The sequence below is a fragment of the Pantoea sp. RG18 genome, from assembly GCF_025910075.1.
GTDB classification, from domain to species: domain Bacteria; phylum Pseudomonadota; class Gammaproteobacteria; order Enterobacterales; family Enterobacteriaceae; genus Pantoea; species Pantoea agglomerans.
Genome location: NZ_JAPCIL010000017.1, coordinates 114,529 through 202,034, shown reverse-complemented (window position 1 = coordinate 202,034; position 87,506 = coordinate 114,529). Strand labels below are relative to the sequence as shown.

Annotated in this window: 80 protein-coding genes (1 of these 80 running past the window's edge); 32 read left to right on the top strand and 48 right to left on the bottom strand. The window is 54.2% G+C overall.

What is annotated here, in order from left to right; genetic code table 11:
* Window positions 1–30: 30 nt before the first annotated feature.
* Window positions 31–1,887, bottom strand: coding sequence for a PAAR domain-containing protein (locus OK409_RS19860; RefSeq protein WP_060679120.1), 1,857 nt, complete (start codon window positions 1,885–1,887; stop codon window positions 31–33).
* A 4-nt stretch (window positions 1,888–1,891) separates the two neighbouring features.
* Complete coding sequence (locus tag OK409_RS19855) at window positions 1,892–2,374, bottom strand: PAAR domain-containing protein (protein ID WP_250489007.1); 483 nt, start codon at window positions 2,372–2,374, stop codon at window positions 1,892–1,894.
* A gap of 203 nt (window positions 2,375–2,577) precedes the next feature.
* Here OK409_RS19855 and OK409_RS19850 point away from each other — a divergent pair, with 203 nt between their 5' ends.
* The 3 genes from OK409_RS19850 (at window position 2,578) to OK409_RS19840 (ending at window position 6,390) form a co-directional block, all read left to right on the top strand.
* Window positions 2,578–3,051, top strand: a complete 474-nt coding sequence (locus OK409_RS19850) for a TetR family transcriptional regulator C-terminal domain-containing protein (RefSeq protein ID WP_250489006.1) — start codon at window positions 2,578–2,580, stop codon at window positions 3,049–3,051.
* A gap of 472 nt (window positions 3,052–3,523) precedes the next feature.
* Window positions 3,524–4,909, top strand: a complete 1,386-nt coding sequence (locus OK409_RS19845; protein WP_022624771.1) for a diaminobutyrate--2-oxoglutarate transaminase — start codon at window positions 3,524–3,526, stop codon at window positions 4,907–4,909.
* A 14-nt stretch (window positions 4,910–4,923) separates the two neighbouring features.
* Window positions 4,924–6,390 carry a pyridoxal phosphate-dependent decarboxylase family protein gene (locus OK409_RS19840; RefSeq protein ID WP_010670318.1) on the top strand — a complete coding sequence of 489 codons (1,467 nt, stop codon included), beginning with the start codon at window positions 4,924–4,926 and terminating at the stop codon, window positions 6,388–6,390.
* A gap of 143 nt (window positions 6,391–6,533) precedes the next feature.
* Here OK409_RS19840 and OK409_RS19835 read toward each other — a convergent pair whose 3' ends face one another.
* Window positions 6,534–7,409: a LysR family transcriptional regulator gene (locus OK409_RS19835; protein ID WP_264367380.1), complete on the bottom strand. Its 876-nt coding sequence runs from the start codon at window positions 7,407–7,409 to the stop codon at window positions 6,534–6,536.
* A gap of 169 nt (window positions 7,410–7,578) precedes the next feature.
* Between OK409_RS19835 and OK409_RS19830 the strand changes: the two genes are divergently transcribed.
* Both OK409_RS19830 and OK409_RS19825 read left to right on the top strand, forming a co-directional pair.
* Entirely contained in the window at window positions 7,579–8,583 is a 1,005-nt protein-coding gene (locus tag OK409_RS19830) for an NAD(P)H-dependent flavin oxidoreductase (protein ID WP_264367379.1), read from the top strand.
* 387 nt (window positions 8,584–8,970) lie between these two features.
* Window positions 8,971–9,105, top strand: a complete 135-nt coding sequence (locus tag OK409_RS19825) for a hypothetical protein (RefSeq protein ID WP_254920067.1) — start codon at window positions 8,971–8,973, stop codon at window positions 9,103–9,105.
* A 279-nt stretch (window positions 9,106–9,384) separates the two neighbouring features.
* Here OK409_RS19825 and OK409_RS19820 read toward each other — a convergent pair whose 3' ends face one another.
* Window positions 9,385–10,698, bottom strand: coding sequence for an MFS transporter (locus OK409_RS19820; RefSeq protein WP_264367378.1), 1,314 nt, complete (start codon window positions 10,696–10,698; stop codon window positions 9,385–9,387).
* A gap of 207 nt (window positions 10,699–10,905) precedes the next feature.
* Between OK409_RS19820 and OK409_RS19815 the strand changes: the two genes are divergently transcribed.
* Window positions 10,906–11,217 (top strand): VF530 family DNA-binding protein, encoded by a 312-nt coding sequence (locus OK409_RS19815; protein ID WP_033761066.1) that lies wholly within the window; start codon window positions 10,906–10,908, stop codon window positions 11,215–11,217.
* A gap of 73 nt (window positions 11,218–11,290) precedes the next feature.
* Here the strand turns inward: OK409_RS19815 and mqo are convergent, their stop codons facing one another.
* Complete coding sequence (mqo, locus tag OK409_RS19810) at window positions 11,291–12,940, bottom strand: malate dehydrogenase (quinone) (RefSeq protein WP_264367377.1); 1,650 nt, start codon at window positions 12,938–12,940, stop codon at window positions 11,291–11,293.
* 351 nt (window positions 12,941–13,291) lie between these two features.
* Between mqo and dcuS the strand changes: the two genes are divergently transcribed.
* Window positions 13,292–14,881 carry a DcuS/MalK family sensor histidine kinase gene (dcuS, locus tag OK409_RS19805; protein ID WP_052271588.1) on the top strand — a complete coding sequence of 530 codons (1,590 nt, stop codon included), beginning with the start codon at window positions 13,292–13,294 and terminating at the stop codon, window positions 14,879–14,881.
* The gene (gene dcuR, locus OK409_RS19800) at window positions 14,878–15,597 is read left to right on the top strand and encodes a two-component system response regulator DcuR (RefSeq protein WP_009093030.1); all 720 of its coding nucleotides are present in this window, start codon (window positions 14,878–14,880) and stop codon (window positions 15,595–15,597) included. Before dcuS ends, dcuR begins: the two co-directional genes overlap by 4 nt.
* Here the strand turns inward: dcuR and OK409_RS19795 are convergent.
* Together OK409_RS19795 and OK409_RS19790 are read right to left on the bottom strand one after the other, a co-directional pair.
* Window positions 15,591–16,553, bottom strand: coding sequence for an FAD:protein FMN transferase (locus tag OK409_RS19795; protein ID WP_033786960.1), 963 nt, complete (start codon window positions 16,551–16,553; stop codon window positions 15,591–15,593). The two genes, dcuR and OK409_RS19795, sit on opposite strands and share 7 nt — an antisense overlap.
* Before the next feature lie 63 nt (window positions 16,554–16,616).
* Complete coding sequence (locus tag OK409_RS19790) at window positions 16,617–19,397, bottom strand: flavocytochrome c (protein WP_031592419.1); 2,781 nt, start codon at window positions 19,395–19,397, stop codon at window positions 16,617–16,619.
* A 588-nt stretch (window positions 19,398–19,985) separates the two neighbouring features.
* Here OK409_RS19790 and OK409_RS19785 point away from each other — a divergent pair.
* Together OK409_RS19785 and fumA are read left to right on the top strand one after the other, a co-directional pair.
* Window positions 19,986–21,494: an anion permease gene (locus OK409_RS19785; RefSeq protein WP_010247273.1), complete on the top strand. Its 1,509-nt coding sequence runs from the start codon at window positions 19,986–19,988 to the stop codon at window positions 21,492–21,494.
* 156 nt (window positions 21,495–21,650) lie between these two features.
* Window positions 21,651–23,297, top strand: a complete 1,647-nt coding sequence (gene fumA, locus OK409_RS19780; protein ID WP_022624760.1) for a class I fumarate hydratase FumA — start codon at window positions 21,651–21,653, stop codon at window positions 23,295–23,297.
* A 154-nt stretch (window positions 23,298–23,451) separates the two neighbouring features.
* Here fumA and OK409_RS19775 read toward each other — a convergent pair whose 3' ends face one another.
* From OK409_RS19775 to OK409_RS19755, 5 genes are all read right to left on the bottom strand, one after another.
* Window positions 23,452–23,883 (bottom strand): Shiga toxin A subunit, encoded by a 432-nt coding sequence (locus tag OK409_RS19775; protein WP_223564379.1) that lies wholly within the window; start codon window positions 23,881–23,883, stop codon window positions 23,452–23,454.
* Complete coding sequence (locus tag OK409_RS19770) at window positions 23,880–24,248, bottom strand: DUF2778 domain-containing protein (protein WP_033768483.1); 369 nt, start codon at window positions 24,246–24,248, stop codon at window positions 23,880–23,882. The genes OK409_RS19775 and OK409_RS19770 overlap by 4 nt, the downstream gene beginning before the upstream one ends.
* Window positions 24,249–24,258: 10 nt before the next feature.
* The gene (gene tssD, locus OK409_RS19765) at window positions 24,259–24,750 is read right to left on the bottom strand and encodes a type VI secretion system tube protein TssD (protein ID WP_264367376.1); all 492 of its coding nucleotides are present in this window, start codon (window positions 24,748–24,750) and stop codon (window positions 24,259–24,261) included.
* A 997-nt stretch (window positions 24,751–25,747) separates the two neighbouring features.
* On the bottom strand, window positions 25,748–26,404 hold the full coding sequence (locus tag OK409_RS19760; protein ID WP_033780189.1) for an SDR family oxidoreductase: 657 nt from the start codon (window positions 26,402–26,404) through the stop codon (window positions 25,748–25,750).
* A gap of 88 nt (window positions 26,405–26,492) precedes the next feature.
* The gene (locus OK409_RS19755) at window positions 26,493–27,560 is read right to left on the bottom strand and encodes an SDR family oxidoreductase (protein ID WP_033780187.1); all 1,068 of its coding nucleotides are present in this window, start codon (window positions 27,558–27,560) and stop codon (window positions 26,493–26,495) included.
* A gap of 100 nt (window positions 27,561–27,660) precedes the next feature.
* On the opposite strand from OK409_RS19755, the gene OK409_RS19750 reads away from it, so the two are divergent.
* The 4 genes from OK409_RS19750 to OK409_RS19735 all read left to right on the top strand — a co-directional run bounded on the left by OK409_RS19750 (window position 27,661) and on the right by OK409_RS19735 (window position 32,279).
* Entirely contained in the window at window positions 27,661–28,563 is a 903-nt protein-coding gene (locus OK409_RS19750; protein ID WP_010247278.1) for a LysR family transcriptional regulator, read from the top strand.
* 321 nt (window positions 28,564–28,884) lie between these two features.
* Window positions 28,885–30,333 carry a sugar porter family MFS transporter gene (locus tag OK409_RS19745; RefSeq protein ID WP_022624758.1) on the top strand — a complete coding sequence of 483 codons (1,449 nt, stop codon included), beginning with the start codon at window positions 28,885–28,887 and terminating at the stop codon, window positions 30,331–30,333.
* 98 nt (window positions 30,334–30,431) lie between these two features.
* Entirely contained in the window at window positions 30,432–31,259 is an 828-nt protein-coding gene (locus OK409_RS19740) for a TIM barrel protein (protein WP_319633922.1), read from the top strand.
* Between the two features lie 9 nt (window positions 31,260–31,268).
* A complete protein-coding gene (locus OK409_RS19735; protein WP_031592426.1) occupies window positions 31,269–32,279 on the top strand; it encodes a Gfo/Idh/MocA family protein in 1,011 nt (336 codons plus the stop codon).
* A gap of 147 nt (window positions 32,280–32,426) precedes the next feature.
* On the opposite strand, the gene OK409_RS19730 is transcribed toward OK409_RS19735, so the two are convergent.
* The 4 genes from OK409_RS19730 to OK409_RS19715 form a co-directional block, all read right to left on the bottom strand.
* On the bottom strand, window positions 32,427–32,900 hold the full coding sequence (locus OK409_RS19730; protein ID WP_033786942.1) for an OmpA family protein: 474 nt from the start codon (window positions 32,898–32,900) through the stop codon (window positions 32,427–32,429).
* 2 nt (window positions 32,901–32,902) lie between these two features.
* Window positions 32,903–34,111 carry a diguanylate cyclase domain-containing protein gene (locus OK409_RS19725; protein WP_010670302.1) on the bottom strand — a complete coding sequence of 403 codons (1,209 nt, stop codon included), beginning with the start codon at window positions 34,109–34,111 and terminating at the stop codon, window positions 32,903–32,905.
* A 1-nt stretch (window position 34,112) separates the two neighbouring features.
* Complete coding sequence (locus OK409_RS19720) at window positions 34,113–34,673, bottom strand: YfiR family protein (protein ID WP_010670301.1); 561 nt, start codon at window positions 34,671–34,673, stop codon at window positions 34,113–34,115.
* A 147-nt stretch (window positions 34,674–34,820) separates the two neighbouring features.
* The gene (locus OK409_RS19715) at window positions 34,821–35,726 is read right to left on the bottom strand and encodes a LysR family transcriptional regulator (RefSeq protein WP_264367375.1); all 906 of its coding nucleotides are present in this window, start codon (window positions 35,724–35,726) and stop codon (window positions 34,821–34,823) included.
* A gap of 384 nt (window positions 35,727–36,110) precedes the next feature.
* On the opposite strand from OK409_RS19715, the gene OK409_RS19710 reads away from it, so the two are divergent.
* Window positions 36,111–36,404 (top strand): DUF1330 domain-containing protein, encoded by a 294-nt coding sequence (locus OK409_RS19710; protein WP_010670299.1) that lies wholly within the window; start codon window positions 36,111–36,113, stop codon window positions 36,402–36,404.
* Window positions 36,405–36,655: 251 nt separating this feature from the next.
* Here the strand turns inward: OK409_RS19710 and OK409_RS19705 are convergent, their stop codons facing one another.
* Window positions 36,656–38,014, bottom strand: a complete 1,359-nt coding sequence (locus tag OK409_RS19705) for a heavy metal sensor histidine kinase (RefSeq protein ID WP_182500447.1) — start codon at window positions 38,012–38,014, stop codon at window positions 36,656–36,658.
* Window positions 38,007–38,687, bottom strand: coding sequence for a response regulator transcription factor HprR (gene hprR, locus OK409_RS19700; RefSeq protein ID WP_022624753.1), 681 nt, complete (start codon window positions 38,685–38,687; stop codon window positions 38,007–38,009). Before hprR ends, OK409_RS19705 begins: the two co-directional genes overlap by 8 nt.
* Window positions 38,688–38,823: 136 nt before the next feature.
* Here hprR and uraH point away from each other — a divergent pair, with 136 nt between their 5' ends.
* The 3 genes from uraH to OK409_RS19685 all read left to right on the top strand — a co-directional run bounded on the left by uraH (window position 38,824) and on the right by OK409_RS19685 (window position 40,687).
* Window positions 38,824–39,234: a hydroxyisourate hydrolase gene (gene uraH, locus OK409_RS19695; protein WP_010670296.1), complete on the top strand. Its 411-nt coding sequence runs from the start codon at window positions 38,824–38,826 to the stop codon at window positions 39,232–39,234.
* A gap of 5 nt (window positions 39,235–39,239) precedes the next feature.
* Window positions 39,240–39,731 carry a GlcG/HbpS family heme-binding protein gene (locus OK409_RS19690; protein WP_010247306.1) on the top strand — a complete coding sequence of 164 codons (492 nt, stop codon included), beginning with the start codon at window positions 39,240–39,242 and terminating at the stop codon, window positions 39,729–39,731.
* 215 nt (window positions 39,732–39,946) lie between these two features.
* A complete protein-coding gene (locus tag OK409_RS19685) occupies window positions 39,947–40,687 on the top strand; it encodes an SDR family oxidoreductase (RefSeq protein ID WP_264367374.1) in 741 nt (246 codons plus the stop codon).
* Window positions 40,688–40,807: 120 nt separating this feature from the next.
* On the opposite strand, the gene OK409_RS19680 is transcribed toward OK409_RS19685, so the two are convergent.
* Window positions 40,808–41,449: a GntR family transcriptional regulator gene (locus tag OK409_RS19680; RefSeq protein ID WP_264367373.1), complete on the bottom strand. Its 642-nt coding sequence runs from the start codon at window positions 41,447–41,449 to the stop codon at window positions 40,808–40,810.
* Window positions 41,450–41,616: 167 nt separating this feature from the next.
* Between OK409_RS19680 and OK409_RS19675 the strand changes: the two genes are divergently transcribed.
* Complete coding sequence (locus OK409_RS19675; RefSeq protein WP_264367372.1) at window positions 41,617–42,096, top strand: OsmC family protein; 480 nt, start codon at window positions 41,617–41,619, stop codon at window positions 42,094–42,096.
* A 245-nt stretch (window positions 42,097–42,341) separates the two neighbouring features.
* Here OK409_RS19675 and OK409_RS19670 read toward each other — a convergent pair whose 3' ends face one another.
* Window positions 42,342–43,232 (bottom strand): LysR family transcriptional regulator, encoded by an 891-nt coding sequence (locus tag OK409_RS19670; RefSeq protein ID WP_031592438.1) that lies wholly within the window; start codon window positions 43,230–43,232, stop codon window positions 42,342–42,344.
* 121 nt (window positions 43,233–43,353) lie between these two features.
* On the opposite strand from OK409_RS19670, the gene OK409_RS19665 reads away from it, so the two are divergent.
* Entirely contained in the window at window positions 43,354–44,895 is a 1,542-nt protein-coding gene (locus tag OK409_RS19665; protein WP_264367371.1) for an MFS transporter, read from the top strand.
* 146 nt (window positions 44,896–45,041) lie between these two features.
* Here OK409_RS19665 and arsH read toward each other — a convergent pair whose 3' ends face one another.
* Window positions 45,042–45,740, bottom strand: coding sequence for an arsenical resistance protein ArsH (gene arsH / locus OK409_RS19660; protein WP_033760278.1), 699 nt, complete (start codon window positions 45,738–45,740; stop codon window positions 45,042–45,044).
* 86 nt (window positions 45,741–45,826) lie between these two features.
* On the opposite strand from arsH, the gene OK409_RS19655 reads away from it, so the two are divergent.
* The 3 genes from OK409_RS19655 to arsC are packed head-to-tail and all read left to right on the top strand — an operon-like array spanning window position 45,827 to window position 47,920.
* Window positions 45,827–46,147 carry a transcriptional regulator gene (locus OK409_RS19655; RefSeq protein WP_022624488.1) on the top strand — a complete coding sequence of 107 codons (321 nt, stop codon included), beginning with the start codon at window positions 45,827–45,829 and terminating at the stop codon, window positions 46,145–46,147.
* Window positions 46,148–46,192: 45 nt separating this feature from the next.
* Window positions 46,193–47,482, top strand: coding sequence for an arsenic transporter (locus OK409_RS19650; protein WP_115758187.1), 1,290 nt, complete (start codon window positions 46,193–46,195; stop codon window positions 47,480–47,482).
* A 12-nt stretch (window positions 47,483–47,494) separates the two neighbouring features.
* Window positions 47,495–47,920 (top strand): glutaredoxin-dependent arsenate reductase, encoded by a 426-nt coding sequence (arsC, locus tag OK409_RS19645; protein ID WP_022624490.1) that lies wholly within the window; start codon window positions 47,495–47,497, stop codon window positions 47,918–47,920.
* A gap of 113 nt (window positions 47,921–48,033) precedes the next feature.
* Here the strand turns inward: arsC and OK409_RS19640 are convergent, their stop codons facing one another.
* Both OK409_RS19640 and OK409_RS19635 read right to left on the bottom strand, forming a co-directional pair.
* Window positions 48,034–48,474, bottom strand: a complete 441-nt coding sequence (locus OK409_RS19640; RefSeq protein WP_033780183.1) for a GNAT family N-acetyltransferase — start codon at window positions 48,472–48,474, stop codon at window positions 48,034–48,036.
* A 262-nt stretch (window positions 48,475–48,736) separates the two neighbouring features.
* Window positions 48,737–49,954, bottom strand: a complete 1,218-nt coding sequence (locus tag OK409_RS19635) for an MFS transporter (protein WP_264367370.1) — start codon at window positions 49,952–49,954, stop codon at window positions 48,737–48,739.
* 108 nt (window positions 49,955–50,062) lie between these two features.
* Between OK409_RS19635 and OK409_RS19630 the strand changes: the two genes are divergently transcribed.
* A complete protein-coding gene (locus tag OK409_RS19630) occupies window positions 50,063–51,013 on the top strand; it encodes an AraC family transcriptional regulator (protein WP_264367369.1) in 951 nt (316 codons plus the stop codon).
* A gap of 184 nt (window positions 51,014–51,197) precedes the next feature.
* On the opposite strand, the gene OK409_RS19625 is transcribed toward OK409_RS19630, so the two are convergent.
* The 7 genes from OK409_RS19625 to malT all read right to left on the bottom strand — a co-directional run bounded on the left by OK409_RS19625 (window position 51,198) and on the right by malT (window position 58,068).
* On the bottom strand, window positions 51,198–51,683 hold the full coding sequence (locus OK409_RS19625) for a GNAT family N-acetyltransferase (RefSeq protein WP_264367368.1): 486 nt from the start codon (window positions 51,681–51,683) through the stop codon (window positions 51,198–51,200).
* Between the two features lie 384 nt (window positions 51,684–52,067).
* Complete coding sequence (locus tag OK409_RS19620; RefSeq protein ID WP_264367367.1) at window positions 52,068–52,424, bottom strand: hypothetical protein; 357 nt, start codon at window positions 52,422–52,424, stop codon at window positions 52,068–52,070.
* Window positions 52,425–53,066: 642 nt separating this feature from the next.
* Window positions 53,067–53,312, bottom strand: coding sequence for a hypothetical protein (locus OK409_RS19615; protein ID WP_022624743.1), 246 nt, complete (start codon window positions 53,310–53,312; stop codon window positions 53,067–53,069).
* A gap of 152 nt (window positions 53,313–53,464) precedes the next feature.
* Entirely contained in the window at window positions 53,465–53,704 is a 240-nt protein-coding gene (locus OK409_RS19610; RefSeq protein ID WP_192073112.1) for a hypothetical protein, read from the bottom strand.
* A 116-nt stretch (window positions 53,705–53,820) separates the two neighbouring features.
* On the bottom strand, window positions 53,821–54,243 hold the full coding sequence (locus tag OK409_RS19605; protein ID WP_010247334.1) for a hypothetical protein: 423 nt from the start codon (window positions 54,241–54,243) through the stop codon (window positions 53,821–53,823).
* 48 nt (window positions 54,244–54,291) lie between these two features.
* On the bottom strand, window positions 54,292–54,444 hold the full coding sequence (locus OK409_RS19600) for a hypothetical protein (protein WP_223564369.1): 153 nt from the start codon (window positions 54,442–54,444) through the stop codon (window positions 54,292–54,294).
* A 921-nt stretch (window positions 54,445–55,365) separates the two neighbouring features.
* Complete coding sequence (malT, locus tag OK409_RS19595; RefSeq protein ID WP_033760251.1) at window positions 55,366–58,068, bottom strand: HTH-type transcriptional regulator MalT; 2,703 nt, start codon at window positions 58,066–58,068, stop codon at window positions 55,366–55,368.
* A 282-nt stretch (window positions 58,069–58,350) separates the two neighbouring features.
* Between malT and malP the strand changes: the two genes are divergently transcribed.
* Together malP and malQ are read left to right on the top strand one after the other, a co-directional pair.
* A complete protein-coding gene (malP, locus tag OK409_RS19590; RefSeq protein WP_264367366.1) occupies window positions 58,351–60,753 on the top strand; it encodes a maltodextrin phosphorylase in 2,403 nt (800 codons plus the stop codon).
* 8 nt (window positions 60,754–60,761) lie between these two features.
* The gene (gene malQ / locus OK409_RS19585) at window positions 60,762–62,837 is read left to right on the top strand and encodes a 4-alpha-glucanotransferase (RefSeq protein ID WP_264367365.1); all 2,076 of its coding nucleotides are present in this window, start codon (window positions 60,762–60,764) and stop codon (window positions 62,835–62,837) included.
* A gap of 187 nt (window positions 62,838–63,024) precedes the next feature.
* On the opposite strand, the gene OK409_RS19580 is transcribed toward malQ, so the two are convergent.
* The 6 genes from OK409_RS19580 to malK form a co-directional block, all read right to left on the bottom strand.
* Window positions 63,025–63,495: a type II toxin-antitoxin system YhaV family toxin gene (locus OK409_RS19580; RefSeq protein WP_264367364.1), complete on the bottom strand. Its 471-nt coding sequence runs from the start codon at window positions 63,493–63,495 to the stop codon at window positions 63,025–63,027.
* A gap of 6 nt (window positions 63,496–63,501) precedes the next feature.
* Complete coding sequence (locus OK409_RS19575; RefSeq protein ID WP_163638796.1) at window positions 63,502–63,846, bottom strand: type II toxin-antitoxin system PrlF family antitoxin; 345 nt, start codon at window positions 63,844–63,846, stop codon at window positions 63,502–63,504.
* Window positions 63,847–63,945: 99 nt separating this feature from the next.
* Window positions 63,946–64,161, bottom strand: a complete 216-nt coding sequence (locus OK409_RS19570) for a type II toxin-antitoxin system Phd/YefM family antitoxin (RefSeq protein WP_264367363.1) — start codon at window positions 64,159–64,161, stop codon at window positions 63,946–63,948.
* Window positions 64,162–64,349: 188 nt separating this feature from the next.
* The gene (gene malM, locus OK409_RS19565; RefSeq protein ID WP_264367362.1) at window positions 64,350–65,288 is read right to left on the bottom strand and encodes a maltose operon protein MalM; all 939 of its coding nucleotides are present in this window, start codon (window positions 65,286–65,288) and stop codon (window positions 64,350–64,352) included.
* Window positions 65,289–65,390: 102 nt separating this feature from the next.
* Window positions 65,391–66,692 carry a maltoporin gene (locus OK409_RS19560; RefSeq protein ID WP_264367361.1) on the bottom strand — a complete coding sequence of 434 codons (1,302 nt, stop codon included), beginning with the start codon at window positions 66,690–66,692 and terminating at the stop codon, window positions 65,391–65,393.
* Window positions 66,693–66,735: 43 nt separating this feature from the next.
* Complete coding sequence (gene malK, locus OK409_RS19555; RefSeq protein WP_010247360.1) at window positions 66,736–67,845, bottom strand: maltose/maltodextrin ABC transporter ATP-binding protein MalK; 1,110 nt, start codon at window positions 67,843–67,845, stop codon at window positions 66,736–66,738.
* A gap of 362 nt (window positions 67,846–68,207) precedes the next feature.
* Between malK and malE the strand changes: the two genes are divergently transcribed.
* The 3 genes from malE to malG all read left to right on the top strand — a co-directional run bounded on the left by malE (window position 68,208) and on the right by malG (window position 72,020).
* Window positions 68,208–69,398, top strand: coding sequence for a maltose/maltodextrin ABC transporter substrate-binding protein MalE (gene malE, locus OK409_RS19550; protein WP_199252833.1), 1,191 nt, complete (start codon window positions 68,208–68,210; stop codon window positions 69,396–69,398).
* Window positions 69,399–69,455: 57 nt separating this feature from the next.
* Entirely contained in the window at window positions 69,456–70,979 is a 1,524-nt protein-coding gene (gene malF / locus OK409_RS19545) for a maltose ABC transporter permease MalF (protein WP_264367360.1), read from the top strand.
* Between the two features lie 150 nt (window positions 70,980–71,129).
* Window positions 71,130–72,020, top strand: a complete 891-nt coding sequence (malG, locus tag OK409_RS19540; protein ID WP_010247369.1) for a maltose ABC transporter permease MalG — start codon at window positions 71,130–71,132, stop codon at window positions 72,018–72,020.
* Between the two features lie 86 nt (window positions 72,021–72,106).
* On the opposite strand, the gene OK409_RS19535 is transcribed toward malG, so the two are convergent.
* The 11 genes from OK409_RS19535 to OK409_RS19485 all read right to left on the bottom strand — a co-directional run bounded on the left by OK409_RS19535 (window position 72,107) and on the right by OK409_RS19485 (window position 82,713).
* Window positions 72,107–72,715, bottom strand: coding sequence for a TetR/AcrR family transcriptional regulator (locus tag OK409_RS19535; RefSeq protein WP_062759185.1), 609 nt, complete (start codon window positions 72,713–72,715; stop codon window positions 72,107–72,109).
* Complete coding sequence (locus OK409_RS19530; protein WP_250328236.1) at window positions 72,705–73,307, bottom strand: NAD(P)H-dependent oxidoreductase; 603 nt, start codon at window positions 73,305–73,307, stop codon at window positions 72,705–72,707. The genes OK409_RS19535 and OK409_RS19530 overlap by 11 nt, the downstream gene beginning before the upstream one ends.
* 97 nt (window positions 73,308–73,404) lie before the next feature.
* On the bottom strand, window positions 73,405–74,475 hold the full coding sequence (locus tag OK409_RS19525; RefSeq protein ID WP_182500458.1) for an iron-containing alcohol dehydrogenase family protein: 1,071 nt from the start codon (window positions 74,473–74,475) through the stop codon (window positions 73,405–73,407).
* 9 nt (window positions 74,476–74,484) lie between these two features.
* Window positions 74,485–75,153: a methionine ABC transporter permease gene (locus tag OK409_RS19520; RefSeq protein WP_022624728.1), complete on the bottom strand. Its 669-nt coding sequence runs from the start codon at window positions 75,151–75,153 to the stop codon at window positions 74,485–74,487.
* Window positions 75,141–75,929, bottom strand: coding sequence for a methionine ABC transporter ATP-binding protein (locus OK409_RS19515; protein ID WP_010670747.1), 789 nt, complete (start codon window positions 75,927–75,929; stop codon window positions 75,141–75,143). Before OK409_RS19515 ends, OK409_RS19520 begins: the two co-directional genes overlap by 13 nt.
* A complete protein-coding gene (locus OK409_RS19510) occupies window positions 75,922–76,725 on the bottom strand; it encodes a MetQ/NlpA family ABC transporter substrate-binding protein (protein WP_010670746.1) in 804 nt (267 codons plus the stop codon). Before OK409_RS19510 ends, OK409_RS19515 begins: the two co-directional genes overlap by 8 nt.
* A gap of 22 nt (window positions 76,726–76,747) precedes the next feature.
* Window positions 76,748–77,767, bottom strand: a complete 1,020-nt coding sequence (locus OK409_RS19505) for an isopenicillin N synthase family dioxygenase (RefSeq protein WP_033760224.1) — start codon at window positions 77,765–77,767, stop codon at window positions 76,748–76,750.
* A 131-nt stretch (window positions 77,768–77,898) separates the two neighbouring features.
* Window positions 77,899–80,214: a molybdopterin-dependent oxidoreductase gene (locus OK409_RS19500; protein WP_264367359.1), complete on the bottom strand. Its 2,316-nt coding sequence runs from the start codon at window positions 80,212–80,214 to the stop codon at window positions 77,899–77,901.
* Window positions 80,215–80,217: 3 nt separating this feature from the next.
* Window positions 80,218–80,886: a methionine ABC transporter permease gene (locus OK409_RS19495; RefSeq protein ID WP_010670743.1), complete on the bottom strand. Its 669-nt coding sequence runs from the start codon at window positions 80,884–80,886 to the stop codon at window positions 80,218–80,220.
* Window positions 80,870–81,904: a methionine ABC transporter ATP-binding protein gene (locus tag OK409_RS19490; protein ID WP_010670742.1), complete on the bottom strand. Its 1,035-nt coding sequence runs from the start codon at window positions 81,902–81,904 to the stop codon at window positions 80,870–80,872. The genes OK409_RS19495 and OK409_RS19490 overlap by 17 nt, the downstream gene beginning before the upstream one ends.
* Window positions 81,901–82,713 (bottom strand): MetQ/NlpA family ABC transporter substrate-binding protein, encoded by an 813-nt coding sequence (locus OK409_RS19485; RefSeq protein WP_264367358.1) that lies wholly within the window; start codon window positions 82,711–82,713, stop codon window positions 81,901–81,903. The genes OK409_RS19490 and OK409_RS19485 overlap by 4 nt, the downstream gene beginning before the upstream one ends.
* Before the next feature lie 219 nt (window positions 82,714–82,932).
* Between OK409_RS19485 and OK409_RS19480 the strand changes: the two genes are divergently transcribed.
* Window positions 82,933–84,111: an aminotransferase class I/II-fold pyridoxal phosphate-dependent enzyme gene (locus tag OK409_RS19480; RefSeq protein WP_264367357.1), complete on the top strand. Its 1,179-nt coding sequence runs from the start codon at window positions 82,933–82,935 to the stop codon at window positions 84,109–84,111.
* A 309-nt stretch (window positions 84,112–84,420) separates the two neighbouring features.
* Complete coding sequence (proP, locus tag OK409_RS19475; protein WP_154210290.1) at window positions 84,421–85,887, top strand: glycine betaine/L-proline transporter ProP; 1,467 nt, start codon at window positions 84,421–84,423, stop codon at window positions 85,885–85,887.
* Window positions 85,888–85,940: 53 nt separating this feature from the next.
* On the opposite strand, the gene OK409_RS19470 is transcribed toward proP, so the two are convergent.
* Complete coding sequence (locus OK409_RS19470) at window positions 85,941–86,528, bottom strand: CGNR zinc finger domain-containing protein (RefSeq protein WP_264367356.1); 588 nt, start codon at window positions 86,526–86,528, stop codon at window positions 85,941–85,943.
* A 176-nt stretch (window positions 86,529–86,704) separates the two neighbouring features.
* Here OK409_RS19470 and OK409_RS19465 point away from each other — a divergent pair, with 176 nt between their 5' ends.
* A protein-coding gene (locus OK409_RS19465; protein WP_010247407.1) for an alpha/beta fold hydrolase crosses the window boundary here: on the top strand, window positions 86,705–87,506 show its 5' portion. The gene runs 65 nt beyond the window's last position; only the first 802 of its 867 coding nucleotides appear in the window; it begins with the start codon at window positions 86,705–86,707; its stop codon lies off the right edge, out of view.

Here is an 87,506-nt window from a genome sequence, read left to right as displayed (position 1 = left end):
TTATCAGCAAGGGGAAAAATGTTTTCAGCTTCATACCTTCTTTCCGTCCATGCTGTAGACGGAACGTTTCCACTGCTCATCCGGCCGGTTGATAAAGCCAATCAGCTCTGAGGGGGAGGCGCCACCGTGAATCAGACCGTCCGTATTGACCACGATGGCATTCCAGTTGGCCGAACAGTGAATATACTTCTCCGCAATCACGTCCAGCTCATCCTGACTGAACGCCTGTGGCGTCTGACCGCTGCGTGCTGCCTTACCCATCACCAGCGCTTTGTCACACAGGGGAGACAGTTCATCAGAAAGAGTCATGTTCGGATTAGCCGGGTCGACAGAGTCAAACACCACCCCGGCTTCCCGTGCGGCCTCAAGCATCACCCGCAACGCCACGCGTGACCAGTCGTTTCTGACGGTCCTTCCGCGCATGGTCAGCGCCGCAAAGCTGCGCTTCTGCATCTGGCCGTACCGGTCCGGGGGGAGCCGGGCGTCATGCCAGGTTTCTGCCGATATTTCATTTGTCCGCAGCAGCGGGGCCAGACAGGGCGATTTATCCAGGGTCTGCAACTGTGCTACTGCCTGCCGGTAAGCCTGCGTCTTCTCACCGGGCTGGCTGTACGGCACCGTCTCCGTTGCCGGGCGGGTCAGGAAAAGGTCTTCTCGTGTGACCGGCAGATAACCGCCGCCGATATCGGAATGCACGCCGGGCAGCGCCAATTCCGGCCAGGCCGGTTTGACGCTGTTCAGCGCAAAGTTAAAGCGGCACTCGTTCGCGGCGGTGATGTGAAAGACCTTCTCCGCCACACCGGGACGCAGGGTGAGTTTCACGTTCCCGGTATCCGCACTGTGCGGGTTCAGGCCATTAACCGGCGTACCTATCGCAGCAACGGTATCAAAGATGCCGATGAAGCGGGTCTTTCCTGAAGGAGAACCATTGAAAGTGATGCCCGTCATGGCCTGGCGGATGGCGCTGATAATGGCCGGGTCTTCTGACTGGATGCGGTTGGCAAAATGACGGGCTGCGGCTGCTCCGCGACTAAAGCCAAAGATGTCAAACTGAAGACAATTTATAACAATCTCACAGCCTGATTTGCTTCGTATATCCTCTGCAGCGTCTGAAATAGCTTTCACTAACTGAGATACGGCGTGGTTGGTTTTAGCAGCAACCCCTGTGTCGGATATACCAAATCCCTGGCCCAGCTTGTTGTCGGGTTTACCGGCTTCGGTACCAATACCATCAATGTAGATGCCTACCTGAACATCTGAATCTTTACCGGATATGGTTTGTTTATACAGTGTGCTCAGCCAGTGAATATTGGTGTAGTACCCGGTATAGCTGGTTGCGCCTGTACCCGACACGCCAAAATTTTCACGGGCGCATTTTGCCAGAATGGACTCGGCTTCCGGATCGTTCAGGTTGTAATGACCTGCGGTATAGGCCTTCAGCATGTTCTGCGTGTTAACGGCATTGTTGCCGGTACCGTCGAAGAACACGCCTATCGTCAGCGTGATCTCCCGTTTCTTTTTCTTTGCCGCCTGAGCATGTTGTTCCGGCTCCGGAGCGACTACCGGTGCCATCCGGGCTTTTGCCGCCGAAAGCTGCGGTATCGTACCAGGGGCAATCAGAAAATTGGTTCCCTGCGGGCATCCGCAACGGATCTCTGAGCCATCCACCGCCACAGCGGCGCTGTTTGAGTGCCGGTGATCGCCACTCACAATGATCCCTACTTCCCCGCACTTTGGGCAGGGGGTGGTTTTGTCACCGATATAGAGTTTCAGCAACCCCATGACTGACATACCGGGGCGGGTCGCGATACACTGCGCCCCTGTGGAAGTCTTATCCCCGTGCAGACCGACGTTTTTACCGTGAATGATACAGCCTCTTCGGGTCATCGGCTCAGCCCTCTGCCGGTAAAAAATCAGCATCCATCGGCAGACCTTTCAGCTCATTCAGCGTACATCCCGCCTGCGGGGTGCTGATAATCACATCACCGTTACTCAGCCGGCTGCCGACCAGCGCGATACTTTTACCGCCTTTCTGGAATTTCGCACCGCTGCCGGTGACAATCCGGGCGGTGGTGCCGTCAGGATAAACCACCTCATCACCTTCCAGCGCAACGCTGACCTTCTGTCCGTCCTCAGGCGCTATTTCAGAGCCGTTCCAGGCTGCACATACCACCCCGCCGCGGTGTGTCAGCGCCCCGTCAACCGCGATCCGGTAAATCGCCACCACCGGATGTTCAAGCAGAAATGCCTCCTGCTCTTCAACTGTCTGACGGGCACCTTCAGGCATCCCGGCCTTTTTCTCCGTCGAAAATGGCGGACGCGCCAGTAAGGCAGCTAATTCCGGGGTCAGTACGTTGGTATATTGCTGTTCCATGTCAAATCCCTTTTTTTCCTGTGATAAACGCGTCAGCAAAAGCTATGCGACGGCAGGCATCTCCCATGATGAGATACTGCAGGTTTACACAGGAATGATGGATATAAATTGAGCACAATCAATACAGCACGAGACATTAGTCATTTAAAGAATATAAGCCGGGCTATGTCCCGTCTGATAAAGCTTTAGGGCATTTTCGCTATGTGAACTGGATTATTAACCCGCCCCTGACGCAGCGATGGCTTCTAGTCCGGCAATGGCTGTGTATTCCTCCCATTTGTTGCCGCCGTCCCGTCCGGCGGCTGCTTCGGCTCTCTACAGAGGCAGCATCCTTAACAAAGCAGTGGCTGTTTAATCTGTTCGAAAGTCATTTGCCGAGCGCACCGGATGCAACCTGGCAACTTTATGCTTCATTCTGGCAGATGGCTGCGCATCACGAAGCCTATGCCGCGCTGGCAGAACAGATGACGGCAGCATGGCAGGCGCTGGAGGAAAAGATAATTCGTGACGGTGTCACAGATGGAACGCTGCGTTGTGCCGATATTCCACGCACCGCCCGGCAAATCAGTGCGATGCTTAACGGCTATGCCGATTTGCTGACCATCAATCCGTCGGAGAAAAAGGCAAGTGAGGGGATGGCTGACTTAGCGCAGTTTATTGATCATCTCCTGTCGTAACGTGGATCTGACGCGTTATAAAGGCTTTAACAACGGCAGATTTTAATTAAATGTTAATAAAAGGTTTATTATTTTAATTGGTCTGCGCTTTTAACCCGCTATAAATGCAGCTTCTTCAGTCAAATTGACTTATGCTTTTTCCATCTGAAAAGGCCCCTTTTTGATAGCGTTTTGCCCCGGAAACAGCTATTTACACAGATTATTATCATTGACTTAGTACGCTCCGCGCCGGGTAAGCTGGTGTTTTTACGCCACTTATTAACAACGGACTAGCGAAGCGGCAATAATGTATACGTTCACAAACTCACCAAATGATTGATTCCTATAGCAAAGAATCTGTTATCTGCCGATAAAATTAAACATTGAGTCGGACCTTAAAAACACCTATATTGGCCGCGTTTAAAACACATACCCCCATTTAAATACATTTATTCAACTGCGACGCTACGCCCGTCCCGGTTGTAGGAGAGATATGATGACGGATAAAGTCCGTATTGATAGTTTGAATGCACAGAACTTAAACGCAACCAATGAAACCTATTTAGCCCGTCAGGCTGAATTTGAATCAAACGTTCGAAGTTATCCTCGCAAATTGCCGTTCGCGATTGCGAAAGCACAGGGTGTCTGGATCACAGACGTCGAGAATAATCAGTATCTCGACTGTCTTGCAGGTGCCGGAACGCTGGCATTGGGTCATAACCATCCAGACGTTTTGCAGAGCATTCAAAATGTCATTACCAGCGGCTTGCCGTTACATACTCTTGATTTAACCACGCCGTTAAAAGATGCGTTCTCTGAGTATCTGCTCTCGTTATTACCGGGTCAGGGCAAAGAGTACTGCCTGCAGTTTACCGGCCCGTCGGGCGCGGATGCCGTTGAAGCGGCGCTGAAACTGGCGAAAAAACACACCGGTCGTTCCGGCATCATCAGCTTCTCTGGTGCGTATCACGGCATGACCCACGGCGCGCTGTCTGTTACCGGCAACCTGTCACCGAAAGAAGCCGTCGACGGCTTGATGCCGGAAGTGCAGTTTATGCCTTATCCGCACCTCTACCGCTGCCCGCTCGGCATTGGCGGTGAAGCGGGCGTGAAAGCGCTGACCTACTACTTCGAAAACCTGATCAACGACGTTGAGAGCGGCGTTCGCAAACCGGCAGCCGTCATTCTGGAAGCGGTTCAGGGCGAAGGCGGTGTAAACCCGGCTCCGGCTGAGTGGCTGCAGCGCATTCGTAAAGTGACCAAAGAGCATGGCATTCTGCTGATCATCGACGAAGTGCAGGCGGGTATTGCCCGTACCGGTAAATTCTTCGCCTTTGAGCACGCCGGTATTGAGCCAGACATCATCGTGATGTCAAAAGCGGTCGGCGGCGGTCTGCCACTGGCGGTACTGGGCATTAAGAAAGAGTTCGACGCCTGGTCTCCTGGCCACCACACCGGCACCTTCCGTGGCAACCAGCTCGCAATGGCGACCGGCCTGACTACGCTGAAACTGCTGAAAGATAACAACATCGCTGACAAAGTCGCTGCACAGGGCGAATGGCTGAAAGGCAAACTGGGCGAGCTGCAGCAGCGCTACCCGGTGATCGGCAACGTGCGTGGTCTGGGTCTGATGATCGGCATTGAGCTGGTGAAACCTGACGAAGCCGCTGATCACATGGGCAGCTTCCCGGCAGACGGCGAGCTCTCCGCGCTGGTACAGAAAAAATGTTTTGAGAACGGCCTGATTCTGGAGCGTGGCGGACGTCACGGCAGCGTATTACGTCTGCTGCCGTCCCTGCTGATCACAGATGCAGAACTGGACGTGTTTATGGATAAATTTGAAAACGCCCTGCTGTCAGCTGGCGTGAAACCAGTTTGAGTGGAGTGAATGCAATGTCCCGGTTAAACCCGATTCTGGCGGCCTCAGCACAGAGTACCGAGGCCTACCAGCAGGCGATTGCCCAGAGTAGCGCGGCCGTCGTGAAGTGGCTGGAACAACCTGAGATGTATCAGGGAAAAACCGTCGCAGAGCTGCGCGAGCGCATTAAGCTGGACTTCAATCCTCAGGGCCTGGGTAATCAGGCCGCGATTGAACGCGCCATTGAGTACTTCCTCAAAGACAGCCTGTCGGTTCATCACCCGCAGTGTGTGGCGCATCTGCACTGCCCGAGCCTGGTTATCAGCCAGGCGGCGGAAGTCCTGATTAATGCCACCAACCAGAGTATGGATTCGTGGGACCAGGCACCTTCAGCCACCCTGATTGAGATGAAGCTGATTGAGTGGCTGCGTTCCCAGGTCGGTTATCAGCCCGGCGACGCGGGTGTCTTCACCAGCGGCGGCACCCAGAGCAACCTGATGGGTCTGATGCTGGCGCGTGATGCCTGGTTTGCCCGCCAGGGTCATTCTGTTCAGCAGGATGGTTTAACCGGCGATCTGAAGAAGATTAAAGTCTTCTGTTCAGAGAATGCGCACTTCTCGGTTCAGAAGAACATGGCGCTGCTGGGTCTGGGCTATCAATCCGTGACGCAGGTGAAATGCGATCGCTTTGCCCGCATGGATATGGATGACCTGCGCCACAAACTGGCAGCCTCCAAAGCCAACGGTGAAAACATCCTGGCGATTGTTGCCACGGCGGGTACTACCGATGCCGGTGCGATCGACCCCCTGCGCGAAATCGCGGCGCTGGCGGCCGAAGAGAACATCTGGGTGCACGTCGATGCGGCCTGGGGCGGCGCGCTGCTGCTCTCAGAAAAGTATCGTGACTATCTGGATGGCATTGAGCTGGTCGATTCCATTACCCTGGACTTCCACAAGCAGTTCTTCCAGACCATCAGCTGTGGTGCTTTCCTGCTGAAGGAAGCGCGCCACTATGAGCTGATGCGCTACCAGGCGGCCTATCTGAACTCTGAGTTTGATGAAGCGCAGGGTGTGCCGAATCTGGTATCCAAATCCCTTCAGACCACCCGCCGTTTCGATGCACTGAAACTGTGGATGGGCTTGGAAGCGCTGGGTCAGAAACAGTATGCCGAAATCATCGATCACGGTGTGACGCTGGCACAGCAGGTTGCACAGTACGTTGATGAGCAGCCTGCGCTGGAGCTGGTGATGAAACCGCAGCTGGCCAGCGTGCTGTTCCGCTATCGTCCGGCGCATCTGGCGCACTTCAGCAGTGCGGATATTGCGTTGCTGAATCAGCGTATCGGTGATGCCCTGCTGGAATCGGGCCGCGCCAACGTTGGTGTGACCGAGTTCGATGGCGTGACCTGCCTGAAGATGACCCTGCTGAATCCGACAGTGACGCTGGAAGATATCAAAGTGTTGCTGACATTGGTGGAAACTACGGCACAGCAGCTGGTGTAAATAGTGGCGTCAGGGTCACTATCAGAGGCGCCTCAGGGCGCCTTTTCTTTTTCTGTGTTTATCCCTTTCATTCATCGGTGAGGCCACAGCGCCTGTGCGCTGGTTTGCCGGACACCTCTGCCTCTGACCCTTTTGTGTAGCCCCTATCCGATCTTGTATTGACTCACCCATTCGGCACAAAACTCCAGATACGCGAGTGTGATGGCTGAAGGATGTTTGTGCCGGACATAGACCAGATGTAAGGGCATCGAGTGAGTCGGATAATCAGACAGCAGTCGCACCAGCAGCCCGCTCTCCACATCAGGTTTCACTAAAAAATCAAACAACAGCGATACTCCGGCACCGCTCAGTGCATAGTGGCGCAGGCCCTGCGTGTTGTTGGAGGAAAAAAACGGCTCAAACTTTACCTTCTCGTCTCCGGATACCCACTCAAAGGAACCGCTGTTAAGCCCTTCCCAGCTGGCTATCGGACACGTCGCCAGCGCCGCCAGCGTCTGCGGATGTCCAAAGCGTTCAGCCAGTTCAGGCGTGGCAACAAACCATGCCTCGACATTCATAACCGGTTTCGCAATCACATCCTCGGTATGCAACTCGCCCAGCCTGAGTGCCACGTCAATGCCATCTTCAAACAGATCCACCACTCTTTCTCCTGAGTGGCAAAACACTTTGATATCAGGATAGCGTTGCTGAAACGCATGCAGTAACTCCCACCAGATAGTGAAGTCAGGCGGCACCGATATTCGCAGTTTGCCCGCCAGTTTGTGCGCAGACCTGACCGTTTTGGTGGCCTCTTCCAGCAATTCAAGGCCAGGTCGCGATTGCTCAAAGAACTGTTGTCCTTTATAGGTCGGCCTGACCCCTTTCTTTGATCGCTCCAGCAACTGTACACCCAGTGCCTGCTCCAGCTCGTTCACTTTCCGCACCAGCGTAGAGATGGGGATAGTTGTTCTCTCACTTGCCGCTGAAAAGCTGCCTGCCTGAACGACTGCAATAAAGAGTTTTGTCGCGTTGAGATCCATTATCTTTCCATATCTGGCAAACATGTACCCAATTCTGACCGTTTACTTCTTATTTTCAACTATTAAACTCCCTGTTTTGGCTAAGAGAATAAAAATAAAACGGCCTGTAAAAAAACTCTTATTTTAACGAATAAGTCTGGCTACACCGTATCCGGATAAGGAAAAAGCGATGAAAAACCGTGTGACAGAAATTCTGAATATTCGCTATCCCATTATTCAGGCACCCATGTACTTTCTGACCAATGCAACGTTTGTTGCCGCAGTATCAAACGCAGGCGGATTAGGCATAATTGGCCCCAACGCCGGGCAGGATACATTGCCAGACTCTCGTTTCATGGCGCTGGAGCGCATGCGTGAGCAAATCAGAAAAACCAAACAGCTGACCGATAAACCTTTTGGGGCAACCCTGATCAATGGGCCGGATATGAGTTTCTGGCGGCCCACCGCTGAAATGTTTGTTGAAGAGAAGGTAGAGGTCGTTTTAGTTAATGAAGTGCTTGATGCCGAAATATTCGATTTTCTGAAACAACATCGCATCAAAATCCTTTATCGTGCGCTGACGCCTGACGTAGCGAATTCTCAGCAGGCTGAAAAGCTTGGCGCCGATATCATTGTCGCCACCGGATTTGATGAAGGCGGCACCGTGCCATCACGCATTATCGGAACGTTCAGCATCGTGCCTATGATCGCTGACAGTGTGAAAATTCCGGTGCTGGCGGCAGGCGGCATTGGGGATGTGCGGGGCGTGCGTGCAGCCATGGCGTTAGGTGCAGAAGGCGTCTGGATAGGCAGCCTGTTTTTAACCGCGCAGGAGAACCCGGCGGATGAGAAGGTCAAGCAGCTGATTGTTTCATCGAGCGCAGAAGATCTGCTACTTTTCCGCACCCTGCCCGCTTATTACCGGACATTGCCAACGCCGCTCAGTCCCAGGCTGGCAGAACTTGATGCGCAGGGCGCTGACCGTGAAACGCTGTTCACTGCAATGAATGGCTACCACTCTTTATGGCAGGCGATGCGACTGGGCAATTTTGACAAAGGCGTCGTTTCGACAGGCACCGGCATCTCAATGATCAAATCGGTGCGAACCGTCGCAGCCATCGTCGCCGATCTGGCACAGGATTTCATCACTCAGCCGGAGAAACAGAAATCTGACGACACCGTTCTCAGTCTGTAATCTGTTTAAAATTAGTGATGACTGCCGCCACCCTCGGGATCCGGTAGTCGGATGAGTCCCGACCGGGTCCAGCGCGCTGCCCGCAGTATTCAACTGTGGGCCGTTATTCAGCTTTTCCTCTTCGCAGCCTGAAGCCATACAGGTTCAACCCTTTTCAGTCAAACAGACACAAGATAAATTAACAGCTTTTATTCCCTCATTTAGATTTCGTTTATTTAAGAATTTGCATGACGCCTTTATTTCAGCAGAGTCTGTAAAACCGCATCGCGATCAATAAATAAAGATTTTACTTCAGCCATAATTAATCAACACTTAAGTTAAGTCACTGATAACAGTGAATAACATATTACAGATAAGAATAGTTTAATTTCACAGGAATTAACGCTTATGCTCCTGCGTAAAATAGTTATCATTCTTCTCGGTATGATTATGGCTGCTGTCATCATTATTGCCGACAACCATGCTCATAAAGTTAATTGCCGCGATCAGGTTTTCAGTTTGCCATCATCGCAAAGTGAATGACCTTGTCTGAATCCTTCTCCCCAGCATCCGCTATGGCTTCAGACCTGTTGGCGGTGTTGATGAAGCGTGAAGGCCAGAGACTTTGACCCGGCTGAATCGCTTGCGGGATAAAACCCTGTTACATCGGCCTGAACAGAGCGGCACGTTACGCCAGTGATATTACAGCTGCATTTCTGATAAGCAGGCTTGTTTGTTGCCCTTCCCGGCAGACCTGTCAGTAAAAAAGGCTGCATAACACTTATGCAGCCTGAATTTCCCGCTCAGCTTGCTTGCCGACACTTAGCGCGACGGTGGCTCATCCAGTAGCCGCAGATGATCATCTTTGTTCAGGGTCATCAACGCAACAATACTGACCAGCGCAGTCGCCATCACATACCAGGCGGGGATATCGGGATTACCGGTCTGTTTAATCAACCCGGTGATGATCAATCCGGCACAGCCAGAAAACACCGCGTTAGAAAGCGAATAGGCCAGACCCAGTCCGGTATAACGCACCCGCGTCGGGAACATCTCTGCCAGCATTGCAGGCCCCGGTCCGGCCAGCAACCCGACTACTCCGCCCGCGATAAACACCACCAGCGCTTTCAGCAGCAGCCCGGTGCTCTCTGCCTGAAGTATGTTAAGCAGCGGCAGAGAGAGCACCAGCAGCAATACCGCCGCCGTCACCATCACCGCACGGCGGCCAATCCTGTCACTCAGCATCCCGGCCGGGATGATGGTGGCAGCAAAGCCCAGGTTCGATATCACCGCAATCAGCAACGCCTGGTTAAAGCCGGTGTGCAGCGATGCCTGCAGGTACGTCGGCATAATCACCAGCCAGGTGTAACCGGCAGCGGACCAGACCATCAGCCGACAGATACCGAGCAGGATCGTTTTCAGCGTATCGCCAAGGCTGGCGTCAACTTTTGCAACGGGTTTTGCCTGCTGCTGAATAAATGCCGGGGTCTCCTCCATCTGAACCCGCAGCCAGAGCGCGATAATACCCAGCGGCAGGGCAAGGAAGAACGGGATGCGCCAGCCCCAGTTCAGCATCTGCTCCGGCGACAGCAGCAGCGAGAGCAGCGCTACGATGCCCGCGCCTGCCAGCAATCCCAGCGCCACAGTAAAAGATTGCCACGCCCCGTAAAGGCCCCGCTTACCGCGCGGTGCAAACTCGGTCATCAACGATACCGCCCCGCCATACTCACCCCCCGCGAACAGGCCCTGCAGAATACGCAGACCGGTCACGATCAGCGGCGCCAGGATGCCCAGATGGGCATAGGTGGGTACCAGGCCGATAGCCGCCGTCGCCAGCGTCATCATGATTAACACAAAAATCAGCGTGGGTTTGCGCCCGATGCGATCACCCATCCGGCCGAAAATGATTGCACCGAGTGGACGGAAGAAAAAGGCGATGGCGAATGATGCATAGGTCAGCAGAAGCCCGGTCAGCGCTGACTCCCCTTCCAGCCGGAAAAAGTTCTGCGCTATCACGGTGGCAAGAAAGCCATAGACGGCAAACTCATACCATTCAATGAAATTACCTACCGAACCGGCTATCAGAGCACGTTTACGGCTGGCGGAGCTGAGCAGAGTATCGACGGGCACAGACATGGCAGGAGATCCTTTTTGAGCATCATCAGTCGCTTATGATTAGCACAATCGCCGCACGCCTGCGCACTCTTCTGCCTGTCACGTTAACTCAGACACATAAATCTGCGCTTAACGCGCCACGGCATGCCCTTTTTCACCTTCACGCCTTGCACAACGGCTTTACGATTGTCAGGATGTGCGGCATTGAATGAATCAGGCGGATAGATGATGAACGCACAAACCTCAAAAGATCCTCTGCATGGCGTAACGCTGGAGATGCAGATAAACAGTTTAGTCGCGCAGTATGGCTGGGCGGAGCTGGGAAAACGGATCAACATTAACTGCTTTAAAAGCGATCCGAGTGTTAAATCAAGCCTGAAGTTTTTGCGGCGCACGCCCTGGGCGCGGGCTGAAGTCGAAGCGCTTTATCTCGCCTCGTTAAAAGAGAAACCGGCCTCCCGCGAAGCACCGTCTGAAGAGGCGGATCAAGCACCCGCAGAAGATCCCTGGGGCAACTGGCGCGGTAACCAGCCGGAGTAACGGGCAGACAACGCGGCAATAAAAAAGCCCGCGCAGGATAACCTGTGCGGGCTTTTTTTACGTCAGGTCGCTGTTACAGCGCCATGTCGTGCTTCGCTGAAGGCGCTGCCTGCTCAGGCTGTGCTGCTGGCGCCTCGGCTGCTTTGCCATCCATGTTGATAACCGGCGGTGTGGTCAGCTGCAGAGTCGCAGCGGTGTCATTCCATACCTGCTGGAGCATCGGCACGTTGTCATTCAGTTTCTGACCGTAGCCTGGGATCATCTTGTGGATTTTTACCTGCCATTCCGCTGACTTAAACTCTTCCGGGAACAGTTTCTGCATCACGCTTAACGCGATAGGCGCAGCGGTCGATGCACCAGGAGAAGCACCCAGCAGTGCCGCCACGGTTTTCTGCTGATCGGTCACAATTTCTGTACCCAGTTTCAGCACGCCACCTTTGTCAGCATCTTTCTTGATGATCTGTACGCGCTGACCGGCCTGAATCAGTTTCCAGTCCTCTTTCTTCGCGTCCGGGTAGTACTCTTTCAGCGCTTCGAAGCGATCTTCTTCTGTCAGCATCACCTGGCCAACCAGGTATTTCACCAGGTCGAAGTTATCCATACCCACGTCGGTCATTGGCACGATGTTATGAGTAGTGGTGGTGCTCAGCAGGTCAAACAGTGAACCATTTTTCAGGAACTTGGTTGAGAAGGTCGCGAACGGTCCAAACAGCACGACGCGTTTGCCATCCAGATAACGGGTATCCAGATGCGGAACGGACATCGGTGGTGCACCGGTAGACGCCTGACCGTAGACTTTCGCCAGGTGACGATCGGCAATCGCCTTGTTTTCGGTTACCAGGAATGAACCGCCGACCGGGAAGCCTGCATAGTTTTCCGCTTCCGGAATGCCGGTTTTCTGCAGTAATTTCAGCGCGCCGCCGCCAGCACCAATAAAGACATATTTCGCGTCAACTGCACGCTCGTTGCCGTTTTTGGCATCTTTAATGGTGACGTGCCATGAGTTATCACCGTTACGTTTGAAATCGGTGACTTCAGACGAGGTTTCCAGACGGAAGTTGTCATTCTTCTTCAGGCTGCCGATTAGCTGACGGGTAATTTCACCGTAGTTTACGTCGGTGCCAACTGGCGTCCAGGTTGCGGCCACTTTCTGCTGTGGATCACGACCTTCCATCACCAGCGGTGCCCACTGCTCGATCTGCTTGTGATCGGTAGAGAACTTCATGCCCTGGAACAGCGCGGTTTTCTGTAACGCCGCATAGCGTTTAGTCAGGAAGTCGACGTTGTCGCCCCAGACGAAGCTCATGTGTGGCGTTGAGTTGATGAAAGAGCGCGGATCGTGCATCACGCCCTCTTTGATCTGCGAACTCCAGAACTGGCGTGAAACCATGAAGGCTTCGTTGATTTCCAGCGCTTTCGTCACGTCGATAGAGCCGTCTTTACGCTCAGGCGTATAGTTCAGCTCCATATTGGCAGAGTGACCGGTACCGGCGTTGTTCCAGCCGTTAGAGGATTCCAGTGCCACACCATCCAGCTTCTCAACCATGATCTGTTTCCACCCAGGCTGCAGCTCTTCCAGCATGGTGCCCATTGAGGCGCTCATGATGCCACCACCAATTAACAGGACGTCGGTTTTTTCTGGTGAAGTTTCAGCATGCAGTGCTGAAGAAACTAACAAGGCCGCGAGGGAAAGAGTGGGGATAACTTTCTTTGAATTCATCATTTTAATCTACAGCTCAGACGGTACTGGTTAAAAAAAGTCCTTAAAGTTTAAAATAATGTTATTTGTGAGTTAATGTGAAAATAGTTATAAAATTAAAAATAGCAATTTAGCCTTAATTTAATTACAAAAGGCTTACCGAATTGCTCACATATTTTAACCACACATTAAGGGTGTCCTTTGAATTATACAATCCCCTAACACAAATATTGTTCTCCGGCGATTGCCCGCGCGCAGACCGCTAAAACTGTACTGATGCGGTCAGTTAGCGTATGTTTCCGGGCGATCTCCCACCCGTGCTGAACGCCAATGACAAGCCAACCACAGAACCGACATGCCGTGACTAAACGACCCATGAAACTCAGTACCCTGACCACCCTGATGATGACCGCGGTTATCGTCACCGTGCTGCTCGCTGTCCATCTGCTCTATTTTGTGCAGATCGATAACTTTGCTCAGTCGCATCTTAAAGATAAGGCGATGGCGGTGGCACGCACTCTGGCAGACAGCCCTGAAGTCCAGCGTGGGTTACTGTTACCGGACGGCAGCAGCCAGATTCAGCCACTGGCTGAAGCCGCGCGCAAACGCAACGGCCTGCTGTTTGTGGTGGTGACGGATATGCGTGGCATTCGCTTTTCACACCCGAACGCGGCGGTGATTGGCAAACATTTTGTCGGCAACGATATCTATCCGGCCCTCAGCGGGCGGGAAAATGTGGCGGTAAATCACGGCGTGCTGGTAGAGGCACTGCGGGTATTTACCCCGGTCTATAACGCAGAGCATCAGCAGATTGGTGTGGTGGCGATCGGCATTGCGCTGAATGATGTGGCGGCGCAGATTGCCAAAAGCCGCTGGAACATTGTCTGGACTGTCTTATTTGGCGGCCTGGTGGGTCTGCTGGGGATTCTTATTCTGGTCAGGCGCCTGAAGAGCATATTGCTCGGGCTGGAGCCGCACGAAATTTCCAGCCTGTTCGAGCAGCGTCAGGCGATCCTCAATTCTATTAAAGAGGGTGTGATTGCGGTAGATGATGAGTCACGCGTCAGCCTGATTAACCACGCGGCGCAGCAGCTGCTGCATGAGACCACCCGCAAGATGCCATTAAGCGGCGATCTGATTGCTGAAGAGAGCGTAATGCACCGCCATCAGCAGGATGCGCTGCATGCGGGCAAAGCCTGGCACGATCAGGAGCTGACGCTGGGTAATCGCATCCTGATCAGCAATACCGTGCCGGTTCGCAGTCGTGACCGCATTATCGGCGCGGTGACCACCTTCAGGGACAAGACCGAGATCAGCCAGCTGATGCAGCGTCTGGACGGCATGGTAAACTATGTAGACGCGTTACGTGAACGTTCCCATGAGTTCATGAACAAGCTGCATGTCATTCTGGGCCTGCTGCATATGAAAAACTATGCGCAGATGGAAGAGTACATCCTGAAAACCGCCAACGCCTATCAGACGGAGATTGGTTCGCTGCTGCAAAAGATCAAATCGCCCATCATTGCGGGTTTCCTGCTCAGCAAAATCAACCGGGTGACCGATGAAGGCCATCAGCTGATTATCGATGAGGCGAGTTTTCTGCCCGACTGCGGCAGCGAGGAGCAGAGCGCGGTACTGATTACGGTGCTGGGCAATTTAATTGAAAATGCGCTTGAGGCGCTGGATCCGGAAACCGAAGGGGAAATCCACCTCATGCTGCATTATCAGAATGGCTGGTTAGCCTGTGAAGTGAGTGATGACGGACCCGGGATCGGCGGTACGCAGCTCAGCGCCATTTTTGAGCGTGGCGTCTCGTCAAAAGGCGAAGATCGCGGTGTCGGATTGTTTCTGGTTAAGCAGCAGACCGAAAGCCTGGGCGGCAGTGTCAGTGTCGAGTCGGAACCGGGTGTATTCACCCAATTCTTAGTACAACTTCCGTGGGAGAGAGGAATGATTACCCAATGATCAATGTGTTAGTTGTCGATGATGACGCCATGGTAGCCGAGCTGAATCGCTGTTATATCGGGCAGATCCCAGGCTTTACCTGCTGCGGCACCGCCTCAACCTTACAGCAGGCCAAAGAGCGGCTGGCGCAGGCCGAACCTCAGGTTGATCTGATCCTGCTGGATATCTATATGCAGCAGGAGAACGGTCTCGACCTGTTGCCGGAACTGCGCAGCGCAGGACGTCCGGTTGACGTGATTATTATCTCGTCAGCAGCAGATGCCGCCACCATCAAAACCTCACTCAACTACGGTGTGGTGGATTATCTGATCAAGCCTTTCCAGTTTGCCCGCTTTGAAGAGGCGCTGACTGGCTGGCGACAGAAAAAATCGCTGATGGATAATCATCAGTTCTATCAGCAGTCGGACGTTGATCAGTTGTTGCATGGCAATCCGCCGGGGGCCAGCGAGCAGAAGCGACTGCCGAAAGGATTAACACCGCAGACGCTGCGCACGCTGTGTCTGTGGATCGACGCCCATCCGGGTACCGAGTTCTCCACCGACGAACTGGCAACCGAGGTGAATATCTCTCGCGTCTCCTGCCGCAAGTATCTGATCTGGCTGGCGCAGATTAATATTCTGTTCACCAGCATTCATTATGGGGTCACGGGCCGTCCGGTTTATCGCTATCGCCTGCAGCCGGAGTATCACACTTTACTCAAACAATATTGTCAGTGAACCAGCCGGTAATCGGTGTCCAGTAACTGAAAAGAAAAGTGACGTTGTGACGAGCAGATCACCTGCCTGTCACGGGTCACAAATATCGCTTCAATGCCCGGTTGCTCCGCCAGGCAGGCAATGCCCTGTTCAACGCCGAGGCCGTAAAGCAGCGTGGTGTAGATGTCGCCATCCAGTGAACGGTCAGAGATCACGGTGACGCTCAGCAGGTCGTTATCCAGCGGATAACCGCTACGCGGGTCGAGGATATGGTGATAACAGACGCCATCCAGCTCGAAATAACGCTCATAGATACCGGATGTCACCACCGAGCGATTATTCACCCCGATTACCCCGATCAGCTCATCGGCCTCACCAAAGGGTTTTTTCAGGCCGATTGCCCAGCCCGCCTCTTCTGGCGGCGCACCCACTGTCTGCACATTTCCCCCCAGATTAATCAGCGCACTGCTGACCTGCTGCTGGCGCAAAAAAGCCTGCACAACATCGGCGATATAGCCTTTGGCGATGGCGCCCAGGTCGATCTCCATCCCCGGCCGGGCCAGCATGACACTGCGGCTTGCGTCATCAAGAATAACGTCATGCGGATTCGTCAGCGCCATGCGCGCCTGAAGTTCTGTCTCTGATGGAACACGGTGACCCTGAAAGCCGATTTTCCAGCACTTCACCAGCGGGCCAATAGCCAGATTAAACAGGCTGTCGGGCAGCAGGCTCACCGCATGCGCGCAGGCGATCAGGTCAAACACCGGCTGACTCACGACCACCGGATGCTGCCCTGCCGCGTGATTAATCGCCATCACCTCAGACGCCGCGCGGTTAACCGTGAAGAGATTCTCCTGCTGTTTAATCAGGCGGAAGACCTGTCCGGCCAGGGTCTGATTATCGTCGAAGAGTTTGAGCAGGATGGGTGAACCCATTAAGACAGCGGAGTAAGCATAGACACGCGCATCAGTTAACATAGGCGACTCTGCTTTAAAAAGAAAAGAGCGGCATCCGCAGAGCGCGGATGCCGGAGACGACCCTTAACGTCGGGCGTAAGCGGCGGCGTTACCACCGGCCAGAATGCCGAAGATAATGATATCGGCGACTGCGTTACCACCGATGCGGTTCGCGCCGTGAATGCCGCCAACCACTTCGCCACAGGCCCAGGCGCCGTTAATCACCTGTTTCTGGCTGTCCAGCACCGCGGTGGTAGTGTCAATGGTGACGCCGCCCATGGTGTGGTGTACGCCCGGTGCAACACGAATCGCGTAGAACGGCGCTTCACTCAGAGGATGACGCAGCGCGGTCTGGCGACCGAAGTCTTCATCTTTCTGCATGATAACGAAGTTGTTGTAACGGGCCAGCGTGGCTTCCAGCGTATGATGCTCACTCATGTTGAGTTTCACCGCCAGTTCCGCCACGGTTGGCGCGCTGACCACAAAGCCTTTGGCGATATATTCGTCAGCCGCTTTGTTATTCATCCGCACCTGCTCGTCAAACACAATCCAGGCACTCTTCTCTGGCAAGGCGATAATCTGCGCCGAGACTTTATCGCGGGTTTCCATTTCGTTGTAGAAGCGCTCACCCGCCTGACTGACCAGGATAGCACCGCCGCCACGAATGGATTCAGAGACCAGATAAGAGGTGGTCTGTTCAACCGTTGGGTGAATCTGGATTTCGCCCATATCCACGGTACCGGCACCAATTTTTTCCAGCATGGCAATACCGCTGCCGGTGGCGCCTTTGTGGTTGGTGGTGACAAAGCCATCGAGTTCAGGGCGATATTTCACTACCAGTTCACGGTTCGCACTGAATCCGCCGGTCGCCACAATCACGCTTTTCGCGTTCAGGATGCGGCTGTCGTTGTACTCATCGACCACTCTCACACCCGCTACCGCACCGTTCTCATAAAGGATTTCTGAGACTGAGGTTTCAAGCAGGACTTCGATGTTGCGGCTGTTGATGTTTTTAACCAGACCGCTGATCAGGAAGCCACCCACCGCTGAACGATCCGCCGGACGGTGGGTACGATCGATGCTCATCCCGCCGGTAATGGTGATGTCGTTAAGCTCAATGCCGTGATTCGCCAGCCACTCAATCGCCTCCGGCGCCAGCTCTACAAACTCACGCAGCAGCACCGGATTATTTTTGAACTGACCGCCTTTCAGCGTCTCCTCGTAGAACAGCTCTTTGCTGTCTTCGATGCCTTTGAGTTTCTGGAAACGGGTTTCCGCGGCGTTCATGCCCACTGAGGCTTTAATGGTGTTACCGCCAATGGTCGGCATCTTCTCGATGATGACCACGCGCGCCCCTTCATCGTGCGCCTGAATCGCCGCCGCAAGGCCGGCGCCGCCGCTGCCCACAATCACCACATCGTAATTCTGCGGTGCGTTAGGGTTGCCGCCCTCTTCAATCACATGCTCTTTGCTGGAGGTGGTCAGCGCGCGTGAAACCGCTTTTTTCAGCGCCTCACTCTGGGTAGTCGCACCGGTAATCGCATCGACGTGCGGGCTGTTGGCCACCAGGATGCGGCTACGCAGGCTTTCAAAGGTAGTGGTGAAGTCCACATCCAGGGTGTCATCCGGCACCAGCGAGATGTCGGTGATACGGTCAGTATCCAGCGTAACGTTGATTTTCAGTTTCAGCGCTTCGGCTTCGACTTTTTCCTGATAGACGCCCGCTTTGTATTTACGGCCCGATTCACTCATGTCGCGGATCATCGCATCGACCAGGGAGAAGCGCCACAGCGGTTCCGGGATCTGCAGCTCTTCGCGTTTGTTGCTGTCGATGTAGAGATCGAGGTGTTCGTTATTGATGATGCGGTCAGCCCAGTTCGGGTAAGCGATGCAGGCTTTACCAATCGCCACCAGATCGTAGCCTTTCTCCAGCGCCAGCTCGGCATCGGCTTTATTGACGACGCCACCAACGCCAATCACCGGCACTTTTGCCAGCACAGGCGAACGCATCGCGACGAACTTCTCAATCAGCGGCGTCGGATCCTGAGTATCGACAATTGACGGACGCAGCAGCTGACCTACCGAGAAATGGACGTAATCGAGTCCACGCGCCGCCAGTTTTTCCAGCAGATAGAGCGTGTCGTCAAAGCGAATGCCGGGCACTTCGATCTCTTCCGGCGAGAAGCGATAGCCGATGATGAAAGAGTTATGGGCGAAGCGCTCAGCCATCTTGTGGGTGATTTCCAGCACTTCCAGCGGGAAGCGTGCGCGGTTATCGCGGCTGCCGCCCCACTTGTCATCGCGCTGGTTAGAGTTCGGCGAATAGAACTGCTGAATCAGGTAGGTGTTAGCACCATGAATTTCGACGCCATCGAAACCGGCCTTGATAGCGCGGTTCACCGCATCACCAAATTTGGTGATCATGGTTTCGACTTCTTCGGCGCTCAGCGCCAGGGGTTTGGTTGCCCCTTCACGCGGTGCCGCGATGGCGCTTGGCGCAACCGGCGTTTTGCCGCCAATCAGCTCCGGTTCCACCATACGGCCGCCGTGATAGATCTGCAAAATGGCCGTAGAGCCTTCCGATTTAATCGCGTCCGCGATGCGTTTCAGACCAGGGATTTTGTTGTCGCTGTCGATAGCAATGGCACCCGGAAATGCCGGGCCACGGTTGTCAATGAAGCAGCATTCAACGATCACGGTTCCGATGCTGCCTGCACGTGCGCGATAGTACTCGACCAGCTCACTGGTGACCGTACCGTCATAAAAGCCGGTACAGGTGGTCATCGGTGCCATTACCAGTCGGTTTTTCAACACAGCGCCGTTAGGCAGAGTCAATGGATTAAGGATGGGGGTGAGAGATTTCATTGCGATAAACTCCAAGATTTAAAAGTCTGGAAATTTTTTAGCGGACGCAAATTATCGCTTAATTAAGTGGTCCGATGTCATGAGACTAATATACCCTTTTCTTTGCTTTCATAAGCGATAAATTTACTTTTTTAACTTTTAAATGATTTAGAGTTTTTATTTGCCGAATGCATAAAGTGAAGTTATATTAATTGTTAACCATGGGTAACCAAAAATCAACCATTCGTTTACATAAAAAATAAATCGTTTATCATCAAACAGTTAAAGCAAGGCATTCAGTTTGCGTTAGCTGGTGATTTGTCGACCAGCTTCACAGAACTGTCAAAATGTCGATGCCGTAAATATAAATAAAAAATAAATGTTAAAAATGGGGAATAATGAATTAATTTCTTTGATCTGGATCAAAATCTATATTTGCAAAAATCGCATCATATTTACATGGATTTAAAAATGCAGCTCAATAGCTAAGCAGTCGATTAAAAAATCAGTGCATCGCGGTTTATTCACACTATTAAGAATAAGAAAGAAAGTCATCAGTGAAGGTCCGGGGCGCAAATCGCATTCTTCTTAACTTGCAGATAAAATACTATGAAACCACTCTCAGCTGTAACTGAACCCCCAAAAGTCGCACCTGCGGCGCCGGGTAAAAAGAAAGCTATCATGCTTGCTCTGCCGGTGCTCGTTGCCGTGTTGCTGTTGCTGGTGCCCACACCAGCCGGACTCGAACCCTACGCCTGGCACTTCTTCGCCATCTTCGTCGGCGTGATTGTCGGATTGATCTTTGAACCCCTGCCAGGCGCGGTGATCGGCCTGACCGGCGTGGTAGTCATCGCGCTGTTCAGCCAGTTTCTGCTCTTCAGCCCGGCTGAACTGGCTAACCCGAAATTCAAAGTCGCCAGTGAGTCGTTCAAATGGGCGGTAAGTGGGTTCGGCAACTCCACGGTCTGGCTGATCTTCGGTGCCTTTATGTTCGCCGCAGGTTATGACAAAACGCAGTTTGGTCGCCGCCTGGCCCTGATTCTGGTGAAGTATCTGGGTCGCCGCAGTCTGACGCTGGGTTATGCCATTACCTTTGCTGACCTGCTTCTTGCGCCCTTTACGCCGTCAAATACCGCGCGCAGTGGCGGTACCATCTACCCGATTATCGCCAACCTGCCGCCGCTTTACGGCTCTAAACCTAACGACCCGAGCGCCCGTAAAATCGGTTCCTATCTGATGTGGGTAGCGATTACCGCGGCCTGTATTACCAGCTCCATGTTCCTCTCTGCGCTGGCACCCAACCTGCTGGCACTGGCACTGGTAAAAAGCATCGTCGGTTTTGATATCTCATGGGGCATGTGGTTCCTGGCCTTCCTGCCGCTGGGTGTGCTGCTGATTCTGACCATGCCGCTGCTGGCTTACTGGTTCTACCCACCTGAAGTTAAAATCAATGATGAAGTGCCGAAATGGGCCATCGCTGAACTGGAAAAACTGGGCAGACTGACCCGCAATGAAATCCTGCTGCTGGTGTTTGTGGTCTGCGCCCTGCTGATGTGGATTTTCGCCACCTCGTGGATCGAACCTGCCATGGCTGCGCTGCTGGTGGTAGTACTGATGCTGTGGACCGGCGTACTGACCTGGAATGACATCACCAGTAATAAACCGGCCTGGAACACCTTTGCCTGGTTCGCCACCCTGGTGGCACTGGCCGATGGTCTGGCCCGCGTCGGCTTTATCACCTGGTTAGGTAAAGAGGGTGGCATGCTGCTGCAGGGTTATGACCCGCAGGTTTCGGCAGTGGTGCTGTTAATCGCCTTCTTCCTGCTGCACTACCTGTTTGCCAGTACCACCGCACACACCACCGCGCTGTTACCGGCCATGCTGACCATTGCAGCCTCCATTCCGGGCATCAATATGCCGGTCTTCTGCCTGATGTTGTGTACCTCTCTGGGTGTGATGGGCATCATCACACCATACGGTACGGGTCCAAGCCCGATTTACTACGGCAGCGGTTATCTGCCTACCAAAGACTACTGGCGTCTGGGAACCATCTTCGGTGCCATCTTCTTAGGCTCCATGATGCTGATTGCCTATCCGTGGATGGTGTGGTTGTTCTGACGGATACAACATGCAGATCAACGCGTTATAAGATACCATTCCTGCACTTCCCCACCGCACCCGCGGTGGGGAAGCATAATAAACAATTAATTCGCCTATGATGTTGCACCCCGCAGCCTGTCCGCGGAGGTTCAGCCGGTCATTAAGTGAGAAAAAATGTCGAACAAGCCTTTTGTCTATCAGAACCCTTTCCCGCTGTCCCACGAAGATACCGAATACTATCTGCTGAGTCGTGAGCATGTCTCCGTCTCCGAGTTTGAGGGTCAGGAGATCCTTAAAGTCGATCCACAGGCACTGACGTTACTGAGCCAGCAGGCGTTCCACGACGCCTCTTTTATGCTGCGTCCGGCCCACCAGCAGCAGGTCGCCTCCATCCTTGATGACCCGGAAGCCAGCGACAATGATAAATATGTCGCCCTGCAGTTTTTAAGAAACTCTGAAATTGCCGCCAAAGGCGTGCTGCCAACCTGTCAGGATACCGGCACCGCGATCATCATGGGCAAAAAGGGCCAGCGCGTCTGGACCGGCGGCGGTGATGAAGCTGCGCTGTCACAGGGTATCTACAACACTTATATCGAAGATAACCTGCGCTATTCGCAGAATGCCGCCCTGGATATGTATAAAGAGGTGAATACCGGCACTAACCTGCCAGCGCAGATCGACCTCTACAGCGTGGATGGCGATGAGTACAAGTTCCTCTGTATCGCCAAAGGTGGCGGTTCCGCCAATAAAACCTATCTCTATCAGGAAACTAAAGCGCTGCTGAGCCCGGGCAAGCTGAAAAATTACCTGGTGGATAAGATGCGTACCCTCGGCACCGCAGCCTGTCCGCCCTACCATATTGCGTTTGTCATCGGCGGCACCTCGGCAGAAAGCACACTGAAAACCGTGAAGCTCGCCTCAACTCACTATTACGACGGGCTGCCCACTGAAGGCAACGAGCACGGTCAGGCGTTCCGCGACGTTCAGCTGGAGCAGGAACTGCTGGAAGCGGCGCAGCAGCTCGGTCTGGGTGCGCAGTTTGGCGGCAAATATTTTGCACACGATATCCGCGTGGTGCGTCTTCCACGTCACGGCGCCTCCTGCCCGATCGGCATGGGCGTCTCCTGCTCGGCTGACCGTAACATCAAAGCGAAGATTAACCGTGAAGGTATCTGGATTGAGAAACTGGAAGCCAACCCAGGCCGCCTGATCCCGGAAGCACTGCGTCAGCAGGGCGAAGGTGAAGCGTTGCAGGTTGATCTCAACCGCCCAATGGAAGAGATTCTGGCGCAACTGTCCGCTTATCCGGTTTCAACCCGCCTGTCACTGACCGGCACTATTATCGTGGCGCGCGATATTGCACATGCAAAACTCAAAGAGCGCATCGATAACGGCGAAGGATTACCGCAGTACATCAAAGATCATCCGGTCTATTACGCTGGCCCGGCGAAGACGCCTGAAGGTTATGCTTCTGGTTCACTCGGCCCGACCACTGCCGGTCGTATGGATTCTTACGTGGATCTGCTGCAGGCGCACGGCGGAAGTAAGATCATGCTGGCCAAGGGCAATCGCAGCCAGCAGGTGACGGATGCCTGTCATAAACATGGCGGCTTTTATCTCGGCAGCATTGGTGGACCGGCAGCGGTGCTGGCGCAGCAGAGCATTAAAAGTCTGGAATGCGTGGAGTATCCCGAGCTGGGAATGGAAGCGATCTGGAAAATCGAGGTGGAGAACTTCCCTGCCTTTATCCTGGTCGATGACAAAGGTAACGACTTCTTCCAGCACATTGAGCGCGCGCACTGCGCGAAATGCGTTAAGTAACGAAAAAGACCTTTAATCGAACAGCCTCCGAAAGGCAGGACGCAGGAGATTTTAAAAATTTCCCCGGCTAATCAATTTCAGGTTGGCCGGGGAACCCAACATAAATTCGCAACTCTTTTATCTGACAACTTTTCCCGGGATAGCTAACCCCCCTTCAGAACTCACGGGAAAGTGTCAAATATCCGTTGAATCGGACAGAGCACTCATCGTTATTTAGTATACTGGAGACAATATATACATTTTTTGCGCCTTTCACGTTGGTATAGGTGTATTTAACCGTCAGGTTCATTGCGCCGTTATTGTGGTAAATATCGAAGTAATCTTTGAGCAAGAGACCTTTACCTGTTTTAGCGTCTTTCTGCGCAAACTGATGCGCTAACGCATCGGAAACGAGGGAAAGATTTAGCACTTCAACTGTTGTTTTATCTCGCTCAATCCCCTTAACACCTTCTTTGGTTATAGCAGATAAGAGCATCTCCTCGGCATAATGACCCCGAGCGGCGCATTCACTGCCAGGTGTATCTGCTGTGTAACCAGCGAACGGTAACAGGGCCAGGGCCAGACTCAGCACATAATGATTAATCACCGCACCACCTCCAGAATTGCGCCGTAATCTTTACTAACCAGTAAGCGTGTTGATGGTCCCATAATTATGCAGCCAGCAGAGGCAAAACCTCTGATACCGTGGCGTTTGTCTCCGTGCATCCTGAATGTACCCATATCACGATCATAAGCGTTGACGCTGAGCGGAACCAGGGTAATTGTGAGCGGGCCTTTGCTGGTTCCGGCACTGCCGATTCTCCAGGTTCCTCGCGGGATTGGACCCATACCACGAACCTGCTCGCGGTCAGGATTATTTTTGTTTGTAAGAATACCAGAGTAGCCTGTTTCAATTAACTTGCCATCGCGATATAACTCACCCGTACTTTGTTTATAAATCCATTTAGCCATTGTGATTTCCTTATGCTGTTTTCTGCTCTTCCAGGCTATCGGTGTGTTTAATATTGCCGTCTGTATAATGCCAGTCTATTAGTTCATAACGCAGCCCGACATGCTCTACGTGACCGTGCCTTTCAAAATCCGGGTCTTTGGTATCGAACATAACCGTCACGACGTGACAAACCTTCACACACTCGAGTTTCGTTACGAAATACTCCTCTTCCTGACCGTTGTAATTGATGCGGTAGAAGCTGAACACTGCTTTTGCTAGCGTTTCCCCTGTTGTTAGCGCTTTATACAATTGCGGCGATGCGCTATCAATAGTTTTTTCAAAAGTATAAGCCTCATGTTGCCGCGCGCCTGTCACTGCACCTGTTGTGTCGTCCGTTGGAATAAATAAATTATGCTGCATCCCAGTTACCTCAATGCTTCCTTCGCGTTCAGTGACATCGACAGAGCCTTTTATTAACTTCCCTTCTTCATCGTAAAGCCACAGATATACTGGTATAGCCATTTAACACACTCCTTTGTCATATGAAGAGTGATAGTATCCTCCGCCTGCACTCCCATTATGAAATGCTGAATGATATTTAATTAATGGCAATCAATAAAAACGCATATATTTCTCCCTTTTCGGTCTGCTCACGCATCCTATCTTTGCCCTCAGGACACCCTCTTTTACTGTAATCTGAACTTAACCGGGCTGAAGCTATTGAGACGCAGGCTGATGCGTTCAGAGTTATAGTGGGGATCCCAGTGTCTATGACCTTTCTCTGCACAACTAATTCTATCTGACTCCTCCAGAATGAAGTCCTGGGATTGAAGCGTGACGAAAAATCTTTCAGCTATTGCGTTATTAAAGCAGTTTCACTTACCCGAAGGACTCTGCACCACATCTGCTGCCCGAAGCTTTTAATGATAATTTGTGATCTGGATTTGCAACCGCAGATTGATATGAAGCACGGGTGAATCAGCCGCTGATAGCCGCGTAAACGCCTTGACTGACATTTATTAACTCGCGCCGTGACGGGATTTTCTGAACGACATTCGGACATGACTTCAGTACTGAAGGGGTAAATTATCGGAGAGAGTTAACGCTTTTCGCCGCAAACATAAAATACAGCTACCTCATTGCCCTCTTTTGATTAACGCTGCCACCGGTGCAGTCACGCTGTAAAATACTTACGACCGGCCATTTTCATGAGCGATATTTTCAGACGGGATAACTACATGGCGTATCATCGGCGTTCAGCCTTCAATTTGGTATTTGGCTGTTTTTCAGATAAATAATTGATTAGTAACGGCGTGGGATTAACAGGCTAATAATGAGCAGAGATTCGGCGACCAACAACCTTGCGCCAACGCCATAACAGGCAGCAGTTTCACGGTAGCCACCCCTCTTATTCCGGGTAATGTCTGACTACCGTAAACTGTAATTCAGGAAAAGAGCCTGAACTCTTCCCTGAACTGCATCTGAATAAGTTGAGTTTCCAACTTTTTGAGGCAGTTTTTTAGCCCCGCAGCAATCGCTGCAACGCCACATCAATCTGCACATCTCCTTTGGTGAGTTCGATGATCTGATACTTAATCGCCGGATTTTCAATCAGGCCGACCAGTGTCGCCGCCACATCTTCGCGCGGGATCTCACCATACGGTATCGCCAGATCGGCATGAACCCGACCGGTGCCGGCTTCATCGGTCAGCGTACCCGGTCGCAGGATCACCCACTCCAGCTTACTCGCCACCAGTTCCGCATCCGCCAGACGTTTCACTCGCATGTAATTCTCAAATCCCTCTGAGGGAGTTTTACCGCGGCCCGCATCCGGGAAAGCGGAAACCAGCATAAAGCGTGATACTCCCGCCTGCTCTGCTGCGGCAACCGCCAGCTTCAGCCCTTCTCCGTCGATGGCATTGGTCAGCTCGATCCCGGCACCGCCCGCACCCGCCGTGAAGACAGCCACATCGTGACCGGTCATCAGATCTGCCAGTGCCGTCACGCTCAGTTGCTGAATATCGCCAGCCACCGGTTTAGCACCGGCGGCCTGCAGCGTCTCCGCCTGCTCCGGTTTGCGGTGCAGCGCCGTCACTGTATGGCCTTTACTGCTCAGCTGACGAGCCAGCTTTTGGCCCACTTTGCCCGCTGCGCCGATAATGAAACATGTCGCCATAGGATCCAATCCTCCATTTACTGATTGAGTGCCAGAGTATAGCTATCAGTCAGAAACAGAACAGGCGCCTGATGCGGCGCCTGCTGGGTTATTGCGGGATCACTTTTTCCGCTTTCAGCTTATCAAACAGCTGAATAAAGGAGTCGAGCGTGCTGCGATAGCCGGTGAAGCCCGCTTTGCGGCTCTTACTCATATCGGTAAAGGCTTCCATCGGACGCCCCAGGTCGGCATCGGTATGCCACCAGGAAGCCAGTCTGGTGACATCCGATTCACGTAACTGATGCTGCTCTGCAATCGCCTGCCACGCACTGGCGGCTTCCTGCATGCGATCTTCCAGCGGCATCATCTGCGCCGGGTATTCCGCTGCTTCAATGCCGAAATAGTCAGCCAGTTTTGGCCACATCCAGTTCCAGCGGAACACATCGCCGTTTACCGCATTGAAATCCTGATTAGCGGCATTGGGTGAGGTCGCTGCCCAGTGCAGTTGCTCAGCCAGCAAACCTGCATCGGTCATATCAGCCACACCGTTCCACTGCTCGGGTGAGCCAGGGAAGATAAACGGCCAGCCCTTCTCTTTACACAGCGTCGCGTAGACCGCCAGCGTCTGACCCATATTCATCGCATTGCCCACGGCATAACCGATGATGGTGTGCGGGCGATGCACGCTCCAGCGGTAGTCATATTTCTCTGCGCCAGCAAACACTTCATCTTCCTGCGCGTAATAGAAGTTATCGACCGGCTGACGGCCCTGCTCTTCACGGAACGGCGTGACTGGCACAGCGCCTTTACCGTATGCTTCAAACGGACCCAGGTAGTGCTTCAGCCCGGTCACCAGCGCCACGTGCGAACCCTGTAAGCGGTCGCCCAGTGCTTCAATCACATTCCGCACCATGCCGCCGTTAACGCGGATGTTCTCTTTTTCATTTTCCTGACGCGCCCAGACGCTAAAGAACAGCGCATCTGGTTTCACTGTTTTCAGCGCGTCCCGGACGGCATCCGCATCGGTCAGATCGGCCGTCAGGCTGATAACACCTTCAGGTACCGCGCCACGTCCGCGTGACAGACCGCTGACCTGCCAGCCTTCCTGCTGTAATTTATCTGCCAGTGCGCGACCAATAACGCCACTGATGCCCACAATCAAAGCGTGCTTTTTCATTTGATTTCTCCTCGTTTTGCGTAATGCTAAGCCTAATAGAGAATTCAGTTCTTATCTCTGGCATTTATTCACAGCATTCTCAACCTGAGTTCATTAATCGATGCACGATCATCGCCTCAAAGATATTCTGCCGTTTGTTGCCAGCGTAGAGTGTGGCAGTTTTACCGCCGCTGCGGAGCGTCTGCACGTGACCGGATCGGCGATCAGTAAAAGCGTCAGCCGCCTGGAGACACGATTAGGCTCGCGACTGCTGGAGCGCACCACACGGAGCCTGCACCTCACCGACGCGGGCAGCGCCTATTACCAGACCTGCCTGCGCATTCTGGAGGATCTGGCCGAAGCCGAAGCGGTGCTGGCGGCACAGCGAACGATTCCTTCCGGTCGCCTGCGCCTGGCGGTGCCCACCACCTATGGCCGCCTCAATGTGATGCCGCTGCTGATGCCCTTTTGTCAGCAACACCCGGAACTGGCTCTGAGCCTGAGTTTCTCTGACCGCTTTGTTGACCTGTTTGAAGAGGGCGTGGATGTGGCGGTACGGATCGGCGGCGCGCCCGACCTGCCTGCTTCGCTGGGCTGGCGTAATATGGGCCGCGAGCAGATGCAGTTCTGTGCCTCACCCGCTTATCTGGCACGTGAAGGACGACCTGAAGATGAGGCGGCGCTGCTGAACCACCGCGCCATCCTTTATGAGCGTGTAGATGGCAGCACCAAACCCTGGCTGTTCACCACCGAAGATGGTCAGCCGCACTGGCGCGAGGTGCCGTACCGGCTGGCACTGGGCGACGTTGATGCCCAGCTGCAGGCTGTCATCGCCGGGCTGGGTGTGGCACAAATGCCCTCGTGGCTGATTCAGCATGCCGTGAAACAGGGCGACCTGGAGATAATTTTGCCGCAGTTGCAGCCCGAGGGGCTGACGCTGAGCGTGGTGTGGCCACGCCGTAAACAGTTCCTGCCTAAGGTCGATGCGCTGTTATCGGCGCTCACCGCGCTGGAAATCCGCTAACCCGCCCTGCTATCTGTTTATCGCGGTTGGGATGTTTCATCCTGACCGCGATCATTTACTCTTTCTAAACGCTGATTTTCCCGTGTTCAGCCCTGCCTGAACCGCCGGTAACTTATCAACCTTCCCTATAACCCGCTTAAATTTAATGTTTTTATTTTCGCCTTGATGGAATCCCATCAAAATAAAAATGGCGGAAGGGTTGAGCTCACATAATGAAAACTAAGTTTCAAATATAATTTAACCCGAAATAAAAATATCAGTAGGGTGATGTCTTCTTCATGTTCTGACGTTTTGTCTTTGCCGTTATTACCAGGAGTATTCATGGAAAAAGAACTTTATATCTCGTCGAACCCGGCATCCGGTCCAAATAGCACCACCCGCACCGAGCCTTTTGTGAAGATTATTGCGCTGGTCGCCACCCTGGGTGGATTGCTGTTTGGCTATGACACCGGTGTGGTCTCAGGCGCGTTGCTGTTTATGCGCGGCGATTTGCATCTCACCCCATTTACTACCGGGCTGGTCACCAGCTCCCTGCTGTTTGGTGCAGCCTTCGGCGCGCTGGCAGCCGGTCATCTGGCGGATGGCCTCGGCAGACGACGCATTATCATTGCGCTGGCGCTTATCTTCGCTTTTGGCGCTGTCGGCTCGGCGCTGGCGCCTGATGTCACCTGGATGATCGCTTCTCGCCTGTTCCTGGGCTTTGCCGTGGGGGGGGCTGCCGCGACCGTGCCGGTCTACATCGCAGAAATCGCCCCCGCCAATAAACGTGGCCAGCTGGTCACCCTGCAGGAGCTGATGATCGTCAGCGGTCAGCTGCTGGCGTACATCTCCAACGCCACCTTTAACGATATCTGGGGCGGCGAAAATACCTGGCGCTGGATGCTGGCGCTGTCGATTGTCCCCGCTGTTCTGCTCTGGATCGGCATGATTTTTATGCCTGAAACCCCGCGCTGGCACGTAATGAAAGGCCGCAGTCAGGCAGCGCGTGAGGTACTGGAAAAAACCCGCGCCGCCGACGATGTCGAGTGGGAACTGGAAGAGATTGAGGAAACCATCGAAGAGAACCGTCAGCGTGGTAAAGGCCGCCTGCGCGATCTCGCCACACCCTGGCTGATGAAAATCTTCCTGCTGGGCGTGGGTATTGCCGCCATCCAGCAGCTGACCGGGGTGAATACCATTATGTATTACGCCCCCACCATGCTGACCGCCGCCGGACTGAGCAACGATGCCGCGCTGTTTGCCACCATCGCCAATGGCGTGATTTCAGTAGTGATGACGCTGGCGGGCATCTGGTTAATCGGCAAAGTGGGACGCCGTCCGCTGGTCTTAATCGGACAGATGGGCTGCACCTGCTGCTTGTTCTTTATCGGGCTGGTCTGCTGGCTGATGCCGGAATACCTCAACGGCACGGTCAACCTGCTGCGGGCTTATCTGGTGCTGGCGGGCATGCTGATGTTCCTCTGCTTCCAGCAGGGCGCATTGTCTCCTGTTACCTGGCTGCTGCTGTCGGAAATCTTCCCCGCCCGGATGCGTGGCATCTGTATGGGTGGCGCAGTCTTCTCGCTGTGGATCGCCAATTTCGCCATCTCCATGGCCTTCCCGCTGTTATTAGCCGCATTTGGTCTGGCCGGAGCCTTCTTTATATTCGCGGCTATCGGCATCGGCGGTTCTGTTTTTGTTGTGAAGTTTATTCCCGAGACCCGGGGAAGAAGTCTTGAGCAGGTCGAGCACTATTTCTATGCGCTTTATAACGGCAACGGCAAAAAATAGTGCCTGAAACGTCCGTATTGAATAACTCACGGCCCGCGTCATTACGCTGACTACCCGATTGCTATTAACACTGTACCCCTACATTCAAGGAAATTGTTATGAGCCTGAATATTCCCAACGCGCGCTTTTGCATCAACCGTAAAATTGCGCCCAGCCTCACCCTTCCGCAGTTTTTTAAACTGGTCAGCCAGCTCGGTATCCACAATGTCGAACTGCGTAATGATATGCCCAGTGGCCGCGTCACCGACGATCTCAGCGGCGACGAGGTAAAAGCCCTGGCGCGTGAGTCAGGCATCCGGATTGTGACCATCAATGCGCTTTATCCCTTTAATCAGCTGAATGAAGAGGTGCTGCAACGCACCCGCCAGCTGTTAAGTGATGCGCAGGCGGTCGGCGCTGAATCGCTGGTGCTCTGCCCGCTTAATGACGGCACGCCGATTAGCGCTGCAGACACCGTAAGCGCGCTGAAAACCCTGGCCCCGCTGTTCGCTGAGGCAGGTATTCAGGGGCTAGTGGAACCGCTGGGCTTTCCGCAAAGCTCGCTGCGTTCGGCGACTCAGGCTCAGACGCTGATCCATGAAGCGGGTGTGCCATTCAGATTGCTGATCGATACCTTCCATCATCATCTGTTTGAAGATGCGGAACAGACTTTCGAACAGGAGATCGATATTCAGCAGATCGGTCTGGTTCACCTCTCCGGCGTCACCGACCCGCGCCCGGTTAATCAGCTAACCGACGAAAAACGCATCATGCTCAGCGCGGACGACCGGTTGCGCAGCAAGCAGCAGGTCGAGCGACTGGAGAAGATGGGTTACACCGGCCTTTACGCCTTTGAGCCGTTCTCCTCAGTGATGAACAGCTGGCAGGACGCGGACATTGCCCGCGAAATTCGCGACAGCATCCAGCTGTTAAACCACTCAGCTTAAGGAATTATCATGACTATTAATATTGGCGTCATCGGCACCGGCGCAATCGGTCGCGAACACATCCGCCGTTGCAGCACCGTGTTACAGAATGCGCGCGTGGTGGCGCTTAACGATATCAACCGTGACAACTGCCAGCAAATCGTCAACGAACTGACGCCGGAAGCGCGTATTTATGACAATGCTATCGATCTGATTAACGATCCGCAGGTCAATGCCGTGCTGGTCACCTCCTGGGGCCCGACACATGAAGCCTTTGTGCTGGCCTGCATTGAGGCGGGTAAAGCGGTGTTCTGCGAAAAACCGCTGGCGGTCACCGCGCAGGGCTGCATGAACATTGTGGAAGCAGAAATTAAGGCAGGACGTCAGCTGGTGCAGGTCGGATTTATGCGCCCTTATGACAGCGGCTATCGTGCACTAAAAGCGGTGATCGACAGCGGCGAAATTGGCGAGCCTTTGATGCTGCACTGTGCGCACCGTAACCCGGAAGTGGGCGACAGCTACACCACCGACATGGCGATCACCGACACCCTGATCCACGAACTCGATGTGCTGCGCTGGCTGCTGGATGATGACTATGCCAGCGTGCAGGTGATCTTCCCGCGTAAAACCCGTAAGGCGTCGTCACATCTGCGCGATCCGCAAATCGTGCTGCTTGAGACCACCAAAGGGGCGCGCATTGATGTCGAAATCTTCGTGAACTGTGAATATGGTTACGACATTCAGTGTGAAGTGGTGGGTGAAAGCGGCATTGCTCGTCTGCCGGAGCCGGTCTCTGTGCAGCTACGCAGCGCGGCTAAGCTCTCCACCACCATTCTGACTGACTGGAAAAAGCGCTTTATCGATGCGTATGACGTGGAGTTACAGGCATTTATCAACAACGTCATCAGCGGTGAGATGACCGGTCCCTCAGCCTGGGATGGCTACGCCGCCGCGGTGGCCGCTGATGCCTGCGTCGCGGCCCAGACTTCCGGTGAAATTGTGCCGGTCAGTATGCCAGCAAGACCGGCTTTTTATCGCTGATAGCAACGCTGCACGGCGGGTTCCGCCGTGCATTTCCCCCTCCGTTTCATCTTTTCCAGCGGCTCTTCACGCATCATCGGTAACCGGATAAAGCCCCCAGGCAGGATATTGAGTCATACCGGCCTGAGCGTGCAGCACTACTCATTATCACGGCGCAGTAATCACAATTGCCACACGCCGATTTTGCGCGCGTCCCTGTGCACTATTGTTACTGGTAACCGGTGCACTCATGCCTAATCCACGTGTGATAATATTTTCGCGCGGTATAGCAGCCCCTTCCGCCCACTGTGACGCGACTGCGTTAGCTCTTTTTAGCGACAGCTGTTGGTTATAATCCGGTTTGCCGTAATTATCGGTGTGCCCGTCAATTCGCACATGCTTAATACCGGTCGACGCCAGGTTTTTTGCCATCCCCTGAATGTTACTTTTGCTGGAGGGTGTAAGTTCTGACTCGTTTACACCAAACAGGATCTTGTCTGATAAGCCTAATCCCCAGCCTTCCATATTTTGAGTGAATCCCGCACGCTTCATCGCTGCGATCTGCGCCTCAGTAAAACGTTCTTTAGACTGACAACCGACCAGCGCCAAAATAAGCAGCATCAGGGAAATATTTTTTTTCATCTTTAAGCCTTATTTGTTCGCTTATTTTTGTACATATTCATGTCAGCGCGTTCGAGAATAGACTCAACCGTATCGCCGTGTTGTGACCAGGCGTAGCCAATGGTAACCGAGGTATTTATCGGCGTACCTTCTGCAAGGATGATTTTTTCCATGATGAGGTCATGGATGTCCTGCATGAGTTGCTGTAATTGCTCCTCACTGACCTGACTGCTCACCAGCATGGCAAATTCATCCCCACCTAACCGGGCGACTAGATCCTGTTCAGATGCCAGTGATAACAGCCGTGCTGCTATCGCTTTTAATACCTCATCCCCGGCGGCATGGCCCCAGTTATCGTTGATGCTTTTAAAGCGATCGCCATCAAGAAAGAGTAAGGCAAAACGCTCCTCAGCATATTGCTGGTCGAGAAGCCGCGAAAGGTGAGCAGCAAACGCGCTGCGGTTTGCAAGACCGGTTAACGGGTCCTCCAGCGCTTTGGCTGCCAGCGAGCGATTATCACGCATAAGCGAAGCCTTCAGCGATTGCATTTCCCTCAGCAACGAATTCAGATCATCTGAAAATAGCTGAAACTCACTCGTCGTGCTCTCCGGTATACGCAAGGAAAAATCACCGGAATGAATCACATAGTGAATCGAACTGGTAATGTTGCGCAGTGTAGCGAGCATACCCCGATGCAGAAATTCACTCAGCAAAAGGGAGATAATCAGGACACATAGCATACCGCTGGTCAGAATCATGAAGGAGTATCGAATGAAACTCACCGCGCCGGTCACGGTGCCTTCCAGCGTTAATGTACCGACAGCAACGTCAGAGTGAATGATACTAACGTTAAGCGGTTTAAGATAAATCCATTCACGTAATAACCGCGAATACCAGCCCGTCTGCTCCTGCTGAGCATGCCAGTTGACCAGAACAATTTGATCTTTAGTGACCAGTTTCGCAGACGCGTACATCCCTTCATTGCCGAGCCGTGCAATTTTATTGTGCGCATCGTAACTGTCGGAAAAAACGGTCGCAGCGGTTAGCGTGGTGCTGAGGGTTGCGCCGATTAATTCAAGGTTTCGCTTCTCGTAATTTTTAATAAATAGCAGCGACGTCGAGGAGAGCAACAGCCAGCACAACAGTAATATCACCGCAGCGTTGATGGTGCTTATTTTTCGCAGTTTGTTGCGTATCGATGATTTGTCATTTCTTAATTTATCGAATTTCATTTTATTCGCTTCTCTCGCGGGACAGCAAAAGCACGTCCGGACTCACCCTGACACCGCTTCTGGCAAGCGAATCAAGGTTAACGGAAAAAAGCGTGTGGCCCGGATGAAAAATCAGGCAAAACGCGGCGCCCCGCGTGCAATCCGCATTGTTCTCCGCGAGGGTAAGGACGGCTCTGCCCTTAAACTGCTGAATCAGGTCCACCTGCTGTTGTGACGTCTGATCGCCGAAATAGACGGCGTCGCATCTGTGCGACGGCAGGTCGCCTGCGCTGGCAAGATAAACAACGGTGAATGTGGCTGCCGCAGAGGAGGCATTGTCCGGCAAGGAGAGATGCCGGGCTGAAGAAAAAATACATAATTGAGGCGGTTGTTTTAAGCCCGTCCACTGGGTGAAGCTGATAATACCACTGACGATATCATTGGCTTTGCCATCTTTTATTTCGGCACTGGCAATATGAGGAATAAGCAGCAGCAAAATAAGTCCCGTATAAACGAGTTTGCAGATGTGGCGTATGAAAAGCAGCACATCGACGTCATGATGAATTTGATATTTATCGATCATACTGCGTTCCCAAAAATTCTACGCATGGCAGGACGCCTTAATAAGCGCGGAAATATTAGCATAGCGGTGATTAAATTTGTACTTCTGGTTTGGTTTGCCACCTACCCTGTTGTTGTACTTTTATCTGGCGTAAGAATCACTGTGCTATCAGTCAAAATAAGGTTTTAAAATTTCTTCGGTCCAGTGCATAAAGGCTCTGACACGCCGCGACAGATTTCGTCGGTGCGCGACAACAAAAGAGGCACTGAGCGGCTCAGGACACAGATCGGTAAGGACTTCAACCAGCGCACCGCGCTCAATATAGGGCGCCAGCGTGGAGTAACCGCCCTGAATCAAGCCCAGCCCGGCCAGTCCCGCCTCATGATAGGCCGGTACGCTGTTGACCCTTATGGCGCCGGGTAACATCAGCAATTGATAGCCATCATCCGCCGGATACTCCCAGCCATCTGGCTTCGAACCAAAGCTCCGCTGGTAATGAACCATCTGGTGTCCCTGACTGAGAAGGTCATCAATCGTCTGCGGTATCCCAAAGCGCGCCAGATAGCCCGGACTGGCTGCATTGATCATGCGCAGCTGCCCCAGCGGGCGAGCAATAAGCGTGTCATCAACGATTGGCCCCAGACGGATAACACAATCAAACCCTTCATGAACTAAATCAACGCGCCGATCCGTACTTGAAAGCTCGATCTCCAGTTCAGGGTGTGCCTCCAGCAACTGAGGCAGCGCGGGGATCACCACGCATTGTGCCAGCACGGCAGGCATATCAACGCGTATCCTGCCCCGCAGTGACATCCCCTCGTGAGAGAACATGGACTGTAATTCTTCGGCTTCCGATAACAGATCGCGGGCGCGTGAGTAAAAAGCCCGTCCATCTTCCGTTAACTGCACTGTTCGCGTGGTGCGATGCAGAAGCGTCGCGCCTGTCTCCCTTTCGAGTTCGCGCACCACTAGTGAGGCGCGTCCTTTCTGAATACCCAGGCTTTCAGCTGCCTGAGTAAAACTCTTCATTTCCGCCACGCGTGCAAAAATAATCAGCGCCTCAAGGTTTTTCATTCATTGTTCCCCTTCAGAGTAACAGTGCGTTATTTCTTACGTTATTTATCACCATATTAATGGGTAATAGACTGCTTTCACACCGCGGATATTACAGAACGCGATCTGAACGTTATGAAGGTGAACCGTCTTTCTGAAAGGCTCAACGCCGTTGCGAACTGCCATGCAGATTTGTGTACATAAGCACTGTCTCAGAACACTGCCGGTTCCGCGACAAACATGGCTCAGAGTACCGGGAAGCACTCAGTGAAAAGGTTGTTACTCACCACTCAGTCCGTTGACCCGAAGGAAGATTTGAAAACTTAACCCCTATTCCGGATTCGGTGCACGCCAGTCGCGCTGCCTTACGCTGGATTTTACCCCCTGTCAGGAAGGAAAAGAGAAATGAACAAAGGTTATTTAATCGCTCACGTGACCGTATCGGACCCTGTCGCATACGCTGACTATGCCAGAGCTGCAGGCGAAGCCATGCAGGCGTTTAATCCGAAGATCGTTGCCTGGTCAGGGCAGTATGAAAATCTGGAGGGAGAGGCGCATGAACGGCATGTGGTATTTGAGTTCGAATCTTTTGCCGAAGCCAAAGGTTTTTATGAAAGCCCTGCGTATCAGGCTGCCAGGCTGTTGCGTGCAGGGGCTGCGCACGGGACGTTTGTGCTGGTTGAAGGGGCCAGCCTTTAAACACTTCACCGTCATGTGCCGATGCAGACTCCAGCGAACCTGGGGCCCGCAGGATGTCACCAGTATGCAAAGTGGTGCCTGAATTAACCGGAGAACGCGGCGTTTAATGTTCTGTGAATTGACGCTATGCCGGTTAGGTAGCGTGTAACAGGCAAGGGGGTGGCGGTGTCTGACTTAATGACTTCCGCAGATCGCTTCCATCCCCCTCTGCTTTCATTAAAGCAGCACCGATTAGGTTTTCGTACAGGCGCTCACTTTCGGGGCAGGCGCAAGCCAAAGATAGTGCGCCCGTTCTTATGCCGGTAGTAAGCACTTCCGCCATGTAAAGCGGCGATTGCGCGTACCAGCGACAGTCCCAGCCCGCTTCCGGCCGTATGACGGACGTTATCGCCCCGCCAGAAGCGTTCAAATAATTTTTCAGGCTCCTCCAGCGCTTCGCCCGCGTTCAACACCTCAATCTCAACGTAGTCAGCGTGATGACAGGTACTGACCTGAATCATGCCTTTCTCTGGCGAATAACGAATGGCGTTGATCAACAGATTACTCATCGCACGCTGGAACAGCATTTTATCCGCGGTGAGGCTGCCTTCGGCGATCAGCTCAATGACTTTATCCTGCTCTTCCGCAACCGGTTCAAGAAAGTCGATCAGCGCTTCCAGCGCGTCCTGCAGCAGGAAGTCCTGTTTATTGAGTCTGATATTGTGGTGCGTGGCGCGAGCCAGAAAGAGAATGTTTTCAGTGAGACGCGACAGACTCTCAAGCTCTTCAATGTTGCCTTCGAGCAGCGTCTGATATTCAGCGGCTGAGCGTTCATGACCCAGCGCGACCTGATTCTGGCCCAGTAACACATTAATGGGCGTGCGGATTTCGTGCGCCAGATCGTCAGCAAACTGAGTCAGACGGTTAAAGTCCGTGGATAAGCGCTGACGCATAGCGTTAAGCGCATTGCCAATCGGTAGCAGCTCCTGCGGGATAGCCTGTAGCGGCACGGGCTGATTTAACCGGTCACTGGCCGTTTCTGCCACGATCTTACTTAACCGGCCGATCGCCCTTAGCCCTCTGCGAATCAACAGCGGACTGACTGCGGCGCACAGCAAAATGGCCGCAAGTGAAACCAGAATACTTTGCTGGCGATAACGCTCAAGCATCAATGCTCGCTCCCGCGCGACCCGGGCAAGCGTAATAGTTACCGGCCCGAGCGAGGAGTTTGCCTGCAGGCTTAACGCCGACGCTTCCGTCTTATCCGCATTGATCCAGCGGTGCAGCTGTTTCTCACTGGGTGGCGTACTGACCGGCGTGGACGAGATCGCGGGCAACGTTATCCCGGTATGATTAATACTGACGTTTTGCTCATGCTGCGAGCGGATGCTGAGAATGTCCTGATGGATATCGACCATCCGATTGAAGTAGAGCGGCAGCGAGCTGGGATGGGCACCATCTTCAAGCAGTTGTCTTAACTGCGCCGCCCGATTAATCAGCGTTTGATCGTCCCGCCAGACCAGTTCACTGCGTAACGCTTTATACAGAATCAGGCTGATGCCGCCACAGGCCATCGCCATGATCAGCGTAAAAATTGCCGTCAGCCGCAGCGTCAGAGAAGGGCTAGTCACCCTCGCCTCCTTTTTCTGACAGGCAATATCCCATGCCCCTTACCGTAGTGATGAGCTTTTTAGGAAAGGGGTCGTCGACTTTACGGCGCAGGCGGCGGATAGCAACATCGACGATATTGGTTTCACTGTCGAAATTAACGCCCCATATTTCGCTGGCCAGCAGCGTCCGCGGCAGAATCTCACCGTGACGGCTGGCGAGCAGCCATAACAGCATGAACTCTTTGCGCGTCAGTGCAAGAGTGACACCGTCACGCAGAACCTGAAAGCGCGCTGAGTCCAGCACCAGATCGCCCACCCGTAGTACGCTACTGTGCGGCTGCTGCTGCCGGAGCTGATTTCTTACCCGAGCCAGCAACTCCGCAAAAGAGAACGGCTTAACCAGGTAATCATTGGCCCCCAGTTCCAGCCCTTTCACCCGATCATCCACCGAGTCTCTGGCGGTCAGGCAAATCACCGGAATCTGACTGGCGGTACGCAGGGTTTTCAGCACCTGCCACCCATCCATCCCCGGCAGCATAATATCCAGTATCACCAGGCTGTAGGGATGTGACAGCCCCAGATGCAGGCCATCCCGGCCGTCTGCGGCGTAATCCACGATATAGCCCGCTTCTTCCAGCCCCTTACGCACCCAGGCGCTCGCCTTCTGGTTATCTTCAATCAGTAATAGTTTCATCGGCGCAGTTTGCCATGAAATTTATAACCGCCACAGTGTTTCAGCGCCAGATGACAATATGGTCATCTTTCTGACAGACAGAACGAACAACCGTACAGGTATAACAGCGGGGTGATTAACACCGGAGTATCAAAAAATGAAAAAGAGTCTCACTGCCCTGGCCCTCACTACGCTGCTTGCCGTTCCCGCGGTCACCTTCGCGGCCAGTAAAAATCCGCTGAGCGTTCACGTGCTGAACCAGCAGACCGGGCTGCCGGCCTCAGAGGTTGAGGTAATGCTTGAGCAGAAACATGGAGAAAGCTGGAAAGTACTGAATACCGCCAATACTAATCAGCAGGGTCGGATTGATGCCCTTTGGCCAGCAAAGCCCTTTGAGGCGGGAGACTATCGGGTGATTTTTAAAACCGGTCACTATTTTGCGGCACATCAACAGCAGAGTTTCTTCCCCGAAATCCCGGTGGAGTTCCATATCACCAATACCACGACCACCTATCACATTCCGTTGCTGCTGAGCCAGTACGGATATTCCACCTATCGCGGGAGCTGAAATAAATGAAACGTTTACTGCTGGCATTGATGCTGACTACCGGACCTGCCGTGGCGCTCGCTGCTGAGCCAGCCTCCGTCTATGACATGACGCAGGCGCTGAGTAATCAACTGGCAACGGAGGCCTTGTCCGCCTGCCATAATATGAATCGTCAAGGCGTAGTCGCCGTGGTAGATCGGGGTGGAAATCTGGTCACGCTGATGCGGGATGACAACGTGGGGCCGCACAACACTCAGGCGGCATGGCGTAAAGCGTTTACTGCGCTCTCCACCAAAACGCCAACCAGACAACTGACCATAAAGGCGCAATCCTCACCGGAAAGCGTCAACCTGAATACGGTTAATGAGCTATTGCTGCTTGGCGGCGGCGTGCCGGTGCAATATCGCGGCCAGTGGATCGGCGCTATCGGCATGGCGGGCACCGGCGGCGCGGAATCCGACGATCAATGTGGGACCGAAGCGATTAACAAAGTGCTGGGTAACAGCAAGCAACCGTAATCATGATGAACGCGCGGCGGGTATATTCCTGCCATACATGGGGAATAAACTGTTCCCCATGTTGTTTAGATAAGTCGCCGCCAGAACGGCTGGCTTTGTGCCAGGAGCGGACATTCAAGAAGCAATGTCATCGTTGCGTAATGAAACAGATGACGAATAGTGTTTTTTTTACGTAAGGTAAATGCTGATTCCAAAGCCAAATAAAGGGAGTAAGCATGGGCAGGTTTCAGGGTAAACGTATATTGATCACTGGTGGTACGAGTGGAATGGGGCTGGCAGGCGCTCAGCGTATTGTCACGGAAGGTGGTCATGTAGCTATTACGGGGCTAAATGAAGAAAGGCTGGAACGTGCACGCAGCATGCTTCCTGCGACATCGCTTGTTATGAAAAGCGATGCTGCAGGCGAAACTGACATAAATGCGCTGCAGGAAGCGATTAGTGGCTGGGGTTCACTTGATGGATTATGGCTTAATGCTGGCTTCGCAGAGGTAAGCTCTCCGGAATCTGTAACGGCAGATTCTTTTTATCGCATGATGAACGCTAATGTGCGCGGTCCGATGCTACAGCTGGCAGCCCTCTCCAAATCACTTAATTCAGACGCATCCGTTCTGGTTACTTCATCCTCATCTGTATATGAAGGTGCGGCGATGACAAGCCTTTATGCAGCAACGAAAGGCGCCGTTATCGCTATGGTTAAAAGCTGGGCATCTGCACTGGCTGAACGCGGTATCCGCGCCAACACTTTGGTGCCAGGCCCGATTGAAACCAATTTCAGGCACTTTATGCCAGAGGAGTCACGTCGGCAGTTTGAAGATTTTGTGGTAAGCCAGGTTCCTTTGGGTCGCGCAGGAACAGCAGAAGAGGCCGCGGCAGTTGCACTATTTCTCCTGTCCGATGACGCATCCTATGTTACCGGCAGCCAGTATGCGGTAGATGGCGGTCTGGTACATTACTGATCGTTGACCAGGGATGCATGAAAATAACCGTAATTGAGCCAGTAACGTCCGCTTGTGCCAAAAGCGGACGTTACAGCGGTACAATTACGCTAATTTTTAGCTTCAGTATGTCTCAGGTATTTAACGGCCGAGAATATAAGATCGCAGAGTTAGTCCTGCTGAAAGAATGTGTTTAACGGTATGTTCGCGAGCACCTATTGGGTCGTTTTGCTGACAGGCACTTAAAATATGCTCATGTTCTACCTGAAATTTAAGGGTGTCCGATACTAAGTGACGTTGAAAAACCTCATATCTTTCAATTTGTTGTTGCAACTCATTTATCATCTTTAGCAGACGCTGATTTTTACACTTTCGGTACAGCAGTTCATGAAACTCCCGATTATATAAACCTTGCTTTTCGGGGTCCGATGTACTCCCCAGAAGTTTGTGTACAAGCTCTGCTCGTTTAATCGTTTCAGAGTCGATGTACTGCATACTTTGAAAAATAGCCTCACCTTCCATCAAAGCCCGGAGCTGGTAAATTTCATCCACATCGGTGACAGAAAGCGTTTTTACTACCGCTCCACGGTTTCTGTAAACCTCAACTAAACCTTCCCGCTGAAGTTGCTGTATAGCCTCCCTCAACGGAATACGGCTGACAGAAAACTGGCTGGCAAGGTCCCTTTCAACCAGGCGATCTCCATCCTGCAATGAACCGCTGTTAATTAAACGTTTAAGCTCCCGGGCAAGCATGTCAGCGGTTGATAGAGAAACTATGCTCATTGAATCTGCTTTAAATAAAAAATGGTATACCATTATTCCATAAACTCAGCTTTTATGACAATCTTGTAGCTAGATGCCCGTATCGTTCATTACGAATCAGGAAAAGTGACCGATGGTTCGTAATTTTTAATGTATCGCTTCATCATTCAAAGAGGTTCGGCAAATCAATGGAACATGTTTATACGTCACATATCTCGTGGACAGGGAATTTGGGCACGGGCACATCGGGCTATAAGTCATATGCGCGGACATGGGATATCGCCATAACCGGAAAGGAAACCATTCATTGCTCAAATGACCCTCTGCTGGGCGGCGATCCTGGTAAAATGAACCCTGAAGATCTCCTGATATCCTCTCTTTCCGCCTGCCATATGTTGTGGTATCTGCATCTTGCCTCAGATGCAGGCATCACTGTGCTGGATTATGAAGACTCCCCTATAGCCACAGGTGAGGTTTTAAAAGGGGGTGCAGGTCGTTTTATTTCAGCCATACTCAGGCCCAAAATTACGGTTCAGGCCGGTATAAATCTCGATGCTGCAACGGCTATTCACCATGAGATCCATAAAGTCTGTTTTATTGCAAGATCGGTTAATTTTCCTGTTTTTTATGAACCTGAATTTATCATCAGTCATTTAACTTCCAGTTGAATACGATTTCTTCGTTATGTCTTGTGCCTGCTCTGTAAGAAGGAATCAGTAACACTGAGAAGCGTATAGTTGAATCAACGTGATTATCGAGGCAGAGACTAACTGCCAGCCTGATGTCCGCTCCTCGCTGATAACGGACCTTAGCCTCATGTCAGTCCGCTTTGTGCCAGGAGCGGACGTTCATGATTTTAAGATAAGCAATAAAGTGCATACGATTTCAGAAAGCATTAACTGCCTGGTACCGATTACAGAGACAGGCCGGACTCACCAATAAAATCAACAAAGCAGCGTATTCTCGGTGAGAGATACCGGCTGGCTGGCCAGAGTGCCGAGAAAACCCCCTGCCTGGTACAGCTACCTGGCAATACCTCTTTCAGTTGCCCCGTGTTCAAAGATTCGCGAACGACAAAACCGGGCACATAGCAAATCCCCATACCTGACAGGCTCAGGCGAACAGAAGCCTCTATATTATTTACTGTCAGAACAGAGGCTGTCCTCAAATCAGCACCCGGGCACATACCGCGCAGTTCCCAGGGCTGGAGCAGCCCGGTTGAGGGAAAACGAAAAGAAATGCACCTGTGCATCGTTAAATCCGCTGGCGAGCCGGGTACGCCATACTCATTCAAATAGGCAGGGCTGGCGCAGAGCACAAAACGAAAATCACCAACCTTTTTAGATTTCAGTCGGGAGTCCGTCAGTTCACCGCTTCGTATGGCTACATCAAATCCTTCATCAATGATGTTTACCAGCCGGTCGCTGAAATCGAGATCGAGTTCTACATGAGGATAACGGCGGGAAAAGTCCGGCAGAAGAGGAAGGATCAACCTGTAGCCAATGACAGGAAGTGAAACCCTGAGCTTCCCGGCAGGCTGCGCTAAGCTGCTCGTCAGTTCTGACTCCGCCTCCTGTAATTGCTCAAGGATATGCTGGCACCGGATTAATAAAGCAGCCCCTTCCGCTGTCAGACTCACGTTTCTGGTGCTGCGGTTTAAGAGACGTACGCCCAGTTTATGCTCAAGTCTGGCGACATTCTTCCCGACCGCTGAGGCAGAAATCCCAAGCAGCCTTGCGGCCTGTACAAAACTTAGCGTCTCCGCTGTCCGGACAAACGAAGTAAGAGAGGTCAGACTGTCCATTGATTATAAACTTAATGTCCGTTAAGAAGAGATTTTCAGTGTATTTATTCACTCTGATGTCTGCAATAACATTGCTGAAGTTTGTTAACCCATCCGCTTTTCGGAAACATAAGGTCACCCAATGGCAACTTCAGCCAGAACACCCAGTCCATATGCCAGGAATATGGCAGCCTTTTCTGTTTATCTGGCGGCTATATTGCTGCCATTAAGCTTTACCGGTGGTGTAATCTCCACGCCGGCAATACAACAGGCTCTTGGCGGCTCGCCTGCCGCGCTGTCATGGCTGACGAATGGATTTATGCTGACTTTCGGCAGTTTTTTGTTGTCAGCCGGTGTTGCTGCGGATGTTACTGGCAGAAAGCGCATTTTTACCGCAGGCTCAGCCCTGTTTTGCCTGAGCAGCGTTATGATCTGCCTGACACAGGATATCTTTATGGCTGGGTTGTTCAGGTCACTGCAGGGTCTTGCGGCGGCCTTGATATTGGCCAGCGGCAGCGCCGCACTGGCCCGTCTCTATGAAGGTCCGGACAGGACACGGGCCTTCAGCATACTTGGCACTATGTTTGGCGTGGGCCTGGCGTTCGGCCCTATGTTGATGGGTTTCATTACGGATGCTTTGGGCTGGAGATGGTTGTATGCCATGTTAGCTCTGCTTTCAGGCATTGTACTTTTGACCGGTGCTGCGTTTCTGCCAGCATCAGAAGAGAGCGGACATCAGAAACCAGACGGCACAGGATTAATCATGTTTACTGCAGCCCTGATGTTATTTACATCAGCGGTGATGCTTATACCTGCCTTTGGGTTTTTATCGTTTCCCACACTCGCCCTTTTCATTTCCGCCATGCTGCTTTTCAGCGGGTTTGTAGTGCGTTGCCTGGGGGTTGAAAATCCTGTTCTGGATATCTCTCTGCTGCTGCGCCCGCGCTTTGCCGGCGTTCTGCTACTGCCGATAGCAACATGCTATTGCTATGTTGTGCTGCTGATTATTATTCCGCTGCATTTTATGGGCGGTGACGGGATGAGTGAGTCCCGGAGCGCTTTTTATCTTATGGCGCTGACATCTCCAATGCTGGTTTTCCCGTCCATTGCGGCACTGCTGACAAGGTGGTTTTCTCCAGGAACCGTTTCAGCTGCAGGACTTATTATCGCATCAGTCGGGCTGCTTTTCCTCGGATACGCACTACCGGGTAACAGCAGTAATTTTCTTGTGCTTTCACTGATTATGACCGGTACCGGCGCTGCGCTTCCATGGGGACTGATGGATGGTCTGGCACTTTCAGCTGTATCTGTGGAGAAAGCGGGCATGGCCGCAGGCCTCTTTAATACCGTTCGCGTTGCGGGAGAAGGGATCGCTCTGGCGATGGCGTCAGCATTTTTAACAGAAATGAATGATTTGAATCTGAAAAACACCGTTCACGGGTATGCGCCAGAGGTCATTCACCAGGCTGCCGCATGGCTGGGGGGCGGCAGTACTGAGCAGGCCGCTGCGATGTTACCCGGTATTTCACGATTATTGCTTCAGGACAGTTATGACACTGCGTATACGTTTCTTTTTAGAGTTCTGGCTGCTGTCACGCTGATTTGCGCGCTGATGGTCTGGATCACGCTGGGTCGGCAGAGGCAAGGCTGTGCTGCAGGCAATACGCTGGCCAGAGATGAGTGAAAAATCGTGATCGAATAAGGTCGTAAGCGTTCATTTCATCGCATCCGCTTTTCGCTCATAGCGCGCATTATCCGATGTCAGACCACTCTATGCCAGGAGCGGACGTTGTTGAGTTCACACAGCATGAATTCATGAAAACAGGAACGTCATATTTTGTCTTGATTAACGCGGGATGAAAGCTCCTCATGGCTCTCTTTTCGTTCACTGTAGCGATCGGCAAGGTAACCGGTCTGTCCCTTGAGTATAAGGGTGATTTTAAACAACTCTTCGGCGACATCGACGATACGATCATACCAGGACGAGGGTTTCATTCTCCCGTTCTCATCAAATTCCTGCCATGCTTTGGCCACTGAAGACTGGTTGGGGATCGTAAACATCCGCATCCAGCGTCCCAGAATTCGCATCTGGTTCACGGCATTGAAAGATTGCGAACCGCCGCATACCTGCATGACCGCCAGAGTTTTTCCCTGGGATGGGCGAACGGCCCCTTCGCTTAAGGGAATCCAGTCGATTTGTGCCTTCATCACGGCACTCATTGCCCCATGCCGCTCCGGGGAACTCCACACCATCCCGTCACACCACCTGACCAACCCGCGCAACTCGGTGACTTTTGGGTGCGTATCCGGGGCGTCGTCCGGCAGGGGTAAACCTGAAGGGTTAAACAGTCTGACCTCCGCTCCCATCGCCTCCAGCAGGCGACCTGCTTCCTCTGCTGTAAAACGACTGTAAGAACGCTCTCTTACCGAGCCATACAGAATCAGAATGCGTGGCGGCTCATGGAGCTGCAGACGTTCAGCAATATGATGATCGAAGCAATCAGCGTTCAGGGCAGGAAAGTGCTCCATTTTTTCTCCTTCGGGTGGCTCTGGTGATTTCAAAATAAACACATATGATTTAACATATATGTATTCTAAAGGGAATGGAGTAATAAATGCTACAGCCTGTTCAGCTTTTTAAGATCCTGTCGGATGAAACCCGGCTCGCAATTGTCATGCTTCTCCGGGAATCGGGCGAACTGTGCGTATGCGATATATGTGCGGCTACCACTGAATCACAGCCTAAAATTTCCCGTCACATGGCTATCCTGCGTGAGGCTGAACTGGTACTGGACCGTCGGGAAGGGAAATGGATTCACTACCGTCTCTCACCCCACATGCCCGCATGGGCCGGCGAGACGATAACGACGGCATGGCACTGCCTGCGCGATGATGTGCGTGAACGACTGGAAAAATCCGCATGTACTTCTTGCTGACAAGCTTAATCACATACACATAAGCATATATAAAGGAGTCTGAGCATGTTTCTGGCAGGAAGTATCTTTATACTCACGCTGGTCCTGGTCATCTGGCAGCCCAGAGGCCTCAGCATTGGCTGGAGCGCAAGTATCGGAGCCGTGCTGGCGCTGGGAACGGGAGTCATCCACTTTGAAGATATCCCTGTCGTCTGGAATATCGTCTGGAATGCAACAGCGGCGTTCATTGCGGTAATCGTCATCAGCCTGCTGCTCGATGAGTCTGGTTTCTTTGAATGGGCCGCACTGCATGTTTCCCGCTGGGGTAATGGGCGCGGTCGCCTGTTGTTTACGTGGATAGTACTGCTTGGCGCTGCTGTTGCTGCGCTGTTTGCTAACGATGGAGCAGCACTGATACTGACACCGATTGTGATTGCGATGCTGCTCGCTCTGGGGTTCAGCCAGGGAACGACACTGGCATTTGTCATGGCTGCAGGATTCATCGCTGATACCGCCAGCCTGCCGCTGATTGTCTCTAACCTGGTAAATATTGTCTCGGCGGATTTCTTTGGCCTGGGCTTTACACAGTACGCCTCCGTGATGGTTCCTGTGAATCTGGCAGCCATTGCTGCCACGCTGGTCATGCTGCATCTCTTCTTCCGCCGCGATATCCCTGCCAGATATGACGTCTCACTGCTGAAGATTCCTGGCAGTGCGATTAAGGATCCTGCGACGTTCAGGGCTGGCTGGATTGTTCTGCTGTTCCTGCTGGTCGGTTTCTTTGTTCTTGAGCCGCTGGGGATCCCTGTCAGCGCTATAGCAGCAGTTGGCGCAGCGGTGCTGTTCGTGGTGGCAAAGAGGGGCCAGGCCATTAATACCGGGAAAGTGCTTCGTGGTGCGCCCTGGCAGATCGTGATTTTCTCGCTGGGTATGTATCTGGTCGTCTATGGCCTGCGTAATGCCGGACTCACTGAGTATCTTTCTGCCGTACTCAATATGCTGGCAGACAACGGTTTATGGGCTGCCACGTTCGGCACCGGCTTCCTGACTGCCTTCATGTCGTCGGTGATGAACAATATGCCGACGGTGCTGATTGGTGCGCTGTCCATTGACGGGAGTACTGCGACTGGCGTCGTCAGAGAAGCAATGATTTACGCCAATGTGATTGGCTGCGATTTAGGTCCCAAAATTACCCCAATCGGGAGTCTGGCAACCCTGCTGTGGCTGCATGTACTGGCACAGAAAAACATGAGCATTACCTGGGGATATTACTTCCGGACAGGCATAATTATGACCCTGCCCGTGCTGTTCGTTACTCTGGCCGCGCTGGTATGGCGGCTCTCTGTCACTTTGTAATGAGATACTGATATGAGCAATATTACCATCTATCATAACCCGGCCTGTGGCACCTCACGTAACACGCTGGAGATGATCCGTAACAGCGGCAACGAACCAACAATTATTTATTATCTCGATACGCCACCGACACGAGAAGAGCTTACCAGGCTGATTTCAGAAATGGGGATTTCTGTACGTGCATTGCTGCGTAAGAATGTTGAGCCTTATGAGCGATTGGGTCTGGATGAAGATAAATTTTCTGATGCGCAGTTGATCGATTTTATGCTTCAGCACCCGATCCTGATTAACAGGCCGGTAGTAGTGTCACCGTTAGGGACACGACTTTGCCGTCCCTCAGAAATTGTGCTGGATATTCTCCCTGAAGGTCAGAAAGGTTCTTTCACCAAAGAGGATGGAGAAAAGGTGACTGATGAGGCAGGGAGACGGTTTAAGTAACCTGGCGAGTTCACATTAGCGGACACCGGGCGTCCGCTTCTCGCTCATAGCGGCCCTTCCAGAGCGCAGATCTGCTGCGTGCAAATGCGGAACTCGATGAGAGATGAAGAAGGTCAACTATCACGTTGCTTTTCTAACCGGATGAAAGTGCCATCCAGATTTGCTTTATTACCCCAGCCGAGTTGCATGTAAAATTTTGCCGCACGGCTGTTTTCATCGGTTTCCAGCCAGGCAATTTCGTGATGTCTGAATAACTCCTGTTCCGCAAGCATAGTGAGTCTGCGACCTATACCTCTGCTTTCGTATTCAGGAATAACAAAAAGACCATAAAGACAGCCTTTATCCGTTAAAATCATTGAAAAACCAATAGTTTCGTCGTTATCAAAGGCAACCCATGCACAATGGTCGTTTTTGATCATATCGCCCACGACGCTTTCGGTGATCCCCATTCTTCGCATTTCTTCGCGGCTCAGATGATTCTCCGTAACAGATGTTCGGACTGAGAAAATTCCATCAACATCAGAAAGTTGTGCTGGCCTTATACCTATACTCATAAGACTTACTCCATGTATGACAAAGCTAAATCCTGATGATAATGAATTCAGATCCTCTTAGGAGCCACAGAACCGTCAATGAGATGCCTGCTAATTATTTTCCGTTCCTCGCTCAAAACGCATTTTAACCAGCTTCTGCAGTTAACCCGCCCCTTTGCCAACAGACTCAGCCAGCAGGCCCGGAACGCTGTGCGGTCCGGGGATGTTAAGCTGTTCGATCGAGATGTCCTGACATTTTAAAATGTCACTGAAATGGTCAGTTTTACGTTCCTTCAGCTGATGATGATACTCTGACCCGGAATGCAATAACCAGCGCGGCAGTAAGCATGATACAGGCTGCAGTAATGAATACCCCCCTCACCCCGTTGAGGCCATATATCAGGCCACCTATTGCTGCACCCGCGGCAATGGAGGATTGGACGGCGGCGACCACCATACCCCCTGCGCTCTCGGCCTCATCGGGAAGAGTCCGGGCGACCCAACCTGACCACGCCACCGGTATGCCACCAAATGCCAGCCCCCACAGCATGACCAGCGCCGTAAGCCCGGCGATTGATAACGGCAGAGTGATCATACCCAGTGCCGCTGCTCCAACCAGAGCAGGCATAATAATCAGCGTAAAACGCAGGCTGCGTTCCATCAGCCACCCTGCCGACAGTGTCCCAATGAAGTTAGCAACGCCAAACACCAGAAGTATTAACGCCAGCCCTTTTGCGTCTATGTGTGCGAGCCCTTCCAGCGCCGGCCGTATATAGGTAAACAGCGCATACTGGCCGGTGTGTGCGAGCACGCACCCCAGCATGCCCACGCTCACGCCCGGCCTCTGAAGCAGAGAAAATACGGATGCCGTCCTGGTCCTGACTACCGGCGGCATTCCGGGCAGGGTCAGCCACTGAAAAATGAAAGAGAGTGCGCCAACCGCAGCAGCGGCAATAAACGCGCTACGCCAGCCAGACATCTCGCCCAAATAACTTCCCAGCGGTACGGCAACAACAGTACCTACCGCGATTCCACTAAAAATGATCGACAGCGCCCGCGGTACCAGCCTCTCCGGCACTAGCCTCATCGCAACCGCCGCTGCCATACTCCAGAATCCACCCAACGCGATACCCAGCAGGATGCGCATTGCCAGCAGCATGACAATGCCTGAAGAGAGCGCCACGAGCAGATTTGAGAAGATCATAAGGGCAGTAAAGCTCAACAACACGATGCGCCGGTCCAGCGCACGCGTTAATCGCGGTATCAGTAATCCGGCAAATAACGCAATCACCGCCGTCACTGTTACGGCCTGTCCTGCAAGAGACTCTGACACACCCAAATCCCGTGCAATAGGCGTTAATAAGCTGGCAGGCAGGTACTCTGCGGTGAGCAGGCCAAAAACACCCATGGTTAACGAAAAAACCGCAAGCCAGGCTGGCTGGATTTTCTCATCTCTTTGCACTCTTTCTTTGTGAACCCTGATAGAAGTTTCATCCGTCATTTCTAAGTCTCCTGGAAAGTCGTTTCAGGAGAAGAAGTCTATTCAGGCGCAGCTGGATGATCTATGCTCTAAACCCCTCACTTTTTTACCCAAAACCCGAACAGGCATATGACTTCATCCTTCGCTCTGTCATCAGAACTCATCAGCGAGCTGCTTTCCGGCCTGCGGCTATACGGCGTGCGATATCAGCGTATCCAGACGGGAGATACGTTTGGCCTGAACTTCGCAAGCAGGCCCGGTCATGCTTATCTGCACTACGCCGCTGTGGGGGAGATGGTGCTCCATAGTGCACACGGCGAAGTTCTTACGCTTTCAGCCGGAGAGGCTGTATTTCTTCCTCACGGCGAACGGCATCAGCTTTTGTCGGCAACAGCCGCCGACGTGCTGGATATCGACAATATTGAAACGGCACCACTGGATGAAAAAGTGAGTGGGATTGATACCTGCCCGAGTACTCAAGAAACGCCAGGCGCTGTGCTGTTTTTTGGTTGCATGAAAATTGATCTGGGAAGCATGCAGCGGCTGGCGGATGTGCTGCCTGAAATTATGCATGCCGATGCAAAGGGGATTCAGTGGCCGGGACTCATGCATATACTTGATGCGATGAAGCGTGAGATATGCTCCGGACGCGTGGGTTATGCAGGTATTCTCGCCAGGCTTGCCGATGTGGCTGGAGCGATGTTTATCAGAGGATGGGTGGAAGACGGTTGCGGCAATAGCCCTGGCCTGGCTGCAGCACTGCGCGATCCGCGTCTGGCTCAGGCCATCCTGGCGATTCATCGCGAACCGGGCCGGGACTGGAGCGTGGCAGAACTCGCCGCCGAATCGCATATATCCCGCTCCGCATTCGCCGAAAGGTTTCAGACCACTATCGGCGTCCCACCGCTACGGTATGCAACGGAAGTAAAGATGCATCTTGCTGTCCGCTGGCTGTCGTCAGAAAACATCACCGTCGACACCGCATCGCAACGGTTAGGATACTCCTCTCAGGCTGCTTTCAGCCGGGCTTTTAAGCGTGTAACGGGTAAGTCTCCAGGCGCGGTTCGTTTGCTTAGCTAATGGAGTTTTATCCCTGTCTGGGTTAGAAGTAATTGCCACTTAGTTTGACTTCTTTTGTGCTCCAGGAAGTGCAGAACAAAATAAATCATGTTAAAAACAGTATCCGCTACTGGCATATGGCGGTCATCAGCCCGATGGCAGTCCGCTTTGTGACAGGAGCAGACGTCAGTTCCAATTAATATAGTCAGCGCAATGCCTTTGAGAAACAGATAGCTTCTGTCCTGCCTATATATAGGCCGTAATTCTCAATAGGGACATAACCATTTTTCATGTAGAAATTTACAGCACGATAGTTGATGTGGCGGGTTTCCAGCCTAACTTCGATATATCCCATCTCTTTTGCTGATTTTTCAAGGAAAGTGAGTAAAGCACCACCAATCCCTGACTCACTTTGGTCTGAAAACATTCTTTTAAGCTCGGCTATATTTTGGGTAAGTGGCCGTATAGCACCGCATCCCACAGCTTTGCCTTGAGAATTCTTTGCTAATGCCCATAAAGCTTTGTCATCACCCATTGCTTGGGTGGTGAAATTGCTTTTGCCGTTATCACCAGTAATAGCGGCAAGTTCTGCTGATAGCATTTCGATTAAACGATGGGATTCTGAAGAGAATGGATCTGATTTTTCTACTTTTATCATGGTTATACCCTGCAGGACGAGTGTGACCAACATAAAGCATCCTGCTAAGAAAAGCATCAGCTCAAAACGGGTAAAGGGATATCACTTATTCAAACCATCCCTGGGGTCATGGCTGCTCCTCACTCATAGCGGACATAAATCTGAACTTAGTCTGGCCCGCCTCATTGCAGTTGCCAGAAATTAATACAAAGGTAATACAGCTTGAATGATAAACTGGAAGGCATACGGACATGATAGCAGTTTAAATTGCTCATCGGCCGAATAGGTGACAGCAATTTGTCGAAGCATTTTAATCATAACATGGCTGCAAAGATATGAGGTTCACAATCAAGATAATATAGTAAACAGGGACTTTTAAAACACAATTAATTTAAAAGCCATCCTATACTAATGCTTAAAGCATCAGCTGAAAAAATATTAGTTTTTTTTGCAGTTTCTCATTTTATAAAAGAAGCCGGAATGCGAATTTTCGATGATAAAACGATCATCGTAATCAGGACGTCTTACGAAGGTTATTCCGTTAACAGTAGCCTGCTGTTTAATACCACCCATGACACTTTCAAGCGCTGGGGATGCTACCTCATTACCCAGCATTTTCACTTTGTAGTTACTTCCATTGTCTTCAACGACAGCAGCTTTTGGCAAAAGCTGCGTCTCTGTATGAGAGCTGGTTATCCGGACATCACATAAATATGTCCCCAAACCTAAACCTTCAGCTGCGGAACATAAACCGGAAAAACACACAGCAATCATACAATAAACAAATTTATTCATATCTGTCTTCCAGGACTTTGGATCGTTAAAAAATCGTTATCGGCAAAATATTTTGTGACTTGAGGAGTTGGTGATGTCATACGTGTATAGAGCTGATTTATGGATATTAATTTTTGTTTTGGGTAAGGTTAGATGAGCCGGGTGCTATGTTGGATGCAATGGTAACAGTCAGTCATTAAGAACGGAACGTCCGCTCCTCGCTCATAGCGGACACTCACCACATGTATCTTCTTTTATGTTGCGATCCTTAATATCCTGGCCTGATAAGAACGGCTTTCAGATCTAATGCAACATAACATCTGTGACCAGCATGCCGCGATTCAACCCGTTCCCCTGCAGAAGAGGCTGGGGTTATGTCACAGGAGTCGGCAGAGGCCGGGCGGGAACTGGATCGTTGGGTGGTGCCGGATAAGCTGCCATCACTCAGGCTGACACTATGCGATATCTTTTAAGGAAGATCGGGATTTACTGGTGCCGGTAAAAACGACTGATATGACTTTACCGGCTTTCGCAGTTCAGGCCTGGCAACTCGGTGTCTCCGCATTGCCTTGCTGTCTGCTTAGTCTGTATGCATGAAGTCGCCGGGGTAATTAACCTCCGGCAGACCACGTTAACGGCATAGGGATAACTATTTAGCTCCACTCATCCCGGGAGAACCATCATGTCCTCCCTCATTCCCGCCACTGCCACCCTGCCCGCCGACGCCGCCAGGACCCGCATCGCCTCCGTTTCCGCCATTACCTGATCCGTCACCATTACCGCCGTTCCCTCCATTTCCTCCGTTTTCACCACCATTACCGCCGTCGCCGCCATTTCCGTTGCTGCCAGAACCAGCATTCCCTCCGTCTCCCCCGTTTCCGTCACCGCCACCGTCACCACCGTCGCCACCGTCGCCGTCTGCCCATGCCGCAGTGCTGAATATTCCGGCCGCCAGAGAAGAGGTTACCGTGAGTACGACCATGAAAGGTCTCAGTAATGCTGAGGTGAGAATAATGAGATATACAGCTTTCATGAGAAGGTTTTTCATATCATCCTCTGCGCTATGACTTATATGCCGCCGCCGCTATCACCGCCATCACCACCATCACCACCATCACCACCATCACCACCGGATGAGTTGTTCCCGCTTCCTCCGTTGCCACCATCCCCTCCATCGGCTCCGTTAGTGCCGCCATTTCCGCCATCTCCGCCATTTGAGTTGGAGCCTGTACCAGCATTACCGCCGTTACCGCCATCCCCTCCGTTTTCGCCCGGACCACCGTCCCCGCCGTTTCCACCATCAGAAATCAGTGATAAGGAATCAGGAAAAGGAATCGGGGAGGCCGGAGAGGCATAACCGCAGTGTGTAAAAATCACCAGTATCAGAGTGGAGCACCTTAGTAGGGTACGGTATCGTTTACAGATGTTCTGACTGGTCATTGTTACCTCCATCACCGCCAGCACCTCCGGGCGCATTGTCAGTTGAACCACCATCACCCCCGTTGCCACCATTGGCGCTACCCTGTCCATTTTTATGATGTTTGTGGTGTTTATGGTAGGGTTCAGTCGCGGCGCCTGCCCCATTTCCCCCATTTCCGCCGTTACCACCTGTAGCAGAACCGTTACCGCCGTTACCTCCGTTCAGACAGCCTGTACCGGGCACGCCGTCTTTACCACTTTCTCCATCAGGCGAACTGCCGTTCCCATCTTGTCCGTTCAGGCTCTCACAGGCAGACAGCTGAATAGTGTCCTGCGGGAGTGTCTGACTGAATACCGGCAGGGAAAGGAGCAGCCCTGCAGATAGTGGAAAAAAAATCAGCGTGTTGTGTAGCTTTGACATAGAAGTTTCATCCTTTAATTAATGGCCGCCTTCATGAGGCGACCATTTTTAGTTAGATTCTGCAGCCTGATTACGCACCGCCGCCATCACCACCACCACCATCGCCACCGCTGTCACCACCATCACCGCCGCCGTCACCGTCTCCGGAACCATTACCGTTAGCGGAGCCGTTGCCAGTGCCGTTATCATTACCGCTGCCATTCCCGTTACCGCTGGCGCTGTTATTTCCTCCATCGCCGCCAGGGCCACCAGGAGAATTAGAACCAGAACCCCCGTTGCCGCCGTCACCTCCATTAGCATCGCCGACAAGTAAGAAGGTCTGTGGGGAGTGATTCGTAAACGGTTGGTTATGTAACGGTGCAGCGACTGCAAGTCACGCCGCAGAGAGGACAAAAACAGCCAAAGCAAGCGTTAATTTTTTATGTCTCATAATCCATCATTAAAGATAATAAATACATGAGATAATCGCTGGCCCACCCCATAGCTAATGAGCTATTTCATTAAAAGTAAATTATCTAAAAAATAAAAACTATGGAGTGTAATGAAACGTTTTTCGTTGTTTTATAATGTTTTCGTTTAATTTTAAAAAAAATTTTCGGGGATGCTATTTTTTAACTAACTAGTTAATAGCTAATGACATTAAAGGCTAATAATTACCCTGCTAACAATTTACTCTTTTCATGAAATAATACATATTGCATTTTTATTAAGGCACTTTTTTCATAAGCAGGGAATGACAATCCTGAACTCAAAAAAAAGCAAAAGCATATATCATTTTCTATAATTCATCTGACTTTTAAGAGGTATGGTAAGGGGACACTGTTTAACCACTCAGAATTAATTTTCCTGAACCTCAGAAATCCATAATTTCAGGAAGCACTACCCTAACTGCTGCAGGCGGGACCTCGCGGGGCTGAATAAAGGTGAAGCCCGTAACGCGCTGATGCATGCGATATTTATGCACCGGCTGGAAGAAATCAGGGCCCGAAATCCGGCAAATCAGAGCTGCATGTTGCGCAGTAAAGTAACTGCCCCGCTTCCCATTGATAAAGACCGCCTGTTTCGATGGTGTGCTGACATGCGGCAGAGCGGGCTGAAGCCCGCCCCTGTAAACGCCTGTCGTCAGACATATCCCATCATTTTCAGCAGCGACTGCACCTGATTCATCGCTTCGCTGCGATGGGTGACGCCCAGCTTCTGATAGAGATTGCGGATATGGGTTTTGATGGTGGTGGAGGCCACCGCCAGCTCACCGGCGATTTGATCGTTGCTGTAGCCAGAATAGATTAATCCCAGCACCTGCCATTCACGCTGCGTCAGCGGACTGGTTCGGATCAGCTCCGGCACGTCAGGATGGTTAAGCAACCGGCTGACAAAGCCTTCATCGAAATGGGCGAATTTGTGACGGTGATATTTGTTGATCTCCAGCAGGATGCGCCGGGCACGGTGGCTGTCCAGTTCATTCAGGGTATTCAGCTGAATCAATTGCCGCAACTGCTGCGCCATCATCTCGCCTTCAATCACAAAATGGCTGATAAAACCGGTGCTGCGCGCCAGTTTCAGCGCCTCAATCAGGACACGCTGCGCCTCCGCTTTGCGGTCGGTCTGCCAGTAGATCTGATTCAGCAGCAACAGATTGCGGTTTAAATCGCTCATCAGGCGCAGGGCACGGGCATTCTCATTCAGCTCCTCCAGCACCACTTCCGCCTGGCTCACATCACCCAGCAGGATCTGCGCGCGGGCGATGTTCCGCCATTGTCCCTGCAGAAAATGGTTATTGGCAAAGGCAGGTTTAGGCGTCTGCCGCATCCAGTCACGGGCGTTCTGGCTGTCGCCGGTCAACTGCCAGTAAATGACCCGGACTTTGTCGGCATTGGCTATCCAGTCGCTGTGCCAGTTGCCATTGTTCAGCAGGTTTTCCAGCCGGTTCAGGTAGCTGCGGGCGTTATCCAGATTGCCGCGTGCCAGTGAGCACTGCACCAGCAATCCCAGACACTGAATCTGCTGCTGCGGCTGGAAACCGTTCAATACTTTGATGCCTTCCCGGGCCGCCTGCTCCGCCTCTTCCAGCCGTCCCCAGGCCCACAGCAACTGAGCGCGAATGCGCAGCAGAAACTCATGCAGCGGGAACTGCGCCAGATGCTGTTCATCGACCAGCACAAAGGCGCGGCTCTGGATCTCATAGGCTGCCTGCAAAAAGCCCTGAGCAAACAGAATCTCGCTCTGCTGAATCAGGCTCCAGAGGGCGTAGTGCCACACTTCATCGCGCCGCGCCATCTGTTCGGTCTGCCGCATCAGTTTGAGTGAATCATCCAGCTCGCCTTTGCAGTGCATCACTTCACCATGCACTGAGGTTGCCACAATGCGGCTGTAGTGACGGCTGGCTGGCAGAGTGTCGAGCGCCACTTTCGCCAGCCGCTCCGCTTCATCGGTATTGCCATCGTTAATCGCCACCTGGGCGCGCAATGCATTAAATTCACCGCGCAGTGCTGCGTCGATCTCGCAGCGGCTGGCCTGTTCAAAACGCGCCAGCAGACTGTCGACTTCGGAGAAACGATGCTGACTCTGCATCAGCCACGCCTGCAGCAGCACCAGCATTGGATTTTCCAGCATCATCTCCCACGGCAGTGCTTTCAGGGAGTTCTCCAGCAGTGGCAGCTCGCTCTGATTAAACAGCGTCCAGGCGTGCTTCAGCAGCACGTCCCGCAGCATGGTGGCGTCGCCAGAGGCGAGCGCATGATGAATCGCCTCGCCGGGAAATCCCTGCGCCATCCAGCTCTCTGCCGCAGCCCGATGCAGCGCAGGCAGTTCCGCCGCCAGTTCCCACTGGCAGCGCTGACGCAGGAAGTTACCAAACAGCGGATGGTAGCTGAACCAGCAGCCGGAATCGTCCATGCGCTGCAGAAACAGACCCTGACGCTCAATCTCTTCCAGCCGCATCTGGCCGTTCTCTTCGCGGGTGACACAGGCGATCAGTTCATCGTTCATTGAACGCAGCAGCGCGGTTTTCAGTAAGAAATGACGGGTAGGCAGATCGACGTTATCCAGGACTTCTTCAACAAGATAATCGGAGAGGTGGCTGGCATTAATGCCAGAGAGACGCCGGGCGGAATGCTGAGCCGAACTGGCCCCCTGTCGCGCCGACAGTACGATCAGTTGCAGCGCCGTAGCCCAGCCCGCTACATCATCACAGAGTCGGCTGCTCTCTTCGCTTTCCAGCGGGGCCGCCAGTCGGCAGTCAAAAAACTGTCGTGCCTCCTGGTGGGTAAAAGCCAGCTGCTGGCTGCCCAGCTCAATCAGTTGCTCACGCACCCGCAGGTTGGCGATACCGAGTTGCGGCAGGTTGCGTGACATCAGAATCAGCGTCAGATTTTCAGGCTGATGGCGCAGGAAAAAGCGCATCGCGTCGTGGATCACCGGATTGGTAATCAGATGGTAGTCATCAACGATCAGCCACAGCGGCTGCTGCCACTCCACCAGCTCGATAAAGAGCTGAGAAAACAGGGCGTTGAGATTCACATACTGCCGCTTCTGCGCCAGCAGTTCACTGCGCGGACAGCCACCGTGGGTGGCCTGTTGCAGTGCAGCGATCAGGTAATCGGCAAAGCGCTCCGGCTGATTATCGCCCTCATCTAAAGAAACCCACCCCAGATCGCTTTTCCCTGCCGCCCACTGCGACACCAGTGTGGTTTTACCGTAGCCCGCCGGACTGGTGACCAGCACCAGCCGATAGTTACCTGCAGCGGTGAGCTTTTGCAGCAATCTCTCCCGAATCACAGTGCCTTCAAGACGCACCGGGCGGCTGAGTTTAGCGGGTATTAACATGGGCGCGCGTTTCTCCATTTGTCGAGCGCATCATTATTTTACGCTTCGTAATTATTCCTTACACAGGTTCAGCATTTCGTCAGATGAATGCAAGCAAACCCATTAATTAAACTTTACAAAAGCGTGCGCAATCACACTCCTTCAACGATTTCGGATTAGCCTCATCCTCTCCACCCTCCCCATCCTCCTCCGCTAATTCTTTGCAGGAGGATGAGCGAGGGTTTCCGCGCGGGCAGACTGTCGCCACATTGATCCATTTTCCGTTTTCACAGGACATCAACCATGACACAGCCCGATTTCAACCCGATTCAGTTCAATGCTGCCCTGACCCGTCAGTGGCAGCGTTTTGGCCTGCGCGATGCGCAGGAGATGACCACGACACAGTGGTGGCAGGCACTCAGCGGTGCGCTGGCCGATATGCTGGCTGCGCAGCCTGCTCCCCCGGCCCCGACAGAACTGCGCCATGTTAACTATCTGTCGATGGAGTTTTTGATCGGTCGCCTGACCGGCAATAACCTGCTGAACCTGGGCTGGTATGACGCGGTCAACGAGGCCCTGGCCGCCTGGGATATCTCACTCACTGACGTGCTGGAAACCGAAACGGATCCGGCGCTGGGTAATGGCGGCCTGGGTCGTCTGGCAGCCTGTTTCCTGGATTCCATGGCGAATGTGGGTCAGCCCGCTACGGGCTACGGTCTGAACTATCAGTACGGTCTGTTCCGCCAGCGCTTCGAACAGGGCGCGCAGATTGAAAGCCCGGATGACTGGCAGCGCGACCGCTATCCGTGGTTTAACCACAACGCCGCGCTTAACGTGCGGGTCGGGCTGGGCGGTAAAGTGGTGACGGTTGCGGGTCAGCCACAGTGGCAACCGGCGTTTGAACTGCTCGGCGAAGCCTGGGATCTGCCGGTGGTGGGTTATCAGAATGGTATCAGCCAGCCACTGCGTCTATGGCAGGCGAAACATGCCCAGCCGTTTAACCTTGATCGCTTCAACGACGGCGACTTTCTGCGCGCGGAGCAACAGAGTATTGATGCTGAAAAACTGACCAAGGTGCTCTACCCCAATGACAATCATCAGAACGGTAAAAAACTGCGTCTGATGCAGCAATATTTTCAGTGCGCCTGCGCGCTGGCTGACATTCTGCGTCGCCATCATCGGGCCGGACGCAGCATCGAAGCCCTGGCCGATCATGAAGTGATCCAGCTTAATGACACCCATCCGACGCTGGCCATCCCGGAGCTGATGCGTCTGCTGCTGGATGAGCATCAGCTGAGCTGGGATCGCGCCTGGCAGATCACACAGCACACTTTTGCCTATACCAATCACACCCTGATGCCGGAAGCGCTGGAGTGCTGGGATGTGCGTCTGGTGCGCAGCCTGCTGCCGCGCCATATGATGATCATCAATACCCTGAACGCGCAGCTAAAAACGGCTGTCACCGCGCGCTGGCCGGATGATGAAGCGAAGTGGGCCAGACTGGCGCTGGTGCATAATAACCAGCTGCGGATGGCGAACCTCTGCGTGACCAGCGGGTTCGCGGTCAACGGTGTGGCGGCGCTGCACTCGAAACTGGTGGTTCAGGATCTCTTCCCGGAATATCACCAGATGTGGCCAGAGAAATTTCACAACGTGACCAACGGCATTACGCCGCGCCGCTGGATCAATCAGTGCAACCCGGCGCTGAGTGCCCTGATCACCCGGACATTGCAAAAACCCTGGCTGAACGATCTCGATGCCTTGCAGGGGCTGGAAGCCTTTGCGGATGACGCCGCCTTCTGCGCGGAATATCGCGCCATCAAGCAGCAGAACAAAGTCGCGCTGGCGCACTGGGTGAAACAGCGGACCGGCATTGAGATTGACCCCACCGCGCTGTTTGACGTACAGATCAAACGACTGCATGAGTACAAACGCCAGCATCTGAGCCTGCTGCACATCATTGCACTGTGGCAGACGCTGGTCACCGATCCGCAGGCTAACCGGACGCCGCGCGTGGTGCTGTTTGGTGCCAAAGCCGCGCCCGGCTATGCACTGGCGAAAAACATCATCTATGCCATCAACAAAGTGGCCGAGGTGATCAATCAGGATCCCCGCATCGGTGACCGTCTGAAAGTCGTGTTTATTCCCGATTACAACGTCTCCGTCGCCGAGCGGCTGATTCCCGCCGCCGACCTTTCCGAGCAGATCTCCACTGCCGGTAAAGAAGCGTCCGGCACCGGTAATATGAAGCTGGCGCTGAATGGCGCACTGACCATCGGCACACTGGATGGAGCGAACGTCGAGATCGCTGAGCAGGTTGGCAGCGAAAACATCTTTATCTTCGGGCATACCGTGGAACAGGTGGTGGCGTTAAAAGCAGACGGTTATGCCCCAGCGCAGTGGCGCAAGAAAGATCCGCAGCTCAATCAGGTCTTACTGGCGCTGGAAGATGGCACCTTCAGCCAGGGCGACTGCCACGCCTTTGATGCGATGTTGCAGAGTCTCGGCCCGGAAGGCGGTGATCCTTATCTGGTACTGGCTGACTTCCAGCCCTACCTTGACGCACAGGCGCAGGTAGAAGCGCTGTGGAGCGATCAGGAGGCCTGGACACGTGCCACCATCCTCAATACCGCACGCTGTGGCATGTTCAGCTCCGATCGCGCTATCCGCGATTACCAGCAGCGCATCTGGCAAGCGAAACGCTAAGGAACGCCATGAAAACAGATCCGGTTATGGACGATTTCTCCCGGGCGGGCATCGCCGCTGAGTATATCAATGCTCACGGCAAGCCACAGGCGATCCCGACCCTGACCCGCCAGCGTTTGCTGGCGGTGATGCAGCCTTCCCATCCGCTGAGCACGCCGCTGCCACCGGTGGTGATTTTTCGCAGCGGCGATCTTCTGAGCCTGTCGCCACAGCTCGCTGACGATGCCCACTGGCATCTCACCAGTGAAGCGGGTGAAATCAGCTCAGGTCGCTGCCAGCCCTCTCAGCCGCTGCATCTGCCGCCGCTGCCTGAAGGCTATCATGAGCTGACGCTGCAACAGGGTGCGCAGCAGTGGTCGTGCCGGATAATAATTGCCCCGGCCCGCTGTTATGAACCCCCGGCCCTGCTGGCAGGTGAGTCAATATGGGGCGCCTGCGTGCAGCTCTATACCCTGCGCTCGGCGGAGAACTGGGGAATCGGCGACTTTGGCGATCTGCGCCGGATGCTGCCGGAGGTAGCCGCACGCGGCGGCGCGTTTATCGGTCTTAACCCTATCCATGCGCTGTTTCCCTCCAGCCCGGAGAGTGCCAGCCCTTACAGCCCCTCGTCCCGGCGCTGGCTTAATGTGCTCTACATCGATGTGGGCGCAGTCGCTGACTTCCGGCAGAGCGCTGCCGCTCAGGCCTGGTGGCAACGTCCGGAAACAGAACAGGCGCTGGAACAGGCTCGCGCAGCAGATTGGGTGGATTATGCGGCGGTGACCCGGCTGAAAATTGCCGCGCTGAGACTGGCGTGGCCGCAGTTTACTCAGCGTGACGCCAGCGATTCCGAGGTGCAGGCGTTTAATGGATTTATACGTGAAGGAGGCGAGAGTCTTCAGCATCAGGCGCTGTTTGATGCGCTGCACGCCGATCAGATAGCACAGGATAGTGATCGCTGGGGCTGGCCGGTGTGGCCGGAGGCGTTGCAGGATCCCGGCAGTCCGGCCGTGCAGGCCTTCCTGCAACAGCACGCCGATCAGGTGCGCTTCTGGCTCTGGCTGCAGTGGCTGGCCGCGAAGCAGTTTGCCGACTGCTGGGACATCTGCCAGCAGCAGCAGATGCCGATTGGACTTTACCGCGATCTGGCGGTGGGTGTTGCGCAGGGTGGTGCAGAGACCTGGAGCGAGCGCGATCTCTACTGCATGGATGCCAGCATCGGTGCGCCGCCCGATATTCTCGGCCCGCGCGGCCAGGACTGGGGATTGCCGCCCATGGATCCGCAGGTGATGCGTCAGCGCGCCTGGGAGCCGTGGATCGCCCTGCTGCGCGCTAACATGCGGCACTGCGGCGCACTGCGCATTGACCATGTGATGGCGCTAATGCGGCTGTGGTGGATTCCGGCCGGTGATAGCGCGATGCACGGTGCCTACGTGCACTATCCCATCGACGATCTGCTGGCGATTCTGGCGCTGGAAAGTCAGCGTCATCGCTGCATGGTAATTGGCGAAGATCTCGGTACGGTGCCGGAAGCGATTGTCGATAAGCTGCGTGATGGCGGGGTCTACTCCTATAAGGTGCTCTATTTTGAGCAGGAGTCAGCCCACAGTTTTCGTCCGCCCGCCGAATGGCCACGACAGGCAATGGCGGTCGCGACCACTCACGATCTTCCGACGCTGCGTGGCTGGTGGCAGAGCGATGATTTGACCACCGGCGCACAACTCGGCCTCTATCCCGACAAAGTGGTGCTGGCCGGGCTATATCAGGATCGGCTGCGAGCGAAGCAGGCGCTGCTGCAGAGTCTGCATCGCGTTGGTGCCCTGCCGAAACGTGCCGGACGCGATGCACGTCGCACCGGCATGAGCAAGGCATTAAACCGGGCGATGCAGCGCTATCTGGCTGACAGTCACAGCGCCCTGCTGGGACTGCAACCGGAGGACTGGCTGGATATGGCGACGCCGGTCAATATTCCGGGCACCAGCGATGAATATCCGAACTGGCGACGCAAGCTCAGCGCCACGCTGGAAACGCTGTTCAGCGATCCTGCCACTGACACGCTGCTGCGTGATCTGACGGCACGCCGGAAGCGACTACTGCGCAATTGAAGGTCAACGCGCGACTCAGACTCGTCTCTGACGCAGCCTGTTTTACATCATTTTCAGTTATTACAGCGTGCGGGCCGGCAACGGCTCGCACTCTGCTACTGTAATCAGCGCCTCTCAACAGTGATAAGATCACCCTGAGCACGAGCGTCTGAAAAGCACACCGGATTCTGTTCAGGATTTAATGAACTTAAGAATTTATCTTCGCCCAATCCTGAGATTGCTTTAACAGCAATGCCCAGTCGTCAGGTGGATAGCCGTTATGCAACATTCCTGAAAATACTTTATAGGCGTCACGCTTACTGCCATAAGCACGTTTGGTCTCAGCGTCATTCATCCATGCAAGGATGATGGTTTTATGTTGCTCGCTGAATCTAAAGAACAAACGATACTGCATCAAAAACTTTGCACGGAACCAATGCTTATTTTGTTCTCCCAGCGTATCGCCCTGGCGAAACTTTGCCTGATGTGGATCGGCGCAAATCTCACTATTGATAACTTTAAACACAGCGGCTAAAAGCTTCGTCGTCGCTTTTCGCTGGTAACTTTCAGGATATTTAGCCCTGAGTAACTCCACTTCATTGGTCAGCGCAATCAGCTGCGATTCAAAACAGGGAGGAACATAAACGTGCCATCCATTTATAACCGTGCTGTCTTCCATACTTAATTACTCATCGTCCATGAGTGGAGCATCCAAATCAACGTCCATACCTTCGGTCAACGATGTAATGCGAGTTAATAATCCTCGATCCAGCATTTTAATATTTGCAGCCGTGTTGCGCCTGTCAGCAGGAAGAAAACTCAGAAAGCTCGCCTTCACTGGAGCATCATCAGCCACCGTTTCCTGACGGGTAATAAGGACTTTGCCGCCCTGCAGAACAGCGTATTCGATATTCTCACCAGGTTGCAGATTCATCGCATCACGAACTGCGGCAGGGATGGTGGTCTGTCCGCGGGCTGTCAGTTTTGATGAAGCACGCAGAGAGATGTTTGCATGAGTCAGAGTTCCCATCGTGGATTCTCACTATTATTAACCAGGATAAGTCAGCAGTGATGCAGTTACATTGGTAATGCAAATGCATTGATCGCGATAAGAGCGAATGTTTTGTTACTAAGTCTTCATTAAAAGTTTCTGATTATGCTTTTCCGTATCGCCTGAAAAATTGGCGCCCTGTTTTATTTCCTGCCAGATATCAAACTCTTCGCGACTGATAAGCACAGCAGCAGAGCCGCCCCGGCGGGTGATAATCACAGGCTCACCCGCCCTCACGATATCCATGATTTCAGCAAGATATTTTCGGGCCTGTGTTGTCGTGTAACTTCGCATATAGCCTCCAGAAAAGTCATCCCTGAAACAGCTTAGTTAGCCTATATTCATCAAACGCTATTGCCCACAGCATGACTTACGCAATGCGTAAAACCACGCAAAAAAATCATGCAATCAGGAGCTCTGTAACAAAAAAAGGTGCGCCGCAGCGCACCAGATGGAACAACATCAGTATTGTCGGGGCATTTTCACCCCTTGCCTTTAACACTACTGATAAAGGTCTGCCGGGCAGAGGTGGAACCCAGCCGCTCGGCTTCATCCAGCAGTTTCAGCGCCTTATCGATATTACCGCTGTTCACCGCCTGTCTGATCTTCTGGTTAAAGTAACTCTCGGTATCGCTCATGATCGGTTCCGCACGGGCTTTTGGCGCGGGCGCTGCTGAGGGTGCAGGCGCCGGTGCTGCGCTGTACGCGGACGCCGGTGCGGTATTGCCGACGGTCACCGCGCTCGGGCCGGATGAACCAAACAGCGGCCCGACCAGAATGGATGAGCCGGAGCTGGTCTGCATCTTCAGCTTGATTGTCCCTTCCCGGCTGTGGCGGGCGACGGGATCGGGAATATCCGGTACCGCATGACCGGTGCCCTGGGCGTAGGCCTTGGCCGGGTCAAGCAGCGTGGTGGTTTGTGTCAGATCGCTGTCGGTGGTGAACACCAGCAGGTAGATTTTTTGCTGACCCAGCGCCGGGGTTAATTTCATCACCCCTTCCAGTCGATCTGCCGCCATCACGCCCGGCTTCTGATAGGTAAAGTAGCGGCTGGGAAACCAGGCCGCGGGACGCAGGTTTTCATCCAGCACCAGCACGTTCGGTGCGAAAACCTGACCGTTCGCCACTTCACTGCTCAGCGTCAGCGTCAGTTCGCCGATATTGGCGGGCAGACTATAGGCCGCGACCGGACCGGCAATGTGTGGCGCATTCAGCGTCTGTCCGCTGTTAGCGATTTTTGTGGTCTGTGTCTGAGAAGCAGCCAGCGGTTGCCAGCTCAGGCGTTGCAGTGTTTCGGGTGCCACGACTGGTGCGGACGAGAGATCCTGCGGCACCAGATTGACATCCGCCAGGGCGGGAAGCACGTGTCCTGTCAGTAACGCGGCACTCAGGCAGAGTGCAGCCAGTTTTTTCATTTTCATTATGTCTACCTTATTGCAGGTCGCGGCGTGAACCAGGCAATGGCACACCGCGACCAAAGAGATCCATCAGGCGCAGGCGCACCTGTCAGAAAAGGTGCTGGCTTACCACCAGATTTCCATCTGCGCGCCGAAGGTCACTTCATCGTCTTTACCACGGCTGTTAGTCAGGATGCCGTTGCCGCTGGTGTCCGCAGAGGCGAAGGTGGTGAGATCGCCTGAGTTATCTTTGTTGTAGCCCCATTTTTCATCCCATTTGGCGTAGGTCGCGAACAGACGCAGAGCCGGACGTGACCAGATGCTGTCGCCCGCCTGCCACTGCTGCGCCAGCGTCACTTTGTACTGGCCGTTGCGTTCGTTAGCCTGCTGCGATTTGACGTTGTCGTAGCCCAGTTCCAGCAACGTGCTCATAATCGGCGTCCATTTGTACATCGGGCGCACACCCACGGTGTACCACTCGGTGCCGCGGTTATTGTCCAGATCGATATTCTGGTACATGGCGACGTACATCAGATCCCAGCGTTCGGCCAGTGAGATCGCACCGTGGTCGAGGATGCGGTACATGTCACCATTGTTGTTGAGGCTGGTGCCCTGCGGCACGCCTTTGCCCTGAGAGGTCAGCGCATCGGTGGCATACTGCAGTACGAATTTGTTATAGCCCTTCAGCATGCTCTGGGTATGTTCAGCAGTGAACATCCAGCCATCTTTAGAGGCCCCCTCTTCCAGACGGTAGTCGTCACGGGCATTAGCGCGACCGTAGTCGACACCCAGCTCCAGCACGCCGTTGGTGTTGGTTTCCAGGCCGGCCAGACGCACATCAAACACGTCGTTGGCAGTACTGGTGGCGAAGTCACGGATACGATCGCTGGAGAAGGTGTAAGAGCCGCCCGCTTCAGATGAACGGGTTGCGGCGAAAGAGAGTTTACCGAAGCCGAGATCGACATCTTCCAGACCGGCACCCGGACCGGAAATATCCCAGTAGTAGAAGTCGATCATATGGACGTCATGACGCTGATAGAAACGCTTACCGGCCCAGATGGTAGAGCCTGGCAGCGCGTCGATCAGGTTTTTACCTTTTACGTTGGCTTCACGGAAGGCGGGCGATGTGGCTTCCCAGTCATTCTGCTGTGCCACGGAGTAAGCCACGTTGGTGTCGAAATAGAAGCTTTTGTCGCCCTCTTTCCACACTTCCTGGCCTAATTTCAGTTCGGCATAGGTTTCACATTCGTTGCCCAGACGGTATTTACTTTGGGCACCGGTGGCCTGGAAACATTGCTGTTCACCACCGCTGCCGGTCCAGCCAATGCCGGAACGGGCGTAACCGGTAAAATCAACCGCCATCGTCGGGGCGGAGAGGGTTCCCACCGCGACGGCAAAGGCGATGGGAAGTTTGCGCAGAGTTAACATTTTCTATCTCCTGAGGTCATTGCTTTTATTGTTTTTGGCAGGGCTATACACCCGGCTCCTGATACAGCCTGCGGCACGCGCTCCCGTCCTCGCGGAACAGGTGACAACGCTCGGGCGGCAGGCCAATACCGAGGATGGCGCCCTCTTTTACCAGCACGACGTCCTCCTGGCGGTAAACCAGGTTCTGACGGATAGCGGGAATCTCGATGTGGATCTGTGTTTCATGCCCCAGCTGTTCCACCACCTGCACTTCCCCTTCCAGGGTGACGTCGGCGATATCGCTGGAGAGCAGATGTTCCGGGCGAATACCCAGTGACATGTTGCTGCCGACCTGCACACCGGCGCTGTCAACCGGCAGCCAGACCAGCTGCTGATTCGGCAGCCGCACCTGAACCTGATCGATGGCGGTGGCGGTCACTTTGACCGGCAGGAAATTCATTTTTGGTGAGCCGATAAATCCGGCGACAAAGCGGTTGGCGGGATAGTGGTAGAGCTCAAGCGGCTTGCCGACCTGCGCAATGCGTCCGGCATCCAGCACCACGATTTTGTCGGCCAGCGTCATCGCTTCGATCTGATCGTGGGTCACGTAAATCATGGTGCGCTTCAGGCGCTTATGCAGACGGGAGATCTCAATGCGCATCTGAACGCGCAGCGCGGCGTCAAGGTTCGACAGTGGTTCATCCAGCAGGAAGACGCGCGGTTCCGCCACCAGCGTGCGGCCAATCGCCACGCGCTGACGCTGCCCGCCAGAGAGGGCTTTAGGACGGCGATCGAGCAGATGCGCCAGTTGCAGAATCTCCGCCACCTGATTAACCCGCTGCTGGATCTCCGCTTTTTTCACCCCGGCCAGTTTCAGGCCAAAAGACATGTTCTCCGCCACCGACAGATGGGGATAGAGCGCATAGGACTGAAACACCATGCCGATGCCGCGTTCGGCGGGCGGCACTTCATTCATGCGCCGGTCGCCGATTAACAGCTCGCCGCTGGTGATGGTCTCCAGTCCGGCAATCATGCGCAGCAGTGTCGATTTGCCACAGCCTGATGGGCCGACGAAAACAACAAATTCCCCTTCACGAATAGTGAGATCGATATCTTTCGACACCACCGTATCGCCCCAGGCTTTCGTGACATTGCGTAACACAACGCTCGCCATGATCCCTTCCCTCTTAGCTGCATAGTCGTGTCTGCCCAGCGGCAGACGAGTTCCGGGGCTCACTATGCGAGAGGAAACTGGCGGTAACATCCTCCACCCCACTGCATTCCGCTGGGGGAGGAGGCGGGAGGAGGAGAAACGCGGTCTGACGCCACGACCCGCGCGCTGCCGCGCTTTTTTGTGATCGCTAACGCAGACCCGCAGGAATTTTTGCCGCGTAAGCGCCCGCTTAAAGGGCTTTTTGCCAGCGCGATCACAGCGGCAGGTCGAGGGGCGTAGAGCAGAGGAGGATGAGAAGCCGTGGCGGATAAGCACAATGATGCCGGTAAAGCATTCACCACTTCCGCTAACAGGATGGATTTATGACGATGAAAACCGGAGCAAGAATTCTGGCCCTTTCTGCCCTCTCTGCCGTGCTCTTTTCGGCAAGCGCGATGGCAAAAATTGAGGAAGGTAAACTGGTCATCTGGATCAACGGTGACAAGGGCTACAACGGCCTTGCCGAAGTGGGTAAGAAATTTGAGCAGGAGACCGGCATCAAAGTTACGGTCGAACATCCTGACAAAATGGAAGAGAAGTATCCGCAGGTCGCAGCGACCGGCGATGGCCCGGATATTATCTTCTGGGCACATGACCGTTTCGGCGGCTATGCGCAGTCCGGCCTGCTGGCAGAGATCACGCCGGATGCCAGCTTCCGCGAGAAGATTTTCCCGTTCACCTGGGACGCGGTGCGCTTCGACGGCAAGCTGATTGGCTACCCGATTTCCGTTGAGTCGCTGTCACTGATCTACAACAAGAAACTGCTGCCGAACCCGCCAAAAACCTGGGAAGAGATCGCCGGTCTCGACAAGCAACTGCGTGCCAAAGGCAAAAGCGCCATCATGTTTAACCTGCAGGAGCCCTACTTCACCTGGCCGCTGCTGGCCGCAGGCGGGGCTTACGCCTTTAAGCTCACCGACGGACATTATGACGTGAAGGATGTCGGCGTCGATAACGCCGGGGCCAAAACGGGCATGCAGTTCCTGGTCGATCAGGTTAAAGCCAAGACCCTGAATGCGGACACCGATTATTCGATTGCTGAGGCCGCCTTTAACAAAGGCGAAACCGCCATGACCATTAATGGTCCGTGGGCGTGGGGCAACCTCGACAAGAGCGGCATCGACTATGGCGTCACCGAATTGCCAACCCTGAACGGTAAACCGTCGAAAGCCTTTGTCGGCGTGCTGAGTGCCGGGATCAACGCCGCCAGTCCTAACAAAGAGCTGGCGAAAGAGTTCCTGGAGAATTATCTGCTGACTGACACCGGTCTGGATGCGGTCAACAAAGATAAGCCGCTGGGTGCTGTGGCGCTGAAATCTTTCCAGCAGACGCTGGAAAAAGATTCGCGTATCGCCGCCACCATGAACAACGCCCGTCAGGGTGACATCATGCCGAATATCCCGCAGATGGCGGCATTCTGGTATGCGATGCGCACCGCTACCCTGAACGCGCTGGGCGGTCGTCAGAGCGTCGACGCCGCACTGAAAGATGCTCAGGCCCGTCTGAAGAAGTAATTCTCCCCTTGCAGCCGGGGCAACCCGGCTTGAGTGACCGTTAAGGAAAACCGCATCATGTCAGGAAAACCGAAAACGCGCAGTGTGCTGTTGAAAAGCGTTCTCATCGGGATCTGCTGTCTGCTGGTCGGCTATCTGCTGGTGCTGATGTACGCGCAGGGCGAATATCTGTTTGCGCTGCTGACGCTGATCCTCAGTGCGACCGGACTGTGGATTTTTGCTAACCGTCGCGCCTATGCGTGGCGTTATGTCTATCCCGGCGTAGCGGGAATGGCGCTGTTTGTACTGTTCCCTCTCGCCTGCACGATTGCCATTGCCTTTACCAACTACAGCAGCAGCAACCAGCTCACCTTTGAACGGGCGCAGCAGGTTTTGCTGGGCCGCACCTTCCAGTCGGGTGAAGCAGTCAGTTTTTCTCTTTTCCCGGCCGGCGATCGCTGGCAGCTGGTGCTGAATGATGGCAAAGACTATGTTTCACCGCCGTTTCAGTTTGGCGCTGAACAGACACTGAAAATGGCCCCTGCCACACCACCTTCAGGTGAACGGGCAAACTTCAGAGCGATCACGACCCATCGTCAGGCACTGAGCCAGATCCGGGCTGAACTGCCGGATGGTCGTCAGTTGCGGATGAGTTCGCTGCGCCAGTTCTCCGGCACCCAGCCGCTCTATCGGGTGGGTGCGCAGGATGAGCTGATCAATCAGCAGAGCAACGCGCGCTATCGCGCTAATCCGCAGACCGGTTTCTACCAGGCGATTAACGCCGACGGCAGTTGGGCGAACGAAACCCTGAGTCCCGGCTTTACCGTGAATACCGGCTGGAAAAACTTCGTGCGGGTGTTTACTGACGAAGGGATTCAGAAGCCGTTCCTGGCGATATTTGGCTGGACGCTACTCTTCTCGCTGATCACCGTGGTGCTGACCGTCGCGGTGGGCATGGTGCTGGCGTGTCTGGTGCAGTGGGAGGCGTTGCGCGGCAAAGCGGTCTATCGGGTAATGCTGATTCTGCCCTATGCCGTGCCGGCGTTTATCTCGATCCTGATTTTCAAGGGGTTGTTCAACCAGAGCTTTGGTGAAATCAACGTGATGCTCAGCGCGCTGTTTGGCGTGAAGCCGGCCTGGTTCAGCGACCCGACGCTGGCGCGCACCATGCTGATTATCGTCAATACCTGGCTCGGCTACCCCTACATGATGATCCTCTGCATGGGCCTGCTGAAGGCAATTCCGGACGATCTCTATGAAGCCTCGGCGATGGACGGTGCGGGACCGCTGCAGAACTTCTTCCTGATTACTCTGCCGCTGCTGCTGAAACCACTGATGCCGCTGATGATCGCCAGCTTTGCCTTTAACTTTAATAACTTTGTGCTGGTGCAGTTACTCACCAACGGCGGGCCGGATCGCCTCGGCACCACCACGCCAGCCGGTTACACCGATTTGCTGGTGAACTACACCTGGCGTATCGCCTTTGAAGGCGGCGGCGGGCAGGACTTTGGGCTGGCCGCCGCTATCGCCACGCTGATCTTCCTGCTGGTGGGTGCGCTGGCGGTGATTAACCTGAAAGCCTCGCGGATGCAATTCGACTAAGCGCCTGGCCCGACTGGCGTCATGGTTGCAGGCAGTCCGGACGCGAAGAGCGTGGAACAACCGGAACCTGGGAGGTGAGGATTGTGAGCACTGCCCGGGTTCAGACTGACAAATAAAATAGCCTGATGGACCAGGCTCTGAGGAGTTGTTATGGCTATGGTACAACCGAAATCGCAACGGCTGCGTCTGTTCACCACGCATCTGCTGCTGCTGTTATTTATCGCGGCGATTCTCTTTCCCCTGCTGATGGTGATTGCGATTTCGCTGCGTGCCGGGAACTTCGCCACCGGCAGCCTGATCCCGGAGCAGATCTCGTGGGAGCACTGGCGTCTGGCGCTGGGTTTCAGCGTGGAACATGCGGATGGCCGGGTGACACCGCCGCCCTTCCCGGTGCTGCTCTGGTTATGGAACTCGATCAAGATTGCGGCAATCAGTGCGCTGGGCATCGTGGCGCTCTCTACCACCTGCGCCTATGCCTTTGCCCGTATGCGCTTTACCGGCCGTGCCAGCCTGCTGAAAGGGATGCTGATATTCCAGATGTTCCCGGCGGTGCTGTCGCTGGTGGCGCTCTATGCCCTGTTTGATCGTCTCGGCCAGTATCTGCCCTTTATCGGGCTGAATACCCACGGTGGGGTGATCTTCGCCTATCTGGGCGGTATCGCGCTGCATGTCTGGACCATCAAAGGCTATTTCGAGACTATCGACGGGTCACTGGAAGAGGCCGCCGCGCTGGATGGCGCAACGCCGTGGCAGGCGTTCCGGCTGGTGCTGCTGCCGCTGTCGGTGCCGATTCTGGCGGTGGTGTTTATTCTGGCGTTTATCGCCGCGGTGACTGAAGTGCCGGTCGCCTCGCTGCTGCTGCGCGATGTAAACAGCTACACCCTGGCGGTCGGAATGCAGCAGTACCTCAATCCGCAGAACTATCTGTGGGGCGATTTCGCCGCTGCGGCGGTGCTCTCCGCGATTCCGATCACCCTGGTTTTCCTGCTGGCGCAGCGCTGGCTGGTGAGCGGTTTAACCGCGGGCGGGGTGAAAGGCTAAAACGATCATCATTGTACGTTGCCACTACTTACACAACGCCTGTTGTGGTTGAAGGATTCGGCGGCCTGCGGGCCGCCTTTTTTATGCTAATCCGATTCCGACGCACGGCTGCCTGCCACCAGCGCCACGACCATGGCAGTGATCGCCTGCTCTCCTTCCGGTTTGCTGACATCGCCGCGTGCCACCGCGCCTGCGATGGCATCCGCGCCCCCCAGCAAGCCCCACATGCCTGCTTCCGGAATACCGCTGCTGCCTGCCAGAGGGGCAAACCAGCGCTGACAGCGGGCGATAAAATCGAGCTGATAGTGGCGTTTGACGGCAGCCAGTTCCGGTGAGGTGCTGAGCGCTGACAGCAACTCCGGAATCTCACGCCCCTCCGTCATCACACAATCCACATAACAGGCCGCAAGCACTTCCGCTTTTTGTTGCATCACCATCGGTGCGGCATTCATCGCCGCTTCCATCTTTTCGGTCTGGCGACGATCAAAATCGTCATACAACGCCGCCAGCAATCCATGACGGGTGGTGAAGTGGTCATAAACCACCGGTTTACTGACCCCCGCCGCGTCGCCGACTCTGGCCAGCGTCAGTGCCTCGCTGCCTTCGGTTTGCATTATCTGCCACGCGACGTCTGACAACTGCCTGCGTCGTGCTTCGCGTGACAGCCGCTTACGGGGTGTTTTTTCAACGGTCATGTTTTTCCTGATGGGCGAACAGACGCTGGCCCAGTTGATGCGCCAGCTGATAGTGTGACTCAGGATAACCTTCATCGCCGCTAAGCAACAGTTCACTGGTCACCACCGGTGCACCGCAATAGTCAAAGATGCCGTGATCGATCTGATTCCGCATGCTGGCGAAATAGCCGCGCCGCAGAAAGGTTCGGGTGTCAGCCGCGCCAATCGCAACCAGATGCACAGGAAGATGGCCGAGGCGTTTTACGATATGGCCATCCTGCTCATCAAAGGCCCAGCCCGCGATGAAGACGCGGTCTATCCAGCCTTTAAGCTGTGCCGGAAATGACCACCAGTAGACCGGATAGACCAGCACCAGCGCATCGGCACGATCCAGCCGCTGCTGTTCTGCCAGCACATCGGGCGGCGTCGGTGCCAGACCGTTGAAATGTCTGTGATCGCTGAGCGTAAAACGTGGATCAAACCCTTCTGCCGCCAGATCGGCCTTTTCAGCCGTATGGTGGCCTGTCGCGATAATGCCCAGCGCCAGCTGGTCCGCCACGCGGTGAGTGTGAGCGTCCTGATTGGGATGGGAAGTCACTATTAATGCATGCATCGTCGTCACCTTACCTGATTAGTCATTAAGCTACTAAAGGTAAGTTACTATTGGTAGGTTAGCAAGCGGCGGCCACTGATCGATTCGCTGACCGCACTTACTGTTTAAACGCAGATGTCGCCAGCAAGGCCTGCTCCAGCAGAGGGTGATCGAACGTAAAGGGAAGGTGCGCCAGGCTGGCGGAGGGGAAATGGATCTGCTGCGCAATCTCTCTTACCCTGTCCGCGTTAATCGCCGCAGGCAGCGTCAGGGGAGAGTGGAAACGGCGCAGCAGCGCCAGCAGTTCAGGCTCCACCTGCTTACCCTGCTGTTCAATCCAGGATTGTACCAGCAAGCTGAAGCCGACCTTTTCACCATGCAGCCAGTGATGCAGCTCTGGCTGGTGAGTCAGGCGATCGTGGATGATATGGGCAAAACCGGGGGTTGCCATCTCATCCTGAATACTGTTAGCCAGCCCCGCCAGCACAATGTTGGCTTCAATCACTTTCTCCAGCGCCGGGGTGACCTGCTGCCTGATGTTATCGGCCACCGCCGTGTCTCCCCAGCGTTTCAGCACCGTCACCGCCTGCCAGGCGGCTGCGACTTTAAGATCCAGCGCCAGCTGGTGCGGCGTCTGTCGCTGATAAGGCTCAAATTCAAACCATTTGGCCAGCGCATCCACGATCCCGGCCCGCAGATAGCGTACCTCGCTGCGGGCGATAACCTCGCTGTCCACCAGAATCCGCTCCGGCATGGCATTAAGCGGCTGGCTGCGCAGATGGCCGCCGCGCTCATCATAGATAATCGCCAGCGGAGACCAGGCGGCACAGGTGGCGGCCAGCGTGGCGAAGTTCACCAGCCGGATATCCGGCAGCGCGTCGTTGACCGCTTTGGCGCAGTCCAGCACCCGCCCGCCGCCGACTGCCAGAATCAGGGTAGCGCCGTGCGTCTGCACCTGCTGTTGCAGGGCAGCAATCGCCGCGTCGGTACACTCACCGGTCAGGGTGTCGAGCTGCCAGCGGATCCCCGCCCGTTCCAGACTTATGCTCATGTCAGGATTCACCGCCTGCCAGGCCCGCGGCGAGGTGAAGATGTGAATATGCGAGGCAAGCGGCCGGATAATTTCTCCCACCCCGGCCCGCAGCCCTGGCCGTTGCAGATAGCCTTTCGGCGACATCACGCGAAACATGGTTGCTCCTTATCGACGATAAGCCAGCGAGCGTACCAGCCGGTCGCCGAGTTTCTGAATCAGCATTACCAGCGCCAGCAGCACCACAATGGTGGCCGCCATGATTTGGTTATCGAAACGCTGATAACCGTAGCGAATCGCCAGATCGCCCAGCCCGCCACCGCCAACCACGCCCGCCATCGCCGAGAAGCCAATCAACATCACAATCGTCAGGGTAACGCCCGCCACCAGCGCGGGAAGCGCTTCCGGCAGCAGCACACGGCTGACGATATGCCACAGGGTACCGCCCATTGATACCACCGCTTCTATGCGGCCGCGGTCGACCTCATCCAGCGCGTTCTCCACGATGCGGGCAAAGAAGGGAAATGCCCCCAGCGTAATCGGCACAATGGCGGCAGTGCTGCCCAGCGTGGTGCCGACCAGCAGACGGGTAAAGGGGATCAGCGCAATCAGCAGCACCACAAATGGCAAGGCGCGTCCGGTATTTACCAGCGTATTCAGCAGCAGTGAAATCGCGCGATTGGGCAGAATGCCTTTTGGCCGGGTCAGAAATAGCAGCACGCCTACCGGCAGCCCTATCGCGACCGTGAAAAGGGCCGCCAGCAACACCATATACAGTGTTTCGCCAGTGGCGTTCAGCAGCAGTTCCTGAAACCGCTCACTACTCATGCTACGCATCGGGTTAACGCCTCACGCTGATATTTTTCGATAAACGCCCGGTCTGCTTCGCCATCCTTCAGCAGCATTTTGCGCAGGCGTCCCTCTTCACGTCCCATGATCTGGCTCAGGCTGCCGCTCTCAACCAGCTGGCCATTCTCAAGCAGCGCCGCCCCGTCACAAATCCGCTTCACCACCGCCATTTCATGGGTGATCAATACAATGGTGATATTGAGCTGCTGCTGAATATCGGCCAGCAGATCGAGAATCGAAGTGGTGGTTTCGGGATCCAGCGCGCTGGTCGCCTCATCGCACAGCAGATAACGGGGTCGGGCGGCCAGCGCGCGGGCGATGCCGACGCGCTGTTTCTGTCCACCGGAGAGCTGCGACGGCCAGGCCGCCGCAAAGGAAGCCAGCCCTACCAGTTTCAGCAGCGATGCGACCCGCTCGCGGCGTTCAGCCGCAGGCACACCGGCAATCTCCAGCGCCAGATCGACGTTGTCCTGCACGTTGCGCGAATGCAGCAGATTGAAGTGCTGGAAGATCATCCCCATCTGCTGTCGCTGCTGACGCAGTTGCGCCAGGCTCATCGCGGCGAGATCCTGCCCGTCAATTTCAATCAGGCCGCTGGTGGGACTCTCCAGCCGATTGAGGCAGCGCAATAGTGTACTTTTTCCCGCTCCGCTCCGACCGAGGATGCCAAAGATGGTCCCTTCTTCGATGGTGAGCGAGATGTCGTCTAACGCTGGCGCAGATGCGCCAGGATACTGTTTGCTGAGATGACTGAGTTTAATCATGCTGCTGGTCCGCAACCGGAATCACTGAGCCCTGATAATTTTTACGGATAAACTCCGCTACCTGCGGCGAGCGCAGATCTTTCGCCAGCTGTAACACGCGGGGATCTTTCGCCAGTTCTGGCGTCGTTACCAGCAGGTTGGCGTAGGGGTTATGTGCTGCAGACTCCAGTCCCAGCGCATCTTTCGCCGGGGTCAGACCTGCTTCCAGCGCGTAGTTGCCGTTGATAATTGCGGCATCCACATCATCCAGCGAGCGTGGCAGCTGCGGCGACTCAATCTCAACGATCTTAATTTTCTTCGGGTTTTCACTGATATCTTTTGGCGTCACCAGCGTCGAACCCGTTTCACCCTGCGCGTTGAGTTTGATCACCCCTTTGTCCTGCAACAGCCAGAGTGCGCGGCTCAGGTTAGTGGTATTGTTCGGTACCGCAATGCTGGCCCCTTCAGGTAGCGCCGCTAAACTTTTCACTTTCCGCGAATAGATACCCAGCGGCTCGATGTGAACACTGGCGGCCACGGCAAAGGTTTTCCCCAGCGCCTTCTCCTGATCTTTCAGGTAAGGCAGATGCTGGAAGTAGTTGGCATCCACATCCCCGGCGGCCAGCAGCTCATTGGCATTCACGCCCCCGCTCAGCTCAACAATTTTGAGATCCAGTTTCGGATCCAGGGTTTTGACATACTCCAGGATTTCCGCATGGGGCAGCGGATCGGCCGCTACGCGCAGCGGCGCGGCCTGTAAACTCTGGGCAATCAGCAGTGAAAGACCGGCAAGGGCCAGAAAGCGCTTTTTAATCATCATCATTTATCTCTTATCGTTATCAGTGGGTGTTGTGTTCGGGGTAGAAACGCCGGGCAACTTCCGGATGCGAACGCAGCCGGCCTTTAAGGTAGTTCCAGCCCACTTCGCGCAGCAGCGGATTAAGCGGATCGCTGCTCGGTCCCTGTGCCAGTTCAGCCAGCTGAGGAGGCAGTTGATAGATCGGCACCACGGCGTCGAGTTGCGCGCCAAGGAAAAAGGCGATGGATAAGCGCTCGCTGCTCTGCGGTGGCGACACCACACGATGCACCGTCGCGCGCAGATAACCGTTGGTCGCCAGCTCCAGCAGCTCGCCAATGTTCACCACAAACGCGCCCGGCAGTGGTGAGGCATCGATCCAGTTGTCCGGCGTCACTTCCACCTGTAAGCCCGGCTGATCGTCCTGCAGTAACATCGTCAGGAAGCCTGAATCTTTGTGCGCGCCAACACCCTGGCGTGATTCGCCCTCCGTGCGGCCCGGATAACGGATCAGTTTGATATGTTCGTTGGGATAGTCGCCATAGAGGTTATCGAAGGCGTTGCGCGGCAGATTCAGTGCCCCGGCAAAGGCGCGCAGCAGCTCCAGCGCCACCGCTGTCATCTGCTGCTGCCAGCGGGTGACCACCGTTTGCAGTTCAGGTAAGGCTTCAGGCCACTGATTCGGCCCCTGCATCCGTTGCCAGGTGGGTGAATCGGCGGTAACGGGCAGCGCTTCCCGTTCCGCACCAATATCAAACTGCTCGCGATAGTCGGGCTGGCTGCGGGTTATTTCCACGCCCGCCAGGTTATAGCCACGAAAATGCGGCGAGTTAGCCATCGCCACCGCGGATTTATCCGCCTGTGGCAGGGCAAAAAATTTCCGCGCGACGTGCTGAACCTCATCTAATAATTCACGGTCGATGCCGTGATTGATTAAATAGAAGAAACCGACATCACGCGCGGCCTGGCTTAATTTTTCCAGGACCTGTTGCTGCTGCTGTTGATTACCTGACAATAATGCGAAATCAATTACCGGCAATTCTGCTGTGGTTAACGCGCTCATGATTGACACTCTGTTGGCATGGAATCGCCTTACACTGCCATTTCATTTATGCGTTAACTACCAACTAATCCTGCTATGGATATGCGACGGATGGGAATATCCCACCACGCCGCGGGCTTTAAACCCGCAGATTACTCTGCGCTCCACGCCACGAATGCCGGCGGTAACCACGCCGTAATCTCAGGCAAAGGCTGCTGAAAAAGCGCAATCTCGACAAAACAGGTCTGCGCGCTGCACCCCTGGCCGAGTCGCGAACTGCCGCTATCATGGGTCAGCACATTGGGATTGCCGTGTTTATCCAGCGGCTGGCCATCCTGCTGATCGAGCGGGTCATACCAGGCGCCGGTCGACATCTGTACGACACCCGGCAGGATATCCTGCGTCAGATGCACGCCCGCCAGCAGCGCGCCGCGTCCGTTAAAGACTTTTACGATGCTGTTCTCCTCAATGCCGCGCGCAGCAGCATCTTCAGGATGCATCCAGAGTGGCTCACGCCCGGCAATTTTGGTGGCCCGGCTGACCCGTCCATGATCGTACTGACTATGCAACCGGGTCCGTGGCTGGCTGGAGAGCAGATGCAACGGCCACTGCTGCTTTTCCTGCTGTTGCGCCTGGTATTCCGGCGCATACCAGCAGGCAAATCCGGGCGCTTCGTCATACCCGAAATCGGCCACCTGCTGAGAAAAAAGCTCGATTTTCCCCGACGGCGTGCTGAGCGGGGCTGACTCCGGGTTATCGCGAAACGCTTTTAGCAGGATCTGCGGCGTCTCCGGCGCGGGATACTCCACCACTCCCTGTGACCAGAACGCCTCAAAGGGCGGCAGTTCGATGCCCTGCGCTGCCGCGCGTGGCCGGGAATCTTCATAGAGTGACTGAAGCCACTGGCGCTCATCCCGTCCCTGCGTAAAGGCGTCAGCAAAACCGAGCCGCTGCGCCAGGGCGGCAAAAATTGCGTAATCCGATTTTGCCTCGCCAAACGGCGGCAGATGCTGCGGCATGGCGATGATAAAACCGTCGTTGCTGGCACTGCCAATATCTTCACGCTCCAGCGACGTGGTCGCAGGCAGCACGATGTCGGCAAATTTTGCCTGCGCCGTCCAGAACTGCTCATGCACAATTACAGTGTCCGGCCGCTGCCAGGCGCGTATCAGCTTGTTGATATCCTGATGATGATGAAAGACATTGCCGCCCGCCCAGTAGACCAGCCGGATGTCGGGATAGACCCGCTGTTGCCCATCAAACTCATAGTGCCCTCCGGGATTGAGCAACATGTCGGCGATGCGTGCCACCGGAATCGTCTCCTGAACCGGATTATGACCGGCGGGCAGACGAGGCCCGGAAAACTGTCGCCGGGCGGCACCGGCCAGATTGGTTGAGGCGTAACCAAAGCCCAGCCCGCCGCCGGGCGTGCCGATCTGACCCAGCAGAGCGCTAGTCGCAACGGTGGCCCAGAAAGCCTGCTCGCCCTGCCGCGCCCGCTGCACTGACCACGCAATATTCACCATCGTTTTATGCGCCGCCATCTGCCGTGCCAACGCACGGATTTCCGCGGCCGCCAGCCCGGTCAGCGGAGCGGCCCATTCTGGCGTTTTAGCTATACCGTCGCGTTCACCCAGCAGGTAGGCGGCATAGTGGTCAAAGCCCACCGTGTAACGTTCTGTGAATGGCGCGTCATAGAGAGATTCAGTAATTAACACCTGCCCGATTGCCAGTAACAGCGCCGTATCGGAGCCGGGCTGTATCGCCAGCCACTCCGCATCCGCCACCCCAGCGAGATCGTTTCTGACCGGACTGATGTTGATAAACCGGGTGCCATTCTGCCGTAGCGTGGTTAACCAATGAGAAAGCGCATGGTCATTAGCCCCGCCGCCATTGACCTGCGCATTGCGCAGCGGCAAACCCCCGATAGCCACAAACAGTTCGCAATGCTCCGCCAGAACCGGCCAATGGGTATGGTGACGTTGTAACTCATCCAGGTTACCAATGATGTGCGGGAGCGTGCGTTCACCGGCCGCAATGCTGTAGGTGTTGGTGCTGGCGGTGTAGCCGCCATAGTGGTTAAAGAAACGATGAAGCTGGCTCTGGGCATGATGGAAACGTCCGGCACTCGACCAGCCGTAAGAGCCGGCGTAGATCGCCTGATTGCCGTGCTCTGTTTTGACACGCTCCAGCTCCTCCGCCACCAGCTGCAACGCAACATCCCAGCTCACCTCCACAAACGGCTCTTTGCCGCGCCCGTTGCGGGATGCGCTTCTGCTCTGGAGATAACCGAGCCTGACGGCCGGATTTTTGACCCGGGTTTCGCTTTGCACCGCGCCCGGTAACGACTGCCCGATCGCAGAGGGATTACGGTCCCACGCCACCGGCCTGACCGACGTCAGCGTGTCCCCATCGGTGGTGACGTGATACGTGCCCCAGTGCATAACGGCTAAATCATTCTTTTTCATGGCTCACTCGCGTCGGATACGGCGCGAGAGACGCGTACCCAGGGTTTGCAGTAGCTGGACAATGACAATCAGCACCAGCGCAGTCGAAATCGTGGCAAAGGCATCAAAGCGCTGATAGCCGTAAGTAATGGCGAGGTCGCCAATACCGCCGCCGCCCACCGTGCCCGCCATTGCCGTCGCACCCAGCAGGCCGATAGTGGCGGTGGTCAGAGCTAACACCAGCGACGAGGCGGCTTCCGGTATCATGAAATACCAGATAGTCTGCAGCGTGGTGGCACCCATCGCATTGGCTGACTCCAGAATGCCCTCATCCACCTCCAGCAGGGCATTCTCCACCAGCCGTGAAATATAGGGCGCGATAAATATCACCAGTGGCACAATGGCCCCCGCCGTACCGATGGTGGTGTTCACCAGCAGGCGCGTCAGCGGCAGAATAGTGATCAGCAGAATAATAAACGGCAGTGAACGGATGATATTCACGATCGGGTTCAGCAACTGATGTACCAGTCGATTCGGCTGTATCCCACCCGGACGACAGATCACCAGCACAATGCCAAGCGGCAGGCCCAGTAGCGAACCAAAGCCCAGCGACAGCGCCACCATAATCAGCGTGTCCTGCATCGCCGTCAGGAACTGATCGCCGGTAACGGCGGTTTCAAAGAGTTCTGACATCACTGATTTTCACTCCGGTCGCGATGAGAAACTGGATGGCCGCCTCGCGTCTTGCGGGCTCGCCTTTGATCTGCACAATCATGAAACCCAGAATGGTACGCTGTACTTCCGTCATGCTGGCGAACAGGATATTCACTTCAACCTCATGTTCACGGATCAGGCGATTGATGATCGGCTGTTGTGCCGTGCTGCCGACAAACTCCAGCCGCAACACGTCGACAGCCGGATGCTGGCTTAACAGCGCAAGGGTCTGCTGTGGCAGACGATCGTGGATGACGGACTGCACAAAGCTGGCGCTCACCGACTGTTGCGGTTCAGCAAACAGCGACAGGACATCGCCCTGTTCAACGATACGGCCCTGCTCCATCACCGCCATCCGGTTGCAGATCTTCTGGACCACCGACATCTCATGGGTGATCAGGACAATGGTGATGCCGTAACGCTGATTAATCTCCTGTAACAGCAGCAGAATCTGTACCGTGGTCTGGGGATCCAGCGCGGAGGTCGCCTCATCACACAACAGAATCGCGGGATTGGTTGCCAGCGCGCGGGCAATTCCGACGCGCTGTTTTTGTCCGCCGGAGAGTTCATCCGGGTAGCTGTGGGCTTTGTCGCTGAGGTTAACAAACGCCAGCAGCTCCGCTACACGGGTGGCGATAAAATCTTTATCCCGGCCCTGTAAAATCAGTGGGATGGCGACGTTGTGAAACACCGTTCTGGCATTGAGCAGATTGAAGTGCTGGAAGATCATGCCAATCTGCTTTTTGACCTGAATTAAGCGCTTTTTGCTGATCCCTTGTAACGCTTCACCCTGCACCTCAACCGAGCCGGTTGTGGGGGTCTCCAGGTGATTAATCAGGCGCAGCAGCGTACTTTTTCCGGCTCCACTGGTGCCGATGACGCCAAAGATGTCACCCTGGTTGATACGCAGATTAATCTCCTTCAGAGCCTGCACTTCTGCACCGTTACGCGCAAACGTTTTGCTGACATGGCGAAACGCAATGGCTACCTGACTCATTTGAAATAATCTGGCAGCAGATAGCCCGCATACTGCGCATTACCGGTGATATAGGTTTTAAATTCTGCTGAGTTGTAGCCGGCAATAATGTCACGGGCAAACTGAGCCTGCTTATTTTTACCGGCTACCGTCACCACGTTAATAAACTGGCTGGTTGCCGCTTCCAGTTTCAGTGCCGAATTGAGTTTCATGCCACTGGATACCGCGAAGTTGCCCTGAATGACTCCATAGTCAACATCGGGGAGTGCACGCACCTGCTGAGCGTTATCCATCTCTTTAAGCACGATTTTGTAGGGATTTTCCGTGATATTTTTCTGCGAAAAAGTGGCAGCATCGCTATCGGGGCTGATTTTGAGCCAGCCGATGCTCTGGAGTAACAGCGCCGCCCGGTACTCATTTGAGGGCTGATTGGGCACAGAGACCGTGCTGCCCGGCGCGGGTTGAGTCAGCGTTTTCACGCGCCCAGAGTAGAGCCCCATTGGCGGGGTCGGCACCTGCACAATCCCAACGTTATCAATGCCAAGCCGGTCATTAACCGACTTAAGATAGACGGGATGCTGCATGATATTGGCGTCAATCGTCCCGCGATGAACAGCATCATTAACCTGAATTCCATCACTGAAATCTTTATACTCCAGAGTATACCCCTGCCTGATTAATAAGGGCGCGACGCCTTTTTCAAATTGCTCTTTATAAGGCCCTGGATTAAATCCAATCCGTATTTTCTTCTGGTCGGCTGCCTGAGCGGCAGAAATAAAAAGGCTGGCGGTGGTCAGCGCCAGAATAATTCCCCGGGATGTGATCTGCATTGTTTGCCCTGATTCATTATTGTGAGAGCGATCGATTTAATCACAGCCATCGCGGAGAGGAACAGGCAAAACCCAGCCCCGACTTTGGCTTATTTATGCTAACGATAGTCACACGCTGGATATTCGAATCCCTGCAAAGAACAGCGTTATTTCTGCTAAAGATTTTAATGTCAGCTGTGTCATCCTTCTTCGCTTAACACTGTTTATTGCGGGAGAGATATGGCGGAGTTTGCAGCTTCAGAGATGGTCGCAGGGCTGGAAGAGAACCTCTTCAGCATGCTGGAAAAGCAGGCAGCACAACTGGATGATGCGCTGTTACCGCTGATCGATCTCTCCTCCGGCAGTCCACGTCAGCCAACGCCGCCCGCGGTAATCGCTTCATTACAGGCTGCGGCAGCGAAACCGGAGAACCATGAGTATCCCTCGTTCTGGGGCAAACCCGCGCTGCGCCGTGCTATCGCAGCCTTTTACCAGCGTCACTACGGCGTCACGCTCGATCCTGAAACTGAAGTGGCGCTGTTCCAGGGCGCGCACATTGGCGTCAACGGTTTTCCCCGCGCCCTGCTCAATCCTGAGCAGGTGTTGATCTCTACCGATCCCTGCTATCCGCTCTACCGCTCAGCGGCCCGTCAGGCAGGTGCCGATTTTTATGGCATTCCGCTGGAGGCGCGCAATGATTTCCTGCCCGATTTCACCCAGGTGCCGGACGAGATCGCGGCGCGTGCCGGTCTGCTGCTGCTCAATTATCCCCATAATCCCACTGGCGCACTGGCGACAGCCGCGCTGTTCGCCGACGCGCTGGCCTTCGCCCGCCAGCATCATGTTCCGCTGATTCATGACTTCGCCTATGCCACGCTGGGCAGTGAGTCGGGCGAACAGCCGCTGAGTCTGCTGGCACAGCCCGATGGCAAAGCCTGGGGCGTGGAAATCTACACGCTGTCAAAAAGCGCACTCATGGCAGGCTGGCGGGTGGGATTTGCGGTGGGAAACGCCTCGATGATTGCAGCATTTAAAAAACTTCATACTCATAGCTACAGCACGGTGTATGGCGCGGTGCAGGATGCCGCCATCACCGCGTTGTCGCTGCCCGCTGAACAACTCAGCTTGCTGGCAGAGCATTACCATCAGCGCCGCAGAGTGATTTTAGCCAGGCTGGCAGCCATGCACTGGCCGGTACGCGCCCGTCAGGGCACCTTTTTCCTCTGGCTGGCAGCGCCAGCTGGTTTCACCGGGGAGCAATTCGCCGCCCTGCTACTGGCCCAGTGTCATCTGCTGGTGGCACCGGGTAACGGGTTTGGCGCAGCGGGTCGTGATTATATTCGCATCAGCCTGACAACCGGGACGGAGCAATTACTGCAGGCGCTGGATCGCATCGACGAACTGAAACTGTTTAAGTAGCGCATCAGCACCGGGAAAACCAGTTCCAGATATAACCAGAGCACCAGCCGCAAGTTATTACCAAATGTTCAGACCCGTAAGCAGGCGTGAATAAGTTCACTATGCTGGGTTTGTCAGTAAATGCAGTTATTTCGGCTGAAAACTTGCAAAAACTTACAATCGTAGTCTAGAGTTTACCGGCTGCGGTTTCTGCCGCTTCACTTAAAAATTATTCGGCTTCTTATAGCTTTCATTTCCACGGTTTCTTCTGAACATTGTTTGCGGCTGCGAAAGCTATAAGACTCCTTCATTGATGCACCTGAGGAGAATATGGACACCAGAAACTCATCGTCTGAACACCCAAAGAAACATTTCTGGAACAGGAAGCCAAAAGAGCTGACTGTTGACGACATTACCGTCATCGACAACGACATGCTGAAGCGTGCAGTTGGCGCAGCTGCGTTAGGTAATGCGATGGAATGGTTCGACTTTGGCGTATACAGCTATCTCGCCGTGATCATCGGCAAAGTCTTCTTCCCGGATGCCAACAACGCGGTACAGCTGATCGCCACCTTTGGTACGTTTGCTGCGGCCTTCCTGGTCCGTCCGATTGGCGGCCTGGTATTTGGCCCGCTGGGTGACCGCATCGGACGGCAGAAAGTGCTGGCGATGACGATGATCTTGATGTCGATTGGTACGTTCTGTATCGGTCTGATCCCGGCTTACTCTTCAATAGGCATCATGGCACCGATTCTGCTGCTGGTGGCACGTCTGATTCAGGGCTTCTCAACCGGTGGTGAATATGGCGGCGCAGCGACCTTTATCGCGGAGTACTCTACCGATAAACGCCGGGGCTTTATGGGCAGCTTCCTGGAATTCGGCACCATCGGTGGTTACCTGCTGGGTGCCAGCCTGGTCACGGTGATGACCACCGTGATGTCGAATGAGGCGATGATGTCCTGGGGCTGGCGCGTGCCGTTCTTTATCGCCGCGCCGCTGGGCCTGTTTGGTCTCTATGTGCGACTGAAGCTGGAAGAGACTCCGGCTTTCCAGCAGCACATGGAAAAACAGGAAGCACTGGAGCAAAGCAAGCCGCGTCTGACGCTGATGCAGATGCTGAGCAAATACCGCGCACCGATGATGAAATGTATCGGTCTGGTGCTGCTGTTTAACGTCTCTAACTACATGCTGACCTCGTACATGCCGAGCTATCTGACCGGCGTGCTGGGTCTGCCAGAGTTAAGTGGCCTGCTGCTGGTGATGGTGGCGATGTTCGTGATGATGCCGCTGACGCTGCTGTGGGGTCGCTGGACTGACCGCATCGGTCGTCGTCCGGTGATTGCCTTTGGTGCGGTGGGTCTGATCCTGCTCGCCATCCCGAGCTTTATGCTGATCGGGTCCGGTAATATGTGGGCGGTATTTGGCGGCCTGATGATTCTGGGTGTACTGCACACCTGCTTCAGCGGCACTATGCCTTCGACGCTGCCTGCGCTGTTTACTACCGATATCCGTTACAGTGCGCTGGCCATCGGCTTCAACCTTTCAGTATCGCTGTTTGGGGGTACGACACCGCTGATTACCGCGTGGCTGGTGGATACCACTAAAAACAATATGATGCCGGCTTACTACATGATGGGCGCGGGCGTGATTGGCCTGCTCACCATTCTGACGGTACGTGAAACAGCCCGTCAACCGCTGACCGGTTCATCCCCTGCGGTAGCGACCAAAGCGGAAGCGCATCGCCTGATCGACAAGCTGCGCAAGCGGCACAAGCCATCAGCGACCACCGCGAAATAACTGTTCTGACACCCTGCTCTGCAGGGTGTTTTTTTATCTGCCATCCGATCTGTTTACCCAGCTGATTTAACTGCCCTGAAACGCGCCACTTTCGCCCGATTGCCACACAGCGCCATGCTGCACCAGCGACGGCGATGCGCTTTGGTGCGATCGTAAAACCACAGTGTACAGGCGGGATGTTCACAGCCACGGACTCTGCTGAAGTCCTCCTGCGCCAGCAACATCGCGGCCTGTTCCGCAACCTGTCCCAGCCGCTGCATCACACTCTGGCCCGCATAGACCCGCCTGATTTTTAAGGCACCCGGCTCCCCGGTCATTTGCAGATGGCTGGTCGCTTCACCCAGCCAGGCGTTCAGCGCCTGAATATCAATGCCCTCTCCCGCTTTGTGCTGCTGCACGTTATCACGAATGATCTGACGTAAGTGACGCGCTGCTTCCAACAGCGCACCCGGTTCATGCTGCGGAGCCGGGGCATCTGGTGCCAGTTCGGCCTGGTGTAGCCAGGCTTCAACATCCTGATCGGTTTGCCAGAAGTCGTGCGGCTGGCCTTCCACGATGGCCACGGTATTGATGAAATCCAGCGCCGGATGATCAGCCAGAAACCACGGTCCCTGGGCGGTGTGTGATTGCGTTTCCGCCATGATATTGCCTCCCTTGTTAACTCTGCTGATGCCACTGTAACCGACAAAGTACTATTTGAATAGTTACACCGCATCTTTTGTAACCATTATAAATTGATTTGACAGGTTACATTCTGGCTGCATAATGACTCTTGGTAACCCCATAAATATCATTTAACCAGTTACAGGAGTTCAGCATGCGTGATCAATCCATTTCGTACCGTTACCAGCAGGCCGATGGCGTCAATATTTTCTATCGCGAAGCGGGCGATCCTTCCCTGCCGGTACTGCTGCTGTTGCATGGCTTTCCCACCTCTTCACATCAGTTCCGCAATCTGATCCCGCTTCTGGCCGATAAATTTCATCTCATCGCACCCGATATGCCGGGCTTTGGCTTCACTGAAGTGCCTGCTGAGCGCAACTATTCCTGGACCTTCGACGCGCTGGGCCAGACGCTGACCGCCTTTGTCGATGCACTGGGGCTGGAACGTTATGCGATGTATGTTTTCGACTATGGCGCACCTGCCGGTCTGCGACTGGCACTGGCTTACCCCGATCGCGTCAGCGGACTGATATCACAAAACGGTAACGCCTATCTGGAGGGATTAGGAGAAGCCTGGGCGCCGGTCCGCGCCTACTGGGACGATCCCAGCGAAGCAAATGGTCAGGTGATCCGTGACGCCATCCTGACGCTGGAAGGGGTGAAGTGGCAGTATCTGCATGGGGTGAGCGATCCGCAGCAGATCGCCCCGGAAACCTATACCCTGGATACTCTGCTGATGGAGCGCCCCGGTAACAAAGATATTCAGCAGGCCCTGTTTCTCAATTACGCCAGTAATCTGAAACGTTATCCGGAATTTCAGGCGTTCTTTCGCCAGCAGCAGGTGCCAACGCTGGTGATCTGGGGCAAGCACGATCCGTTCTTTATTCCACCGGGCGCAGTGGCCTGGCAGCGGGATAATCCACAGGCGGTGGTCGAGATGCTGGATAGCGGCCACT

Bases quoted from the DNA above. Each gene is read 5' to 3' on its own strand.
- OK409_RS19690 (WP_010247306.1), top strand. From the start codon at position 39,240: ATGAAACGTTTACTGCTGGCATTGATGCTGACTACCGGACCTGCCGTG.
- OK409_RS19495 (WP_010670743.1), bottom strand. From the start codon at position 80,886: ATGTCAGAACTCTTTGAAACCGCCGTTACCGGCGATCAGTTCCTGACG.
- OK409_RS19710 (WP_010670299.1), top strand. From the start codon at position 36,111: ATGAACAAAGGTTATTTAATCGCTCACGTGACCGTATCGGACCCTGTC.
- OK409_RS19500 (WP_264367359.1), bottom strand. From the start codon at position 80,214: ATGAAAAAGAATGATTTAGCCGTTATGCACTGGGGCACGTATCACGTC.
- OK409_RS19575 (WP_163638796.1), bottom strand. From the start codon at position 63,846: ATGGGAACTCTGACTCATGCAAACATCTCTCTGCGTGCTTCATCAAAA.
- OK409_RS19845 (WP_022624771.1), top strand. From the start codon at position 3,524: ATGATGACGGATAAAGTCCGTATTGATAGTTTGAATGCACAGAACTTA.
- OK409_RS19610 (WP_192073112.1), bottom strand. From the start codon at position 53,704: ATGGTGGAAACGGCGGGGACGGTGGTCCGGGCGAAAACGGAGGGGATG.
- OK409_RS19860 (WP_060679120.1), bottom strand. From the start codon at position 1,887: ATGACCCGAAGAGGCTGTATCATTCACGGTAAAAACGTCGGTCTGCAC.
- OK409_RS19535 (WP_062759185.1), bottom strand. From the start codon at position 72,715: ATGACCGTTGAAAAAACACCCCGTAAGCGGCTGTCACGCGAAGCACGA.
- OK409_RS19830 (WP_264367379.1), top strand. From the start codon at position 7,579: ATGAAAAACCGTGTGACAGAAATTCTGAATATTCGCTATCCCATTATT.
- malK (WP_010247360.1), bottom strand. From the start codon at position 67,845: ATGGCGAGCGTTGTGTTACGCAATGTCACGAAAGCCTGGGGCGATACG.
- proP (WP_154210290.1), top strand. From the start codon at position 84,421: ATGGACACCAGAAACTCATCGTCTGAACACCCAAAGAAACATTTCTGG.
- OK409_RS19680 (WP_264367373.1), bottom strand. From the start codon at position 41,449: ATGAGCATAGTTTCTCTATCAACCGCTGACATGCTTGCCCGGGAGCTT.
- OK409_RS19520 (WP_022624728.1), bottom strand. From the start codon at position 75,153: ATGCGTAGCATGAGTAGTGAGCGGTTTCAGGAACTGCTGCTGAACGCC.
- malF (WP_264367360.1), top strand. From the start codon at position 69,456: ATGTCAGGAAAACCGAAAACGCGCAGTGTGCTGTTGAAAAGCGTTCTC.
- OK409_RS19625 (WP_264367368.1), bottom strand. From the start codon at position 51,683: ATGTTGGTCACACTCGTCCTGCAGGGTATAACCATGATAAAAGTAGAA.
- OK409_RS19740 (WP_319633922.1), top strand. From the start codon at position 30,432: ATGAGCCTGAATATTCCCAACGCGCGCTTTTGCATCAACCGTAAAATT.
- OK409_RS19560 (WP_264367361.1), bottom strand. From the start codon at position 66,692: ATGTTAACTCTGCGCAAACTTCCCATCGCCTTTGCCGTCGCGGTGGGA.
- OK409_RS19515 (WP_010670747.1), bottom strand. From the start codon at position 75,929: ATGATTAAACTCAGTCATCTCAGCAAACAGTATCCTGGCGCATCTGCG.
- OK409_RS19820 (WP_264367378.1), bottom strand. From the start codon at position 10,698: ATGTCTGTGCCCGTCGATACTCTGCTCAGCTCCGCCAGCCGTAAACGT.
- malQ (WP_264367365.1), top strand. From the start codon at position 60,762: ATGAAAACAGATCCGGTTATGGACGATTTCTCCCGGGCGGGCATCGCC.
- OK409_RS19530 (WP_250328236.1), bottom strand. From the start codon at position 73,307: ATGCATGCATTAATAGTGACTTCCCATCCCAATCAGGACGCTCACACT.
- OK409_RS19655 (WP_022624488.1), top strand. From the start codon at position 45,827: ATGCTACAGCCTGTTCAGCTTTTTAAGATCCTGTCGGATGAAACCCGG.
- dcuR (WP_009093030.1), top strand. From the start codon at position 14,878: ATGATCAATGTGTTAGTTGTCGATGATGACGCCATGGTAGCCGAGCTG.
- OK409_RS19480 (WP_264367357.1), top strand. From the start codon at position 82,933: ATGGCGGAGTTTGCAGCTTCAGAGATGGTCGCAGGGCTGGAAGAGAAC.
- OK409_RS19825 (WP_254920067.1), top strand. From the start codon at position 8,971: ATGCTCCTGCGTAAAATAGTTATCATTCTTCTCGGTATGATTATGGCT.
- OK409_RS19510 (WP_010670746.1), bottom strand. From the start codon at position 76,725: ATGATTAAAAAGCGCTTTCTGGCCCTTGCCGGTCTTTCACTGCTGATT.
- OK409_RS19640 (WP_033780183.1), bottom strand. From the start codon at position 48,474: ATGAGTATAGGTATAAGGCCAGCACAACTTTCTGATGTTGATGGAATT.
- arsH (WP_033760278.1), bottom strand. From the start codon at position 45,740: ATGGAGCACTTTCCTGCCCTGAACGCTGATTGCTTCGATCATCATATT.
- OK409_RS19815 (WP_033761066.1), top strand. From the start codon at position 10,906: ATGAACGCACAAACCTCAAAAGATCCTCTGCATGGCGTAACGCTGGAG.
- OK409_RS19720 (WP_010670301.1), bottom strand. From the start codon at position 34,673: ATGATCGATAAATATCAAATTCATCATGACGTCGATGTGCTGCTTTTC.
- OK409_RS19665 (WP_264367371.1), top strand. From the start codon at position 43,354: ATGGCAACTTCAGCCAGAACACCCAGTCCATATGCCAGGAATATGGCA.
- OK409_RS19835 (WP_264367380.1), bottom strand. From the start codon at position 7,409: ATGGATCTCAACGCGACAAAACTCTTTATTGCAGTCGTTCAGGCAGGC.
- OK409_RS19745 (WP_022624758.1), top strand. From the start codon at position 28,885: ATGGAAAAAGAACTTTATATCTCGTCGAACCCGGCATCCGGTCCAAAT.
- OK409_RS19650 (WP_115758187.1), top strand. From the start codon at position 46,193: ATGTTTCTGGCAGGAAGTATCTTTATACTCACGCTGGTCCTGGTCATC.
- OK409_RS19685 (WP_264367374.1), top strand. From the start codon at position 39,947: ATGGGCAGGTTTCAGGGTAAACGTATATTGATCACTGGTGGTACGAGT.
- OK409_RS19600 (WP_223564369.1), bottom strand. From the start codon at position 54,444: ATGGCAGCGGTAATGATAACGGCACTGGCAACGGCTCCGCTAACGGTA.
- OK409_RS19675 (WP_264367372.1), top strand. From the start codon at position 41,617: ATGGAACATGTTTATACGTCACATATCTCGTGGACAGGGAATTTGGGC.
- arsC (WP_022624490.1), top strand. From the start codon at position 47,495: ATGAGCAATATTACCATCTATCATAACCCGGCCTGTGGCACCTCACGT.
- OK409_RS19620 (WP_264367367.1), bottom strand. From the start codon at position 52,424: ATGAATAAATTTGTTTATTGTATGATTGCTGTGTGTTTTTCCGGTTTA.
- OK409_RS19525 (WP_182500458.1), bottom strand. From the start codon at position 74,475: ATGTTTCGCGTGATGTCGCCGAAAGGCTATCTGCAACGGCCAGGGCTG.
- OK409_RS19580 (WP_264367364.1), bottom strand. From the start codon at position 63,495: ATGGAAGACAGCACGGTTATAAATGGATGGCACGTTTATGTTCCTCCC.
- tssD (WP_264367376.1), bottom strand. From the start codon at position 24,750: ATGGCTATACCAGTATATCTGTGGCTTTACGATGAAGAAGGGAAGTTA.
- OK409_RS19735 (WP_031592426.1), top strand. From the start codon at position 31,269: ATGACTATTAATATTGGCGTCATCGGCACCGGCGCAATCGGTCGCGAA.
- OK409_RS19570 (WP_264367363.1), bottom strand. From the start codon at position 64,161: ATGCGAAGTTACACGACAACACAGGCCCGAAAATATCTTGCTGAAATC.
- OK409_RS19635 (WP_264367370.1), bottom strand. From the start codon at position 49,954: ATGACGGATGAAACTTCTATCAGGGTTCACAAAGAAAGAGTGCAAAGA.
- OK409_RS19750 (WP_010247278.1), top strand. From the start codon at position 27,661: ATGCACGATCATCGCCTCAAAGATATTCTGCCGTTTGTTGCCAGCGTA.
- hprR (WP_022624753.1), bottom strand. From the start codon at position 38,687: ATGAAACTATTACTGATTGAAGATAACCAGAAGGCGAGCGCCTGGGTG.
- OK409_RS19755 (WP_033780187.1), bottom strand. From the start codon at position 27,560: ATGAAAAAGCACGCTTTGATTGTGGGCATCAGTGGCGTTATTGGTCGC.
- malE (WP_199252833.1), top strand. From the start codon at position 68,208: ATGACGATGAAAACCGGAGCAAGAATTCTGGCCCTTTCTGCCCTCTCT.
- OK409_RS19485 (WP_264367358.1), bottom strand. From the start codon at position 82,713: ATGCAGATCACATCCCGGGGAATTATTCTGGCGCTGACCACCGCCAGC.
- OK409_RS19490 (WP_010670742.1), bottom strand. From the start codon at position 81,904: ATGAGTCAGGTAGCCATTGCGTTTCGCCATGTCAGCAAAACGTTTGCG.
- uraH (WP_010670296.1), top strand. From the start codon at position 38,824: ATGAAAAAGAGTCTCACTGCCCTGGCCCTCACTACGCTGCTTGCCGTT.
- OK409_RS19855 (WP_250489007.1), bottom strand. From the start codon at position 2,374: ATGGAACAGCAATATACCAACGTACTGACCCCGGAATTAGCTGCCTTA.
- OK409_RS19840 (WP_010670318.1), top strand. From the start codon at position 4,924: ATGTCCCGGTTAAACCCGATTCTGGCGGCCTCAGCACAGAGTACCGAG.
- OK409_RS19670 (WP_031592438.1), bottom strand. From the start codon at position 43,232: ATGGACAGTCTGACCTCTCTTACTTCGTTTGTCCGGACAGCGGAGACG.
- OK409_RS19470 (WP_264367356.1), bottom strand. From the start codon at position 86,528: ATGGCGGAAACGCAATCACACACCGCCCAGGGACCGTGGTTTCTGGCT.
- OK409_RS19715 (WP_264367375.1), bottom strand. From the start codon at position 35,726: ATGAAAAACCTTGAGGCGCTGATTATTTTTGCACGCGTGGCGGAAATG.
- OK409_RS19725 (WP_010670302.1), bottom strand. From the start codon at position 34,111: ATGAAATTCGATAAATTAAGAAATGACAAATCATCGATACGCAACAAA.
- OK409_RS19605 (WP_010247334.1), bottom strand. From the start codon at position 54,243: ATGTCAAAGCTACACAACACGCTGATTTTTTTTCCACTATCTGCAGGG.
- malM (WP_264367362.1), bottom strand. From the start codon at position 65,288: ATGAAAATGAAAAAACTGGCTGCACTCTGCCTGAGTGCCGCGTTACTG.
- OK409_RS19795 (WP_033786960.1), bottom strand. From the start codon at position 16,553: ATGTTAACTGATGCGCGTGTCTATGCTTACTCCGCTGTCTTAATGGGT.
- OK409_RS19760 (WP_033780189.1), bottom strand. From the start codon at position 26,404: ATGGCGACATGTTTCATTATCGGCGCAGCGGGCAAAGTGGGCCAAAAG.
- malG (WP_010247369.1), top strand. From the start codon at position 71,130: ATGGCTATGGTACAACCGAAATCGCAACGGCTGCGTCTGTTCACCACG.
- dcuS (WP_052271588.1), top strand. From the start codon at position 13,292: ATGAAACTCAGTACCCTGACCACCCTGATGATGACCGCGGTTATCGTC.
- malT (WP_033760251.1), bottom strand. From the start codon at position 58,068: ATGTTAATACCCGCTAAACTCAGCCGCCCGGTGCGTCTTGAAGGCACT.
- malP (WP_264367366.1), top strand. From the start codon at position 58,351: ATGACACAGCCCGATTTCAACCCGATTCAGTTCAATGCTGCCCTGACC.
- OK409_RS19730 (WP_033786942.1), bottom strand. From the start codon at position 32,900: ATGAAAAAAAATATTTCCCTGATGCTGCTTATTTTGGCGCTGGTCGGT.
- OK409_RS19505 (WP_033760224.1), bottom strand. From the start codon at position 77,767: ATGAGCGCGTTAACCACAGCAGAATTGCCGGTAATTGATTTCGCATTA.
- OK409_RS19790 (WP_031592419.1), bottom strand. From the start codon at position 19,397: ATGAAATCTCTCACCCCCATCCTTAATCCATTGACTCTGCCTAACGGC.
- OK409_RS19770 (WP_033768483.1), bottom strand. From the start codon at position 24,248: ATGGCTAAATGGATTTATAAACAAAGTACGGGTGAGTTATATCGCGAT.
- mqo (WP_264367377.1), bottom strand. From the start codon at position 12,940: ATGATGAATTCAAAGAAAGTTATCCCCACTCTTTCCCTCGCGGCCTTG.
- fumA (WP_022624760.1), top strand. From the start codon at position 21,651: ATGTCGAACAAGCCTTTTGTCTATCAGAACCCTTTCCCGCTGTCCCAC.
- OK409_RS19785 (WP_010247273.1), top strand. From the start codon at position 19,986: ATGAAACCACTCTCAGCTGTAACTGAACCCCCAAAAGTCGCACCTGCG.
- OK409_RS19630 (WP_264367369.1), top strand. From the start codon at position 50,063: ATGACTTCATCCTTCGCTCTGTCATCAGAACTCATCAGCGAGCTGCTT.